This window comes from Sphingomonas benefaciens, assembly GCF_052907485.1.
Genome location: NZ_JBREIC010000003.1, coordinates 111,353 through 221,121 on the forward strand (window position 1 = coordinate 111,353; position 109,769 = coordinate 221,121).

General features: G+C 68.9%; 110 protein-coding genes and 1 riboswitch (2 of these 111 running past the window's edge). Of the genes, 46 read left to right on the forward strand and 64 right to left on the reverse strand.

Translation table 11 applies throughout. The features are described from left to right. The 4 genes in view from prsK to ACU5AX_RS11685 are tightly spaced (at most 32 nt apart) and all read left to right on the forward strand, a layout consistent with a single transcriptional unit that may run on beyond the window. On the forward strand, positions 1-31 hold the 3' portion of the coding sequence (prsK, locus tag ACU5AX_RS11670) for an XrtA/PEP-CTERM system histidine kinase PrsK (protein WP_446691054.1). 2,000 nt of this gene lie to the left of the window's left edge; only the last 31 of its 2,031 coding nucleotides appear in the window; its start codon lies off the left edge, out of view; its stop codon occupies positions 29-31. Beyond that, positions 28-1,398 carry a PEP-CTERM-box response regulator transcription factor gene (gene prsR / locus ACU5AX_RS11675; protein ID WP_446691055.1) on the forward strand — a complete coding sequence of 457 codons (1,371 nt, stop codon included), beginning with the start codon at positions 28-30 and terminating at the stop codon, positions 1,396-1,398. Before prsK ends, prsR begins: the two co-directional genes overlap by 4 nt. Next, positions 1,391-3,379: a tetratricopeptide repeat protein gene (locus ACU5AX_RS11680; protein ID WP_446691056.1), complete on the forward strand. Its 1,989-nt coding sequence runs from the start codon at positions 1,391-1,393 to the stop codon at positions 3,377-3,379. Before prsR ends, ACU5AX_RS11680 begins: the two co-directional genes overlap by 8 nt. Before the next feature lie 32 nt (positions 3,380-3,411). After that, positions 3,412-4,221, forward strand: coding sequence for an ATP-binding protein (locus ACU5AX_RS11685; RefSeq protein WP_446691057.1), 810 nt, complete (start codon positions 3,412-3,414; stop codon positions 4,219-4,221). Here the strand turns inward: ACU5AX_RS11685 and ACU5AX_RS11690 are convergent. Beyond that, positions 4,218-4,478: a hypothetical protein gene (locus ACU5AX_RS11690; protein ID WP_446691058.1), complete on the reverse strand. Its 261-nt coding sequence runs from the start codon at positions 4,476-4,478 to the stop codon at positions 4,218-4,220. The two genes, ACU5AX_RS11685 and ACU5AX_RS11690, sit on opposite strands and share 4 nt — an antisense overlap. 61 nt (positions 4,479-4,539) lie before the next feature. Next, complete coding sequence (locus ACU5AX_RS11695) at positions 4,540-5,397, reverse strand: glucose 1-dehydrogenase (protein ID WP_198355058.1); 858 nt, start codon at positions 5,395-5,397, stop codon at positions 4,540-4,542. A 169-nt stretch (positions 5,398-5,566) separates the two neighbouring features. On the opposite strand from ACU5AX_RS11695, the gene ACU5AX_RS11700 reads away from it, so the two are divergent. From ACU5AX_RS11700 to ACU5AX_RS11725, 6 genes are all read left to right on the forward strand, one after another. Next, a complete protein-coding gene (locus ACU5AX_RS11700; protein ID WP_446691059.1) occupies positions 5,567-7,582 on the forward strand; it encodes a TonB-dependent receptor in 2,016 nt (671 codons plus the stop codon). Positions 7,583-7,786: 204 nt separating this feature from the next. Beyond that, a riboswitch (cobalamin riboswitch) is annotated at positions 7,787-7,983 on the forward strand. Positions 7,984-8,088: 105 nt separating this feature from the next. Further along, complete coding sequence (locus ACU5AX_RS11705; RefSeq protein WP_446691060.1) at positions 8,089-9,999, forward strand: TonB-dependent receptor plug domain-containing protein; 1,911 nt, start codon at positions 8,089-8,091, stop codon at positions 9,997-9,999. After that, on the forward strand, positions 9,996-10,877 hold the full coding sequence (locus tag ACU5AX_RS11710) for an ABC transporter substrate-binding protein (protein WP_446691061.1): 882 nt from the start codon (positions 9,996-9,998) through the stop codon (positions 10,875-10,877). Before ACU5AX_RS11705 ends, ACU5AX_RS11710 begins: the two co-directional genes overlap by 4 nt. Then, positions 10,874-11,830, forward strand: a complete 957-nt coding sequence (locus tag ACU5AX_RS11715; RefSeq protein ID WP_446691062.1) for a FecCD family ABC transporter permease — start codon at positions 10,874-10,876, stop codon at positions 11,828-11,830. Before ACU5AX_RS11710 ends, ACU5AX_RS11715 begins: the two co-directional genes overlap by 4 nt. Further along, on the forward strand, positions 11,821-12,591 hold the full coding sequence (locus tag ACU5AX_RS11720; protein ID WP_446691063.1) for an ABC transporter ATP-binding protein: 771 nt from the start codon (positions 11,821-11,823) through the stop codon (positions 12,589-12,591). Before ACU5AX_RS11715 ends, ACU5AX_RS11720 begins: the two co-directional genes overlap by 10 nt. Positions 12,592-12,654: 63 nt before the next feature. Continuing rightward, complete coding sequence (locus ACU5AX_RS11725; protein ID WP_446691064.1) at positions 12,655-13,671, forward strand: alanine racemase; 1,017 nt, start codon at positions 12,655-12,657, stop codon at positions 13,669-13,671. A 57-nt stretch (positions 13,672-13,728) separates the two neighbouring features. Here the strand turns inward: ACU5AX_RS11725 and ACU5AX_RS11730 are convergent, their stop codons facing one another. The 3 genes from ACU5AX_RS11730 to ACU5AX_RS11740 all read right to left on the reverse strand — a co-directional run bounded on the left by ACU5AX_RS11730 (position 13,729) and on the right by ACU5AX_RS11740 (position 19,401). Next, positions 13,729-17,046 carry a TonB-dependent receptor domain-containing protein gene (locus ACU5AX_RS11730; protein WP_446691065.1) on the reverse strand — a complete coding sequence of 1,106 codons (3,318 nt, stop codon included), beginning with the start codon at positions 17,044-17,046 and terminating at the stop codon, positions 13,729-13,731. A 170-nt stretch (positions 17,047-17,216) separates the two neighbouring features. After that, complete coding sequence (locus ACU5AX_RS11735; RefSeq protein WP_198355065.1) at positions 17,217-18,389, reverse strand: acetyl-CoA C-acetyltransferase; 1,173 nt, start codon at positions 18,387-18,389, stop codon at positions 17,217-17,219. A 19-nt stretch (positions 18,390-18,408) separates the two neighbouring features. Then, positions 18,409-19,401 carry a polyhydroxyalkanoate synthase family protein gene (locus ACU5AX_RS11740; protein WP_446691066.1) on the reverse strand — a complete coding sequence of 331 codons (993 nt, stop codon included), beginning with the start codon at positions 19,399-19,401 and terminating at the stop codon, positions 18,409-18,411. Positions 19,402-19,491: 90 nt separating this feature from the next. Here ACU5AX_RS11740 and phaR point away from each other — a divergent pair, with 90 nt between their 5' ends. From phaR to ACU5AX_RS11760, 4 genes are all read left to right on the forward strand, one after another. Further along, positions 19,492-20,058, forward strand: a complete 567-nt coding sequence (phaR, locus tag ACU5AX_RS11745; RefSeq protein WP_446691067.1) for a polyhydroxyalkanoate synthesis repressor PhaR — start codon at positions 19,492-19,494, stop codon at positions 20,056-20,058. Between the two features lie 5 nt (positions 20,059-20,063). Further along, the gene (locus tag ACU5AX_RS11750; RefSeq protein ID WP_198355068.1) at positions 20,064-20,249 is read left to right on the forward strand and encodes a hypothetical protein; all 186 of its coding nucleotides are present in this window, start codon (positions 20,064-20,066) and stop codon (positions 20,247-20,249) included. Positions 20,250-20,587: 338 nt separating this feature from the next. Beyond that, entirely contained in the window at positions 20,588-21,001 is a 414-nt protein-coding gene (locus tag ACU5AX_RS11755; RefSeq protein ID WP_446691068.1) for a GNAT family N-acetyltransferase, read from the forward strand. After that, entirely contained in the window at positions 20,998-21,525 is a 528-nt protein-coding gene (locus ACU5AX_RS11760) for a P-loop NTPase family protein (RefSeq protein WP_446691069.1), read from the forward strand. Before ACU5AX_RS11755 ends, ACU5AX_RS11760 begins: the two co-directional genes overlap by 4 nt. Positions 21,526-21,529: 4 nt before the next feature. Here ACU5AX_RS11760 and ACU5AX_RS11765 read toward each other — a convergent pair whose 3' ends face one another. From ACU5AX_RS11765 to ACU5AX_RS11780, 4 genes are read right to left on the reverse strand one after another with little or no spacing between them, the layout of a single operon-like run. Beyond that, entirely contained in the window at positions 21,530-22,729 is a 1,200-nt protein-coding gene (locus ACU5AX_RS11765) for a hypothetical protein (protein ID WP_446691070.1), read from the reverse strand. 12 nt (positions 22,730-22,741) lie between these two features. Further along, on the reverse strand, positions 22,742-24,334 hold the full coding sequence (locus ACU5AX_RS11770; protein ID WP_446691071.1) for a glycosyltransferase family protein: 1,593 nt from the start codon (positions 24,332-24,334) through the stop codon (positions 22,742-22,744). Positions 24,335-24,384: 50 nt separating this feature from the next. After that, entirely contained in the window at positions 24,385-25,941 is a 1,557-nt protein-coding gene (locus ACU5AX_RS11775) for a TadA family conjugal transfer-associated ATPase (RefSeq protein WP_446691072.1), read from the reverse strand. A gap of 17 nt (positions 25,942-25,958) precedes the next feature. Beyond that, positions 25,959-27,407, reverse strand: coding sequence for a hypothetical protein (locus ACU5AX_RS11780; protein WP_446691073.1), 1,449 nt, complete (start codon positions 27,405-27,407; stop codon positions 25,959-25,961). Positions 27,408-27,706: 299 nt separating this feature from the next. Here ACU5AX_RS11780 and ACU5AX_RS11785 point away from each other — a divergent pair, with 299 nt between their 5' ends. Continuing rightward, complete coding sequence (locus ACU5AX_RS11785; RefSeq protein ID WP_446691074.1) at positions 27,707-29,221, forward strand: S1C family serine protease; 1,515 nt, start codon at positions 27,707-27,709, stop codon at positions 29,219-29,221. Positions 29,222-29,256: 35 nt separating this feature from the next. Here ACU5AX_RS11785 and ACU5AX_RS11790 read toward each other — a convergent pair whose 3' ends face one another. Together ACU5AX_RS11790 and ACU5AX_RS11795 are read right to left on the reverse strand one after the other, a co-directional pair. Further along, entirely contained in the window at positions 29,257-30,285 is a 1,029-nt protein-coding gene (locus ACU5AX_RS11790; RefSeq protein ID WP_446691075.1) for a bifunctional transcriptional activator/DNA repair enzyme AdaA, read from the reverse strand. A 101-nt stretch (positions 30,286-30,386) separates the two neighbouring features. Continuing rightward, complete coding sequence (locus ACU5AX_RS11795; protein WP_446691076.1) at positions 30,387-31,412, reverse strand: hypothetical protein; 1,026 nt, start codon at positions 31,410-31,412, stop codon at positions 30,387-30,389. A gap of 206 nt (positions 31,413-31,618) precedes the next feature. Between ACU5AX_RS11795 and ACU5AX_RS11800 the strand changes: the two genes are divergently transcribed. The 6 genes from ACU5AX_RS11800 (at position 31,619) to ACU5AX_RS11825 (ending at position 36,878) form a co-directional block, all read left to right on the forward strand. Further along, positions 31,619-32,173 carry a F0F1 ATP synthase subunit delta gene (locus tag ACU5AX_RS11800; RefSeq protein WP_332838029.1) on the forward strand — a complete coding sequence of 185 codons (555 nt, stop codon included), beginning with the start codon at positions 31,619-31,621 and terminating at the stop codon, positions 32,171-32,173. Between the two features lie 4 nt (positions 32,174-32,177). Beyond that, positions 32,178-33,707 carry a F0F1 ATP synthase subunit alpha gene (gene atpA / locus ACU5AX_RS11805; protein WP_198355078.1) on the forward strand — a complete coding sequence of 510 codons (1,530 nt, stop codon included), beginning with the start codon at positions 32,178-32,180 and terminating at the stop codon, positions 33,705-33,707. A gap of 147 nt (positions 33,708-33,854) precedes the next feature. Continuing rightward, positions 33,855-34,730 (forward strand): F0F1 ATP synthase subunit gamma, encoded by an 876-nt coding sequence (locus ACU5AX_RS11810; RefSeq protein ID WP_198355079.1) that lies wholly within the window; start codon positions 33,855-33,857, stop codon positions 34,728-34,730. Between the two features lie 25 nt (positions 34,731-34,755). Next, positions 34,756-36,237: a F0F1 ATP synthase subunit beta gene (gene atpD / locus ACU5AX_RS11815; RefSeq protein ID WP_198355080.1), complete on the forward strand. Its 1,482-nt coding sequence runs from the start codon at positions 34,756-34,758 to the stop codon at positions 36,235-36,237. Positions 36,238-36,272: 35 nt separating this feature from the next. Next, entirely contained in the window at positions 36,273-36,521 is a 249-nt protein-coding gene (locus ACU5AX_RS11820; protein ID WP_446691077.1) for a hypothetical protein, read from the forward strand. A 105-nt stretch (positions 36,522-36,626) separates the two neighbouring features. Then, positions 36,627-36,878 carry an ATP synthase F1 subunit epsilon gene (locus tag ACU5AX_RS11825; RefSeq protein ID WP_198355081.1) on the forward strand — a complete coding sequence of 84 codons (252 nt, stop codon included), beginning with the start codon at positions 36,627-36,629 and terminating at the stop codon, positions 36,876-36,878. A gap of 308 nt (positions 36,879-37,186) precedes the next feature. On the opposite strand, the gene ACU5AX_RS11830 is transcribed toward ACU5AX_RS11825, so the two are convergent. From ACU5AX_RS11830 to ACU5AX_RS11840, 3 genes are all read right to left on the reverse strand, one after another. Next, entirely contained in the window at positions 37,187-38,185 is a 999-nt protein-coding gene (locus ACU5AX_RS11830) for a glycosylasparaginase (RefSeq protein ID WP_446691078.1), read from the reverse strand. 136 nt (positions 38,186-38,321) lie between these two features. Beyond that, a complete protein-coding gene (locus ACU5AX_RS11835) occupies positions 38,322-40,493 on the reverse strand; it encodes a primosomal protein N' (RefSeq protein ID WP_446691079.1) in 2,172 nt (723 codons plus the stop codon). A 120-nt stretch (positions 40,494-40,613) separates the two neighbouring features. Further along, positions 40,614-42,068: a diguanylate cyclase domain-containing protein gene (locus ACU5AX_RS11840; protein WP_446691080.1), complete on the reverse strand. Its 1,455-nt coding sequence runs from the start codon at positions 42,066-42,068 to the stop codon at positions 40,614-40,616. A 72-nt stretch (positions 42,069-42,140) separates the two neighbouring features. On the opposite strand from ACU5AX_RS11840, the gene ACU5AX_RS11845 reads away from it, so the two are divergent. After that, the gene (locus tag ACU5AX_RS11845; protein ID WP_446691081.1) at positions 42,141-43,028 is read left to right on the forward strand and encodes a tyrosine recombinase XerC; all 888 of its coding nucleotides are present in this window, start codon (positions 42,141-42,143) and stop codon (positions 43,026-43,028) included. Positions 43,029-43,042: 14 nt separating this feature from the next. On the opposite strand, the gene ACU5AX_RS11850 is transcribed toward ACU5AX_RS11845, so the two are convergent. The 4 genes from ACU5AX_RS11850 to ACU5AX_RS11865 form a co-directional block, all read right to left on the reverse strand. Next, a complete protein-coding gene (locus ACU5AX_RS11850) occupies positions 43,043-43,651 on the reverse strand; it encodes a DedA family protein (protein ID WP_446691082.1) in 609 nt (202 codons plus the stop codon). A gap of 25 nt (positions 43,652-43,676) precedes the next feature. Next, on the reverse strand, positions 43,677-44,645 hold the full coding sequence (gene gshB, locus ACU5AX_RS11855) for a glutathione synthase (protein WP_446691083.1): 969 nt from the start codon (positions 44,643-44,645) through the stop codon (positions 43,677-43,679). Between the two features lie 93 nt (positions 44,646-44,738). After that, positions 44,739-45,773, reverse strand: a complete 1,035-nt coding sequence (locus ACU5AX_RS11860; RefSeq protein ID WP_446691084.1) for a CAP domain-containing protein — start codon at positions 45,771-45,773, stop codon at positions 44,739-44,741. A 161-nt stretch (positions 45,774-45,934) separates the two neighbouring features. Further along, positions 45,935-46,312 carry a YraN family protein gene (locus ACU5AX_RS11865; protein WP_446691085.1) on the reverse strand — a complete coding sequence of 126 codons (378 nt, stop codon included), beginning with the start codon at positions 46,310-46,312 and terminating at the stop codon, positions 45,935-45,937. A gap of 194 nt (positions 46,313-46,506) precedes the next feature. On the opposite strand from ACU5AX_RS11865, the gene ACU5AX_RS11870 reads away from it, so the two are divergent. Next, on the forward strand, positions 46,507-49,617 hold the full coding sequence (locus tag ACU5AX_RS11870) for a TonB-dependent receptor domain-containing protein (RefSeq protein ID WP_446691086.1): 3,111 nt from the start codon (positions 46,507-46,509) through the stop codon (positions 49,615-49,617). 50 nt (positions 49,618-49,667) lie between these two features. Here ACU5AX_RS11870 and rsmI read toward each other — a convergent pair whose 3' ends face one another. After that, complete coding sequence (rsmI, locus tag ACU5AX_RS11875) at positions 49,668-50,513, reverse strand: 16S rRNA (cytidine(1402)-2'-O)-methyltransferase (RefSeq protein WP_446691087.1); 846 nt, start codon at positions 50,511-50,513, stop codon at positions 49,668-49,670. Between rsmI and ACU5AX_RS11880 the strand changes: the two genes are divergently transcribed. The 3 genes from ACU5AX_RS11880 to ACU5AX_RS11890 all read left to right on the forward strand — a co-directional run bounded on the left by ACU5AX_RS11880 (position 50,512) and on the right by ACU5AX_RS11890 (position 53,732). Then, on the forward strand, positions 50,512-51,711 hold the full coding sequence (locus ACU5AX_RS11880) for a penicillin-binding protein activator (RefSeq protein ID WP_446691088.1): 1,200 nt from the start codon (positions 50,512-50,514) through the stop codon (positions 51,709-51,711). The two genes, rsmI and ACU5AX_RS11880, sit on opposite strands and share 2 nt — an antisense overlap. A gap of 345 nt (positions 51,712-52,056) precedes the next feature. Next, positions 52,057-53,019, forward strand: coding sequence for a class II fructose-bisphosphatase (glpX, locus tag ACU5AX_RS11885; protein WP_198355092.1), 963 nt, complete (start codon positions 52,057-52,059; stop codon positions 53,017-53,019). After that, a complete protein-coding gene (locus ACU5AX_RS11890) occupies positions 53,019-53,732 on the forward strand; it encodes a CPBP family intramembrane glutamic endopeptidase (protein ID WP_446691089.1) in 714 nt (237 codons plus the stop codon). The genes glpX and ACU5AX_RS11890 overlap by 1 nt, the downstream gene beginning before the upstream one ends. Here ACU5AX_RS11890 and ACU5AX_RS11895 read toward each other — a convergent pair. The 6 genes from ACU5AX_RS11895 to ACU5AX_RS11920 all read right to left on the reverse strand — a co-directional run bounded on the left by ACU5AX_RS11895 (position 53,701) and on the right by ACU5AX_RS11920 (position 61,701). Beyond that, positions 53,701-54,528: a DUF429 domain-containing protein gene (locus ACU5AX_RS11895; protein ID WP_446691090.1), complete on the reverse strand. Its 828-nt coding sequence runs from the start codon at positions 54,526-54,528 to the stop codon at positions 53,701-53,703. The genes ACU5AX_RS11890 and ACU5AX_RS11895 overlap by 32 nt on opposite strands. Before the next feature lie 88 nt (positions 54,529-54,616). Next, a complete protein-coding gene (locus ACU5AX_RS11900) occupies positions 54,617-55,378 on the reverse strand; it encodes an ABC transporter permease (protein WP_198355095.1) in 762 nt (253 codons plus the stop codon). Beyond that, the gene (locus tag ACU5AX_RS11905; protein WP_446691091.1) at positions 55,375-56,307 is read right to left on the reverse strand and encodes an ABC transporter ATP-binding protein; all 933 of its coding nucleotides are present in this window, start codon (positions 56,305-56,307) and stop codon (positions 55,375-55,377) included. The genes ACU5AX_RS11900 and ACU5AX_RS11905 overlap by 4 nt, the downstream gene beginning before the upstream one ends. Before the next feature lie 162 nt (positions 56,308-56,469). Continuing rightward, positions 56,470-57,180, reverse strand: a complete 711-nt coding sequence (locus ACU5AX_RS11910; protein WP_446691092.1) for a DsbA family protein — start codon at positions 57,178-57,180, stop codon at positions 56,470-56,472. Next, the gene (locus ACU5AX_RS11915; RefSeq protein ID WP_198355098.1) at positions 57,177-58,529 is read right to left on the reverse strand and encodes a M48 family metalloprotease; all 1,353 of its coding nucleotides are present in this window, start codon (positions 58,527-58,529) and stop codon (positions 57,177-57,179) included. The genes ACU5AX_RS11910 and ACU5AX_RS11915 overlap by 4 nt, the downstream gene beginning before the upstream one ends. A 451-nt stretch (positions 58,530-58,980) precedes the next feature. Beyond that, complete coding sequence (locus ACU5AX_RS11920; protein WP_446691093.1) at positions 58,981-61,701, reverse strand: Rne/Rng family ribonuclease; 2,721 nt, start codon at positions 61,699-61,701, stop codon at positions 58,981-58,983. A gap of 516 nt (positions 61,702-62,217) precedes the next feature. On the opposite strand from ACU5AX_RS11920, the gene ACU5AX_RS11925 reads away from it, so the two are divergent. The 4 genes from ACU5AX_RS11925 (at position 62,218) to ACU5AX_RS11940 (ending at position 68,017) form a co-directional block, all read left to right on the forward strand. Continuing rightward, positions 62,218-63,465 carry an N-acetylmuramoyl-L-alanine amidase family protein gene (locus tag ACU5AX_RS11925; protein ID WP_446691094.1) on the forward strand — a complete coding sequence of 416 codons (1,248 nt, stop codon included), beginning with the start codon at positions 62,218-62,220 and terminating at the stop codon, positions 63,463-63,465. A gap of 114 nt (positions 63,466-63,579) precedes the next feature. Next, a complete protein-coding gene (locus ACU5AX_RS11930) occupies positions 63,580-66,093 on the forward strand; it encodes a penicillin-binding protein 1A (RefSeq protein WP_446691095.1) in 2,514 nt (837 codons plus the stop codon). 56 nt (positions 66,094-66,149) lie between these two features. Further along, the gene (gene prfB, locus ACU5AX_RS11935; protein WP_446691096.1) at positions 66,150-67,277 is read left to right on the forward strand and encodes a peptide chain release factor 2; all 1,128 of its coding nucleotides are present in this window, start codon (positions 66,150-66,152) and stop codon (positions 67,275-67,277) included. After that, entirely contained in the window at positions 67,277-68,017 is a 741-nt protein-coding gene (locus ACU5AX_RS11940; protein WP_443024763.1) for a class I SAM-dependent methyltransferase, read from the forward strand. Before prfB ends, ACU5AX_RS11940 begins: the two co-directional genes overlap by 1 nt. A 70-nt stretch (positions 68,018-68,087) precedes the next feature. Here the strand turns inward: ACU5AX_RS11940 and ACU5AX_RS11945 are convergent, their stop codons facing one another. Beyond that, a complete protein-coding gene (locus ACU5AX_RS11945; protein WP_446691097.1) occupies positions 68,088-69,320 on the reverse strand; it encodes an ABC transporter permease in 1,233 nt (410 codons plus the stop codon). Then, complete coding sequence (locus ACU5AX_RS11950; protein ID WP_446691098.1) at positions 69,317-70,249, reverse strand: ABC transporter ATP-binding protein; 933 nt, start codon at positions 70,247-70,249, stop codon at positions 69,317-69,319. The genes ACU5AX_RS11945 and ACU5AX_RS11950 overlap by 4 nt, the downstream gene beginning before the upstream one ends. Positions 70,250-70,308: 59 nt before the next feature. Between ACU5AX_RS11950 and queG the strand changes: the two genes are divergently transcribed. Together queG and ACU5AX_RS11960 are read left to right on the forward strand one after the other, a co-directional pair. After that, positions 70,309-71,343, forward strand: coding sequence for a tRNA epoxyqueuosine(34) reductase QueG (gene queG / locus ACU5AX_RS11955; protein ID WP_446691099.1), 1,035 nt, complete (start codon positions 70,309-70,311; stop codon positions 71,341-71,343). Between the two features lie 29 nt (positions 71,344-71,372). Further along, positions 71,373-72,287: an alpha/beta fold hydrolase gene (locus ACU5AX_RS11960; protein WP_446691100.1), complete on the forward strand. Its 915-nt coding sequence runs from the start codon at positions 71,373-71,375 to the stop codon at positions 72,285-72,287. Positions 72,288-72,395: 108 nt separating this feature from the next. Here the strand turns inward: ACU5AX_RS11960 and ACU5AX_RS11965 are convergent, their stop codons facing one another. Together ACU5AX_RS11965 and ACU5AX_RS11970 are read right to left on the reverse strand one after the other, a co-directional pair. Next, entirely contained in the window at positions 72,396-72,773 is a 378-nt protein-coding gene (locus ACU5AX_RS11965; protein WP_198355106.1) for a hypothetical protein, read from the reverse strand. Beyond that, positions 72,770-73,438 carry an EI24 domain-containing protein gene (locus ACU5AX_RS11970; protein WP_446691101.1) on the reverse strand — a complete coding sequence of 223 codons (669 nt, stop codon included), beginning with the start codon at positions 73,436-73,438 and terminating at the stop codon, positions 72,770-72,772. Before ACU5AX_RS11970 ends, ACU5AX_RS11965 begins: the two co-directional genes overlap by 4 nt. Before the next feature lie 107 nt (positions 73,439-73,545). Here ACU5AX_RS11970 and ACU5AX_RS11975 point away from each other — a divergent pair, with 107 nt between their 5' ends. After that, a complete protein-coding gene (locus ACU5AX_RS11975) occupies positions 73,546-74,544 on the forward strand; it encodes an adenosine kinase (RefSeq protein ID WP_446691102.1) in 999 nt (332 codons plus the stop codon). A gap of 74 nt (positions 74,545-74,618) precedes the next feature. Here the strand turns inward: ACU5AX_RS11975 and ACU5AX_RS11980 are convergent, their stop codons facing one another. The 11 genes from ACU5AX_RS11980 to hisB all read right to left on the reverse strand — a co-directional run bounded on the left by ACU5AX_RS11980 (position 74,619) and on the right by hisB (position 80,904). Then, entirely contained in the window at positions 74,619-76,238 is a 1,620-nt protein-coding gene (locus ACU5AX_RS11980; RefSeq protein ID WP_446691103.1) for an amino acid permease, read from the reverse strand. A 123-nt stretch (positions 76,239-76,361) separates the two neighbouring features. Beyond that, positions 76,362-76,739: a histidine triad nucleotide-binding protein gene (locus tag ACU5AX_RS11985; protein WP_446691104.1), complete on the reverse strand. Its 378-nt coding sequence runs from the start codon at positions 76,737-76,739 to the stop codon at positions 76,362-76,364. Between the two features lie 13 nt (positions 76,740-76,752). Further along, on the reverse strand, positions 76,753-77,064 hold the full coding sequence (locus ACU5AX_RS11990; protein WP_446691105.1) for a phosphoribosyl-ATP diphosphatase: 312 nt from the start codon (positions 77,062-77,064) through the stop codon (positions 76,753-76,755). Positions 77,065-77,097: 33 nt separating this feature from the next. After that, a complete protein-coding gene (locus ACU5AX_RS11995; RefSeq protein WP_446691106.1) occupies positions 77,098-77,253 on the reverse strand; it encodes a hypothetical protein in 156 nt (51 codons plus the stop codon). Continuing rightward, complete coding sequence (locus ACU5AX_RS12000) at positions 77,250-77,630, reverse strand: STAS/SEC14 domain-containing protein (protein WP_446691107.1); 381 nt, start codon at positions 77,628-77,630, stop codon at positions 77,250-77,252. The genes ACU5AX_RS11995 and ACU5AX_RS12000 overlap by 4 nt, the downstream gene beginning before the upstream one ends. A gap of 18 nt (positions 77,631-77,648) precedes the next feature. Beyond that, positions 77,649-78,422, reverse strand: coding sequence for an imidazole glycerol phosphate synthase subunit HisF (gene hisF / locus ACU5AX_RS12005; protein ID WP_446691108.1), 774 nt, complete (start codon positions 78,420-78,422; stop codon positions 77,649-77,651). Continuing rightward, the gene (locus tag ACU5AX_RS12010) at positions 78,419-78,661 is read right to left on the reverse strand and encodes a hypothetical protein (RefSeq protein WP_446691109.1); all 243 of its coding nucleotides are present in this window, start codon (positions 78,659-78,661) and stop codon (positions 78,419-78,421) included. Before ACU5AX_RS12010 ends, hisF begins: the two co-directional genes overlap by 4 nt. Further along, positions 78,658-79,398 (reverse strand): 1-(5-phosphoribosyl)-5-[(5-phosphoribosylamino)methylideneamino]imidazole-4-carboxamide isomerase, encoded by a 741-nt coding sequence (gene hisA, locus ACU5AX_RS12015; RefSeq protein ID WP_446691331.1) that lies wholly within the window; start codon positions 79,396-79,398, stop codon positions 78,658-78,660. Before hisA ends, ACU5AX_RS12010 begins: the two co-directional genes overlap by 4 nt. A 2-nt stretch (positions 79,399-79,400) precedes the next feature. Continuing rightward, positions 79,401-80,006 (reverse strand): imidazole glycerol phosphate synthase subunit HisH, encoded by a 606-nt coding sequence (hisH, locus tag ACU5AX_RS12020; RefSeq protein ID WP_446691110.1) that lies wholly within the window; start codon positions 80,004-80,006, stop codon positions 79,401-79,403. Beyond that, complete coding sequence (locus ACU5AX_RS12025; protein WP_198355118.1) at positions 80,003-80,320, reverse strand: YciI family protein; 318 nt, start codon at positions 80,318-80,320, stop codon at positions 80,003-80,005. Before ACU5AX_RS12025 ends, hisH begins: the two co-directional genes overlap by 4 nt. Beyond that, complete coding sequence (gene hisB / locus ACU5AX_RS12030; protein ID WP_446691111.1) at positions 80,317-80,904, reverse strand: imidazoleglycerol-phosphate dehydratase HisB; 588 nt, start codon at positions 80,902-80,904, stop codon at positions 80,317-80,319. Before hisB ends, ACU5AX_RS12025 begins: the two co-directional genes overlap by 4 nt. 76 nt (positions 80,905-80,980) lie before the next feature. Between hisB and ACU5AX_RS12035 the strand changes: the two genes are divergently transcribed. The 5 genes from ACU5AX_RS12035 to gmk all read left to right on the forward strand — a co-directional run bounded on the left by ACU5AX_RS12035 (position 80,981) and on the right by gmk (position 84,379). Continuing rightward, positions 80,981-81,466: an SspB family protein gene (locus ACU5AX_RS12035; protein ID WP_198355120.1), complete on the forward strand. Its 486-nt coding sequence runs from the start codon at positions 80,981-80,983 to the stop codon at positions 81,464-81,466. Positions 81,467-81,755: 289 nt separating this feature from the next. Next, a complete protein-coding gene (gene fumC / locus ACU5AX_RS12040; RefSeq protein WP_446691112.1) occupies positions 81,756-83,147 on the forward strand; it encodes a class II fumarate hydratase in 1,392 nt (463 codons plus the stop codon). Between the two features lie 64 nt (positions 83,148-83,211). Continuing rightward, positions 83,212-83,424 carry a hypothetical protein gene (locus ACU5AX_RS12045; protein ID WP_446691113.1) on the forward strand — a complete coding sequence of 71 codons (213 nt, stop codon included), beginning with the start codon at positions 83,212-83,214 and terminating at the stop codon, positions 83,422-83,424. Then, entirely contained in the window at positions 83,421-83,630 is a 210-nt protein-coding gene (locus ACU5AX_RS12050) for a hypothetical protein (RefSeq protein ID WP_198355123.1), read from the forward strand. Before ACU5AX_RS12045 ends, ACU5AX_RS12050 begins: the two co-directional genes overlap by 4 nt. A 101-nt stretch (positions 83,631-83,731) precedes the next feature. Then, a complete protein-coding gene (gene gmk, locus ACU5AX_RS12055) occupies positions 83,732-84,379 on the forward strand; it encodes a guanylate kinase (protein ID WP_198355124.1) in 648 nt (215 codons plus the stop codon). A gap of 43 nt (positions 84,380-84,422) precedes the next feature. On the opposite strand, the gene ACU5AX_RS12060 is transcribed toward gmk, so the two are convergent. Genes ACU5AX_RS12060 through ACU5AX_RS12070 form a run of 3 tightly spaced genes read right to left on the reverse strand, consistent with a single transcriptional unit; the run spans position 84,423 to position 85,974 of the window. Further along, positions 84,423-85,109 (reverse strand): ATP12 family chaperone protein, encoded by a 687-nt coding sequence (locus ACU5AX_RS12060; protein WP_446691114.1) that lies wholly within the window; start codon positions 85,107-85,109, stop codon positions 84,423-84,425. Further along, entirely contained in the window at positions 85,106-85,324 is a 219-nt protein-coding gene (locus tag ACU5AX_RS12065; protein ID WP_446691115.1) for a hypothetical protein, read from the reverse strand. The genes ACU5AX_RS12060 and ACU5AX_RS12065 overlap by 4 nt, the downstream gene beginning before the upstream one ends. After that, entirely contained in the window at positions 85,321-85,974 is a 654-nt protein-coding gene (locus ACU5AX_RS12070) for an HAD-IA family hydrolase (protein WP_446691116.1), read from the reverse strand. Before ACU5AX_RS12070 ends, ACU5AX_RS12065 begins: the two co-directional genes overlap by 4 nt. A 155-nt stretch (positions 85,975-86,129) precedes the next feature. Here ACU5AX_RS12070 and ACU5AX_RS12075 point away from each other — a divergent pair, with 155 nt between their 5' ends. From ACU5AX_RS12075 to ACU5AX_RS12085, 3 genes are read left to right on the forward strand one after another with little or no spacing between them, the layout of a single operon-like run. Further along, on the forward strand, positions 86,130-86,708 hold the full coding sequence (locus ACU5AX_RS12075) for a TadE/TadG family type IV pilus assembly protein (RefSeq protein ID WP_446691117.1): 579 nt from the start codon (positions 86,130-86,132) through the stop codon (positions 86,706-86,708). Then, positions 86,708-87,253, forward strand: coding sequence for a TadE/TadG family type IV pilus assembly protein (locus ACU5AX_RS12080; protein ID WP_198355128.1), 546 nt, complete (start codon positions 86,708-86,710; stop codon positions 87,251-87,253). Before ACU5AX_RS12075 ends, ACU5AX_RS12080 begins: the two co-directional genes overlap by 1 nt. A gap of 14 nt (positions 87,254-87,267) precedes the next feature. Continuing rightward, positions 87,268-88,593, forward strand: a complete 1,326-nt coding sequence (locus ACU5AX_RS12085; RefSeq protein WP_446691118.1) for a pilus assembly protein TadG-related protein — start codon at positions 87,268-87,270, stop codon at positions 88,591-88,593. On the opposite strand, the gene ACU5AX_RS12090 is transcribed toward ACU5AX_RS12085, so the two are convergent. The 4 genes from ACU5AX_RS12090 to ACU5AX_RS12105 form a co-directional block, all read right to left on the reverse strand. Next, positions 88,583-89,041 (reverse strand): FMN-binding negative transcriptional regulator, encoded by a 459-nt coding sequence (locus tag ACU5AX_RS12090; RefSeq protein ID WP_446691119.1) that lies wholly within the window; start codon positions 89,039-89,041, stop codon positions 88,583-88,585. The genes ACU5AX_RS12085 and ACU5AX_RS12090 overlap by 11 nt on opposite strands. A 142-nt stretch (positions 89,042-89,183) precedes the next feature. Further along, positions 89,184-90,281 carry an RluA family pseudouridine synthase gene (locus tag ACU5AX_RS12095; protein WP_198355130.1) on the reverse strand — a complete coding sequence of 366 codons (1,098 nt, stop codon included), beginning with the start codon at positions 90,279-90,281 and terminating at the stop codon, positions 89,184-89,186. Continuing rightward, positions 90,278-90,655 carry a fluoride efflux transporter CrcB gene (gene crcB / locus ACU5AX_RS12100; protein WP_446691120.1) on the reverse strand — a complete coding sequence of 126 codons (378 nt, stop codon included), beginning with the start codon at positions 90,653-90,655 and terminating at the stop codon, positions 90,278-90,280. The genes ACU5AX_RS12095 and crcB overlap by 4 nt, the downstream gene beginning before the upstream one ends. Positions 90,656-90,707: 52 nt before the next feature. Next, positions 90,708-91,430 carry a hypothetical protein gene (locus tag ACU5AX_RS12105; RefSeq protein ID WP_446691121.1) on the reverse strand — a complete coding sequence of 241 codons (723 nt, stop codon included), beginning with the start codon at positions 91,428-91,430 and terminating at the stop codon, positions 90,708-90,710. 126 nt (positions 91,431-91,556) lie between these two features. Between ACU5AX_RS12105 and ACU5AX_RS12110 the strand changes: the two genes are divergently transcribed. Next, complete coding sequence (locus ACU5AX_RS12110; protein ID WP_446691122.1) at positions 91,557-91,778, forward strand: hypothetical protein; 222 nt, start codon at positions 91,557-91,559, stop codon at positions 91,776-91,778. A 52-nt stretch (positions 91,779-91,830) separates the two neighbouring features. On the opposite strand, the gene ACU5AX_RS12115 is transcribed toward ACU5AX_RS12110, so the two are convergent. From ACU5AX_RS12115 to ACU5AX_RS12135, 5 genes are all read right to left on the reverse strand, one after another. Beyond that, positions 91,831-92,421, reverse strand: coding sequence for a glycine zipper 2TM domain-containing protein (locus ACU5AX_RS12115; protein ID WP_198355134.1), 591 nt, complete (start codon positions 92,419-92,421; stop codon positions 91,831-91,833). A 107-nt stretch (positions 92,422-92,528) separates the two neighbouring features. Beyond that, positions 92,529-92,954, reverse strand: a complete 426-nt coding sequence (locus ACU5AX_RS12120) for an OsmC family protein (protein ID WP_232474301.1) — start codon at positions 92,952-92,954, stop codon at positions 92,529-92,531. 136 nt (positions 92,955-93,090) lie between these two features. Then, on the reverse strand, positions 93,091-93,405 hold the full coding sequence (locus tag ACU5AX_RS12125) for a glycine zipper 2TM domain-containing protein (RefSeq protein ID WP_198355135.1): 315 nt from the start codon (positions 93,403-93,405) through the stop codon (positions 93,091-93,093). Positions 93,406-93,516: 111 nt separating this feature from the next. Next, on the reverse strand, positions 93,517-93,729 hold the full coding sequence (locus ACU5AX_RS12130) for a hypothetical protein (protein ID WP_446691123.1): 213 nt from the start codon (positions 93,727-93,729) through the stop codon (positions 93,517-93,519). A gap of 139 nt (positions 93,730-93,868) precedes the next feature. Further along, entirely contained in the window at positions 93,869-94,429 is a 561-nt protein-coding gene (locus ACU5AX_RS12135; RefSeq protein ID WP_446691124.1) for a hypothetical protein, read from the reverse strand. Between the two features lie 140 nt (positions 94,430-94,569). Here ACU5AX_RS12135 and ACU5AX_RS12140 point away from each other — a divergent pair, with 140 nt between their 5' ends. Then, a complete protein-coding gene (locus ACU5AX_RS12140; RefSeq protein ID WP_446691125.1) occupies positions 94,570-94,989 on the forward strand; it encodes a biopolymer transporter ExbD in 420 nt (139 codons plus the stop codon). A 13-nt stretch (positions 94,990-95,002) separates the two neighbouring features. Here the strand turns inward: ACU5AX_RS12140 and ACU5AX_RS12145 are convergent, their stop codons facing one another. Genes ACU5AX_RS12145 through ACU5AX_RS12170 form a run of 6 tightly spaced genes read right to left on the reverse strand, consistent with a single transcriptional unit; the run spans position 95,003 to position 97,720 of the window. After that, entirely contained in the window at positions 95,003-95,266 is a 264-nt protein-coding gene (locus ACU5AX_RS12145; RefSeq protein ID WP_446691126.1) for a DUF2442 domain-containing protein, read from the reverse strand. Continuing rightward, positions 95,259-95,528, reverse strand: a complete 270-nt coding sequence (locus ACU5AX_RS12150; protein ID WP_446691127.1) for a DUF4160 domain-containing protein — start codon at positions 95,526-95,528, stop codon at positions 95,259-95,261. Before ACU5AX_RS12150 ends, ACU5AX_RS12145 begins: the two co-directional genes overlap by 8 nt. After that, on the reverse strand, positions 95,528-96,178 hold the full coding sequence (locus ACU5AX_RS12155; RefSeq protein ID WP_446691128.1) for a hypothetical protein: 651 nt from the start codon (positions 96,176-96,178) through the stop codon (positions 95,528-95,530). The genes ACU5AX_RS12150 and ACU5AX_RS12155 overlap by 1 nt, the downstream gene beginning before the upstream one ends. Before the next feature lies 1 nt (position 96,179). After that, positions 96,180-97,238, reverse strand: a complete 1,059-nt coding sequence (locus tag ACU5AX_RS12160) for a ribonucleotide-diphosphate reductase subunit beta (RefSeq protein ID WP_446691129.1) — start codon at positions 97,236-97,238, stop codon at positions 96,180-96,182. A 21-nt stretch (positions 97,239-97,259) separates the two neighbouring features. Beyond that, positions 97,260-97,523 carry a hypothetical protein gene (locus ACU5AX_RS12165; protein ID WP_446691130.1) on the reverse strand — a complete coding sequence of 88 codons (264 nt, stop codon included), beginning with the start codon at positions 97,521-97,523 and terminating at the stop codon, positions 97,260-97,262. Then, complete coding sequence (locus ACU5AX_RS12170; protein WP_446691131.1) at positions 97,520-97,720, reverse strand: hypothetical protein; 201 nt, start codon at positions 97,718-97,720, stop codon at positions 97,520-97,522. Before ACU5AX_RS12170 ends, ACU5AX_RS12165 begins: the two co-directional genes overlap by 4 nt. A gap of 56 nt (positions 97,721-97,776) precedes the next feature. Between ACU5AX_RS12170 and ACU5AX_RS12175 the strand changes: the two genes are divergently transcribed. Next, complete coding sequence (locus ACU5AX_RS12175) at positions 97,777-98,028, forward strand: DUF2171 domain-containing protein (RefSeq protein WP_198355143.1); 252 nt, start codon at positions 97,777-97,779, stop codon at positions 98,026-98,028. 122 nt (positions 98,029-98,150) lie between these two features. On the opposite strand, the gene ACU5AX_RS12180 is transcribed toward ACU5AX_RS12175, so the two are convergent. From ACU5AX_RS12180 to ACU5AX_RS12190, 3 genes are all read right to left on the reverse strand, one after another. After that, positions 98,151-98,525 (reverse strand): endonuclease domain-containing protein, encoded by a 375-nt coding sequence (locus tag ACU5AX_RS12180; RefSeq protein ID WP_446691132.1) that lies wholly within the window; start codon positions 98,523-98,525, stop codon positions 98,151-98,153. Positions 98,526-98,676: 151 nt separating this feature from the next. Then, positions 98,677-100,578, reverse strand: a complete 1,902-nt coding sequence (locus ACU5AX_RS12185; protein WP_198355145.1) for a ribonucleoside-diphosphate reductase subunit alpha — start codon at positions 100,576-100,578, stop codon at positions 98,677-98,679. Between the two features lie 578 nt (positions 100,579-101,156). Next, on the reverse strand, positions 101,157-103,790 hold the full coding sequence (locus ACU5AX_RS12190; RefSeq protein ID WP_446691133.1) for a putative bifunctional diguanylate cyclase/phosphodiesterase: 2,634 nt from the start codon (positions 103,788-103,790) through the stop codon (positions 101,157-101,159). Between the two features lie 161 nt (positions 103,791-103,951). Here ACU5AX_RS12190 and ACU5AX_RS12195 point away from each other — a divergent pair, with 161 nt between their 5' ends. Then, positions 103,952-105,505 carry a fumarate hydratase gene (locus ACU5AX_RS12195; protein WP_446691332.1) on the forward strand — a complete coding sequence of 518 codons (1,554 nt, stop codon included), beginning with the start codon at positions 103,952-103,954 and terminating at the stop codon, positions 105,503-105,505. Between the two features lie 21 nt (positions 105,506-105,526). Here the strand turns inward: ACU5AX_RS12195 and ACU5AX_RS12200 are convergent, their stop codons facing one another. From ACU5AX_RS12200 to ACU5AX_RS12210, 3 genes are all read right to left on the reverse strand, one after another. Continuing rightward, complete coding sequence (locus tag ACU5AX_RS12200; RefSeq protein ID WP_446691134.1) at positions 105,527-107,326, reverse strand: right-handed parallel beta-helix repeat-containing protein; 1,800 nt, start codon at positions 107,324-107,326, stop codon at positions 105,527-105,529. Between the two features lie 820 nt (positions 107,327-108,146). Then, on the reverse strand, positions 108,147-108,323 hold the full coding sequence (locus ACU5AX_RS12205; RefSeq protein ID WP_446691135.1) for a hypothetical protein: 177 nt from the start codon (positions 108,321-108,323) through the stop codon (positions 108,147-108,149). A gap of 542 nt (positions 108,324-108,865) precedes the next feature. Continuing rightward, positions 108,866-109,405, reverse strand: a complete 540-nt coding sequence (locus tag ACU5AX_RS12210; protein WP_446691136.1) for a hypothetical protein — start codon at positions 109,403-109,405, stop codon at positions 108,866-108,868. Positions 109,406-109,521: 116 nt separating this feature from the next. On the opposite strand from ACU5AX_RS12210, the gene ACU5AX_RS12215 reads away from it, so the two are divergent. Continuing rightward, a protein-coding gene (locus tag ACU5AX_RS12215) for a PRC-barrel domain-containing protein (RefSeq protein ID WP_446691137.1) crosses the window boundary here: on the forward strand, positions 109,522-109,769 show its 5' portion. 139 nt of this gene lie beyond the right edge of the window; the window shows 248 of its 387 coding nt (coding positions 1-248); it begins with the start codon at positions 109,522-109,524; its stop codon lies off the right edge, out of view.

Below are 109,769 nucleotides of genomic sequence, written 5' to 3' on the forward strand. Positions count from 1 at the left end.
ACCCGCCCAGTCGCTGGATCAGGCCGCATGACCGACAAACCCGTGCTGCTCGTCGTCGAGGACGACCTCGCACTGCAGCGCCAGCTGCGCTGGGCCTATGACGGCTACACGATCGTCACCGCGGCCACTCGCGCCGAGGCGATCGAGGCGGTGCGCGCGCACGAACCCGCGGTGGTGACGCTCGACCTCGGGCTGCCGCCCGATCCCGACGGCACGACCGAAGGTTTCGCGACGCTCGCCGACATTCTCGCGCTCAAGCCCGATACCAAGGTGATCGTCGCGTCCGGCCATGGCGCGCGCGACAGCGCGCTGGAGGCGATCGCGCGGGGAGCGTGGGATTTCTATGCCAAGCCGATCGACATCGACGCGCTCGGCCTGATCGTCACGCGCGCTTTCCACGTCCAGGCGCTGGAGGCGGAGAACCGTCGGCTGGCGCGCCGCAACGAGGCCGCGGGGCGCGGCTTCGGCGGGTTGATCTATGCCTCGGACGAGATGGCGCGCGTGGTCCGGACGGTCGAGCGCGTCGCGGCGACCGACGTCTCGGTGATGCTGCTCGGCGCCAGCGGCACCGGCAAGGAATTGCTCGCACGCGGGCTGCACGACGCCTCGCCGCGTGCGCGCGGCGCCTTCGTCGCGATCAATTGCGCCGCCATTCCCGAAACGTTGCTGGAAAGCGAGCTGTTCGGCCATGAGAAGGGCGCGTTCACCGGCGCGGTGAAGATGACGCCGGGCAAGATCGAGACCGCGGCGGGCGGCACCCTGTTCCTCGACGAGATCGGCGACGTGCCGCTGGCGTTGCAGGTCAAGCTGCTGCGCTTCCTGCAGGAACGGACGATCGAGCGGATCGGCGGGCGCAAGGCCATTGCGGTCGACACGCGCATCGTCTGCGCGACGCACCGCGACCTCGACGCGATGGTCGCCGACGGCAGCTTCCGCGAGGATCTCTATTATCGGCTGGCGGAGATCATCGTGCGCATCCCCGCGCTCGGCGAGCGGCCGGGCGACGCGGTGCTACTGGCGCGCCACTTCGTCCGCCATCATGCCGCAGCGATGAAGCTGGCGGTGACCGGCCTCGCGCCCGATGCGGTCGCGGCGATCGCCGCCTGGCCCTGGCCCGGCAACGTCCGCGAGCTGGAGAACCGGATCAAGCGCGCCGTCATCATGACCGACGGCAAGCAGGTGACCGCCGCAGACCTCGACCTCGATGATCGTGCTGGCGAGGATGACGGCGATACCTTGCCGCTCAACCTGCGCCACGCGCGCGAGGCGGCGGATCGGCGCGCGATCCGCATCGCCCTGACCCAGGCGGAGGGGAATATTTCGGGTGCGTCGCGCCTGCTCGGGATCAGCCGCCCGACGCTCTACGACCTGCTCAAGAGCTACGATCTGCATGCCTGACGCCGTCTATCCGATGCTGCGGCCGCGACGGACGCGGCGGCGCATCGCGCTGCCGCGGCTGGCGGGCGTGCGGCTGATAGCCATCGCCATTCTGGTCGCCTTGGCCGTCGCCATCGCCGCCTTGGCGCTGCGCCCGCATCGCCGGGTCGATCCGGCTGCGGCGCTGGCCGACGCGCGCCGCGCCTATGCGCTCGGCAATTACAGCGCGGCGCGCAACCATGCGCTGACCGTGATCGCCATCAGTCCGCGCGAGGCGGCGGCACAAATGCTGCTCGCCGACAGCTACCTCCACCTCGGCGACGGTCCGGCGGCGGAGGGTGTAATCAGCCGCGCCCGTACCGCCGGCCTGCCCGCCAATACGCTCGCCGGCCGCCTCGCCGCGGCGCGGCTGCTGCAGGGCGATGCGCAGGGGGCGATCGACGCCGCCGGCGCCGCGCCCGACGAGAGGCTCGCGGTACGCAGCCGCGCCCGCGCGCTGGCGGTGCAGGGTGACGCGGGACAGGGCGTCCGCCTGCTCGCCGCGCAGCTCGCCCGCGACGACACGGATGGCGAGGCCTGGGCCGATCTTGGCCGGATCCGCCTCGACGCCGGCGAGATCGCCGCGGCGAGCGACGCGATCGCCCGCGCCCTGCGGCTGCGCCCCGGCGACCCGGTCGTGCTGACCCTGTCGGGCGAACTGACGCGCAGCCGTTACGGCCTGATCGCCGCTTTGCCCTGGTTCGAGGCGGCGCTGCGCCGCGACGCCTATTTCCATCCCGCGCTGATCGAATATGCCGCGACCCTGAGCGAGGTCGGCCGCAACCGCGACATGCTGGCGGCGACCCGGCGCGCGCTCGCCGCCCGGCCGAACAGTCCCCAGGCGCTGTACCTTCAGGCGGTGCTCGCCGCCCGCGCCGGCCGCGGCGAAGTGGCGCGCGATCTGCTCCAGCGGGCCGGCCCGGCGATCGCCGGTCTGCCCGGCGCGACCCTGGTGGGCGGCGCGCTCGATTATGCCGGTGGCGGCTGGGAACGGGCGATCGACAGCTGGCGCCAGCTCGTCGCCGACCAGCCGATGAACCTGCCCGCCCGCCGCCTGCTCGCCGCGGCCCTGCTCCGCTCGGGCGATGCGCCCGCCGCCATCGCCATGCTGGCGCCGCTGATCGCGCGCGGCGATGCCGACACCTATGCGCTGACCGTCGCCGCCCGCGCCTATGAACGGACGGGCGATCGGGCCACCGCCGCGCAATTGCTCGACCGCGCCGCATCGGGCGGCCGCACCGCCGCGACGGTGTTCGCCAGCGACGACGGCGTCGCCGCGCGGCTCGCCGATGCCGCGGACGCACCCGACGATCCCAATTACTGGCTGGGCGTCATCCGCGCGCAGCTGACCGCCGGCGATGCCGCCGGGGCGGTGCAGCAGGCCCGCACCCTCGTCGTCCGCGCCCCCGGCGCACCTGCGCCGCTGCTCGCGCTCGGCGATGCGCTGGTCGCGTCCGGCCGCTTCGCCGAAGCGGCCGCGGTTTACGCCCGCGCCGCCGATCTCGCCTATGACGAGCCGACGATGCTGCGCCTGGTCGATGCCTGGGGGCGGGCCGGCCGCCCGCGCGACGCCGCTGCGGCGCTGTCGCTGTTCCTCCAGCAGAACCCGCAGAACATCGCCGGGCTGATGCTGCTCGGCCATTGGCAGCGGCTCGCCGGCCACGGCGACGCCGCGATCGAGACGCTGGAGGCGGTCCGCCGCCTCGCCGGCAACCGCGACGCCGCCCTGCTCGCCGAACTCGCCCAGGCCTATGCCGGCGCCGACGACGGCGACATCGCCCGCGTCTACGGCCGCGCGGCCTATGCGCTGGCGCCGTTGAGCCCGGTCGCCGCCGATGCCTATGCCGTCGCACTCGCCGCCGCCGGCGATCTCGGCGCCGCCCGCCAGCTTGCGGTCAAGGCACGGGCGCTCGCCCCGCGCGATTCCGTCATCGCCGGCCATGCCGCCGCGATCCTGCGTTGAGGCACCGGCGGCCAGCGCCTACAGCGGGGCCGATGACCGACCCCCTCGACCGCATCGCCGCCGCGCTCGAACGGCTCGCGCCGCCGCCGCCGGCCGACGCCGATCCGCGCGCGCATCCCGCCTATGTCTGGCGGGAAGGCGCACTGGTCGCGGCGCGCGCCTTCGCACCGCTGCCGCTGACGATGCTGCACGGGGTGGAGGCGCAGAAGACCGCACTGCGCGACAATCTCGCCCGGCTCGCCGCCGGCGCGGCGGCACAGGACACGTTGCTGTGGGGCGCGCGCGGCACCGGCAAGTCGGCTTTGGTCAAGGCCGCGGTCGGCGACGTGCAGGCGGCGGGCGGCGCGCTCGCCCTGGTCGAGGTCGCCGCCGACCGGCTCGCCAGCCTGCCGGCGCTGTTCGACGCGATCGCCGCCGTCCCGCGCGCCTTTGCGATCTTCCTCGACGACATCGGTTTCGACGCCGCGGCGGAGGCGCGCGCGCTCCGCTCGCTGCTCGAGGGCGGGGCGGAGGCACGGCCCGCCAATGCCCGGCTGGTCGTCACCTCCAACCGGCGCCACCTCGTCACCCGCGACATGTCCGAACAGGCGAGCGCGATAAATCCGCGCGATTCGGTCGACGACCAGCTGGCGCTCGCCGACCGCTTCGGGCTCAGCCTCGGCTTCCACGTCGTCGATCAGGACGGCTATCTGGCGATCGTGCGCGGCTATGCCGACCATTACGGCCTGCCGTTCGATCCTGCCGAGGCGGTGCAATGGGCGACCCGCCGCGGCAGCCGGTCGGGCCGCGTCGCCTGGCAATATGTCGTCGAGATCGCCGGCCGCGCCAGGGTCGCGCTTTAACTCTCGTCGCCGCCGCCGCGCGGGTCGAGGTCCCAGGCCGCCGCGACCTGTTCGACCGCGCGCCGGGCGATGTCGTCCAGCCCCTCGGGGCAATAGGCCTGTACATCCCAATTATGGTCCGCCGCGCCGCCGCCGCTGTCGGCGAGCGTCGGCAGCATGAAGTCGATCTTGGCGCCCTCGCTGTCCAGCGACAGGCGCAATGCCGCCTGGTTGAGCTCGTCGCGCAGCGCTTCGGCGGTCAGGGTGGCGCGGGCCATGCGTCGGCTCCCGTAGCGGTCGATCCCCCGTCAAGCGCACCGCACGGCCCGTTCGTTCCGCTTACAGGAACGGCGTGCCCCCCGTCACCGGGATCGTCGCACCGGTCACATAGCTGGCCCGGTCGCTGGCGAGATAGACATAGGCCGGGGCCAGTTCCGCCGGCTGCGCGGCACGGCCCAGCGGCGTCTCCTGGCCGAAGCTCTTCACCTGGTCGGCGGGCATGGTCGAGGGGATCAGCGGCGTCCACACCGGGCCCGGCGCAACCGCGTTCACGCGGATCTTTCGCTCGGCGAGCATCTGGGCGAGCCCGGCGGTGAAATTGTGGATCGCCCCCTTGGTGGTCGCATAGGCGAGCAGCGTCTGCTTGGGCTTGTCGGCATTGATCGAGGTCGTGTTGATGATCGACGAGCCCTCGCGCATGTGCGCCACCGCCGCCTTGGCGAGGTAGAACATCGCGTGGATGTTGGTCGCGAAGGTGCGCTGCCACTCGCCGTCGCTGATGTCCTCCAGCGCCTCGAACGTCTGCTGGTGCGCCGCATTGTTGACGAGCACGTCGATCCGCCCGAACGCTTCCGCCGCCTTGGCCACGACGGCGCGGGCATGGTCGGGATCGGACAGGTCACCCGGCACCAGCACCGCGCGACGGCCGGCGTCCTCGACCAGTCGGCGGGTCTCCTCGGCATCGTCCTGTTCGTCGAGATAGGCGATCAGCACGTCGGCACCCTCGCGCGCGAAGGCGAGGGCGACGGCGCGGCCGATGCCGCTGTCGCCGCCCGTGACGATCGCCGCGCGTCCGTCGAGCAGGCCGCTGCCGACATAGCTGTCCTCGCCATGATCGGGGCGCGGGTCCATCGCATCGGTGCGGCCGGGGATCGGCTGCTGCTGCTCGGGATAGGGCGGAATGGGGTAGTCGGTCATCGCTAAGGCTCCCGTGAATGGGGCCGAACCGCATGGCCGCCGCTGCCGTTCCGACCGGATTGATCGAGGTGAGCCATTTTCCTTATCCTCCCCGCGAGCGGCAAGGTGATCAGGTGATCCCAACGCAGGCGGTTGCAATCGCACGGGTTTTCCCCTCTGCACGCCCGCGATGCGTTTTCTCTTGCTTGCCGCGGCCGCCGCGCCCGCCCTGGCGTCCGCCCAGACCGGCCCCGACATCGTCGTCACCGGGCGTGGCCTGACCGACTCCCCCGGAGACCGGGCACTCGACATCGTCACCATCGACCGCGACCGGCTGCAGGCCAACGCCAGCCAGCGCCTGGAAAGCGTGCTCGCGGATGTCGCCGGGCTGCAGCAGTTCCGCCGCTCCGACTCGCGCAGCGCCAATCCGACCAGCCAGGGCCTGTCGCTGCGCGGCATCGGCGGCAATGCGTCGAGCCGCGCCTTGCTGGTGCTCGACGGCGTCCCGCAGGCCGATCCGTTCGGCGGCTGGGTCGCCTTCCCCGCTTACGCCACCGGCCGGCTCGGCCGCATCCGCGTCACCCGTGGCGGCGGCAGCGGCTATTTCGGCCCCGGCGCGCTCGCCGGCACGGTCGAGCTCGACAGCGCCACGCCCGACCAGCTCGCCCCGCTGGAAGCCAGCCTGTTCTACGGCAGCCGGGATTCGATCGAAGCGCAAGGGTCGGCGGCGCTGGTCCGCGACGCCGGTTTCGCCACCCTGTCCGGTGCCTATGCACGCGGCGACGGCTTCACGCCTACCGTGCCGGAAAGCCGCGGCCCGGTCGACCGGCCCGCCCCCTATGAACAGGCCTCGGCTGCGTTGCGTACGGTCGTCCGCCTGGCGCCTGCCACCGAGCTCCAGGCCAATGTCGCCGCCTTCACCGACAGCCGCGACCGCGGCACCGACTTCACCGCCAACCGCTCGCAGGGGGCGGACGCCAGTCTGCGCCTCGTCGGCCGCGGCCGTTGGGGCTGGTCGGCGCTCGCCTATCTGCAGACGCGCGCCTTCGCCTCCAGCTTCGCCAGCATCAACGCCGCGCGGACCAGTGCGACCCAGACGCTGAACCAGTACAACACGCCCGCCACCGGCCTCGGCGCGCGGCTGGAGGTGCAGCCGCCGGTCGCCGCCAACGTCGACCTGCGCCTCGGTGCCGACCTGCGCGACGTGTCCGGCCGGACGCAGGAGCTGTTCAGCTATGCCGCCGGCGCGCCGACCCGCCGTCGTCAGGCGGGCGGTGAGACGCTGACCGGCGGGCTGTTCGCCGACGGCAGCGCCGATCTGGGCGCGCTGACGCTGACCGGGGCGGCGCGCGTCGACCGCTGGACGATCCGCGGCGGGTATCTGACCGAAGCGCCGCTCGCCGGCGGTGCGGCACTGACCGACAACCGCTTTGCCGACCGGTCGGGGACGGAATTTACCGGCCGCGCGGGCGCGGCCTGGCGGCCGGTCACCGGCGTGACGCTGCGCACCGCCGCCTATCGCGGCTGGCGCTTGCCGACGCTCAACGAGCTCTATCGCCCGTTCCGCGTCGGCAACGACGTCACCGCCGCCAATGCCGCGCTCGATCCGGAACGGCTGACCGGGATCGAGGCGGGGGTGACGCTGATCCCGTTGCGCGGCGCCAGCCTCGCCGCCACCGTCTTCCACAACCGGCTGGCGGATGCGATCGCCAACGTCACCCTGTCCTCCACCGCGACGAGCGCCTCCCGCGTCCGCCGCAACTTGGATGCGATCCGCTCCACCGGCGTGGAGGTCGATGCCGCCTATGCGCCCGGCCCGGTCGGCATCCGCGCCTCATGGAGCCATGTCGATGCCCGCATCGAGGCGAGCGGCGCCGCGGTCGCGCTCGACGGCCTGCGGCCGGCGCAGACGCCGCGCGACACCGTGTCGGCGACGCTCGGCTGGCAACGCCGCGCCTGGGCGCTGTCAACGACGCTGCGTCACGTCGCCCGCCAGTTCGACGACGACCAGAACAGCCGCAGCCTCGCGCCCGCGACGACGCTCGACGCCTTCGCCGCGCTGCCGCTGGTCGCCGGGCTAACGCTGGAGGCGCGAGGCGAGAATCTGTTCGACGAACGGGTGGAGTCCGGCATCAGCAGCGGCACCATCGTCGAACGCGCCACGCCGCGGACGCTGTGGATCGGACTCCGCGCCAAACTCCGATAACTCCCTCCCCTTCAGGGGAGGGGCCGAAAAAAGTGCTGTCCTACAAGGGTACGACCCACGTAACGTTCACGGCGCTCTTTCTCATCGCTGACGTGCAAGCAACAATCGTTCGTCGGGAAAGCCGGCGACGCATCATCCAGGCGTCAAATCTGTCAAGACTCGCGACCGCTCCGCCCGCATTGACGCCTTCTGCACCCCCGCCTAAAGGCCCGGACCGTGAAGGGTCCCCGGCAACGGGGTCAAAAGGGAAGTCCGGTGAGCCTTGTCGCGAGCCCGGCGCTGCCCCCGCAACTGTGACCGGATAGCGGTCCTCCGTGATGCCACTGGGCTCCGGCCCGGGAAGGTGGAGGAACCAGCGACGACCCGGAAGCCAGGAGACCTGCCTTTCACCGTCGATCCACTGTGCGGACGGGGTGTGCCGGACAGCCGAAGGGGGGACCTTCGTGAGCGAACGACATCCGCCGTGGGCGAATGGTCGCCCGCGGTCACGAAGGATGGACGATAGAATGACCGTGACCCGCTACCTTTCCGCCGCCGGCGTGCTGGCGCTCGCCGCCGCCTGCCTGTCGCCCGCCGCGGCGCAGATCGCTCCCGCCGAGGACCGTTCCGACGACGTCATCGTCACCGCCGCCCGCGTCGAACAGGCGGCGAGCGAGGTCGGCCAGGCGGTCACCGTCGTGACGCGCGAAGAGATCGACCGCCGCCAGACCGTGTCGGTCGCCGACCTCTTGTCGACCACGCCCGGCGTCACCGTCACCCGCAACGGCAGCCTGGGCGGCTTCACCGGCGTACGCCTGCGCGGCGCGGAGGCGGAGCAGACGCTGGTCGTGATCGACGGCGTGCGGGTCAACGATCCTTCGTCGCCGGGCGGCGGCTTCGACTTCGCCAACCTGCTGGCGGCGAGCGTCGAGCGCGTCGAGGTGCTGCGCGGTCCGAATTCGGTGCCCTGGGGCAGCCAGGCGATCGGCGGCGTCGTCAACGTCATCACCGAAACGCCGACCGAACGGCTGAAGGCCCGCGCCGGCGTCGAATATGGCTATGCCGACAGCGTCTTCGCGCAAGGCGGCGTGTCGGGGCGCAGCGGCCCGGTGTCCGGCGCGCTGACCGGCGGCTATCTGCGCAGCGACGGCATCTCCGCCGCCGCCGACGGCAGCGAGCGCGACGGCTATCGCCAATATGGCGCGACGGCACGGCTTGGCATCGACTTCACCGACGGCATCGGCCTCGACCTGCGCGGCTATTGGGCGGACAGCAAGACCGAGACCGACGGCTATCCCGCGCCGAACTACGTGCTGGCCGACGATCCCAGCTATTCGACCGCGCAGGAATTGTACGGCTATGCCGGTCTACACGCGAACTTCGTCAACTTCCGCAACCGCGTCGCCTTCACCATCGCCGACATCAACCGCGATACTTATGCGGGAGCAGGCGCGACCCCGTCGCCGTTCCGCGGCCGGTCGGAACGCTACGAATATCAGGGCGATTTTCAGCCGATCGACCAGGTGCGGGTCGTCGGCGGCGTCGAGCATGAGGACAGCCGCTATCGCGATGCGAGTCTGCGCCGCTCGGTCGGCGTCACCAGCGTCTATGGCGAACTGATCGTCAAGCCGATCCGGCCGCTGACCATCACCGGCGGCGTGCGCAACGACGACCACGACACGTTCGGCAACCACACCACCTTCGGCGCCGACGCCGCCCTGGCGCTCGCCTCCGCCACGACGCTGCGCGCCAGCTACGGCGAAGGGTTCAAGGCGCCGACCCTGTACCAGCTATACAGCGATTACGGGAACACCCGCCTCGATCCCGAAACCGCCAAGAACTACGATCTCGGCGTCGAACAGGGCCTGCTCGGCGGCCGCGCGACAATCGGTGCGACCTACTTCCACCGCGACACGCGCAACCAGATCGGCTTCCGCGGCTGTTCGCGCGCCGAACAGGGCACCGCCGGCTCGATCTGCGTCGACCGGCCGTTCGGGGTCTACGACAACATCCAGCGTACGCGCGCGCAGGGCGTCGAGGTGGCGATCGGCCTGCGGCCGGTCGACGCGCTGACCGTGTCGGCGAACTTCTCGTACATCGACAGTCAGAACCGCACGCCCGGGACGAGCTTCGGTACCGACCTGCTCCGCCGACCAAAGGAGACCGCGGCCTTCGTCGTCGACTATCGCCTGCCGTTCGGGCTTGGCATCGGCGGCACGGTGCAGATCGTTGGCGACAGCGTCGACAGCGACAGCTACGGCAACCGCGTGCAGGTCGACGGCTATGCGCTCGCATCGATCCGCGCCGAACTGCCGCTCGGCGACCGCTTCTCGGTCTACGGCCGGATCGACAATGTGACGGACGAGCGCTATTTCACCGTCGCCGAATACGGCACCTACGGCCGCGCCGCTTACGGTGGGATACGCGTGAAGCTGTGAGGCTGGCGTCGCGCTCACCCTTCGCCGGCTTTTCCCTCTCCCAGTGGGAGAGGGAGGGAGGCGCGCAGCGCCGGAAGGGTGAGGGTAGCGTCCTGCTCCTCGTCGCGGCTCTCCTCGCCGGCTGCGCGCCGACACCGCAGCGCACCGGCGGCATCGTCTCGACCAATCCCTGTGCCGACGCGATCCTCGCCGTCGTCGCGCCGGGTCGGCTCGCCGCCGTCAGCCATTACTCGCATGAACCGGGTGCCACCTCGATGCCGCTGGCACTCGCCCGCCGCTGGCCGGCGACGACCGGGGCCGCCGAAGACGTCATCGCGCGCCGCCCTGATCTCGTCGTCACCGACAGCTTCGCGCCCGCCGCCAGCCGCGAGGCCTATGCGCGGGCCGGGCTAAAGGTGCTGACGCTCGACATCGCTTCGACCATCCCCGCCAGCGAGGCGCAGGTTCGTCAACTGGCCGCCGCCGCCGGTCATCCGGCACGCGGCGAGGCGCTAATCCGCGCGATCGACCACGCGATCCCGCCGCAGATCGGTCCGCGCCCCGCGGCCCTGTTGTACATCGCCGGCGATCTGGCGAACGGCGGCAATACTCTGCTCGACGCGATGATGACGCGCGTTGGGCTGCGTAACGCCGCCGCCGATTACGGTCTCGCCTTCACCGGCACGCTGCCGATCGAGACGATCGCCGCCCGCCCGCCCCGCATCATCCTCAGCGACGGCGACGGCCGTACCGCCGCCTTGCGTCGCCGGGTCCTCGCTCGCACCGGTGCCGGCACGATCGAGGCGGGCTTTCCCCGCCAGCTGATGAATTGCGGCGGGCCGACCCTGATCCCGGCGCTGCGCCGCCTCGCCGCCGTGCGTGCGCAGGTGTTGTCGTGAACCGCGCCGGCCGCCTGACGATCTTGGCGGCATTGGTCGTCCTCGCCTTTGCCGCATCGCTGGGCGCGGGCAAGCAGGGCCTGCCTTGGGGACACGACGCCGCCACCGCGATCATCATCGAGCTACGGCTGCCGCGGGCGTTGCTCGGCCTGCTGATCGGCGCGATGCTCGGTATGTCGGGTGCGGTGATGCAGGGCTTCCTGCGCAATCCGCTCGCCGATCCCGGCGTCGTCGGCGTCTCCTCCTCGGCTGCGCTCGGCGCGGTCGCCGTAATCCTCTACGTCGGGGCGGATAGCCTCGGCGTCTTCGCCGGGGCGATGGCAGGCGCGCTGGTGGCAATGGCGCTGCTCGTCGCACTAACCTGGCGGGGCGCGGACCCGGTCGCCTTCGTGCTGGCGGGTACGGTCCTGGCGAGCCTCGCCGGCGCGCTTACCGCCTTTCTCATCGCGATCGCGCCTAACCCCTATGCCGTGGCGAGCGTGCTCGACTGGCTGATGGGCGCGCTGACGGATCGCGGCCTTGCCGACGTGGCGCGCGCGGCACCGCCGATCCTCGTCGGCCTGCTGTTGCTCGCCATCACTGGCCGCGCGCTCGACGCGCTGGCGCTAGGGGAGGGGGCGGCGCGCTCGCTCGGTGTCGACCTGGTGCGGGTGCAAGCGCTGGTGGTGCTCGGCACCGGCCTCGGCGTCGGTGCGGGAGTGGCGGGGACCGGCGTGGTCGGCTTCGTCGGCCTCGTCGTGCCGCATCTCCTGCGCCCGCTGTTCGGCCACCGCCCGTCCGACCTGTTGTTGCCGAGCGCACTCGGCGGTGCGGTGCTGCTACTCGTCGCCGACAGTCTCTGTCGCCTGGCACCGGGCGCCAGCGAGGTGCGGCTGGGCGTAGCGATGGCGCTGATCGGCGCCCCCTTCTTCCTGATCCTGCTGTTGCGCCGCCGGGGGCAGGCATGGATCTGATCGCGCAGGGCCTCACCGTCGCGCTCGACGGTCGCACCGTGCTCCGCGACGTCGATGCACGGCTGCGACCCGGACGGGTGACGGCGATCCTCGGCCCCAACGGGGCCGGCAAGAGCAGCCTGCTCAAGGCACTGGTCGGCCTGCTGCCGCCGCAATCCGGTGCGGTGACTCTCGACGGCCGCGCGGTGGGCGCGATCGGGCGGCGCGAGCGGGCACGACTGATCGGCTATTTGCCGCAGGACGGTGCAGTGCATTGGAACCTGTACGCCCGCGACCTTGTCGCTTTGGGGCGCCTACCGCATCGGGCGCCGTTCGCCGCTGCCGGGGCCGCCGACCTGGTCGCGATCGATGCGGCCCTTGCCGCCACGGAGACGGTGCATCTTGCTGACCGTACGGTCGCCGCTCTGTCGGGCGGGGAGCGTGCGCGCGTGCTGCTCGCGCGGGTGCTGGCGGGCGAACCGCGCTGGCTACTCGCCGACGAACCGCTCGCCAGCCTCGATCCCGCGCATCAGATCGACCTGCTCGACCGGCTGCGCGGACTGACGGTGGCTGGCTGCGGCGTGGGGCTGGTGCTGCACGATCTCGCCCAGGCGGCACGGATCGCCGACGATGCGCTGTTGCTCCGCGACGGGCGCGTCGCCGCGGCAGGGAGTGCGGCGGAGGTGCTGACGCCCGATGTAGTCGCCGACGTGTTCGACGTGGCGGTGGCACGATTACCCGGCAGCCGCATCATGGTGCCGGTCGGGCGCATCGCGCGCTGAGCGGCGGCTGGTGGGGGCGGCAGGGAATCGACGAAGGCCGTCCGGCGGCCTATGCGCGCTGGCGTGACCGCACCGCTCCGCCTCCGTCTCGACCTTGCCGCCCTCGCCGACAATTGGCGAAGCCTCGCCCGGATGAGCGGCCGCGCCTCCTGCGGTGCCGCGATTAAGGCAAACGGCTATGGCCTTGGCGCGGAGACCGTCGCGCGGCGTTTGGCGGACGTGGGGTGCCGCGACTTCTTCGTTGCCACCTGGGCCGAGGCGGAGCGCCTGGCGCCGCTCGGGCTGCCCAATGTGTCGGTACTGCACGGCATACGGGACGAGGACATGACACTGGCCCGTGCTGGCGTCGCACGGCCGGTGCTGAACACGCCGGCGCAGATGGCGCGCTGGCGTGAGTGCGGGGGCGGCGCCTGCGACGTGATGGTCGACACCGGCATCAACCGGCTCGGCATCGCCCCCGACTCCGTGGTCGGGCTGGCCGACGGTTTGCGGATCGAAACGCTGATGAGCCATCTGGCCTGCGCCGACGAGGATCATCCGCTGAACGCCGAACAATGTGCGGCCTTCACCGCGCTGCGGGGTGGCACCGGTGCCGTCCGGATGAGCCTGGCGAATTCGGCCGGGATCGCGCTCGGCAGCGCCTACCATTTCGATCTGACCCGACCCGGCCTGGCCTTGTACGGCGGCGAACCGCGGCACGAGTTTGCCGGCGTGATCCGCCAGGTCGTCTTCCCGGAGGCGCAGATCCTCCAGCGCCGGACCGTGCGCGCCGGCGACACGGTCGGCTATAATGCGACCTGGTCCGCTCGGCGGGATACGGAGGTCGCGATCCTCAACCTCGGTTATGCCGACGGCTATCGCCGGGCCTTTTCCAATTGCGGCAGCGCAGGGTCGGGCAAGCTGCCGGTGATCGGCCGCGTCTCGATGGACCTGCTCGCGATCGACGTGTCGATGGCGTCGGACCTCGTCGAGGGCGATTGGGTGACGATGGACTATGCCCTGCCGGCGGCGGCCGAGGCGAGCGGCGTGTCGCAATATGAATTGCTGACCGGGCTGGGGCGGCGGTTCCAACGTCCCTGAAAAAAAGGGCCGCTCCACAGGAGCGGCCCATGAGGGAAACCATATGGTCGATGTCGATCAGAACTTCACTTCGACGCCCGCATAGAAGAACCGGCCCGTGTTCGGGTAGATCGCGTCGCTGCCGGTACCCGTCGCGTCATAGGGCGGCAGTTCGTTGGTGACGTTGTCGACGCCGAAGTAGAAACGGTAGCGATCATTCGCGTTCACGCCGATGCGCACGTTCTGGTACACGACCGGATCATAATAGACGAAGGGACGTGCATCCGGGTTGAGTGCCGGACGCCCCTGCGACGCAAAGAACGTCTCGTATGACAGGCCAGACACGATCTGCTTGCCGACGTAATTGGCGACATAGTTCAGGTCGACGTTCTTGAGGCTGAGCAGGACCGACAGATTGCCGCGCCAGCGCGGATCACCGAGGGTGCTGTCGATGCGATCGTACCGGTTAGGCTCGGTAATATAACTGTAGGACAGGCGATCCATCAGATAGCTGACGATGCCGTGCACGTTGATGCCGAAGTTCTCGCTGAAGCGGTGACTGTATGCTGCATCGAAATCGATGCCCCGCGTCTTGAGCTGCGCGAAATTGTACGGTTGGTTGATGAACCCGATGCCGTTGCCCACCAGCGGGAATGGCGGAATGATGTACGTGTCGATCGTCCGCGACGTCTGGCCGTTGAAGGTCAGATTGGTGGTCGGATCGTTGGTGGTGCGGCGGAAGATCGCGGCGCAGAACTGATTGTTGATCCCGCCCGGATCGTCATAGCAACGGTTGAGGATCGCCTGGCCCGTCAGCCCGGAGATGACGTTCTTCACCCGGATGTTGTAATAATCGACCTTGAGTGTGAAGCCCGGCAGTGCCTCGGGGGCGAGAATACCACCCAGCGTGAAGCTGTTGCCGACTTCGGGGGTCAGGTTTGGATTGCCCTGATTGTAGCCCGCGACGCCTGAGCTGGCCTGGTTGGTCCAGGGACGGGTGATGATTTCCGCGGGATTGGCCGGGTTGGCGAACGTGATCGTCGTCGGGATCCCGGCCGCGGCGCAATTGCGAGCACGGTTGGGATTGGCGGTGATGTTGTTCGAGCTATTGGTACCGCCGGGCTGATCGCAAGGATCGGTAAGGCCGTTGGCGAACGTGACCGCCTGCGTCGCATACAGGTTGCTGAGATTGGGCGCGCGAACCGAGCGCGACAGCGTCGCGCGGAACCGCAGACCACGGACCGGCGCCCAGATCGCACCCGCATTCCATGCCCACACCGAACCGGTCGTCCCACCATAGTCGGAAACGCGGCCGGCGCCTTCCAACGTGAATTCCTTGATCAGCGGCAGGTTGGCAAGCAGCGGCACGCGCAATTCGCCGAATGCTTCCTTGATGTTCACCGCGGGTGGGTTGAACGGCGCGGAGCAATTCAGGAAGGTCTGCGCCGGGCAGGAGGAGGTCAACGCGTCATAGGCGGAATAGGCATCCTCACGCCGATATTCGCCACCCAGCGAGAAGCCGATGGGGCCGCCCGGAAGACGGAGGAAGCCGCTGGTGTCGCCCGAGATGTAGGCGGTTGCGTCGATCTCTTCCGCCCATTGCCGACGCGTCGAACGATAGAGGATGTAGTTCAGCGCCTGCTGGCTCGGCGCTCCATAACCGAAGACGTTGAGCGGGAAGCAGCCTGCATCGTCGTTGGTGGTGCTGGCGTCGGCATTGATGCCGCACACCACCCGCTGGCCGGCCGAGTTCAGCACATAATTGCTGCCGGCATAATTGGCGGGGGCTAGTACGGCGTTGACCGCGTTATTGTAGTTGGCGATGCGCACGTTGCCGCCGGTGGCGTAGAAATTCTCCGTGCGCCCGTAATTGCCGGCGATCTCATAGTTCAGGCTACCCGAACTGTTCAGATCACCACGGACACCCAGTACCGCGCGATAGGTGTCGCGGCTGTGCTGCTCGGCACGCGTGCCGAAGTCGTTGTTGAAGCGGTAGAGGGTGAAGCTGGTCGCACCCGGTGCCAGAATTTGGGTCAGGGTGTTACGGGCCTGGGTCGTCAGGAATGCGTTGTTCAGGCTGAACGTCGGGCTGAGCGTGGCGTTGATGAAGGTCGGCTGGGTGGACTGTTGTTGTGCGTTCACATGGGCATAGGTCGCTTCCAGGAACGGCTGGAACGCGCGCGACAGCTCGGCATTGATGAATAGGTTGCCAAGCACACGCTCCTGACCAGGCAGCAGCATGGCGTCTTCGACGCCGGTGGCACCCAAGCCACCGAGCACACCGCCACCGATCGAGCGATTGTCGACCAGACCCTGGCTGGGGTCGTTGCGGATCAGCGTGCCGTTCGGGAGGAAATTATAGAAATAGTTGAGCAGACCACCGGTCGGGGTGGTCTGGCCGGTGCAGACGAGATTGCGGCGGGTGGCATTGGTCGCGGTTGCGGCCGGGCAGCTCGTCTGCACGACGCCGCCGAGCGACAGGTTGCTGTAGGTGATGCCAGGCGGCGTGCCGACGAACGCCGTGTTCGGAATACCGTCGAAGTTGCGGTTCGGTGCCGTCGTGATCTGCGAGGTAATGAAACCAGGCACGCCGGTGGTAGCGCCGAGATACGAGCGATCCGAATAGAACACCGGCCGCTGGCGGGAATATTCGCCCGACACCGTGACGTTGAGCTTGCCGTCGGCGAAATTGTGGCCGGCGATACCGCTGACCAGATAGCTGCCGCGGTCCCCATATTCGCTGACACCGCTCTGCGCGCGGAGGCGGAGGCCTTGATAATTGCGGCGCAGCTTGAAGTTGACGACGCCGGCGACGGCGTCGGAGCCGTAGATCGCCGAATTGCCGCCGGTGACCGATTCCACGTTCTCGATCAGGTCGGACGGGATCGTGCTGATGTCGGGCGTGTAGCTGCCGGGGACTGCGGTGACGACGCGGCGGCCGTTGACCAGGACGAGCGTGCGCGAGGTGCCGAGACCGCGCACGTCGAGCAGGCTGAGACCGGCGGTGCCGATGCTGCCGGTCGAGTTTGCCTGGCTGAACGTCGGACGGAATTGTGGCAGGGTGTTCAAGGCGTCGCCAACGTTCAGATCGCCGCGCGTGCCGAGTAGTTCGGCACCGGTGATCGTCGCGATCGGCACGGCGGCATCAATCGTGCTGCGAACCCGGATACGGCTGCCGGTGATCAGGATTTCCTGATTCTCGTCCTGCGTGTCCGTGCCGCTCGTCGCCGGCGTGGTGGCCTGCGATTCGTCGATGGCGGCATTGGCCGAAGTGGTCGAGTCGGCCGGGACCGGTGGATTGGAGGTCTGACCAGCGGTCTGCGCCGATGCCATGGTGCCAAGGAACAGCGTGCTCGCAAGCGCCGTGGCGCCCGCGAGACGGGTAAGTCTCGTCATCTAAGTACCCCTGTTAGCGACATTTTTGTCTAGCAGGGGCATGCTGTCGGGAAGCTATGAACGACTCAAGTCAGCATCGCTTACCGAATATGACAATCCCGTCATTTTGGAGTAAAGTGTGACGTTCAGGTAACAGTCATATTTCGTATATGTTGCTGATCTGAAACCATTCACCGCTCGACGCACATGGCGATGCCCATGCCGCCGCCGATGCACAGCGTCGCCAGGCCCTTTTTCGCGTCCCGCTTCTGCATCTCGTAGAGCAGGGTGGTCAGCACGCGGGCGCCGCTGGCGCCAATCGGGTGGCCGATGGCGATTGCGCCGCCGTTGACGTTGACCTTATCCGCGTCCCAGCCGAGTTCCTTGCCGACCGACAGCGCCTGCGCGGCGAACGCCTCGTTCGCCTCGATCAGGTCGAGGTCGGCGATCGTCCAGCCCGCCTTGTCGAGCGCGCGGCGGGTGGCGGGGACCGGGCCGATGCCCATCACCGATGGGTCGACGCCGGCCGACGCCCAGCTCTTGATCGTCGCGAGCACCGGCGCGCCGCGCTTCTCCGCCTCTTCGCGGCTCATCAGCACCAGCGCCGCGGCGCCGTCGTTGAGGCCGCTCGCATTGGCGGCGGTGACGGTGCCGTCCTTCTTGAAGGCGGGACGGACGGCCGCAACGGCGTCGAGCGTCGCACCGGCGCGAATATATTCATCCTGGTCGACGATCGTGTCGCCCTTGCGGCCCTTGACCGTGACCGGTGCGATCTCGTCGGCGAAACGGCCCGCGGCGCGCGCCGCCTCGGCCAGATTCTGCGAGCGGACCGCGAAGGCGTCCTGGTCGCCGCGCGTGACCTGATATTCCTCGGCCAGATTTTCGGCGGTGATGCCCATGTGATAGCCGTTGAACACGTCGGTCAGGCCGTCGTGGACCATCGTGTCGACGAGGCTGACGTTGCCCATCTTGGTGCCGCCGCGCATCGTCTGGGCATGCGGGCTCAAGGACATCGACTCCTGCCCGCCGGCGACGACGATCGTCGCGTCGCCGGTCTGGATCGCCTGTGCCGCCAGCGCCACCGCGCGCAGGCCCGAGCCGCAGACCTGATTGACGCCCCAGGCCGGCACCTCCTTGGGCACGCCCGCCGCCATCGACGCCTGGCGCGCCGGATTCTGGCCCTGCGCCGCGGTCAGCACCTGGCCCAGGATCACCTCCGACACCTCGTCGCCGGCGACGCCCGCCTGGGCCAGCGCCGCCTCGATCGCGACGCGGCCGAGCTCGTGCGCCGGCGTCGCGGCGAAGGCGCCGAGGAAGCTGCCGACGGGGGTGCGCTTGGCGGCGGCGATGACGATCTCGGTCATGATGAACTCCTTCACGGGCCTATCTAGTCGGCGGAAGCGCCGCAATCCAGTCGGCGAGTGGCTGCCACAGGGCGGCGCGGGCACGGCCACCGACGATCATGCCGACATGGCCGAGCGCGATGTCGCGCCGGTCGGCCAGCCCGATCGCGGTCGCGGCGGGGACGATGCGGTCGGTCAGCGACACGAATTCCACCGCCGGACAATCGAGGCGATCCGGCCCGGCGGGGGCGCCGGCGATCGGCCACAGGCCGCGACCGGGCGTGTCCTGCGCGACGAAATCCTCGAACAGGTCGCGGACGAAGGCGAGCGGCAGCGGCGCGCCGCCATTCGCCCAATCCTCCAGCCGGACAAAGGCGCGGGCGGCGTCGCCGGCCGGATCGAGCCGCGCGAAACGGGCGAATTTGTCGACGGTGCGGGCGGGGTCGAGCCGCCAGAAGCCGGCCTGCAACGCCTCCATCGGCAGGACGCCGAGCGCATCCGCCGCCGGCGCCGCCGCGTCCCACAGCTCGAGCATCGCGGCGCGCTGCTGCTCGCCATAGCCGCGATAGTGCCAGGGCGAGGCGATCGTCGCGATCCCCGCCACCGCCGTCGCCGCCGCGGCTGCGAGGGCCAGCGTGCCGCCGAGGCAATAGCCAACAAGAACCGGCGGCTGCGCGCACGTTCGCAGCAGGGGCACCAGCAGCCGTTCGACATGCGCGGTGACGCCGAGCGCGCGATCCGCCTCGCCGGGTTCGCCCCAATCGACCAGATGAACGGATAGCCCCCGCGCCGCGAGCCATTTGGCCAGCGACGCGTCGCCGAGATCAAGCACCGCCGGCGGATTGATCAGCGACGGCACCAGCACCACCGGCCGACCGACGCCGCCGCAATCGCGCAGCATCGCGCGGCCGGCGCGGGCGACGACGGGAGCGGGCGGCGGCGGCGCCGGGCGTGGCGCCCGCTGGAAAGCGGCGAGGCCGGCGAGGGCGGCGGCGCGGCGTTCGGGCTGTTCCGCGGTCTCGCTGCGCAGCATGGCAAGGAACAGCGGCAGCGGGCGCGGCCCGTGTTGCGGCGCGGCAAGCGTCGGTCTATCATCCCCGGCAATCACGGACAGGGGAGCCGTATGAAGAAACAGAACAAGGCCGGCGGCACGGTCATCATCAAGAAATACGCCAATCGGCGCCTCTACAATACCGAGACGTCATCCTACATCACGCTGGACCATCTGGCGACGATGACCCGCGAGGGTCGCGACTTCAAGGTCGTCGATGCGAAGACCGAAGAGGACATCACGCACAACGTCCTGACCCAGATCATCATGGAAGAGGAAAGCCGCGGGCAGACGATGCTGCCGGTCAACTTCCTGCGCCAGCTGATCGCGATGTACGGCGATTCGATGCAGTCGATGGTGCCGGGCTATCTGGAAGCGTCGATGGACAGCTTCCGCCGCAATCAGGAGCAGTTCAAGAGCGCGGTCGAGGGCGCCTTCGCCGGCTCGCCCTTCGCCGAGATCGCGAAGCGCAATCTGGCGATGTTCGAGGCGGCCGCGGCGGCGTTCAAGCCCGCGACCACCGCCCCGGCGCCCGCGGCCGCTGCGGCGCCATCCGCGCCGGTCAGCAAGGACGACGAGATCGCCGCGTTGCGCGCCGAACTGTCGCGCCTGCAGGACAAGGTCGAGAAGCTCGGCTGACCGCCATGCCGGTGGCGTTCTGGGGCGCGGCGGCAAGCCTGATCGTCGCGCTCGCCGCCGCACTGGGCGAAGGCCGGCGGCGGCGGCGACGGGACCTCGACCGGGTCGGCTGGGTGGATTGGCGGACGGTGCAGCTGGCGGCGATCGTGCTGGCGCTGCTGCTGATCAGCATCGGCTTGAACGCGCGGTAGCGGCGCGGCCACTGAGCGGCATCGCGACGCCATTGGCGGCTTGCACTGGATAGACAGGTCATCCTCCTATCCGGTCAGCCGCCTAGCGTGGAAGGTCTCAAAAGTCTCACTCATGCGACCTGTCCGGCGGATGCGTCTCGGGTATCTAGATGCCGGAACGTCGCAAAGCTCTCATGCACCCGCATGTCGGGCGATGCGGTGATGCGATTCTCACGCTGAGAAAGAGCAAGCAGCTGGGCTGCATGTCCACGGTAACGAGCTGGCGGCTTGTAGGACAGCGCCGATCGGCTGGCAGGACCACTTTCGACCGAAACCGATGCGCGCTATCAGCTTCCGCCATGACCGATGTCGCGCTGCTGCTGATCGAGATGCAAGCCGCCGATCCGGCACGAGGCCGGGTACCGGCGTCGCTGTACGCAATCGTCGCCGACGGGCTGGCGGTCGGGCGGATCGTGCTGCGCCACGGCCATGACGACACCCTGCGCCTGTATGCGGGACAGGTCGGCTATGCGGTGGATCCCGTGCATCGCGGCCATGGCCATGCCGCGGCGGCGCTGATGGCGTTGCGGCCGATCGCGTCGGCGGCGGGGTTCACGGAATTGTGGATCACCTGCGCGCCGGACCATCGTGCGTCGCGTCGCACGCTGGAGAAGGCGGGGGCGGTGTTCGTCGAAACAGTCGATCTGCCGCCGTCCTCCGACATGTATGCGCGCGGCGAGCGGCGGACATGCCGCTACCGGCTGGACCTATGATCCTCGACAGCCTGGGACCGCGGCTGATCGTGATGGGGCCGTCGAACAGCGGCAAGTCGACCCTGGCGCAGGCGATCGGCCGGGCGCGGGGCTGGCCGGCGGTCCATCTGGACCAGTTGCATCATCGGCCCGGCAGCGACTGGGTGCCGCGACCGGCGGAGGAGTTCGCGGCGCTGCACGATGCGGCGATCCTGGCCGAGCATTGGGTGATGGACGGCAATTACACGCGCCTGCTGCCGCAGCGGCTGGCACGGGCGACGGGACTGATCCTGCTCGACGTGCCGACGACGACCAGCCTGTGGCGCTATCTGCGGCGCTGCTGGTTCGAGACGGCGCGGGCCGGCGCGCTGGAAGGCGGCCGCGACAGCGTCAAATGGGACATGCTCCACCATATCGCGGTGACCACCCGCGCCAACCGGCGGCGCTACGCGGCCATGGCGGCGACGCTGTCGGTGCCGGTGCAGCGGCTGACCGGGGCGGCGGCGCTGGCGCGCTTCTACCGGGACGAGGGGCTGCGCCGGTGAGCGTTCAGTAGAAACGGCGCGCGGTCAGCGTGCGCGTGCTGCCGTCGCACAGGCCGAGGCGGGTCACCGTGCCCGGCGCGGCGATCGACCAGTCGGCGACCGTGCTGCCCGCATAATCGGCCGGGACCGGCGCGTCGTTGATCCGGCAGATCGTCTCGCCGCCCTGCCAGCCGTCGGTGGCGGCCGGGCTGCCGCGCATGACGTGCAGGACCTTGAGCTTGCCCGGCTCCAGCCCGACGAGCAGGCCGCTGGTCGAACGCAGCGGCGGCACGTCCGCCTGCGGCCCGGGGCTGAGCACCATCCGCCCGGCGGACGGGTCGAGCAGCACGCGATAGTTCTGCAGGAAGCCGGAGCCGAGGCGACCGGCGACGCCGATCGTTTCGGAAAAGCCGCCGGGCGGCTCGACGCGGACCTCGACGTTATGGGCAGTACGCTCACCGATGCGCAGCACGGGCAGGATGGCGAGCGTGCTGGTGACCGGGCCGGCGAGGCCGAAGGAGATGGTGGTGGTGGACGGCAGGTCGCGGCTGCGCGTCGCCCGCCACGCCGGGGTCGACAGGGTCAGCGCGGCGCCGTCGCCGGTGTCGACGACGAGCGGCGCGACGCGGCGGCCGGCGACCGTCGCGGCGCTTTCGTAGACGCGGCGGCCCGGCGATATGCCGAGCGGCGCGAGCGCGCCCGGATAGGGCAATTGGCCCGAGGGGATCAGGCGGAAGCGGTGGTTGGCATAGTCGATGTCGAGCGCCTGGCCGGCGGTGATGTCGCGGCCGACGAGCATGTCGACGGCGCGCGCGCTGCCGGTGGCGAGCGCGGGCAGGTCGGCGACGGTGACGCCGCCGCCGCGCCGGGTGAGGCCGCCGAGCGTCAGCCGGTCGGTCGGCAGCCAGCCGATCGCGACCATGCCGCCGATCGCCGTCGCCTGGCCGCCGTCGGTGATCCGCTTCGGGTCGGCGGCGGGCGAGTTGCGCGCGAGGACCGAATGGCTGACGCCGGTGTCGAGGATGGCGGTGACCGGTCGCGCGTCGAGCCTCAGGGTGAAGCGGATCTGGTTGCCGGGCGTCAGGTCGAACGGCACCCAGCGCGTGTCGCTGTCGGGCGCGAGCGTGGCGATGCCGTCGCCCTGCGCGCCATTGCCCTGCGGCACCGTGGCGGCGGACAGCAGGAGGAGGAGCGGCAGCAGGGCGGACGACGGGGGGCGGGGCATGCACCACCGCCCTTATCGTGCCGGCGCCCCCTTCGATAGGCGGGATGCGCGCAGCGCATCGGCGCGGGCGGCATCGCGGATCAACTGGTCGGTGCGATTGAACACGGATTGCAACGCGAACGGCGTGGCGTTGCCGCCGCGGCACTGGCCGGGACGGGCGTAAAGGCACATCGTCGGCTTCTGCCCCCCGGCCGGGGCGGCGCAGGCGGTGCGGGTGAAACCGGCGGGGATGCCGATCCCGTCGGGATTGCCAATGATCCGGTTGATGCGGCCGGCGTCGGCGGCGAGCGCCTGGCTGGGCGTGCGGCCGTGCAGCATCGGGTCGCCGGGCAGATAGGAGGTCACGGGTACCGGACGGTGCAGTTCGACATAGCCGCCCCATTCGACCAGGTCGTTGGCGAACAGCGCGACACCGCACAGGTCGGGGTCGGCGCGCAACCGGCTGGTCAGGGCCAGCGTGTCGCTGCCTTCGACCCGCATGCCGTGCAGTTCGCGCCCGGACAGGGTGCTGGCCGAGGCGACCAGCCAGAGCGCGGCGACCGTGCCGAGGATCAGGCGGGGCGGCCAGTTCGGCCGACGCCGCGCGAGCCGGTCGGCGACGTCGACGCTGCCGATCGCGGCAAGCAGGATGAACAGCACTGCCGACAGTTCGACGAAGCGATATTCCTTGTGCGCGATCAGGCTGTGGAAGACGAGGTGGACGATCGCGGTGGCGAGCAGCGCGGGATAGCGTTTGCCGCCGATCCAGACGAGCGGCGCGATCGGGATCAGCCACCAGCGCCACATATGCTCGAACCAGGTCACATAGCCGAGCGGACCGAGCGTGCCGTAATAGCTGGCGCGGTTCTGTAGCAAATTTTGCCGGATGTTCTCGACGAACCAGCCGAACGGCGACAGGCCGGTGGCGAGGTCGACCAGCGCGCCGAGCACGGCCATCGCCAGCGCGCCGGCGATCAGCGGCGGCCAGCGATCCGGCCGCCGCCCGATCGTGGCCAATGCCAGCGTCGCCAGTGCCGGCGCATATTGGAAGCGGAACAGCCCGGCGAGCATCAGCAGCGCCCCGGCCGCCGCGAGCGCGCGGCGGTTCTGCGCGGGCGCGGCGAGCAGCACGGCCGCAGTGGGCAGCATCGCGGCAAGCGCGAATTGTTCGGACAGGGTGTGCGGGGCGAAGATCACGAATTCCGCCCAGCTCGCGGTGACCAGCGCTGCCAAGGCGCCATGCGCCGGCGACAGCCGCCGCCCGAGGACCCAGGCGGTGGCGGGAAGGGTGAGCGAAACCAGCACCGCGAACAGTTTCGGCAGGACGATGTAGAGGTTGGTCGCCGGCGCCAGCGCATGGCCGAGCGCCATCGGTCCGGTGATGAGGATCGGCAGCAGCCAGTTGCGGATGCCGTAATGCGCCTCCCACGGCACGATGCCGTAGCCGAACAGCCAGCGGTGCGCCGGTTCGAGATATTGGAAAATCTCGTCGGGATGGATGATCGACGGCGTCGCCATCGCGACCAGCCGCAGGAGGAGGGCGAAGCCGAGGATGGCGGCGAGGACGACGGCGGGGCGCGCGCGCCAGGCGGGACCGATCGCCGCCGCGTGGAGGTCATCCGCCACCGGGCCCCCGCGCGGGGCGGGGGAGACAGACGTCACGGACACGGCCGCGCTTACAGGCAGGCTTCGAGGAAGGCGCTGTCGAAGCCGAACTGCTTCGCCTTGTCGAGCGTATAAGGGCGCAGGCCCATGGAGCGATATTCGCCGATGATCTTGCCGTCGGCGCTCTCGTCCAGATATTCGAACTTGAACAATTCCTGCGTCACGATCACCGGGCCTTCCATGCCGATCACCTCGGTGACGTTGGTGACGCGGCGGCTGCCGTCGCGCAGGCGCTTGACCTGGATGATCAGGTCGACGGAATCGGCGATCTGGCGGCTGATCGCCTCCTTGGGCACCTTGATGTCCGACATCATCACCATGTTCTCCATACGCGCCAGCGCCTCGCGCGGGCTGTTGGAGTGGAGCGTACACATCGAGCCGTCGTGGCCGGTGTTCATGGCGGCGAGCATGTCGAAACATTCGGCGCCGCGGATTTCGCCGAGAATGATGCGATCCGGGCGCATACGCAGCGCGTTCTTGACGAGGTCGCGGATGCTGATCTCGCCCTGACCCTCGAGGTTCGCAGGCCGCGTCTCGAGCGGCAGCCAGTGCGGCTGCTGCAGGCGGAGTTCGGCCGCGTCCTCGATGGTCAGCACGCGCTCGCCCGGGTCGATCATCTTCGACAGGGCGTTGAGCATCGTCGTCTTGCCCGAACCGGTACCGCCTGAGATGACGACGTTGAAGCGGCTGGCGCCGGCGATCTTGAGCGCGGTCGCCATCTTCGGGCTCATCGAGCCGCCGCCGGCCATCATGTCGAGCGTGATCGGCTTGGCAGAGAATTTACGGATCGAGATGGCGGTGCCGCGCAGGCTGAGCGGCGGCACGATGACGTTGACGCGGCTGCCGTCCTTCAGGCGGGCGTCGGCGAGCGGGGTGGTCTGGTCGACGCGGCGGCCGACCGAGTTGCAGATGCGCTGCGCGATCTGGAACAGATGCTCCTCGTCGCGGAACTGGATCTGCGCGAGTTCGAGCCGGCCCTTGCGTTCGACATAGGTCTGTTCGGGACCGTTGACCATGATGTCGCTGATCGCCGGATCGGCGAGCAGTTCCTCAAGCGGGCCGAGGCCGAGCAGTTCGTCGACCAGCACCTTTTCCAGCGCGAACTGTTCGCGCCGGTTGAGCGTCAGCTTGAGCTCGGCGAGCACCTCGCCGATGATCGGGCGGAATTCCTCGGCCAGTTCGTCCTTGCCGAGCGTCGCGGCGGCTTCCGGATCGACGCGTTCGAGCAGGCGCGGCAGCACCTGTTCCTTGATCTTGTGGACCGAGGCCTCGAAGCCTTCGGAGCGGCTGTTGCCGGCGTCGCCGCTGGCATTCTGGCGCTCGGTCAGCCGCGCCATCGCATCCATCGCGATGCCCGGCATCGTGCCTGGACCGTGGCCGTCACCGGCAAGCGGATCGGGTCCGCCGAGCGGTGCCATCGCCTCCAGCGGGGGGAATTGGCTGCCGGGCAGCGGCGCCTCGCCGTCGGGGCGGGCAGTACCGCCGCCCTGCATCGGCTTGGCGACACCGAAGGCCGGCCGTACCGGCTGTCCGCTGCCCATTCCGTTGCGACGCCCGAACGCGCTCATTTACCAAATCCCCATGTTCACCGGCCGGGGTAGCCGGCAAGGCTTGACATTTTCCTAACCAAATCACGCCGCCACCAGACGGTTAGCACCACCCGCCGGCCGCCATAGAGGCGGATCGGACGGGCGGCGGTGGCGACATAGCCGGCGCCGGCGAGATCGCGGCCCAGCGCCAAGTCGACGACCGCGGCGGGGCGGCGGGCAAGCGCGGCGGCAAGGATCGCGGGGCGCGGCTGCGGCAGCGCCTCGGCCTCGTCCGCCGCGGCGAAATGGCCGGGAAAGGCGAAGGGCGACGCAAGGCAGGCGTGGCTGACGTGATAGAGGATCGCCGGCCCCTCGAGCACCAGCAGGCATTGGTCACGCACCTGCGGCGGCAGCGCCGCGGCGAGCGCGGCCAGCGCGCGGCGATCGCCCGTGCGGGGCGACGGCAGCAACAGGCCGGCCGCGGCGGCGAGTGCGAGCAGGGCGGCGCCGGCGGTGGCAACCCGCTGGCGCAGGGCGCGCGCCGCCAGGATGGCGAGCGGGGGGATCAGCGGCATCGCATAGTGAAAGGCGAAATAGCCGATCGCGACGAAGCCGATCGCGGTCGCCGCCACCCAGGCGGCGAGCAGCGCGCGATCGTCGGCTTGGTTGGCGCGCGCCATGTCGTGGCGGCGCAGGCCGATGACGGCGGGGATCGCCAGCGGCAGCAGTAGCAGCAGCGTCGCGATCAACTGCACGCCGGTATCGGCGGTCAGCCCGCCGCTGCGGCGCAGCACCGAATCGACCATCGCGAAGCGGAAGGCGCCGAAGCGGCCGGTCGCGGCATAGAGCGTCGCCGCCGCCGCCATCGGCAGCAGGCCGAGCGCCATCCACAGGGTGACGCGTCGGATCAGCCGGGCGCCGAGGCCGCTGGCGCGATACTGGCGGGCGGCAAGGATCAGGCCGAAGGCGGCGCCTTCGAACACGGCCGTGGTCTTGATGCTGATCGCCAGACCGCAGAGCAGCATCGCGACGGCCGCGGGCAACGCGTGCGGCACGGGCATGCGCAGGATCAGCCAGGCGGCGAGCGCGGTCAGCAGGTCATAGAAGACGGGCGCTTCGCCGAGGCCGACGCCGAGCAGCGTCGAGAAGACGATGGTGGCGAGGCCGGCGGCGAGCGCCGCGGCGTCGTTCGCCCCACGCCGCGCGATCCGCGTGACGACGAGGCCGGTCAGCGCGAGCGCCAGCGTCGCGACGAGCTGATAGGCGAGGATGCCGTCGCCGGGCAGCGCGCGGATCGCGGCATAGAGCAGGAACAGGCCGGGCGGCTTGCGGTCCCAGATGTCGACATAGGGCCAGGCGCCCGACCAGATGCGATCGCCGACCAGCAGGTAGAATTGCTCGTCCACCCCCGCGATCGGATCGCCGAGCAGCGGCAGGCGCATCGTTACCGCCACAATGAGCAGCAGCACGGCCACGACGGGCGGGCGGGCGAAGAGGCGATCCATGCGCGACGACCATGGCGCGGGATGGTTGGCGAAGAGTTAACCATCCGGATGGACGCGGCGAAAAGGTCGCCAACGCGAACTGCTCCCGGTGGCGGGCCGTCTTGGTGTACATGAGTTCTGAACGGCTACTGACGCTCGTGTGCGTCGCCCGCTCCTCCGGCGGGCCGGTTCGCCGCGTCGGACGCCCGATCTCCGATGTCCGCTGACCGCTGCGGGAGGCGATCCGACCGCTGGTCCGGGCCGGGAGATCGCTCACGCCCCTTGATTCGGGTCGCAGGTTCGCCGACACGGCGGCCGTCATGCGCTTCCTCCGCCTGCTCGCCGTCGTGATCGTTGCCGCGCTGGGTGCGGCGCCGGCGGCGGCCGACGATATCGGCGCCACCGCCCGCGGCGTGGTGCGGGTCGTAACGATCGCGGTGGTCGACGGCCAGGTCGTCGGCTTCGGTCACGGCAGCGGCGTCGCGATCGCGCCCAACCGCATCGTCACCAATGCGCACGTCACCGAACTCGCCGAACGCTATCCCGACAATGTCGTCGTCGGCGTGGTACCGAGCGAGGGCGATAAAAGCTTCCAGGGGCGGGTGGTCGCCTATGACGCGCAGCGCGACCTGGCGATGATCGAATTCGCCGGGACCAAGCTGCCTCCGGCGTCGCTGTACACGGGACCGGTCAACGAGGGCGATCCGGTGATCGCGCTGGGTTATCCCGGCAACGTCGATCTCGCCACCGCGCGATCGGCGGCGGACTATATCCGGCCGACCTCGCCGGTCCGGTCGGAAGGAGTCGCCTCGGGCCGGCGCAGCCTGACCGGGGTCGAGGTGCTGCTCCACACCGCCAATATCGCGCGCGGCAATTCGGGCGGGCCGCTGCTCGACCGCTGCGGCCGGGTGATCGGCATCAATTCGGCGATCACGCGCGGCGAGGAGGGCGACAGCTCGTTCGGCTTCGCCATCGCCGACACCGAACTCGCCGCCTTCCTGCGCGAGGCGAAGCAGCCGTTCCAGCAGGTCGGTACGCCCTGCACCTCGATCGAGGAGCGGCTGCGCCAGGACAGCGAGGCGGAGGCGCGCGCACGCGCCGATGCGGTGACCAGCGCCCGCGACACGGCGGCGCAGGCGGCGATGTCCCGCGAGGAGGCGCTGGCCGAGGCGCGCACCGCGGCGCTGACCCGGCGCGAGAATGTGATGGCGCTGGCCGGATTGATGCTGGTGCTGGGCGCGATGGGGATCGGCGGCGGCGGCTTCCTGCTGCTGCGCGAGCAGCGGCGCGGGGCGCAGCGCAGCGCGAACGCCGGCGGTGTCGTCATGGCCGCGGCGGTCGCGGTGTTCTTGCTGCGCCCATCCGCCGAGGTGACGCTGCCCGCGACCGCGGCGGCGGTGCCGGTGGTGGCATCCGGCGCGAATGCGGCGCTCGGCAAGCTGACCTGTCGCTTCGTGCCGGAGCGCAGCCGCGTCACCGTGTCGTCGACCGAGGACGTGACGCTGAACTGGGGACGCAGCGGCTGCGTCAACGGCAGGACGCAATATCTCAGCGCCGGCGACCAATGGCAGCGGGTGCTGGTGCCGGAGGGCGAGCAGACGGTGTCGGTGGCGCATTTCGATCCCGCGACGCGGACCTACAGCAACACCCGCTACCTGCTGGGGGCGGGGGCGATGCAGTCGGTACGGTCGCTGCGCGGCGACAGCGCGCCGAAAAGCTGCACCACCGATCCGGCCAAGATCGAGGCCCTGTCGCAGGCGGATGCGGCGATCCGCGCGGCGCTGCCGCCGCTGCCCAACGAGAAACTGGTGTACAGCTGCCGCAAGGGTGGTTGAGGGCACGGGTGCCGGTGCGGGGTGCAGGCTGCCGCTCAGCCCCGCTCGCGGTCGAGCAGCGCGCGCTTGCGGTCGGTGCCCCAGGCATAGCCGCCGGGTGAACCGTCGGCGCGGGTGACGCGGTGGCAGGGGACGATGACGGCGAGCGGATTGGTGCCGCAGGCGGAGCCGGCGGCGCGGCTCGCCTCCGGTCGGCCCGCGGCGGCGGCGAGTTGCGCATAGGAGCGCGTCTCGCCGGCCGGTATCGTGCGCAGCGCCTGCCACACCGCCTCCTGGAAGGCGGTGCCGCGCACGTCGAGCGGCAGGGCGGGATCGCCCGGCGCGCCCTCGACCTCAGCCACCACCGCGGCCGCGAGCGCGGCGAGGCGCGCGTCGGCAGGGGCGATCGTCGCCTGCGGGAAACGCGTCGCCAAGGTCGCGGCATCCTCGTCGAAGGCGATGCGGCACAGGCCCGTGTCGGTCGCGGCGATCAACAGCGGGCCGAGGCTGGTGGCGGCGACCGTCCAGCGGATGGTCACCCCGGCGCCGCCGCGCGCCCAGGCGGATGGCGTCATGCCCAGCCGCGGTGCGGCATCGGCATAGAAGCGGCTCGGCGCGGCATAGCCGGCCTCATACAGGGCATGGGTCACGCTGGGCTCCCGTTGCAGATGGTCGGCGGCGCGCGCGGCGCGCAGGGCACGGGCGTAGGCGGCCGGGCTGACGCCGGTGGCGCGGGTGAAGAGACGCTGGAAATGATGCGGAGCATAACCGACCCCGGCGGCCAGGTCGGCGAGCGGGATGGCGTCGGCGCTTTCCTCGATGCGGCGCGCGGCCTCGGCCACGGCCGCGGTGTCGCGTGCGACGCTGTCTGGCGTGCAGCGGCGACAGGCGCGATAGCCGGCGGCGCGCGCCCCGGCCGGATCGGCGAAGATGCTGACCCGGTCACGCGCCGGCCGCCGCGCCGGGCAGCTGGCGCGGCAATAGATGCCGGTGCTGTGCACCGCGACGACGAAGCGGCCGTCGGCACGGCGATCGCGGGCCAGAAAAGCGGCCCAGGCAGCGTCGGGATCGATGGGCTCGGTCATGCGGCATGATATAGCGCAGCGCTGCCCGACGCCCATCCCGGCAGTTGCGCTCGAACTTTTTCTGCCCGCTCGCTCGCGGGGAAGGGGGCGGAACGAGGGCGCTACAGCGCCGCCATGTGGCGCACGTCCTCGTCGCCGGCGGCGAGCGCGCCGACTCGGGCGAGGCCGCGGCTGACGTCGCCGCCCGCTTTGGGCGCGAACAGGCGGGCGCGGGTGTAGCGGTCGAGCGCTTCGGGATAGAGGCCTGCCGCCTCGGCGCAGAGCGCCAGGTTGAACATCGTCGGACCGTGGTCGGGGACCATGGTGTCGACCTCGGCGAAGGCGCGGCAGGCCGCCTGCGGATCGTGCTTGGTCAGCCGCACCGCCTGTTTGAAACGGTCGGCGGCCGCGCGGGGCAGGCCGTCGCGGCTTTCGTTGACGCGGATCTTGTAGCTTTCGCGATGCGGTGCGAGGTCGAGGCGCACGTCCTGCGCGATTGATTCGATCATCGAGCCGATCGCCGCGTCGACGCTGGTCTCCACCCCCGAATCCTCGCACCAGCTGCTGGTGTCGTCGCGCGTCTTGGGGGCGGCGAACAGAACGCGGCGGTCGTTCCAGCGCAGCACGCGCAGGTCGGCGCGCAGCGCGATGGTGCGGCGGACGCAGGCGACGCGATAACGCTGGCGGGCGGTGCACTTGCCGTCCTTCTTCTCGGTGCAGCGTTCGCGCGTCTCGCTGTAATCCTCATGGTCAACACGCGTGCCGACGTCGCCGACGAGCAGGCCATCGGGGCGCAACGCGGCGGGGACGATGCGCGCGTGGCGGACGCCGTCGCGGCCGAGGGTCGCCAGCCGCCGCTCGATCGCGTCGCCGAGCGCTGCCCCCTCCGGACCGCCGATGGCACCGACGCCGAGCGTGGGCAGCAGGCTCGCCTCGCGCGCGGTGGCGGCGAACACGCCCTCGACGCGCAGCACCTCCGCCGAGGCGGAGACGGGGAAGAGGGCGGCGATCACCGCGGCGGCGACGGGGAGGGCACCGGATTTGGTCGCGCCGGTGGGATCGTGCCGGGGCAAAGGCGTGCCCGCCGGCTGCGCCACCGCCTCGCGCTCGAGGGTCTGGCATGACGATTGGCGGTCTGGCTCGCGCATCCGGTGTCTCCCTTTGCGATGATGCTGGCGCGAACTAGCTGAACGGTCCGTGGCGGCCCTGTTCAGCCGGCGTTATCCTGCATCGCTTGCATCATCGCGACCCCCATGCTAGCCGCCCGCAACCCATAGCAGGTGCGAGCTTTCGCGCCCACTTCCCCATGGGCCAACAGCAGTTTCGACCACCAGTTACGAGGGGCCTCGATCGCGTGGAGACATCCGGCGGTATTCAAGCAAGCTTAGGCGGACGCTATGCGCTCGCGCTGTTCGAGCTGGCGCGCGACGCGAAGTCCATCGATGCGGTGGAGAACAGCCTGTCGCGGGTCCGCGACGCGATCGACCAGTCGGCCGAGTTCAAGGCGCTGATCGCCAGCCCGGTGGTCGCGCGCGGCGCCGCGGTGAAGGCGGTGCTCGCCGCCGGCGACCAGTTGGGCGTCGATGGCGTGACCAAGAATTTCCTCGGCGTGCTCGCCGAGAACCGCCGTCTGGGCGCGCTGCCCCAGATCATCCGCGCCTTCCGCCAGCTGGCCGCGCGCCACCGCGGCGAAGTGGCGGCGGAGGTGACCAGCGCGCATCCGCTGACCGAGGATCAGGTCGGCGAGCTGAAGCAGCAGCTGCGCACCCGCGTCGGCCGTGAGGTCGCGGTCGACCTGTCGGTCGATCCCGCGCTGCTCGGCGGGCTCGTCGTCCGCATCGGTTCCCAGATGATCGATTCGTCGATCCGTACCCGTTTGAATGCGCTCGCCAGCGCGATGAAAGGCTGACGTCATGGATATCCGCGCCGCAGAAATCTCGAAGGTCATCAAGGACCAGATCGCCAATTTCGGCACCGAGGCCCAGGTCAGCGAGACCGGCCAGGTGCTCAGCGTCGGTGACGGCATCGCACGCATCTACGGCCTCGACAACGTCCAGGCCGGCGAGATGGTCGAATTCGCCAATGGCGTGCAGGGCATGGCGCTCAACCTCGAAGCCGACAACGTCGGCGTCGTGATCTTCGGCTCGGACGCCGAGATCCGCGAGGGCGACACCGTCAAGCGCACCGGCACGATCGTCGACGTCCCCGTCGGCAAGGGCCTGCTCGGCCGCGTTGTCGATGGCCTCGGCAACCCGATCGACGGCAAGGGCCCGATCGACAGCGACCAGCGCAGCCGCGTCGAGGTCAAGGCGCCCGGCATCATCCCGCGCCAGGGCGTGTCCGAGCCGATGCAGACCGGCCTGAAGGCGATCGACGCGCTGGTGCCCGTCGGCCGCGGCCAGCGCGAGCTGATCATCGGCGATCGTCAGACCGGCAAGTCGGCGGTCGCGATCGACACCTTCATCAACCAGAAGACGGTCAACGCCGGCACGGACGAGTCGAAGAAGCTCTACTGCGTCTATGTCGCGGTCGGCCAGAAGCGCTCGACCGTCGCCCAGCTGGTCCGCACGCTGGAAGAGAATGGCGCGATGGACTATTCGATCGTCGTCGCCGCCACCGCGTCGGACCCCGCGCCGCTGCAGTTCCTCGCGCCGTACACCGGCACCGCGATGGGTGAGTATTTCCGCGACAACGGCATGCATGCGCTGATCGTGTTCGACGATCTGTCGAAGCAGGCGGTCGCCTATCGCCAGATGTCGCTGCTGCTGCGCCGCCCGCCGGGCCGCGAGGCCTATCCGGGCGACGTCTTCTACCTGCACAGCCGCCTGCTCGAGCGTGCGGCGAAGATGTCGGACGCGAACGGCGGCGGCTCGCTGACCGCGCTGCCGATCATCGAGACGCAGGCGGGCGACGTGTCGGCCTATATCCCGACCAACGTCATTTCGATCACCGACGGCCAGATCTTCCTGGAGACCGATCTGTTCTTCGCCGGCATCCGCCCGGCGATCAACGTCGGCCTGTCGGTCAGCCGCGTCGGTTCGGCCGCGCAGACCAAGGCGATGAAGAAGGTGTCGGGCTCGATCAAGCTCGAACTCGCCCAGTATCGCGAGATGGCGGCGTTCGCGCAGTTCGGTTCCGACCTCGATGCGTCGACGCAGCGTCTGCTCAACCGCGGCGCGCGTCTGACCGAGCTGCTCAAGCAGGCGCAGTTCAACCCGATGCCGTTCGAGGAACAGACCGCGTCGATCTTCGCCGGCACCAACGGCTATCTGGACGGCGTCGCGGTGCAGGACGTGGTGCGCTACGAGGCGGCGATGCTCGCCGACCTGCGCGCCAACCACGCCGACGTACTGACCAAGATCCGCGAGACCCGCGATCTGGGCGACGAGGCGAAGGCGGGGCTGAAGGCCGCGCTCGACCAGTTCGCGAAGACGTTCGCGTAAGGTCTGCGCATAGCGGGTGACACACACACGCCGTCACCCCGGACTGGTTCCGGGGTCCACCGATCCACAATCGCTGATGGCGCCAGTGGTCGGGTGGATGCCGGAACAAGTCCGGCATGACGGTTGAGGGAATGGTGACGAACTAGAATGGCAAGCCTCAAGGCCCTCAAGCTTCGCATCGGCTCGGTGAAGTCGACGCAGAAGATCACCAAGGCGATGAAGATGGTCGCCGCCGCGAAGCTGCGCCGGGCGCAGGAGGCGGCGCAGAACGGCCGCCCCTATGCCGAGCGGCTGGAAGCGGTGATGGCGAGCCTCGCTGCCCGTGTCGGCGGCGTCGGCGCGTCGCCGTTGCTCGCCGGCACCGGCAAGGACCAGGTCCATGTCCTGGTCGTCGCGACCAGCGAACGCGGCCTCGCCGGCGCGTTCAACAGCAACATCGTCCGCGCCGCCCGGCGCAAGGCGGAGGAGCTGATCGCCCAGGGCAAGACGGTCAAATTCTACATCCTCGGCAAGAAGGGCCGGGTGCTGCGCCGCTTCTACGCCGATGCGATCCTCGCCGATCACGACATGTCGCACGTCAAGACGGTGTCGTTCGAGGATGCGCGGATCGTCGCCGACGATCTGATCGCGCGCTTCCTGAAGGGCGAATATGACGTCGCGCACCTGTTCTTCGCCAAGTTCGTCTCGGCGCTGGTGCAGGAACCGACCGGCCGCCAGCTGATCCCGGTGCCGTTGCCCGTCAACGCTGCGCCCAAGGCGGGTGCCGACGCCGTGGTCGAGTATGAGCCGAGCGAGGAGGACATCCTCGCCGACCTGCTGCCGCGCAACGTCGCGGTGCAGATCTTCCGCGCGCTGCAGGAAAATGCCGCGTCGGAACAAGGCAGTCGCATGAACGCGATGGACAATGCCACGCGCAATGCGGGCGACATGATCAATCGCCTGTCGATCCAGTACAACCGTACCCGCCAGGCCGCGATCACGACGGAACTGGTTGAAATCATCTCGGGCGCCGAAGCGCTCTAACGCATTCGAAGCAGGAAGAACCGCCATGGCAACCGCCGCAGACGACATCCGCCCGACGCAGAGCACGGGCAGCACCAACAACACCGGCACGATCGCCCAGGTCATCGGCGCGGTCGTCGACGTGCACTTCCCCGACCAGCTGCCGGCGATCCTGTCCGCACTGGAGACGAACAACAACGGCACCAAGCTGGTGCTCGAGGTCGCGCAGCATCTGGGCGAGAACACCGTCCGCACGATCGCGATGGATTCGACCGAGGGCCTGACCCGCGGCCAGAACGTCACCGACACCGGCGCGCAGATCTCCGTGCCGGTCGGCCCGGCGACGCTGGGCCGCATCATGAACGTCGTCGGCGAGCCGATCGACGAGCGCGGCCCGGTGACCACCGACCTGCGCGCGCCGATCCACGCCAAGGCGCCCGAGTTCATCGAACAGTCGACCGAGAGCGCGATCCTGGTCACCGGCATCAAGGTCATCGACCTGCTCGCGCCCTACGCCAAGGGCGGCAAGATCGGCCTGTTCGGCGGCGCCGGCGTCGGCAAGACCGTGCTGATCCAGGAGCTGATCAACAACATCGCCAAGGGCCATGGCGGCACCAGCGTGTTCGCCGGCGTCGGCGAGCGCACCCGCGAGGGCAACGACCTGTATCACGAATTCCTCGACGCGGGCGTCATCGCCAAGGATGCCGAGGGCAATGCGATCAGCGAGGGCTCCAAGGTCGCGCTGGTCTATGGCCAGATGAACGAGCCGCCGGGCGCCCGCGCCCGCGTCGCGCTGTCGGGCCTGACCATCGCGGAATATTTCCGCGACCAGGAAGGCCAGGACGTGCTGTTCTTCGTCGACAACATCTTCCGCTTCACCCAGGCGGGCGCAGAAGTGTCGGCGCTGCTCGGCCGCATCCCGTCGGCGGTGGGCTATCAGCCGACGCTGTCGACCGACATGGGCGCGCTGCAGGAGCGGATCACCTCGACCAACAAGGGGTCGATCACCTCGGTGCAGGCCGTCTACGTGCCCGCGGACGATCTCACCGACCCGGCGCCGGCGACCTCGTTCGCCCACTTGGACGCGACGACCGTGCTCAACCGCGCGATCTCGGAACTCGGCATCTATCCGGCGGTCGATCCGCTCGATTCGACCAGCCGCGTGCTCGAGCCGCGCGTCGTCGGCCAGGAGCATTACGAGACGGCGCGCGCCGTCCAGTCGCTGCTCCAGCGCTACAAGTCGCTGCAGGACATCATCGCGATCCTGGGCATGGACGAGCTGTCCGAGGAGGATAAGCTGACCGTGACCCGTGCGCGCAAGATCCAGCGCTTCCTGTCGCAGCCGTTCCACGTCGCCGAGGTGTTCACCGGCATCCCCGGCAAGTTCGTGCAGATCGAGGACACGATCCGCAGCTTCAAGGCGGTGGTCGAGGGCGAATACGACCATCTGCCGGAAGCGGCCTTCTACATGGTCGGCGGCATCGACGAAGCCGTCGCCAAGGCCGAGAAGCTGGCCAAGGAGGCGTAATCGACTCGGACGGGAAGTTCGGATAGGTTGGTACCGTGAACGTCGACACGCTCTCGATTGCCCGGGACCTGAAGGCCACCGAACTTCCCGCCGCCCAGGCGGAGGCGATCGCCGCCGCGATCGGTCGGGCGGTGACGGACGGGGTCGCCACTAAATCCGACATCCAGCTCATGGAAGAACGGCTCAGCGCGCGGCTGGAAAGTGCGAAGACGCAGTTGCTGACCTGGCTGATGGGCGTCATCGTTGCCACGGCAGGCGTTCTGATCGCCGTGTTGAAGCTGTGATCGATCCGTTGCGCGCGCGCGGTAATTGGGCGATCGCCCAATGCTTCGCCGCCATGTACATTATCGCCTGTATCACGGGCATCGCGCTCAGGACCCTTCGATAGAATGCTGCACTTCGAACTCGTCACGCCCGAAAAGCTGATCCGCTCCGAGGAGGTCCACATGGTCGTGGTCCCCGGCACCGAGGGCGATTTCGGCGTGCTGGAGGGGCATGCGCCCTTCATGTCGACGATCCGCGACGGTGCGCTGTCGATCTACCGCACCGCCGGCGGCCAGCCGGAGCTGGTGCCGATCCAGGGCGGCTTCGCCGAGGTCAACGCCAAGGGGTTGACCGTCCTCGCCGAACAGGCGGGCTAAGCGGCGGAGGCCTCCGGCGCAGGCCGGGGCCCTTCGGTATAGACTTCAGGCTGCGTGAGGCGGGGCGGCCCACGTTAGACAAAGGCGTCGGGGGCGGGCGTGGCTTCCACCCCCACTGTCATCCCCGCGAAGGCGGGGATCCAGACGCGCAGGCCGGCGTGTCGAGCGCCAGCGTCCGCGTCTCTGAAGTCGCGCGTTCGCGGGAATGGCGAGGAGACAGTTGCAGGCGGCTCTGCCATCGCGCGATGATGCCGAAGCACCGGGAGGACGCGCCGGCGCGGGCCGGCGCGATCCGCTCCCACCAGTCGCTACGCCGCGAACAGCGACGGCGCCTTCAACACCACCGTCGCACCCGAGGCATCGGTCACCGCATAGGTGAAGCCGGGCAGCAGGCAGAAGGCGCCGACCTCGCCCTTCGGCGACAGCGCCAGGAAGCCGACCTGCACGCCCTTGATCGCGTCGCCGCGCAATTGCGCGATGTGGCGGACGACCTCTTCGCATGCGCGCTGCGGCGACAGACCGGCGCGCAGGGAGGCGACGACGCGGGCGCTGCCCGAGACGCGCGTCACCTCTTCGCCGAGGCCGGTCGAGGTAGCGCCGCCGACGCCGCGCTCGACGTAGAGGCCAGCACCGACCTGCGGTGAGTCGCCGACGCGCCCGCGCATCTTGAACGCCATGCCCGAGGTGGTGCAGGCGCCCGCCATCCGGCCCGAGGCGTCGCAGGCGAGCAGGCCGATGGTATCGTGGTCGAGCGCGCCGCCGCGCGGGCCGGCATGTGGCCCACGCTTGTTCTCGACATTGGCCTCAGGCTTGTACTGCGAGGTCTTCAGCCATTCGCGCCACGCCTGTTCGGCGGGCGGGGTGAGCAGATCGACCTTCGGAAAACCCTGATCGCGCGCGAAGCGGGTCGCGCCCTCGCCGACCAGCAGCGTGTGCGGCGTCTTGTCCATGACGCGACGGGCGACGGAGATGGCGTGGACCGTATCTTCGAGCGCGGCGACCGCGCCGACGCCGCCGGCATCGTCCATGATCACCGCGTCGAGGGTGACGTGGCCGTCGCGGTCCGGGTAGCCGCCGTAGCCGACCGAATGGTTCTCCGGATCCGCCTCCGGCACCATCGCCGCCGCCTCGACCACGTCGAGCAGCGAACCGCCGGCACGCATCTTCGCGTAACCGGCGGCGTTCGCGGCGGCCCCAAAATCCCAGGTGGAGACGATCGTCGCGCGCGGCGCGGCGGCTTGAGCCGCTGTTCCCGCGGCTATGCCGGTCACGGCCATGCCGCCAAGGAACGTGCGCCGTGTCGTCATCTCTTCACCTTTCAACCGTCATGCCGGACTCGTTCCGGCATCCACCGTGCCGCAAGCGTCACTGGCGTCGATGTTGCGGCACGGTGGACCCCGGAACAAGTCCGGGGTGACGATTCGGTTGATCTTGGCCAGTGGCTCACAAAAAATTATACGGATCGACGTCGACCGTCACGCGCACCTTCGCCGGCCAGTCGAGCGCGCCGAGCCAGCCGCGGATGACGTCCTGCACATCGAGGGCGCGGCGGGCGTGGATGAGCAGGCGGTAGCGGTGACGGCCGCGCAGCATCGCCAAGGGCGCCGGGGCGGGGCCATAGACCGCCATGCCGTCGACGCGGGGGGCGGCGGCGGCAACGGTGCGCGCGATGTCGTGCGCGCAGCCCTGATCCTCGGAACTGACGATGATCGCGGCGTAGCGGCCGAACGGCGGCGCACCGGCGTCGGCGCGTGCCTCCGTCTCCGCGGCGTAGAAGGCCTCGGAATCGCCGGTGACCAGCGCCTGCATCACCTGTGCCGAGGGACTGTGCGTCTGGATGAAGACATGGCCCGGCTTCTCGCCGCGCCCGGCGCGCCCCGACACTTGGCGGATTTGCTGGAAGGTGCGCTCCGCGGCGCGCAGGTCGCCGCCCTCCAGGCCGAGATCGGCATCGACGACGCCGACCAGCGTCAGATTGGGGAAGTGATAGCCCTTGGTCACCAATTGCGTGCCGACGACGATGTCGATGTCGCCGGCTTCCATCCGGCCGACGAACTCCGCCGCCTTGGCCGGGGACCAGATTGTGTCCGAGGTGACGACGGCGACCTTCGCTTCCGGGAACAGCGCGGCGACCTCGTCGGCGATGCGTTCGACGCCGGGGCCGCAGGCGACGAGGCTGTCTTCCGCACTGCATTCAGGGCAGGCGCGTGGTGTCGGCATGACGTGGCCGCAATGGTGGCAGGCGAGGCGGCGGGTCAGGCGGTGCTCGACCATCCAGGCGGTGCAATTGGGGCATTGGAAGCGGTGGCCGCAATTGCGGCACAGGGTCAGCGGGGCATAGCCGCGGCGGTTGAGGAAGAGCAGCGACTGTTCGCCCTTGGCCAGCGTCTCGCCCATCGCCTTGACGAGGCGCGGCGCCAGCCAGCGACCGCGCTCCGGCGGCTCGGCGATCAGGTCGATCGCCTCGATGCTCGGCATTTCGGCCGGGCCATAGCGGCCGGGCAGCTTCAGCTCCTCATAGCGGCCGAGCGTCACCTGCTGGCGCGTCTCGATCGCCGGCGTCGCGCTGGCGAGGATCACCGGGCAGCCTTCGAACTTACCGCGCATCACCGCAACGTCGCGGGCGTGATAATGGACGCCCTCTTCCTGCTTGAAGCTGGTTTCGTGCGCCTCGTCGACGACGATCAAGCCGAGGTTGCGATAGGGCAGGAACAGCGCGGAGCGCGCGCCGACGGTGACCAGCGCCTGGCCGCTGGCGATCGCGCGCCAGGCACGACGGCGCTGGGTCGAGCGTAGGCCCGAATGCCAGGCGACGGGCTCGCAGCCGAAGCGGTCGTGGAAGCGCTTGAGGAAGGGTTCGGTGAGCGCGATCTCGGGCAGCAGCACGAGGGTCTGGCGGCCCTGGCGGATCGCCTCTGCCACCGCCTCGAAATAGACCTCGGTCTTGCCCGAACCGGTGACACCGTCGAGCAGGATCGGGCGGAAGTCGTGCGCGTCGACCGCGCCGCTCAGCGTGTCGGCGGCGGCACGCTGATCGTCCGACAGGATCGGGGCCCCGTACGCCGGGTCGGGCAGGGGATAGGGGCTGTCGATGTCGACCTCGACCGCCTCGATCGCTCCCGCCTTGACCAGGCCGCGGACCACCGCGTCGGAGACGTCGGCGATGGCGGCGAGTTCGCGGATCAGGCCCTGGCGATCGGCGATCCGCTCCAGCGCCTGTTCACGCTGCGGCGTCAGGCGCGGCGGGACAGTGCCGGTGGCGCGATATTCGGTCGCGGTGCGCGCGCCCTCCAGCGCCGAGGTCGACGACAGGGCCATGCGCACCACCGCGGCGGGCGGGGCGAGATAATAGTCCGCGGTCCATTCGACCAGCCGGCGCAGCGGCGCCCCGAGCGGCGGCGCGTCGGCGACGGCAAGCAGGTTGCGCAGGCGGTTATCGCCGACTTCTGCCTCTGACGGCAGCCGCTCCGGTTCCCAGACGACGCCGATCAGCTGGCGGGGGCCGAGCGGCGCGACGACGATCGAGCCGGGCTCGACATGCATGCCGGCCGGCACGCGATAGTCGAGCGGACCGAGGGCGGAGTTGAGAACGAGGACGCGGGCACGGGTCGACATGGCTGTGCCCCATATGGGGCGCCGGCGACTCGGGGGGAAGCAGCCAATGACAGGCGCAATGCCGTCCGGCGCGGGACCGGCGCCGCCGGGCTCGGGCTCAGCCCGGTCGGGTGGCGGACCTCAGGCCGCGCGATGGACCGCCGCGAGCCGCCGTTGGCCGACGCGCGCGCGCTTGGCGGCGTACAGTACGATGTCGGCGCGCCGCGCGAAATCGCGCAGCGAGTGGCATTGATCGTCGAAGGTGGCGATGCCGACCGATCCGGCGCTGGTCATCGTGACGCCGTTCGCCTCGACCGGGATACGCAATGCGGCCTCGATCCGCAGCCGCAATTCGTCGGGCTCGGCGACGAAACGGAGGTCCTCGACGATCAAGGCGAACTCGTCGCCGCCGATCCGCGCCGCCTTGCAGCCGCGCAGCCACGGCTGCGACAGGGCTTGGCCGGTCAGGCGCAGAACGTCGTCGCCCGCCTGGTGGCCGAGCGAATCGTTGATTGCCTTGAACCCATCGAGGTCGATGAGCGCGAGCAGCAGCGGTGTTCCGTCGCGGCGGGCCCGCGCCATCGCCGCCTCCAGCTCGCGATCGAAGGCGGCGCGGTTGGCGATGCCGGTCAGCGCGTCGGTATCGGCCGAACGGCGGAGCTGCACCTCGAGCCGATGTCGGGCGGTGATGTCCTGGAAGACACCGACGATGGCGGTGACGGTGCCGTCGACCTGTTCGGGCTCGCCCATCGCACGGACCCGGATCGCGCGACCGTCGGCGGTGACGAGATCGGTTTCGATGTCGAAGGGTTGTCCGGTGGAAATGGTGTTCTGGACCGTCTCGGCGACACCGCCGCGGGCATGCGGCGGATAGAAGGCCAGCGCGCTGTCCAGATCGGGCTTGGTTTCGAACGGCAGGCCGTGGATGCGATAGACGTTGTCGGACCATTCCAGCGCCTGGTCCGCCAGCGACAGCCGCCACGATCCGATCGCGGCGATCCGTTCCGCCTGGCGGAAGATGCGATCCTTGGCGGCGAGCTGCGCGACCAGTTCCTCACCGACCGTGGCGATGCGGATCGCCTCCAGCGCGGTGCGGCGGGCGGCGATCAGCGCCTCGGCCAGCGTCGCAAGGTGGCGCAGCGCGGCATAGCCGGCGCTGTTCAGCGAGCGCGGATGCGAATCGATGACGCAGAGCGTGCCGATCGGCAGGCAGGCACCCTTGCCGTCGATCGTGTGGATGGCGGTGCCGGCATAGAAGCGGCTGCCCGCATCGGTAACGAGCGGGAAGTGGGCAAAGCGCGCATCGGCGGCGAGATCGGGCACGACCAATGGCACGTCATAGCGGATCGTATGGTCGCAGAAGGCGACATCGCGATCGACCTGGCGCGGGGCAGGAGCGTTGGATGCCTTGATCCAGACCTGATCGCGGTCGACCAGGTTGAGCAGTGCGGTCGGACAGCCCAGCATCTCGGCGGCCAGCGCCACCAGGGCGTCGAATTCACGCATCGGCGCGCTGTCGATCAGCGCCAGGTCATGAAGGGCGGCGAGACGCGCGTTTTCGTCGAACGGGCGGTCGATGAGCGGCTGTTCGGTCACCCATCAGCTTTGAGGGAAAAGTGGTTTAAAAAGTCTTTGCGATAGCAGTCGCGCCGCCCAAGATGCGACGGAATGAACGACGATCGCCCCGCCTCCATGCGCTGGGCCGAGCATCTGGCCCATGGTCGCCGCCGCTCGGCGCATACCGTCCGTGCCTATCAGGCCACGGCCGAGCGGCTGGTCGCCTTCCTTCAGACGCATCGCGGCGAACGGGTCGACGACGCGGCGCTGCTGCGCGTCGAGGCCGCCGAGTTGCGAGCCTTTCTGGCGCATCGGCGCGGCGAGGGGCTGGGGCAGGCGTCGGCGGCGTGCGAACTGTCGGCCGTGCGCGGCTTCCTGACCTTCGTCGGGGGCACGATGCCGAAGCTGACGGGACCGCGCGTCAAGAAGGGCGTGCCGCGGCCGGTCGCGCCGCACGAGGTGCTGGCACTCGCCGGCGAGGTGGCGGACGATGCCCGCGAGGACTGGATCGGGCGGCGCGACTGGGCGGTGCTGCTGCTGCTCTACGGCGCCGGGCTGCGCATCGGGGAGGCGATGGCGCTGACCGGCGCGGCGCTGCCGTTGGGCGAGACTCTGGTGGTCACCGGCAAGCGTGCCAAGACGCGGATCGTGCCGCTGCTGCCGCAGGTCCGCGCGGCGATCGAAGCCTATGTCGCGGCCGTCCCCTATGAACTGGAGCGCACCGCGCCACTGTTCCGCGGCGCCAAGGGTGGGCCGCTGGCGCCCGGCGTCGTGCGGCGGGCGGTGCAGGGCGCGCGTGGCCGGCTCGGCCTGTCGGAGCGAACGACGCCGCACGCGCTGCGCCACAGTTTCGCGACGCATCTGCTGGGCCGGGGCGCGGACCTGCGCCAGCTGCAGGAATTGCTCGGCCATGCCAGCCTGAGCTCGACCCAGGTCTATACCGCGGTCGATGCGGCCCATCTGCTCGACGTCTACCGCCACGCCCATCCGCGGGCGTGACGGGCGGGTGAGACTCAGTCGCGCCCGGCGCGCGGCTTCCAGGTCATGACCCGCCATAGATAGCCGAGGACGATCACCACCGTCAGCACGATCGCGGCTGGGCCGACATAGCGGTCCAGCGCGGCATAGTTGCTGCCGAGATAATAGCCGGCGGCGGCGAGGATCGTGTTCCAGATCGCGCTGCCGGCGAAGGTCCCCAGCAGGAACCGCCACAGCGGCATGCCCGTCATCCCCGCGGGCAGCGAGACGAGCGTGCGGAAGGTCGGCATGAAGCGGAACACGAATACCACCCAGCCGCCGTGATGGAGGAAGAAGCGGTGCAGCCGCTCGACATCCTCCCATTCCATCGTCAGCCAGCGACCGTGGCGGTCGACCATCGGGCGGAAGCGCCGGTAGCCGATGTGGCGGCCGACGAAATACCAAAAATAATTGCCTGCTGTCGTGCCCGCCGTGCCCCAGGCAATCAGCGGCACCAACGCCATGTCGCCGCGTGCCGCCGCCATGCCGCCGAGGCCCATGATCACCTCCGACGGGATCGGCGGCACGATGTTCTCCAGCGCCATCAGCAGGAAGATGCCGAGGTAGCCGCCCCAGGCGATGGCATCGAGGATCAAGGCGGTCATCCGCGGAAATCCTGCCGCCGGCCGGTCAGCCGCGCTCCGCGACCTGTCGCTCGATCGCGTCCCAGATCAGGCCGGCGACGTCGGTGCCGTCGAACCGCTCGATCGCGACGATCCCGGTCGGCGAGGTGACGTTGATCTCGGTCAGCCATTCGCCGCCGATCACGTCGATGCCGACGAACAGCAGTCCGCGCCGCTTCAGCTCCGGCGCCAGCGCCGCGCAGATCTCCCGCTCGCGCGCGGTCAGTTCGGTCTTCTCCGCCGAACCGCCGACCGCCAGATTGGAGCGGATCTCGCCCTCGCCGGGCAGGCGGTTGATTGCGCCGACCACCTCGCCATCGACCAGGACGATGCGCTTGTCGCCCTTCGCCACCGCCGGCAGAAAGGCCTGGATCATATGTGGCTCGCGCCAGGTCTGGTTGAAGACCTCGATCAGCGCGGACAGGTTGGCGCCATCCGATCCGACACGGAATATCGCCTTGCCGCCGTTGCCGTGCAGCGGCTTGACGACGATCTCGCCATGTTCCGCGAGAAAGGCACGCGCCTCCTCCAGGCTGCGGGTGACCAAAGTCGGCGGCATGAAGCGCGCATAGTCGAGCACGAACACCTTTTCCGGCGCGTTGCGGACGCTGGCCGGATCGTTGACGACGAGGGTGCGGTCGGCGATCCGCTCGAGCAGATGCGTCGCGGTGATATAGCCGAGATCGAAGGGCGGATCCTGCCGCATCAGCACCACGTCCGCCTGATCGCCCAGATCGAGGCTGACCGGCGCGTCGAAGCGGAAGTGGTCGCCGGCGCGACCGGCCTCTGGCCGCTGCACGGTGACCGGATGCGCTTTCGCCCAGACGCGGCCGTCGCGATAGTTCAACGCATCGGCGGTGTAATGGAACAACCGGTGGCCGCGCGCCTGGGCGGACAGCATCAGCGCGAAGGTCGAATCCCCCGCGACGTTGATCGTCTCGAGCGGGTCCATCTGGACGGCGACGGAAAGCGGCATGGTTCCTCCGGTGGCTGCGCGACCCGTCAGGTAGGGGCGCGGCCGCCGCTTGTCAGCAGGCGATGGGACTTCGCCGCCGCCGCGTCGCGCCGATCAACTTACGACGCGGAAGGAATAGCTGTATTCACTCTGCGGCGCGCCGGTGACGCCGGTGATCCGCACGGTATAGCTGACGCCGGTCTGCAAACCGGTGACCCGCCATTGGACGTTGTTGGCGACGCCATAGCCGTCATTGTCGCTGGTCACGTCGGTGACCGGCAGCGCGCCAGACGGGCCGGTGACGGTGATCGTCGCATTGGTGAAGTGGACGTTGGCGTTGGCGCCGAACGCGCTCGACGTACCGGCGACGACGCTGAACGACAGATAGCTCGACAGGCTGAAATAGCGTGCCGGATAGTCACCCGACGGGTAAGCGACATAGGCGGGCAAGCCGGTCGGCACGGCGACGCCAGTGGTGAAGTTGAAGACGCGCATCGACGCCGCGCTTGCCCGGCTGCCATCGGGTAGGACCAAAGCCACGCGGCCGTAGGAGGTCTTGCCCAGGAACGGGTCGAGGATCCAGCGGCGGTGGCCGATCGACGCGCTGCCGCCCTCGGTAAGCCATAGGCCGAGATAGCTGTCCTCGCTGTCGAAGGCGAGGCCGGTGCCCCAGCCGCCGATCAGATTGCTCGACCCCGCCGCGGTGGCGCCGCTTGCCGAATAGCAGGTCCAGCTGGTCGGCGGGGTGTGGCTGAGCTGTTTGTTGACCGCCATCATCAGCGAGGAGTCGGCTTCCGCTGCATCCTCGGCCTCGGAATAGCTCACCGCGGGCAGTTGATGCAGCGCGCGGATCGCGTTGAGCCGGGCAAGGAAGTCGGCCTTGACCGTGGCCTTGAGCGTACCGGCGCGGCAAGTCGCGGCATCGGGCTGCACGTCATAGAGCGCGGCGGCCGCCGCCGCCCAGGTCGTCGGCGTCGCGGTTGGCGTAGGTGTCGGTGTCGGGGCGGGGGTGGGGGATGGCGTCGGCGACGCGGTGGGCGCAGGCGTCGGGCTTGGGGTCGGCGTGGTGACGATCGGCACCGCGCTGCCTGCACCGGTGGCGCTGCTGTCGCCGCTGCTGCCGCTGCCGCCGCATCCGGCGAGTGCCATCAAAAGCGCCGTTGCGGCGCCGGTCCTACCCGTTCGCATGATCTGCAAATTAGCGGCGCGAATATTGACAAGATCTTGATCCGGCTGGCGTTTCATCTTCCCGACGGCACGGCTTGGCGCGCAGCCTCAAGATCCCGCCCGGCCAATCGCGCCCTATGCGGTCAATAGCCGATCCAGGCATTCTCGATATGTCGCGGTCGTGCGCCGGGGGCGAGCAGGATGACGTCGATGCGAATGTCCTCACCCGCCGTGGCGTAGCGCGGTATCAGCAGCTCCGCCGCCGCGGCAACACGGGCAAGCCGCCGTTCGTCGATTGCCATATCCAGTTCCGTCGGGGTGCGGCGCATTTTCACCTCGACGAAGGCGATCAGTGCGCCGCGACGAACGATCAGGTCCACCTCGCCGGCGGGCGTCCGGACGCGCCGGTCGAGGATGCGCCAGCCCTTCAGCCGCAGCCACCATGCTGCCAACCGCTCGCCGCGCCGGCCGGCGGCTTCCGCGGCGCGGCGAGCCTGTGGGGTAAGGCGGCGCGAAGGCATGCCGCAGCGTGGCGAAGCGCGACGTCGGGATCAAGCCGGCCGTCGGCAGGCGTGGCGTTTGTGACACGGATATGGCCAAATCCACGCCATTGCTTGCAATGGTATTGCAGAGGCATTGACCGATGTAACCAATATGATGAGGTTCTGTCTCGCTGACCTTCGACAATCCGGCGGTGCGATCAAAGGGGTAGATTATGCTTCGTTTGACCACTACCTCCACCTTGGCCCTCGCGGCCGCGATGACGATCGCCGCGCCAGCCTTCGCGCAGCAGCAGATTACCGGTACCGTCCAGGACGATACCAATGCCCCGGCAGCGGGCCTGCCCGCCGACTCGGTCCAGCAGTCGTCAGCCGACCGCGCGGCGGCCATCGACGGCGCGCCGAGCCGCGGCACGCGGGACGACGGCGGCGAGATCGTCGTCACCGGCACGCGCATCGTCCGCCCCAATCTGACGGCGGCGGCGCCGATCACCTCGGTTACCTCGGCGGATATTCGCGCGCAGGCGCCGCTCAACGTCGAGGAAGTGCTCAACCGGTTGCCGCAGGTCGCGCCCGACAGCCAGCAGAATTACCAGGATTCGGACGGTCGCCAGCGGATCAAGCTGCGCAGCCTGGGCTTCGAGCGCACGCTGGTGCTGGTCGACGGCAAGCGCCTCGGTACGCAGAACGGCGAAGACACCAACATGATTCCGGTGACGCTGCTCGAGCGCGTCGACGTCCTTACCGGAGGCGCCTCGTCCGTCTACGGCTCCGATGCGGTGGCGGGGGTCGTCAACTTCATCATGAAGCAGAATTTCACCGGCGTGCGGATCGACGCGAACTACAATTTCTACAATCACGTCAATCAGTCGAACATCGTCTCCTCGACCGCGCAGGCGACAGGCTTTTCGCCGCTGCTCGGCCATGTCAACGACGGCGGCCGGGCCGACGTGGCGCTGACCGCCGGGACATCGCTGTTCGACGGCAAGTTCAACGTCGAGGGCTTCCTCAACTACCGGCATGCCGATCTGGTGCCCTATGACGCCCGTTCGACCTCGGCATGCCAGCTGTTGCAGACCGGCAAGGACGGGCCGCTCAGCTGTTCGCTGTCGACCTATTCGACGAGCGGTTACGTGACCCCGCTGGCCGGAGCCAATGCCGGCACCGCCTATGTCAACAACCCCAATGGCACGCGCGCCTTCGTCCCCTACGGCATCGGCGCGGGCAATGCCGCCAACCCGTACGACGGCTATTCCTACCAGCGACAGGACAATCGCGTGAACGCCGGCGGCTTCGTGACGCTGAAGCTGGCGCCGGAATATGAGGTGTACGGATCGGCGCTGTGGTTCCGCGACCGGTCGATCAACCGCGTGCCGACGCGCGTCTTCGCCGCCGCCAATTACGGCTCCGACCCCTTCCAGGTGAACTGCAACAACCCGTTCCTGTCCAGCCAGCAGGCGGGCATCCTGTGCGGCGCGGCAGCCGGAACCGGCACGCTGGTCCCGGTCGACGTCCGCTACCGCTTCACTGCCCCCTATCTGGACGACGTCTATACCAACAGCGGCATCCGCACGACGGGCGGGCTGCGCGGCAAGGTCGGCGACGCCTGGAGCTATGACATCGGCGGCGTCTACGCGCGCAACCAGCAGATCTGGAATTCGTCGCGGCTGCCCGATTTCACGCGCATCAACAATGCGCTGAACGTCGTCACCGTGAACGGCACGCCGACCTGCGTGTCGGGCGGCGCCTGCGTCCCGTTCGACGCCTTCTCCGCCGGCAACGGCAATCAGGCGCTGATCAGCTACATCTACGGTGGCCAGGATCCCGCCATCCAGAAGACGGTCAACATCCTGTACGACGTGCAGGCCAACATGACCGGCGACCTCGGCAAATATGGCATCACCTCGCCGTTCGCCAAGGATGGCCTCGCCTTCGCGCTGGGTACCGAATATCGCAAGGACCGCTTGCTCACGAGCCTGACGCAGGGCTTCATCGACGATTACGGCGGCAGCCCGGTCGACCGCAGCCAGGATGTCTGGGAGTCGAACATCGAGGTGCAGGCGCCGCTGGTGCAGGAGCGTCCGTTCGCGCATCTGGTGCAGGCCAACGGCGGCTATCGCGTCTCCAAGTACAGCAGCAATCCCGATACGTTTTCGACCTGGAAGCTGGAGGGCCTGTATGCGCCGGTCAGCGATCTGACCTTCCGCGCCTCGTTCAACAAGGCGCAGCGGGCGCCGACGGTGGTCGAGGCGTTCCAGGCGTCGAACATCAGCTTCTCGAAGCAGGGCGGGTCGCAGAACGATTTCTGCGCGCCGGTGCCGCGCCAGATCCAGGATCCGAACAACCCGGGCAAGACGATCACCACCACCGCACCGCTCGCCTCGCAGGCGGTGTGCGCGGCGACCGGCCTGTCGTCGGCGCTGTACGGCAGCCCAACCCTGCTGTGCCCGAACAACCAGTGCACCGTGCGCTCGGGCGGCTTCACCGCCGATCCCGAAACCGCCTATACCCAGACCTACGGGCTGGTGGTGAAGCCGCGCTTCGTGAAGGGGCTGGTCTTTTCGGTCGATCGCTACCGCATCAAGATCAACAACTCGCTCGGCTACAACGACGACAGCTATTATACGGACGGCTGTCTGCGTTCGAACGGCGACCCCTTCTTCTGTTCGGGCATCGTCCGTGCTGCCAACGGCACGCTCTACGCGGCGGCGGCGAACAACCCGACCAGCGGCTTCATCCGTGCCGGCACGACCAATTACTACTATTCGATCGCGCGCGGCTGGGATTTCCAGGGCAGCTATGCCCTCAGCCTCGGCGGGGCCGGGCGGCTGGACTTCGACTTCAACGGCTCGATCACGACCTTCGCCGGAGGCCAGGATTCGCCGGTCCAGCCGAAGCGCAACTGCACCGGTTATTTCGGCAACGGCTGTGGCCAGCTGATCCCGAAATGGGCGCACGGTCTGCGGTCGACCTATTCGACGCGCGACAATGTCTTCAACGCGTCGTTCAACTGGCGCTACGTCGGCTCGCTGACCAATGCCAACAACGCGTCCGACCCGGCGATCAACGGCGCGTCGTCGGCCAATCCGAACCCCGCGCAGACGACCTTCTACCGGATCGCGCCGGTCAATTACTTCGACCTCGCGCTGACCTTCAACATCGCCCGGCGCTTCGCCTTCCGTGTGATCGCGAACAACCTGCTCGACAAGAACCCGCCGATCCTGCCGAATTCGTACAACATCTCGCTGGCGCGCAACAACACGATCCCGCAGCGGTACGACTCGCTGGGCCGCCAGATCGCGATCGGCACGACAATCCAGTTCTGACGACCGGAGCGGGAGGTGCGGGACCGGCGCCCCTCCCGCTCGCAGGCGGGTCAGTTGTCCTTCAGCGCCAGCGCCCGCGCATACAGCGCCTTGCGATCGACGCCGAAACGCTTCGCCACCTCGCCGGCGGCCTTGGCGGCGGGCAGGCGGGTGAGGGCCTCGGCAAGGGCGGCGTCGGCATCCTCGATCGGCGGTGGCGCGGCTTCGCCCGGCGGCGCGACGACGATCGCGATCTCGCCCTTGGGCGGCGCCTCGGCATAGCGCGCGGCGAGGCTGGTCAACGTGCCGGTGACTGCTTCCTCGAACCGCTTGGTGATCTCGCGCGTGACCGCCGCCTCGCGATCACCCAGCCCCTCGGCCAATGCGGCGAGGCAGGCGGACAGGCGCGGCCCCGATTCGTAGATCACCAGGGTGGCACGGACGGCGGCGATCTCCGCAATGGCATCAGCACGTGCCTTGGCCTTGGCGGGCAGGAAGCCGAGGAACAGGAAGCGATCGGTCGGCAGGCCGGCGAGGGTGAGCGCGGCGACGGCGGCGCAGGGGCCGGGAATGGTGACGACCGTGTGGCCGGCGGCGCGTGCGTCGCGCACCAGCTTGTAGCCGGGGTCGGAGATCAGCGGGGTTCCCGCATCGGAGACGAGCGCAACCGCCTCGCCGGCCATGCGCGCGATCAGGCCGGGACGCACGCCTTCGGCATTATGGTCGTGATAGGGGACCATCGGCCGCTTGACGCCGATATGGCGGAGCAGCCCGGCGGTGACGCGGCTGTCCTCGACGGCGATGACGTCGGCGCGCGCCAGAATGTCGGCGGCGCGGGGGGATAGGTCAGCGAGATTGCCGATCGGGGTCGCGACGATGTACAGGCCGGGTTCGAGAACATTCACGGGGACGGTCATGGCAGAGGCGGGAACGATTGGACAGCCTGCGCAGGCGTGGCGGCGCGGCTTCGCCCTGATAGCGGCAACGGCGCTGGGTGCCTGTTCAACGGTAGTGCCGCGCGCGCCGATCGAGGCGCCGGAGCGCCAGCCGACCCGGCCGCAGACAAGCCGGCCGGAGCCGGTCGATCAGGGCCTGCCTCGCGACACGCAGCGCAATCGCGTCGCGCTGCTGGTGCCGCTGACCGGCAGCAACGCGGGCGTCGGGCGATCAATCGCCAATGCGACGATGCTGGCGGTGCTCGACACCGGAACCGACAAGGTGCGGATCACCAATTACGACACCGCGACCGGCGCGGCGGCGGCGGCGAGCCGTGCGATTGCCGACGGGGCGCAGCTGATCCTCGGCCCGTTGCTCGCCGACGACGTGCGCGCGGTTGCGCCGGTGGCCAAGGCGGCGAACGTGCCGGTGCTCAGTTTCTCCAACGACGCCAGCGTCGGCGGCAACGGCGTCTATCTGATGGGATATGTGCCGGCCCAATCGATTGCGCGGGTCGTCGCGTATGCGCGCAGCCGTGGCGTGACCAGTTTTGCCGGGCTGGTGCCCAACGGCCTGTATGGCGAACGGGCGTCGACCGCCTTCCTGCGCAGCGTCGAGGGCGCGGGCGGCCAGGTCGTGTCGCTGCAGACCTACGGCCGCACCAACGGCGGCGTGCAGGCGGCGGTGACCAGGCTGGCGGCGAAGGCGCCCTATGGCGCGGTGCTGATCGCCGACGGCGGCGCGACCGCCGCCGCCGCGGCACCGCTGGTCAAGCGCGGCAGCGGCGCGGGCACGCGCGTGCTCGGTACCGAGTTGTGGAATTCGGAAAGCGGCATCGCCGCACGGCCCGGCCTGTCGGGTGCCTGGTTCGCTAGCGTCGGCAACGGCCTCTACCGGCAATATGCCACCAAATACCGCGCCCGCTACGGCGCCGCGCCCTATCGTCTGTCGAGCCTGGGCTATGATGCGGTGCTGCTGACGGTCCGGATCGCGCGCGATTGGCCGGTCGGCCGCGCCTTCCCCGAATCCCGCTTGCGCGACGGTGACGGCTTTGCCGGCATCGACGGCGCGTTCCGCTTCGGCCGGGACGGGGTCGCCGAGCGCGCGCTCGAGGTGGAGGAGATCCGCGACGGTCAGGTGATGACGGTCTCGCCGGCGCCGACCGGCTTCGGGGGCTAAGTGGCAGGGGGCCGCGCGCCCGAGGGCGCGTAAGGCGCACATCGCTGCGCCGGTGTTCTTCGTCGCGCAATCGACCAACACGGCGGCTTCGTCCGTCACCCGCTCACGGTTGCGATCCTCAATCGGGTATCGCGTACGGATTTTGTTGCGCTGGCCGCACGCCTCGTCTCTGCCGTAGGGGGGCAATCGCGGTGTTCGCGTCTGACGCCCGCCCTGCCACGGCTTGGCGCCGCCAACCGCTGACGGACGATAGGGAGGCGTGGCGAATACGCCGACGCGATCTCGACACCGACGCGCCCACCGCCTATCGCGCATCCACAAGACACACCGACACAAGGGGAAGACATGCCCGCCGCCAGCCAGGTTCTCGATCGCGTCCTCGTCCTCGAGATGGTGCGGGTCACCGAAGCGGCGGCCATCGCCGCCTCCACCCTGGTCGGGCGCGGCGACGAAAAGGCGGCCGACGCCGCCGCCGTCGAGGCGATGCGTGCCGCGCTGAACGAGCTGTACATGGACGGCACCGTGGTGATCGGCGAGGGCGAGCGCGACGAGGCGCCAATGCTGTACATCGGCGAGAAGGTCGGCACCGGGAAGGGGCCGGAGATCGACATCGCGCTCGATCCGCTGGAAGGTACGACGATCTGCGCCAAGGCGGGGCCGAACAGCCTGGCGGTGCTGGCGATCGCCGAAAAGGGCGGCCTGCTCAATGCGCCCGACGTCTATATGGACAAGATCGCGGTCGGCCCCGGCCTGCCTGCCGGCGTGATCGACCTCGACAAGACGCCGACCGAGAATGTCCAGGCGATCGCCGCGGCGAAGGGCGTCAAGCCCAGCGACATCATCGCCTGCGTGCTCGACCGGCCGCGGCACGAAGCGCTGATCGCCGAACTGCGCGCGCTCGGCGTCGGCGTGATGCTGATCGGCGACGGCGACGTCGCCGGCGTGATCGCCACCGCCGATCCGGAAACCACGATCGACGTCTACATGGGCTCGGGCGGCGCGCCGGAGGGCGTGCTCGCCTGCGCTGCGCTGCGCTGCGTCGGCGGCCAGTTCAAGGGCCGGCTGCTGTTCCGCAACGACGACGAGCGCGCGCGGGCGCGCAAATGGGGCATCGAGGACCTCGACAAGCAGTACGACCTCAAGGAACTGGCGCGCGGCGACTGCATCTTCGCGGCGACCGGCGTCACCGACGGGTCGCTGCTCGAAGGCGTCAAGCGCAAGAAGGGCAAGATGACTACCGAGAGCGTGGTGATGCGCGCTTCGTCGGGTACGGTGCGCTGGGTCAAGGGCGAGCATCGCCTCGACTGATGATCGCCAAGGCGCTCGCCGCGCTGCTGTGCGGCTATGCGCTGTTCGTCCTGTGGCGCGGGCGGCTGTGGCTGCCGGTGACGCTGCCGATCGGCGCGCGGCACGCCCGCTGGGCGGCGGGGTTGTGGCTTGGCTATGGCCTGCCGGCGCTGGTGGCCTTGGCGATCTGGGGAAAGCTGGCGACGATTGGCGGGCTGGCGGTGGAGTTCGCGCCGCTGGCGCGGGCGATCGACCTGTTGCCCGGGATGATCGGCTTCGGCACCGTTGCGGCCGGCCTGGCGGGCGGCAGCGCGTTGGGGCTGGTCGCGACCTGGTGGCGGGCGCGGCGGGGCCGGGCGCCCTGGACCGCCGGCGATGCGCGCTCGATCATGCCGCAGGACGGCGGCGAGTTGCTGCCTGCGGCACTGCTCGCGGTCAGCGCCGGAGTGACGGAGGAGCTGTTCTTCCGCCTCGCCCTACCGCTGGCCGTGGCGATGCTCAGCGGATCGGGGCTGGCGGGGTGTGTCGTCGGTACCGGCTGTTTCGCGCTTCAGCACCGCTATCAGGGCTGGATCGGCGTGGTCGCCACGGCGATCGGCGGCGCGTTGATGACGGGGCTCTATTTTGGCAGCGGCGGGCTGTGGCTGCCGATCGTCGCGCACGCCCTGACCGACCTCAACGCGCTGGTGCTGCGGCCAGCGGTCAGCGCATGGCTACGGCGTCGCCGTCGATAGGCACGCCGCGCGCCGCCGCGGCGGCGTGAAGCCGGTCGCGCAGCGCAGGGGCGAGGGGCGCGACGATATAGCCGCTGGCCAGATCGCCGATCATGATCGACTGGTCCGCCGGCGCGCGCCGCCAATGGAGCGCGATGGCGCAGCAGAGCATCGCGTCGAGCCTGTCCTGGTCCGCCTTGCGCGGTCGGGGATGCTGCGCGGCCTCGCGACACCAGGCGGCGGGTTCGGCCAGGCCCCAGCGGTCGAATTGCGCGGCGGCGGCGAGGGCGACGCGGCGCCAGTCGTCGGGCCGGAAGCGGGCGTTGGCGGGATTGTATTTGGCGGCCGTCTTGCGGCCGGCATGGCTCGCGTTGAAGGCGGGAATGGCGAGGGCGGGGAACACCTCCATGACATAGCGTCCGTCCGGCGCCTGCTGTGCGGCGAGCGGATCGTCGGTCGCGCCGAGCGCGTCGAGGAACGGCCAGACCGGCGCGGCGTCGCAGAACATGCCGGTTTTGGCGCGGCTGGCGGGCTGGACGCCGCCACCCAGCCAGCTGATCGCCGCCGCCGCGACGCGCTCCGCCGGGCGCATGCCGGTCGGGTTGTTCACGATCGTCGGCTGGTCGAGGGCGATCAACGTATAGTCGCCGGCGACGACCTCGATGAAGGCGAGGGCGTCGGCGAAACGGGCAAGACGCGGCGGGTGGAAGGTCGCGGTGCCGTCGTGCGCGAGGGTCACGGCGCAGATCGCACCCGGCGCGCGCGGATTGTCGGTCCAGGCCGAGTCGAAGCCGATGAAGGTCTCCGCTGCCCTCACCCTTCCGGCGCTCCGCGCCTCCCTCCCTCTCCCGACGGGAGAGGGAAAGGCCGCCGCAGGCGGCGAAGGGTGAGGGTGGGGCGAACCTTCAATTCTTCAGCCGCCACCCGGTGCGGAAGATCCAGCCGACCACCGCCAGGCACAACAACAGGAAGCCGGCCGTCACGCCCAGGCTAATCAGCACCGGAACGTCGCCGGTGCCGAAGAAGCTCCAGCGGAAGGCGCTGACGAGATAGACGACCGGGTTGAACAGCGTGACCGTCCGCCACGGCTGCGGCAGCATGTCGATCGAATAGAAGACGCCGCCGAGAAAGGTCAGCGGCGTCACCACCAGCGTCGGCACGAAGTTCAGTTGCTCGAAATTCTTCGCCCAGATGCCGATGATGAACCCGAACAGCGAAAACGCCAGGCTGGTCAGGATCAGCAGCGCGGCCATGGCGACGGGATGGTCGACGCGCACTTCGACGAAGGCGGTGGCGGTGGCGAGGATGACGAGGCCGATCGCCACCGACTTGGTGGTCGCCGCGCCGACGAAGCCGATCACCATCTCCATCGCCGAGATCGGCGCGGACAACAGTTCGAAGACGGTACCGGTGAATTTGGGGAAGTAGATGCCGATCGAGGCGTTGCTGACACTCTGCACCAGCAGCGACGACATGATCAGCCCGGGGACGAGGAAGCTGCCATAAGCGACGCCGCCGACCTCCTGGATACGGCCGCCGAGCGCGCCGCCGAAGATGATGAAGTTGAGGCTGGTCAGCAGGACCGGCGTGATCAGGCTTTGCCACACCGTCCGCAGCGCCCGCGCCATTTCGAAGCGATAGATCGCCCAGATGCCGTTGAGATTCATGCTGCGCGGGCTCCGACCAGATCGACGAAGATGTCCTCAAGGCTCGACTTCGACGTCTCGAGATCCTTGAAGGCGATGCCCTGCTCCGCCAGCGCGCGGAGCAGCGACGGGATGCCGGTATGCTCCTCCGTCGCGTCGAAGACGTAGCGCAGAGTCTTGCCGTCATTCTCGAGGCTGAGGTGCCAGCGTTCGAGGCCAGGCGGCACGGCGGTCATCGGTTCGACCAAGGTCAGGTCCATCTCGCGCTTGCCGAGCTTGCGCATCAGCGTCGCTTTGTCCTCGACCAGCAGCAACTGGCCCTTGGCAATGACGCCGACGCGGTCCGCCATCTCCTCGGCCTCCTCGATATAGTGGGTGGTCAGGATGATGGTGACACCGCGGGTCCGCAGGCCGTGGACCAGCTTCCACATGTCGCGGCGCAGCGCGACGTCGACGCCGGCGGTCGGTTCGTCGAGGAACAGGATGTCGGGCTCGTGGGCGAGCGCCTTGGCGATCAGGACGCGGCGCTTCATGCCGCCGGACAGCTCCATGACCTTGGCGTCGCGCTTGTCCCACAGCGACAGGTCGCGCAGCACCTGCTCGATATGCGCCGGATCGGGGCCGCGGCCGAACAGGCGGCGCGAATAGCTGACGGTGGCCAGCACCGTCTCGAACATGTCGACCGACAGTTCCTGCGGCACCAGCCCGATCATCCGGCGTGCTGCCTTGAAGTCGCGAACGGCGTCGTGGCCGCCGACGGTGATCGTGCCGGTGGAGGGGGTGACGATGCCGCAGACGATGCTGATCAGCGTCGTCTTGCCGGCGCCGTTCGGGCCGAGCAGCGCGAAGATCTCGCCCCTGTTGATCGTCAGGTCGACGCTAGCGAGGGCGGTGGTGCCGCTCTTGTACGTCTTCGAGACGCCGGCAATGGCGAGGATCGGTTCGGTCATGAGGCCCCCTGATTTTCGCCGGAGATAGGGTGGCGAGCCGGCGGTTGGAAGGGAGCGCAGGCCGGTTGAAAGGTCACAAAGGTCACGCATACGGATTGGGCACCGACCTCATCCGCCATCTGAGGAACCGGCGCTAAGCCTAGCGTATGGCAGTGAAAGGGGTCAGTGCCCCCGCGCCGCTGCGATCGCCCGTTCGAGATCGGCCACGGGCAGCGCGCCGGACAGCATCTGGTCGCCGACGATCCAGGTCGGGGTGCCGGTGACGCCGAGCTTCGCCGCGACGTCCATGTTCTTCGCGATCTCCTGGTCCAGCACCGGCGCGTTACTGCCGGGCAGGGCGACGCCGGTCCTTGCAGCGGTGGCGGCGATCGACGCTTCGCTGACCGGCCCCGCGGCGTAGAGCGCCTCGTGGAAGGCGCCGAACTTGCCCTGTTGCGCCGCGGCCAGGCTGGCGCGCGCCGCCGGGCGGCTGGTCGGTCCGAGGATCGGCAGCTCGCGGTACACGACGCGCAATCCGGGATCGCGCTTGATCAGGTCGGCGATCATCGGCAGCGACGCCCGGCAATAGCCGCAATTATAGTCATAGAATTCGACCAGCGTCACGTCGCCCTTGGGATTGCCCGCCCAGGCACCCGCGAAGGGCGTAGCGATCGCGTCGCGGTTGGCGGCGACCGCCTTGCCCGATTCGCGGTTCTGCAGGGTCTGCATCGCCTGCACGATGATTTCCGGATGGGTGACGACATAATCGCGGACGACGCGTTCGATACCGGCGCGACCGGGGACGGGCGCGGCAAAGCGGTCGACGCTCCACACCGCACCGGCACCGACGACGGCGCCGAGCGCCGCGACGGCGATGAGGGAGGAGGTCTTCACTTGCGCTTATACTTCTTCGGATTGTCGTCCATGTCGTTCTGCGCCGCCATGGCGATGTCCTGCGCGCGAATCCAGTCCGGCGTGTTCTGCGGGATGCCGGCCATGGCGTAGCGCGCGCTCTGTGCGGCGGTGCGCTGATCGCCGTTCATGCTCGCCCGCTCGGCGGTCGCCAGCGCGGCGCGCGCCGTGTCGCCGGTCAGTTCATAGGCGGTGCCGAGCTGGTACCAGGCAAAGGGATTGTCGTCGTCGCGCTGCGTCGCGATGCGCAGCACCTTGATCGCTTCCGGATAATTGGCCTTGTCCTCGGTGGCGATCAGCGCATGGCCGAAGGTGGTGGCGATCAGCGGGTTGTTGCCCGACCCCTGGGTCGCACGGCGCAGCGGCACCAGCGCTGCGGCAGGCTGCCCCGCCTCGAGCAGGATCTGGCCGCGAATCTCGAGGAAATAAGGATCGTCGGGCTGCGCCTTCAGCAACGCGGCGGATTCGGCATCGGCTTTGTCGGGATAGCCGGCCTTGTGATAGGCATAGGCGCGCGCATAATGCGCGTAGACCGAGCCGTCGCTCTCCGGAAAATCTTGCAGCGTGCGTTCGGGCGGCAGCACATAGCCTTCCAGCTTCGCCTTCACCCGGCGGAAGCGTTCCTCCAGCGCAGCGTCGGGCGGCTTGTTCCACGCCGGCGACGCCTGCAGGTCGGCAGTCAGATGCTGGATGCGCTCGCCCGACAGCGGATGCGTCTGCATGAACGGGTCGATATTCTCGACGCCGTAGCGATATTCCTCCTGCTGCAGGCGCTTGAAGAAGCTGACCATGCCCTTGCCGCTGACCCCGGCGGCGTTGAGGAAGCGGACGCCGGCGGCGTCTGCGGTGGTTTCCTGCGTGCGGCTGAAGGCGAGATATTTGCCCAGGCCCGCCTGCTGGCCGAGCGCCATCAGCCCGGCGCCCGCCTCCGCCCCGCCGGCGGCGATGGCGGCGAGGCCAAGCACCATCGACAAGAGCGTGATGTTCATCGCCGGCTTGATGCCGCGATCGGCGAGGACGACGTGGCCGTCGGCGATATGGCCGAGTTCGTGCGCGATCACGCCCTGCACCTGATTGGCGTTGACCGCCGCCTGCAGCAGGCCGGAATGCACGTAGACGGTCTGGCCGCCGGCGACGAAGGCGTTGATCGACTCGTCGTTGATCAGCACGACCTTGACGTCGCGCGGCGACAGGCCGGCCGCCTTGATCAGCGGGTTCGACATGTCGGCGAACATCGCCTCCGTCTCCGCATCGCGCAGGATCGACTGCGCCGCGGCGGGCTGGGCGGCGAGCAGGATGGTGGCGGCGGCGACGGCGATCAGACGCTTCATCGGCAAGCGCGTCATGGCAGGGAAACCGGCACGTGGGTCACGGCGGCCAACATAACCGCCGGCGCGGGCGAGGTCACGACGAAACGGCGGGGGAGGGCCATGCGGGCCGTGCTGCCGCCTTCGCGGTGAATGGCGGCTGAAGAGGCGGCCGGGATGTCCCGATCCCTGGGGCCGATGGAATTGCCCCGCCGTCATTCCCGCAAAGGCGGGAATCCAGACGCGCGGAGGTCACGGTTGAACCGCAGCGTCCGCGATTCTGGAACCCCGCCTGCGCGGGGATGACGGAACATGGCCTGCCATGCCGAATAGCGATCGGCTCTGGCGCTACGCCGGCGAACGCCCTGAGCCTGGATGATGCAGCCTATGCCGTGACGACGGCAGGCCACTCACCGAAAGCAAAAGGCCCTCCCGCCGGAGCGGAAGGGCCTTTCGTGATGGCAAAACCGATGGATCAGTTGCCGAAGGTGCGCTGCCACCAGCCACGGCGTGGCGTGGCGTTGGCCGTGTCTTCGACCGGTTCGTCGGTTGCGGCCGGAGCTTCGCTCGCCGGTGCCGGAGCCTCCACCGCGGGCGCTTCGGCGGCCGTCGCTTCGGTCGCGGCGGCAGGGGTCGCCTTCTTGCGGGTGCGCTTCGGCTTGGGTGCAGGCTCGGCCGCTTCGGCGGCGGGAGCATCCGCGACCGGCTCGGCCGCCGGCGTCGCCTTTTTGCGGGTGCGCTTCGGCTTGGCCGCCGGCCCGGCGGCTTCGGCGACGGGCGCTTCGGCCGGAGCGGCGGGTGCCGCCTCCGCCACGGGCGCGGCGTCGGTGGTAGCCGCCTTGCGGGCCCGCGGGCGACGGCGGGTGCGCGGCGCCTCGGCCGTGTCCTCGTCCGCCACCGGCGCGGGAACCGGGGCATCGAGGCCGGTGGTCACTGGGCCGGCGTCACCGGCCTCGACGATCGGCTCGAGCTCGGGCGCTTCGGCGGTGGTGTCGGTCGCGTCCTGCTCGGCCGTCGCCTCGGCGGCGCCCTCGTTGCGGCGACCGCCACGGCGACCGCGCCGGCCACGACGACGGCGCTTCTCGCCCTGCGGCTCGTCGGTGGTCGCTTCGACCGCATCCTCGACCGCCTCGCCGGCGTCCAGCTCAGCGTCGTCAGCGGCGTCCGCCGTAGTCGCCGCCGCTTCGTCCTCGACGTCGCCTTCGGCCTCATCGCCAGCCGCCTCGTCACCGCCCTGCTCGTCGCGGTTGCGACCGCGGCGACCGCGCCGGCGGCGACGACGACGGCCACGACCGTTGCCCTCGCCATCGTCCTCGCCACGCTCCTCGCGGGGCGCGCGTGCAACGGGTTCGGCCTCCGCCTCGACCTCATCCTCCTCGTCGAACTCCTCCTCGATCTCCTCGGGGAGGTCGTCGTCGAGATCCTCGACCAGCGCCTCGATCTTGGGCGCGTGGGCGGGCGGCGGTCCGCTCGCCTCGACCGACATGCGCGCGCCTTCCTCCTCGCGATCCGGCACGATCTCGACGATCACGCCATAGCGATCCTCGATCTCGGCGATGTCGGCGCGCTTCTTGTTGAGCACATAGACGGCCGCTTCCTGGCTGGCGCGCAGCGTCAGTACCGAACCGCGGCCGCGTGCGGCCTCGTCCTCGATCAGGCGCAGCGCCGACAGGCCGGCGGACGAGGCGGTGCGGACGAGGCCGGTGCCCTCGCAATGCGGGCACTGGCGGGTCGACGCTTCCAGCACGCCGGTGCGCAGCCGCTGGCGGCTCATCTCCATCAGGCCGAAGCTGCTGATCCGGCCGACCTGGATTCGGGCGCGGTCGTCCTTCAGCGCCTCCTTCATCGCCTTCTCGACCTTGCGGACGTTGGAGCCATTGTCCATGTCGATGAAGTCGATGACGACGAGGCCGGCCATGTCGCGCAGGCGCAGCTGGCGGGCGATCTCCTTGGCCGCTTCCAGATTGGTCGCGGTCGCGGTCTGTTCGATATTGTGTTCGCGGGTCGACCGGCCGGAGTTGATGTCGATCGACACCAGCGCCTCGGTCGGGTTGATGACCAGGTAACCGCCCGACTTCAGCTGCACGACCGGATTGTACATCGCGGCGAGCTGATCCTCGACATGCGCGCGCTGGAACAGCGGCACGGCGTCGGCGTACTGCTTCACGCGCCGGGCATGGCTCGGCATCAGCAGCTTCATGAAGTCCTTGGCGTGGCGATAGCCGTCCTCGCCCTCGACCAGGATCTCGTCGATGTCGCGGTTGTAGATGTCGCGGATCGCGCGCTTGATCAGGTCGCTGTCGCCATAGACCAGCGCCGGCGCTGACGAATGCAGCGTCGTCTCACGGATCCCGTCCCACAGGCGGGCGAGATAGTCGAAGTCGCGCTTGATCTCGGTCTTGGTGCGCTGCAGGCCGGCGGTGCGGACGATGCAGCCCATCGACGAGGGCAAAGCCATGTCGGCCATGATCGACTTCAGCCGCTTGCGGTCGGCGGCGTTCGAGATCTTCCGCGAGATGCCGCCGCCGTGCGACGTGTTCGGCATCAGCACGCAATAGCGGCCGGCGAGGCTGAGATAGGTGGTCAGCGCCGCGCCCTTGTTGCCGCGCTCTTCCTTGACGACCTGGACCAGCAGCACCTGGCGGCGGCGGATCACGTCCTGGATCTTGTAGCGGCGGCGCAGGTTCATGCGGCGCTGGCGCAGCGCCTCGACCTGGTCGTCGTTGCCGTTGCCGCGCGGCTTCTTCGAGGTGCCGCGCGGCTCCTCGCCCTCGTCGCCCTCGGTCGGCTCGTCATGGTGATCGTCGTCGGCGTGGTCGTGCTCGGCATGGCCATGCTCGACCTCGTGATCGCCGTCGAACTCCTCGTCGGCGTCCTGCTCGGCGCGCAGCGCCGCCTCTTCGGCGGCATGCTCGGCCTCTTCACGCAGCAGCGCGTCGCGATCCTCCTTGGGGATCTGATAGTAATCGGGGTGGATTTCGCTGAAGGCGAGAAAGCCATGGCGGTTGCCGCCGTAATCGACGAACGCCGCCTGCAGCGACGGTTCGACGCGGGTCACCTTGGCGAGGTAGATATTGCCCTTGAGCTGCTTGCGCTCGGCGGATTCGAAATCGAACTCTTCGATCCGGTTATTCTTGACGACGGCGACCCGGGTCTCTTCCCGGTGGCGAGCGTCGATCAGCATACGCGTGGTCATTGGATAGTCTCCACGCGCGTCCCGGCGGTGCGGCAGAGCCGGCAGGGCGGGGCGCGCGACGATTGAATGCGCCGACGTGATCGGCGCGGATGGCATGGAAGGCGCCGATCACGTCGGCGCGAAGGTCTTGCGAAAGTGCGTCTGCTCGCGTGGCACTTCGGGGGGCACGGCCCGCCCACACGCCCGCGCGACCGCCGGCATCAGCCGGGCGGTGTCGGACGTTGGAGAAGTGCGTCATGCGAGCGTCAACCTGGTTCTTGAACCCGCGCCAGGACGGCGCGGCCGCCCGCCGCATCGCTCAGTCCTGGTCTTTTGCAAGTCCTTGTCTTCGCGACGCACGGGTGCAGTAGGGTAGGTAGCACCGGCATCATCATATCGCAACCGGCGCGATTTTGCCGGTTCGGCCGGCAGAAACATGCCGAACGACCCGTTAACCTTGCCGGGCAACCTGGCGGAAAATGCTGCTGCGCTACGGCAAGTCCCTGCGATCGCAAGGGGATCGCCAAAGGGGTAGAGATGGGTTTTCGCTGGACCCGCGGGCAGGACAAGCGGCAAATACGTGCCGTGTTCGCGTTGCTCGCCTTGTTGGTCGGATGGATCGCCGGCGGTCCCGCCGCGGCGGCGACCGCGGTGCGCAGCGTCGCGGTCGGCGACGGGCGGATTGACATCCGCTTCGACGGTCCGGTCGGCGACGCGACCGGAACGATCCTGCCCGACACGCGCCAGATCGCCGTCGACATCGCCGGCGTGACGCCGGGGCTGAAGACGATCGTCGGCGGACCGGTGCGCGCGGTGCGCCAGCTGGTGCGCGGCACGGGCACGCGGCTGGTGTTCGATCTGGCGCGGCCGGCGGTGATCGGCGACGGCGGCTTCGACGCCGACGGCCGGCGGCTGACGCTGTCGCTGCAGGTGGTCGACGTCGCCCGCTTCGCGGCGGCCAGCGCGGCGGGGCCGCTCAGCTTCCTGTCGTTCGACTTCGCCAATTGGACGGCCCGGCCGAAGTACAAGGTGTCGATCCCGGTGCCGCCGCCGGCGCGCGGCGTGAAGCTGCCGCGGGTGCAGGGCGACGACGACCGGCCGCTGGTCGTGATCGATGCCGGCCATGGCGGCGTCGATCCGGGTGCGATCAATCCCGATACCGGCCTGCGCGAAAAGGACGTGACCCTGCGCATCGCCAAGGCGATCCGCGACCAGCTGCTCGCCAGCGGCCGGGTCCGCGTCGCGCTGACTCGCGATGACGACCGCTATCTGGTGCTGCGCGAACGGTTCGGCATCGCGCGGCGGCTGCACGCCAATCTGTTTATCTCGATCCACTGCGACAGCGTCGGCAGCGGCGATGCCAGCGGCGCCTCCGTCTACACCCTGTCCGAGGTCGCGTCCGACAAGGAAGCGGCGCGGCTGGCGACGCGCGAGAACAAGGCGGACGTGATCAGCGGCGTCAATCTCGGCGATGCCGGGGCGGACGTGTCGTCGATCCTGATCGACCTGACGCAGCGCGAGACGATGAACTCCTCGGCGAGTTTCGCACGGCTGCTCGGCCGCGAGGCGAAGCCGCTGATCCCGACCAAGGCGAATTTCCATCGCATGGCTTCGCTGATGGTGCTGAAGGCGCCGGACATGCCGTCGATCCTGTTCGAGACGGGCTATATCTCCAACCCCGGCGACGCCGCCTTCCTGGACAGCCGCGAAGGCCGCGACAAGATCGCCGAGAGCGTGACGCGCGCGGTCGAGGTTCATTTCGCCCGGCAGATGGCGAGCAAGTAGCGCCAGGCTCGCGCCGGCCGGGCGCCGTGGCGACGGATCGGCCCGCCGCGATGCGGCCCGCCGCAACCCGGCTGGCAACCGGCCGCGAACCTGCTACACGCGGGCCCCACGACTATGGCGTCCGATCCCCCCCAGACCTCTCGCATGACCCAGTTTCGCGACGCCGGCGGCGTGCGGGGGGCGGTGCGGCGTGCCTGGGGGCGGTGGTGGGTCAAGGCGCTGGCCGCGCTCGCGGTGCTGGCCGTCATCGGCTATGGCGTGCTGTACGTGACGATCCTGCACGACCTGCCTTCGGTCGACCAGCTGCGCACCTACGAACCGCCGCTGCCGACCAACGTCCGCGGCAACGACGGCAATCCGATCCAGTCCTACGCCCGCGAGCGGCGGGTCGAACTGTCCTATGCCGAATATCCGCCGATGCTGGTCCGCGCCTTCCTGGCGGCGGAGGACAAGACCTTCTTTGAGCATCATGGCGTCGACTATCCCGGCCTTGCCGGCGCGGTGTTCGACTATGCGCGCAAGTTCGGCAGCGGCAAGCGCGCCCGCGGCGGCTCCACGATCACCCAGCAGGTCGCGAAGAACCTGCTGATCGGCAACGAATATTCGCCGACGCGCAAGATCAAGGAGGCGATCCTCGCCTTCCGCATCGAGGATACGCTCGACAAGCCGCAGATCCTGGAGCTGTACCTCAACCAGATCGCGCTCGGCCGCAACGCGTTCGGCGTCGAAGCGGCCGCCCATGCCTATTTCGACAAGGAGCTGCCCGAACTCGATCTTGCCCAGCTCGCCTATCTTGCCATCCTGCCCAAGGGGCCGTCGAACTACGACCCGGTCCGCCATCCCGACCGCGCGATGGAGCGGCGCAACTGGGTGCTGGGCGAGATGCTCAAGAACGGCTTCATCACCCAGGCGCAGCATGACGAGGCCGTGGCGGAACCGCTCGGCACGGTGCTGCGCCGCACGCCGAAATACGAGCGGGTCGGCGGCTATTTCGTCGAGGAGGTGCGCCGCCAGCTGATCGACAAGTTCGGCGAACAGTCGAGCGACGGGCCGTACAGCGTCTATGCCGGCGGCCTGTGGGTGCGCACCAGCCTCGACACGCGGCTACAGGATCTCGCGACCCAGGCGCTGCGCGACGGGCTGGTCCGCTACGACCGTGGCCGCGGCTGGTCCGGGCCGCTGCGGCACGAGGAGATCGACGGCGACAATTGGCTCGGCGCGCTGGTCAACACCAATGTCGCGCTGGACTATGCCGACTGGCGGGCGGCGATCGTCATCGCGCGCAGCGGCGACGCCTGGCAGATCGGCTTCGCCGACGGCAAGACCGGCGAATTGCCGCGCAGCCTGGCGCAGACGCCGGTCCGCGGCAGCGCGGCGACCAGTTTCTCGGCACTGAAGCCCGGCGACATCATCGCCGTCGCGCCGGAAGGCCGCAGCTGGGCGATCCGATCGGTGCCCAAGGTATCGGGCGGCTTCGTCGTCGAGGAGCCGGGCACCGGCCGCGTGCTGGCGATGCAGGGCGGCTTCGACAGCCGCATCCAGGCGTTCAACCGCGCGACGCAGGCGATGCGCCAGCCCGGATCGACGATCAAACCGGTGGTCTATTCCGCCGCGCTTGAGAACGGCATGACGCCGGCGACGATCATCCTCGACGCGCCCTATTGCGTCTATCAGGGGGCGCGACTGGGCCAGAAGTGCTTCCGCAACTTCGCCAACCAGCGCGGCGCCGGCCCGCACACGATGCGCTGGGGCATCGAACAGTCGCGCAACCTGATGACGGTGCGCGCCGCCGCGACCACCGGCATGCCGAAGGTCGTCGACGTGATGAAGCGGCTCGGCGTCGGCACCTATTCGCCCTATCTGGCGATCGCGCTGGGTGCGGGCGAAACCACGGTCAGCCGCATGGTCAACGCCTATGCGACGCTCGCCAACCAGGGGCGGGCGCACGAGCCGACGCTGATCGACTTCGTCCAGGACCGGCATGGCAAGGTGATCTGGCCGGAGAACTGGCGCGCCTGCGACGGCTGCAACGCCCCCGACTGGAACGGCAAGCCGATGCCGCGGCCGCGCGACCGGACGCGGCAGGCGATCGACGCAATGACCGCCTATCAGATGGTCCATATCACCGAGGGCGTGATCCAGCGCGGCACGGCGACGACGCTGCGCGAACTCGACCGGCCGATGTTCGGCAAGACCGGTACGACGACCGGCCCGACCGACGTGTGGTTCATCGGCGGCACGCCGCAGTTCATCGGCGGCCTCTATCTCGGCTACGACAGCCCACGCCGGCTGGGTGCGGCGGAGGGCGGCACCGTCGCGGCGCCGATCTTCAAGGAATTCGCGGTCAAGGCCTATGAGGGGCTGGACAAGCTGCCGTTCCGGGCACCCGCCGGCATCCGAATGGTGCGCATCGACCGCGCCAGCGGCCGGCCGGTCTACGGCACCTTCCCGACCGACAGCGATCCCAAGCCGGCGGTGATCTGGGAAGCGTTCAAGCCGGAGAGCGAGCCGCGCCGCGCCGCGCGTCACGCCGGCCCCACCGCGACGCCGACGACCAGCGCCGGGACGCCCAAAGCGCAGGCGCCGCGCGACAGCGATTTCTTGCAAAGAGAAGGCGGAATCTACTAGCGCGGCTTCCCATATCGTGGCCGCTACGCCATCCTCGTGTTTTCCGGAGACTCTTCATGCGCGCCGAAGCGCAATCCCATGTCGACAGCATCAAGGAGGCGCTGTCGCTGCTGCGCCGGTTCCTCGATTGGGATCGTGCGCTGCGCCGCCTCGACGAACTCAACGCCCGCGTCGAGGACCAGGCCTTGTGGAACGACCCCAAGGCCGCGCAGGAGGTGATGCGCGAGCGTCGCCGGCTGGACGAGGCGATCAGCGCGACGCGCGCGATCGAGAAGGACCTCGCCGACACCGCCGAGCTGGTCGAACTCGCCGAGATGGAGGGTGACGCCGAGTTGGAGGCGGAGGGGATCGACGCGCTCAAGCAGCTCGCCGAGCGGGCGCAGCGCGACAAGGTCAAGGCGCTGCTCGCCGGCGAGGCCGACGGCAACGATACCTATATCGAGATCAACTCCGGCGCCGGCGGCACCGAGAGCCAGGACTGGGCCGGCATGCTGCAGCGCATGTACACGCGCTGGGCGGAACGGCACGGCATGCGGGTCGAGCTGATCGACTATCATTCCGGCGAGCAGGCGGGGATCAAGTCGGCGACGCTGCTGGTCAAGGGCGAGAACGCCTATGGCTTCGCCAAGACCGAGAGCGGCGTCCATCGGCTGGTGCGGATCAGCCCCTACGACAGCGCGGCGCGGCGCCACACCAGCTTCTCCAGCGTCTGGGTCTATCCGGTCATCGATGACAATATCGAGGTCGACTATAACGAGAGCGACCTGCGCATCGACACCTATCGTGCCAGCGGCGCCGGCGGCCAGCACATCAACACCACCGATTCGGCGGTGCGCATCACGCACATCCCGACCGGGATCGTCGTGCAGTGCCAGAACCAGCGTTCGCAGCACAAGAACAAGGCCGAGGCGTACAATCAGCTGCGCGCGCGTCTGTACGAGCTGGAGCTGCAGAAGCGCGAGCAGGCGGCGAATGCGGAGAATGCCACCAAGACCGACATCGGCTGGGGCCACCAGATCCGTTCCTACGTTTTGCAGCCCTATCAGCTGGTCAAGGACCTGCGTACCGGCGTGACCTCGACCGCGCCGGGCGACGTGCTCGACGGCGACCTCGACGATTTCATGGCGGCGGCGCTGTCGCAGCGGGTCACGGGCGAGAGCGTCGAGGTGGAGGACGTGGATTGATGCGTCGCCGTCGCCTGACGATGCTGGGCTTGGCCGCCGGGGTGATCGCGCCGGCGCTGCTCATCGCCGCGTGCGACGGCTCCAAGCCGCTGATCCGCCACGAGCCGGACACGCCGGGACCGTTTCCGGCCGCCGACCGCCCGGTCGCCAACATCGTGTCGTCACGTTGGTCGAACGAGGAGGCGCGCGATCGGCTCAACGAGGCGAGCGAGGTGATGGGCAAGGCGGACATCCGCCGCGGCATGACCGTCGCCGATATCGGCGCCGGCGAGGGCTATTACACGATCCGCCTGGCCAGCCGGGTTGGCAAGACCGGTCGCGTGCTGGCGGAGGACATCGTCGCCAGTGTCCGCGACGCGCTGGCCGAGCGCGTGGCGCGCGAGGATCTGGAGAATGTCTCCGTCCGGCTCGGTGCGCCGGCCGATCCCAAGCTGCCTGAGAACAGCTTCGACCGCGTGCTGATGGTCCATATGTACCATGAGATCGCGCAGCCCTACGAATTCCTGTGGCGGCTGCGGCCCTCGCTGAAGCGCGACGGGCTGGTCGTCGTGGTCGACGCCAATCGCCCGACCCAGAACCACGGTACGCCGCCGGCGCTGCTGCGCTGCGAATTCCAGGCGGTCGGCTATCGCGAGGTGTCGTTCACCGACATGCCGTCGGCCGGCGGCTATCTGGCGACCTTCCAGCCGGCGGGCACCCGTCCGCAGCCGGAGGACATCCGCGCCTGCCGGATGCGCTAGGGTCTGAACCGGCAAAGCTGGATCAGGGCCGGTGCCGCTGCCACGCCAGTGGATCAGACCCTAGCAGCGGTCACGCCTTTGCCCGCCGCCAGCGCGGCTTGGCGCTGCCCGACTGCAGCACGCCGCGCCGGAACAGCCGGGCGCCGATGACGATGAACAGCGACACCCACAGCAATTGCCAGGCGATCGCCGCGCCATGCTGCCACAGGCTGGCCGAAGTGGCGGCGCGGCCGGCCATCGCGAACGGCGAGGACAGCGGAAACAGCTGCGCGGCTAGCCCCATCGTGCCGTCGGGATGCGCGGTGCCAGCGAGCGCGAGCGCCAACATCGCCATCTGGATCACCGAGATCGGCAGCGACAGCATCTGGATCTCGCGCGGGGTCGAGGCGAGCGCGCCGACGACGAGGAAGGCCGAGCCGAGCAGCAGATAGGCCATGGTGAAATAGACGAAGAACAGCACGCCGAACACGGGTAGCGGCAGGGCGGTGTGCAGCGCCAGCGCGGCCGCCGCTTCGGGTGGCAGAAAGCTGCCCAGCTTGGCGACGATCGTGCCCCAGAAGCCGACGAACAGGATGGCGACGCCGAACATGCCGAGCAATTTGCCGAGGAAGACGCTTTCCAGCGGCACCGCCGCGGCGAGCACCTCGATCACCTTGTTGTTGCGCTCTTCAGCCATCGTGCCGACCACCTGGCTGGCGAGGAACAGATTGAGCAGGAAGACGCCGAACACGGCGAAGGAGGCGGACTGGCGATAGCCGCCGTCGCCGCCGGCGGCGCCGCTCGGCCGCTCGAACGGCATCTTGGTGACGGTGACGCGGGGCAGGGCGCCGCCGAGCTGCTGGGCGGCCAGCGTCTGACCGGCGAGCACGCCGAGATAGTCCGCGGCGCGCTTGCCCCGTGGGCCATAGAGGATGGTGGGTGTGGCGAGGGGGCCGTAGAGGACGGCGCTCGCCTCATAATCCTTGGCGGCGAAGGCGGCGCGTGCCTGGGCGGCGGGATCGGCGCCCGCGGTCAGCGTGGTCAGCGCCGGCGGCTCCTCCTCGTCGCGACGGAAGACGGCGCGCAGCCGCGTGTCCGCCTCCGCAATCGGCCGTGCCGCGGCGTCGGGGACGATCGCGACGACGCGGGCACGATCGCTGTTGCTGCCGGCGACGCTCGCCGCGCCCATGCCGCCGACCGCACCGAATGCGCCCATGATCAGCGGCGCGAACAGGAACAGCAGAAAGATCGGCGTGAACACGGTCGCGGTGAAATCGCGCCGCGCGATAGTCAAGGCCTGGCGAAGGGTGCGCGCGAGGGTCATGCCTGTGGCTCCGATACGGTGGCGGCGTCGGCGCCGACGATGCGGACGAAGGCGTCGTGCAGCCCGGGGCGTTCGATCGACAGGCCGGCGATGCCGTGGCCGCGCTCGATCAGCGCGACGAGCAGCGGCTCGATCCCGTCATGCGGCAGCTGGAAACGCCAGCCTTCGCCGTCCCGCTCCGCATCGGGCGGCAGAACCGCCACTAGGTCCGCACCGGGATGCGCGGGCGTATAGCGGACGCGCTGCGGCAGCGTGGCGCGCGCCTCGTCCACCGTGCCCTCGAAGCGGCGGTTGCCGCCGGCGATGATCGCCAGCCGGTCGCAAATCCGTTCGGCATGGGACATGATGTGGGTGGAGAAGAGCACGGTTGCGCCACGATCGCGCTCGGCGAGGATCAGCGCCTCGAGCTTTTCCTGGTTGACCGGGTCGAGGCCGGAAAAGGGTTCGTCGAGGACGAGCAGATCGGGGCGATGCACGACGCTGCCGAGCAGCTGCACCAGCTGCGCCATGCCCTTCGACAATTTGCGGATTTTCTGATCGATGGCATGGCCGAGGCCCGCCGCCTCCATCATTTCCGCCGCGCGCGCCCGGCCGGTCTTCCAGTCGAGCCCGCGCAACGCGCCCATGAAGGCGATCGCCTCGCGCGCCTTCATCGCCGGATAGAGGCCGCGCTCCTCGGGCAGATAGCCGATGCGGTCGCTGGCGTCGCGCGGCGCGTCATGACCGAGCACGACGCGGCGGCCCTCGTCCGGCTCGATCGTGCCGAGCAGCATGCGCAGCGTCGTCGACTTGCCCGCGCCGTTGGGGCCGAGCACGCCGTAGATCGCGCCGCGCGGCACCGCCAGGTCGACGCCGTCGACGACGCGGCGCTCGCCATAGCGTTTCACCAGCCCGCGGGCCGATACCGCCAGATCGCTCTCGTTCGCCAACCGACATCCCCCGTGCGCCCGCCCTTCGAAGCGGCGTCGCGATGTGGTAGCGGGCGCGCGTGGCCCAGGACAAGCTGGAAGATCGGATCAAGGCCAAGGCGACGGAGCTCGGCTTCGTCGCCTGCGGCATCACGCGCGCGGACGCGGCGCCGCGCACCGCCGCGCGGTTGCACCAATGGCTGGCCGAGGGGCGGCATGGCGGCATGATCTGGATGGAGGAACGCGCCCATCACCGCGAGACCCCGGCGGGCCTGTGGCCGGCAGTGCAGAGCGTCATCTCGCTCGGCATGAGCTATGCCCCCGCCGCCGATCCGCTACGGCTGGCGGACGAGGGCGAGGTCGGCCGCATCTCCGTCTATGCGCAGGGCGGCGACTATCACGACGTCGTCAAAAAGGCGCTGAAGGCGCTCGGCCGCTGGCTGGCGCAGGAGGCAGGCTGCGATCTCAAGGTGTTCGTCGACACCGCGCCGGTGATGGAGAAGCCGCTGGCCGAGGCGGCGGGGCTGGGTTGGCAGGGCAAGCACACCAATCTGGTCAGCCGCGACCATGGCAGCTGGCTGTTCCTCGGCGCGATCTACACGACGTTGGCGCTCGATCCCGATGTGGCGATGCGGCAGAGCTGCGGCTCGTGCGACGCCTGCCAGCGCGCCTGTCCAACCGATGCCTTCCCCGCGCCGTTCCGCCTCGATGCGCGGCGCTGCATCTCCTATCTGACGATCGAACATGCCGGGCCGATTCCAGAGGAATTCCGCGGCGCGATCGGCAACCGCATCTATGGCTGCGACGACTGTCTGGCGGTGTGTCCGTGGAACAAGTTCGCCGCCAGCGCCGCGGCCAATCTGGCGTTTCAGCCCCGCGCCGAGCTCACCGTGCCGCAGCTGGCCGACCTGCTCGCGCTCGACGATGCCGGTTTCCGCCAGGTGTTCGCCGGATCGCCGATCAAGCGGATCGGGCGCAACCGGATGGTCCGCAACGCGGCGATCGCGGCGGGCAACAGCGGTGCGCCGGGCCTGAAGCCGGTGCTGGCGCGGCTGGTCGACGATCCCGATCCGGTGGTGGCGGAAGCGGCGGCATGGGCGCTCCAGCGACTGTGAGCATCGACCGGCGGCGGCATCCGCCGGGTATGCGTTTCGCGCCCTGGCCGGCGACGGACAATTGGCCGCTCCGCGCGTTCGACTGGCCCGCGGAACGCGAGGCGGGGCGGCTGCTGTTCCTGGGCGGGCGCGGCGACTTCGCCGAAAAGTATCTTGAGGCGATGGCGCATTGGCGCGGTTCAGGCTGGAGCATCGCGGGCTTCGACTGGCGCGGGCAAGGCGGCTCCGGTCGGCTGCTGCCCGATCCGCTGGTCAATCATCTCGACACGTTCGAGCCGTTGCTCGACGATCTCGACCGCTTCGTTGCCGGCTGGCGCGAGGGAAAGGGGCCGCACGTCGCGGTGGCGCATTCGATGGGCGGGCATCTGCTGCTGCGCCTGCTCGCCGAGCGCGGCGTCCGCCTCGATGCGGCGGTGCTCGCCGCGCCGATGCTCGGTATCCGCGCGGGGCCGCTCGGGACGCGCGCGATCCGGCTCGCGGCACAGGGGGCGGTCGCCGCCGGGCGCGGACAGCGACGGGTGTGGGAGGGCGATGCGGGCAATGTCGGCGGGCGGATGACCGCCTGTCCGGAGCGGCAGGCCGACAAGATCTGGTGGAAGACGCAGACGCCCGAGATCGCTTCCGGTGCGCCGAGCTGGGGCTGGACGCTGGCGGCTTGCCGCTCGCTCGACCGCCTGCACGCCGCGCCGCTCGACCGGGTGGCGACGCCGCTGTTGCTGCTGGTGTCCGAGCGCGACCCGATCGTCAGCCGCGCGGCGATTCTGCGGGCCGTGCGGCGCCTGCCGGGGGCGGAGGTGCAGGTCTTTGCCGGGCAGGGGCATGAACTGCTGCGCGAGGCCGACGCGCGGCGGCTGGCGGTGCTGGGACGGATCGACCGGTTTCTGCAGTCGCGGGTCTTGCCGGAAGCCGTTGTGCCCGCACGGGCGGGACTTCAGCAATGCTGACGTCCCGCCCCTCGCGCGGCGTTGCGCATCTGGATCCCCGCCGGCGCGGGGATGACCCGTGGGGGTAGGCAGACCTACCGAGGCCTTCAACCCTCTAAGCGTGGCGGCCTATTTGCCGCCTTCGCGCCGGGTCAGGGCGGCGACGCAGCTGGCGCGATCGATGGTGCTGCCATCGGGTTCGCGCGCGTCGAGATAGGTGACGCGCGGCTCGCTCCCCGGGTCCTTGGCGTCCTTGGGATAGAGATAGGTGTCGAGCACGCAGATCGGGCCGGCGAACTGCAGTTTGCGCGCGACGCCTTCGCGCACCTCGGCGTCAGGCTTGCCGAACAACGCGGTGAGGCCGGCGGCATTCTGGCCCAGCACCCGCTCCAGCCCCATGGTCGGATAGGTCGGCACGACCGCCCGCGACACGGTCGACGGCGCGGCATTAGGCGCGGCGCAGGCCGACAGGCCGGTGGCCAATAGCAGCGCGATCCGAGCCTTCATGCCTTGCCCCCGTGAAACAGATGCGTCGCGATGCCGGCACCGAGGATCGGCGCGAGCAGCCCGAGCACCGGAACCACGAACACGCCGGTCGCGACAAGCCCCAGCGCGAAGCGGCGCCCTGCGGTCGCCCTGCGCCAGCCCCGCATCGTCGCATCGTCCATATGCCGGCTGGCCACCATCTCGCCCAGATCGCGGCCGAGCAGCCAGGCGTTGACGATGGTGAAGGCGACCACCGGTCCGACCGCGGTGAACAGCAGGGCGACATAAATGGGGAGCATCAACAGGTTGATCAGCGTCGCGCGGATTGCCGAGGCCAGCCCCATGCGCGCCGCCCGTGCCATGCCGGCCGGCCGCGCCTGCGCGAAGGCGGCGGGATAGTGGCGCCGCTCCACCGCCGCGACGACATCGTCGGCGAACAGGCCGAGCACCGCGATGGCGACCACCCGGAACAGCAGCCAGCCGGCGAGCAGCTCGATCGCCACCGCGCCGGCCGCGGCAAGGCCGTGCGCGCCGTCCCAGCCAGCCAGCGCCTGATCCAGCAGGAGATACAGGCCGGCACCGAGCGCGACGAACACCGCCAGCGTCACCGCCAGCGAGGTGGCGAGGACGCGCAGGATCGCGCGGTCGCCGAGCTGGCCGAGGGTGAGCAGGATCGCGCGGATCATCCCGCCGGGGTGGCGTGGCCGCACCCCTCCGTCAAGCCGGGGCTCGCGTCGCGCCGCGTTCGGCGATAGGGAGCGGCCTTCCCGTTGTTTTCGAAAGTCATCCTACCTTGACCCAGCCCCGTTTCGAGGTCGTCGCGATCGGCAATGCGATCGTCGACATCCTGTCCCAGGCCGACGACGCCTTCATCGAGGAGATCGGCGTCGCCAAGGGGTCGATGCAGCTGATGTTCTCGCCCGAGGATGCCGACGCGCTCTATGCCAAGATGGGCCCGGGTCGCGAAGTGTCGGGCGGATCGGCCGCCAATACCGTCGCGGGCATCGCCGCCCTGGGTGGCCGGACCGCCTTCATCGGCCAGGTCGCCGACGACCAGCTCGGCCAGGTCTTCGCCCATGACATCCGCGCCGCCGGCGTCCATTTCGACACGGCGGTCCGCGAAGGCCAGCCGACCACCGCGCGGTGCCTGATCTTCGTCACGCCGGACGGCCAGCGGACGATGAACACCTATCTCGGTGCGTCGCAATTCCTGCCCGCCGGGGCGCTCGACCTGTCGATCATCGAGGATGCCGCGATCCTCTATCTCGAAGGCTATCTGTGGGACCCGGAGGAACCGCGGGCCGCGATGCGCGCGGCGATCGAGGCGGCGCGCAAGGCGAGCCGTCGCGTCGCCTTCACCCTGTCCGACGTCTTCTGCATCGGTCGCCACGGCGGCGATTTCCGCCAGCTGATCGGCGACGGGCTGATCGACATCCTGTTCGCCAACGAGAACGAGCTGACCGCGCTCGCCGAGGTTGAGGATTTCGAGGCGGCGGTGGCCAAGGTGTCGGCCCAGGTGCCGACGCTGGTCGTGACCCGCGGCGCGCAGGGTGCCTGCGCGATCCAGCACGGGACGCGCGCCGAAGTGAGCGCCGAGCCGATCGAGCAGGTCGTCGACACGACCGGTGCGGGCGACCTGTTCGCGGCGGGATTCCTGCACGGCCAGGCGATCGGCAAGGATCTGGAAGCGTCGCTGACGCTCGGCGCGATCTGCGCGGCGGAGATCATCAGCCATTTCGGTGCGCGGCCGATGGTCGACATGAAGGCACTGATCGCGTCGAAGCTCGGCTGACGCCGGATCAGGACCCAGCAAAAAGGGCCGGTGGATCGCTCCACCGGCCCTTTTTTTGTTGTGTCGGTCGGCCCTCAGGGGAGCGGCTTGGCGACCTCCGGCTGGATCGCCGGATCGTCGACCGTGTCGATGATCCCGCGCCCGACATAGGACCGGCTGCGGCTGTAGGTGAAATAGATCACCAGGCCGATCGCGCCCCAGATCGGCAGCACCAGCTTCGCGGTCAGCGGCAGCGACAGGTACAGGACCACGCAGCCGATCAGCGCGAGCGGCGCGACGATATAGACCGCGGGGGTGCGGAACGGCCGTGCGCGGTTCGGGTCGGTCCGCCGCAACACCATCACCGACACCGCCACCATGAAGAAGGCGAACAGCGTACCGGCATTCGAATAGTCGGCGAGCTTGCCGACCGGCAGCACCGCCGCGGCGACGCCGGCGGCGACCCCGGTCAGCAGCGTCACGACGTGCGGCGTGCGGAAGCGCGGATGGACCGAGGCGAGCCGTGCGGGCAGCAGGCCGTCGCGGGCCATGGTGAAGAAGATGCGGGTCTGGCCGAACATCATCATCAGCACCACAGACGGCAGCGCCAGCACCGCGGCGAGGCCGACGAAGCGGCCGATCATCGGCCAGTTGATCGTGTCGAGGACGTGGACCAGCGCTTCCTTCGAACAGACCAGCGGCTCGAGCGCGCCCGACGCGACGATCGCGGCGCAGCGGCCGGCGATCTCCGGCGTGCCCGGCGACAGCACCTGGCCCGACAGCGAGGCGACGGGCTGGGCGCCGATCGCCCCGATCGCGCCCGAGGCGACGAGCAGGTAGAAGATGGTGCAGATGGCGAGGCTGCCGATCAGGCCGATCGGCACGTTGCGCTGCGGATTCTTGGTCTCTTCCGCGGCGGTCGATACGGCGTCGAAGCCGACATAGGCGAAGAAGATCGACGCCGCGGCACCGAGCACGCCAAGGCCCGACGAGCTCAGCGGATTGCCGATGCCGGTGGGCAGGAACGGGTTGAAATTGTCCGCCTTCATCACCGGGATGGTCAGGGCGACGAAGGCGGTCAGCGCGGCGATCTTGATCGCGACGAGGATCGCATTGACGCGGGCGCTTTCGGTCGTGCCGATGATCAGCAGCCAGGTGACGATCGCGACGATGATCACCGCGGGCACGTTGACCCAGCCGCCGGTGGTCATCGCCTGCGTCAGGTCGGCGCTCGGCGGGGCGCCGAAGGCGATGTACATGTGCGCCATCAGCGCGTCGGCGTTGCTGATCGCCGCGGGGACGTGGAAGCCGATGCCGTTGAGCAGGCCGACCGCATGGTTCGACCAGCCGACCGCAACCGCGCTGGCGCCGACCGCATATTCGAGGATCAGCGCCCAGCCGACCATCCAGGCGAGGATCTCGCCGGTCACCGCATAGGTGTAGGTATAGGCCGAGCCCGACACCGGCACCATCGAGGCCAGTTCGGAATAGCAGAGCGCGGCGACCGCGCAGATGAAGCCGGCGACGACGAAGCTGAGCAGCATGCCCGGCCCCGCCTTCTGCGCCGCTTCGGAGGTGAGCACGAAGATGCCGGTGCCGATCACGGCGTCGATGCCGAGCATGGTGAGCTGGAACGCGCCGAGCGAGCGGTGCAGGCCCTTCTTCTCGGCGGTGGCAAGAATGGCGTCGAGTGGTTTGACGCGCCCGAATATCATGTAAGCGATCCCCCCAGCTGCGATCGGGGCCTGGCCGGCCCTCCGCATGGTGAAGCGGCGGAGCCTAGTCGCAAATGATACGGGCGCAATAGCTTATCTTTCCCGCATGGAAGCGGGAATGGGTCAGCGCGCCAGCATCGGTCCGAGCGGGCCGCCGCCGAACAGATGGACGTGGAGGTGCGGCACCTCCTGCCCGGCATCGCCGCCGATGTTGGCGAGCAGGCGGTAGCCGCTGGCGACGAGGCCGCGCTCGCGCGCGACATGGCCGACGGCGCGGACGAACCCGGCGATCTCCTCGGCCGAACCGCGCGCGGCGAAATCGTCCCACGAGACGTAGCGGCCACGCGGGATGACCAGGATATGCGTCGGCGCATGCGGCGCGATGTCGTGGAAGGCGACCGCCCATTCGTCCTCATAGACCCGGTTCGACGGGATCTCGCCGCGCAGGATCCTGGCGAAGACGTTCTGGTCGTCATAGGGCTGGGTCGGGTCGATCGGCATGGCAGGCGCTCCTTTACGACGGGCGGGCGGCTTTCTCGGCATGGCCCGACACGCCCTCCCGCCGGACGAGTTCGGCGCGCACGTCGTCGAGGCCGAGCCCTGCATCGGCGAGCAGCACCAGCAGGTGGAAGACGAGGTCCGCCGCCTCCGAGGCCAGCGTCTCCGGCGCGGCGAGGGCGGCGATCACCGTTTCGGTCGCCTCCTCGCCGACCTTCTGCGCGATCTTGGCGCGGCCCTTGGCGAACAGGCTGGCGGTGTACGAACTGCCCGCATCGGCGGCGCGGCGCGCGGCGATCGTGGCTTCGAGGCGGTCGAGCGGGTCCATCGCGATGGGCTTGGCGCGGGCGGGGCCCCCGCGTCAATCGTTCTTCTGGAAGCGGCGGCGCAGGCGGCGGCGCACCCACCACAGGCCGGCGGCGGCGACGACGAACAGCGCGACGTCCGACCATTCGGGCGCGCTGCGCGGGTGGACGATGCCGGAATGGCCGTCGGCATAGGCGAGCAAGGCGATCACGCCGCCGCCGCCTCGGTCAGCCAGCCTAGCGCCTCCGCGGCATCGGCGAAGACGCGCAGATAGGGCTGGGTCATGAACCGCTGGACCTGCAGGCGGGTGATCGCGCTGCCGGTGACGATCGCGATCCGGCTGGCCTTGGGAAAGGTGGCGAGGCGGGCGTGGATCGCTTCGGCCGCGTCGCGCGGCTGGACGCTGGTGGCGCTCATGTCGATGCGCAGCCGGTAGCCGGGGCGGAAGCCCGCGGCGGCGAAGCGCCGCTCCAGATCGGCGGCATAAGCGGCGACGGACGTCTCGTCGAACAGACCGTGCCAGCGGATGTCGACCAGGTCGAGCGTGGGGTTCAGATCGATCGCATACATGGCCGCGACCTGTCGCATGCAAGCGTTGCGGAACCGCTAAGCCCCCGGAATCGGACGACGGACCGGAATGCCGGCGGCGGCGAGTGCGGCATGCGCATCGGCGATGCTCGCCTCGCCGAAGTGGAAGATCGACGCGGCGAGCACCGCGCTGGCATGGCCGTCGCGTACGCCGGCAACCAGATCGTCGAGCCCGCCGACGCCGCCGCTGGCGACGACCGGTACCGCGACGCGATCGGCGATCGCCCGGATCAGCGCGAGATCATAGCCGGAGCGGGTGCCATCCTTGTCCATCGAAGTGACGAGCAGCTCGCCCGCGCCCAGTTCGGCGAGGCGGACGGCGTGCGCGACCGCATCGATGCCGGTCGCGCGGCGGCCGCCGTGGGTGAACACCTCCCAGTTGTCACCGGCGCGGCGCGCGTCGACCGAGGCGACGCAACACTGGCTGCCGAAGCGTTCGGCGATGTCCGCCACCACCTCCGGCCGCGATACGGCGGCGGAATTGACCGCGACCTTGTCGGCACCGGCGAGCAGTAAGGCGCGGGCATCGTCGGCGCTTCGCACGCCGCCGCCGACGGTCAGCGGCATGAAGCAGACCGAAGCGGTGCGGCGCACGACATCGAGAATCGTGCCGCGGTCCTCCGCGCTGGCGGTGATGTCGAGGAAGCAGAGTTCGTCGGCGCCGGAGGCGTCATAGGCGCGCGCCTGCTCGACGGGATCGCCGGCGTCGACCAGATCGACGAAATTGACGCCCTTCACGACGCGGCCGTTGGCAACGTCGAGGCAGGGGATGACGCGGGCCCGCACCGTCACGACAGCAGCGCCCGCACGACGAGGGCGAGGGAGGCGATCAGGATCAGCGCGACGAATCCCACCATGCCGGCGACGCACAGGCGGAAGGCGAGGGGGTGTTCGTCACGGCGTACGCCGATCGGGTTGATCGTGCCGAACGGCACCTCGATGCGCCCGTCGCGGATCTGGTCGCGCAGCGTCGGGACATAGGCGCCGACCAATCCCCCGGCGAACAGGCCGGCGAGGCCCGGGTTCATCATGCCGCGGCCGCGACGCTGAGCGCCGCCGCCAGATCGAGGCGACCGTCATAGAGCGCACGGCCGGTGATCACGCCCTCGATCCCGTCCTTGGCATGGAGGGCGAGCATATGGATGTCGTCGATCCCCTTGACCCCGCCGCTGGCGATCACCGGGATCGACACGGCACGGGCAAGGTCGACCGTCGCCTCGATATTGGCGCCCTTGAGCAGTCCGTCGCGACCGACGTCGGTGAACAGCAGGGCGGCGACGCCGGCATCTTCGAACCGGCGGGCGAGGTCGGTGACGCTGGTCGTCGACACGTCCGCCCAGCCCTTGGTCGCGACCATGCCGTCTTTGGCATCGACCGCGACGACGATGCCACCGGGGTAATCGCGGGCGACGCCGCGCACGAAGTCCGGATCGTCGAGCGCGGCGGTGCCGATGACGATGCGCGATACGCCGAGGTCGAACCAGCGTTCGACGCTGTCGCGATTGCGAATGCCGCCGCCGAGCTGCACGTGGCCGGGGAAGTCGGCGACGATCCGCCGCACCGCCTTGCCATTGACCGACTCGCCGGCAAAGGCACCGTCGAGATCGACGACATGAAGATGCTGGGCCCCCGCATCGGCGAACAGCCGCGCCTGATGCGCGGGATCGTCGCCATAGACGGTCGCGCGATCCATATCGCCCTCCGCGAGGCGGACGACTTGGCCATTCTTGAGGTCGATGGCGGGGAAGACGATCAGGCGATGGGACATGGTCATGGCCGCCATTTCAGAAAGCGTTCGAGCAGCGCGATGCCATAACGCTGGCTCTTTTCGGGATGGAATTGCACGCCAAGCATCGTGTCGCGCGCGATGGCGGCGGTCACCGGACCGGCATGGTCGGTGGTGGCGACGACATCCTCGCCCTCATAGGCGTAGCTGTGCAGGAAATAGGCTTCGCCGGCGGGGACGAGCGGATGGTCGCCCGCGGGCCGGACGTCGTTCCAGCCCATGTGCGGCACCTTGGCGTCCATCGTGCCGGGGTCGAGGCGGCGGACGCGGCCCTGCATCCAGCCGAGACCGCGATGGGCGCCCATCTCCTCGCCGGTCGCCGCCATCAGCTGCATGCCGACGCAGACGCCAAGGAAGGGGCGGCCCCGGTCGAACACCGCGCCGCGTAACGCCTCCTCCAGTCCGGCGACGCGGCGCAGATTGGCCGCGCAGGCGCCGAACGCACCGACGCCCGGCAGGACGATCCGATCCGCGGCGGCGACGACGTCGGGATCGGCGGTGATCGTCACCCCCTCCGCACCCGCCGCCGCCAGGGCGTTGGCGACCGAATGGAGGTTGCCCGATTCGATGTCGATCAGCGCCAGCGTCATGCCAGCAGCTCCGCCAGCGCGGGCGCCGCCATGCTCGCGGTGAACGGTGTGACGGTCGCGCGGGCGAGGCCACCGGCTACGAACGGATCGGTCGCGACCAGCTCCTCGATCCGGGCGGCGTCGCCGCGGATGACGATGATGCCGCCGGTCCGCGGCACCTTGCGCCCCGACGCGAGGATCAGGTCGGCCGCATAGCCCTGGGTCAGCCAGGCGACATGCTCCGCCATGCGCGCGTCGATCCCGGCCAGCGGCGCGTCATAGTGCAGGTCGACGATGCACAGCGGCGCGTCGGGCCGGACGAACGGCTCGCTCACAGCATCCCCTTGGTCGACGGGATCGCATCGCCCTTACGCGGGTCGATCTCCACCGCCGCGCGCAAGGCGCGGGCAAGGCCCTTGAAGGCGCTTTCGACGATATGGTGGTTGTTCTGGCCGTACAGCGTCTCGACGTGGAGGGTCAGGCCGGCGGTCTGCGCAAAGCTATGGAACCAATGTTCGATCAGCTCGGTGTCGAGATCGCCGAGCCGCGTCATCGTGAACTGCGTCTTCCACACCAGCCACGGCCGGCCGGAGATGTCGAGCGCGACACGGGTCAGCGTCTCGTCCATCGGCGACAGCGCGTCGCCGTAGCGGCGGATGCCGCGCTTATCGCCCAGCGCCTTGGCGATCGCCTGACCCAGCGCCAGCGCCGAATCCTCGGCGGTATGGTGACCGTCGATATGCAGGTCGCCCGCCACCTTCAGGTCGATGTCGATCAGGCCGTGGCGCGACAGTTGCTCGATCATATGGTCGAGGAAGCCGATGCCGGTGCTGATCGCATAGACGCCGGTGCCGTCCAGATTGACGGTGACGTCGATCCGCGTCTCGGCGGTGGAGCGGTTGATCGTGGCGATACGCATGTCGCTTCGGCCCATAGGAGCCTCTGGCCGCACGCACAATCTTGACCGGTCGGGGGAAGCCGCTACCCAAGGACGAATGACCGACGGACTGCCCGATAGCCTGATCCCCTATGACGAGATCGTCCAGGAGGCGCTGCGCGCCGTGGTCGGGCGTGTGCTCGGCTCGGTCGCCGAAACCGGCGGCCTGCCGGGCGAGCATCACTTCTACATCACCTTCAAGACGCAGGCGCCGGGCGTCGACATCCCCAAGCGGCTGATTGAGCGCTTTCCGGACGAGATGACGATCGTCCTGCAGAACCGCTTCTGGGACCTGACCGTGGACGAGCGGAAATTCTCGGTCGGCCTGAGCTTCAACCAGGTACCGTCGAAGCTGGTCATTCCCTATTCGGCGATCACCGGCTTCCACGACCCGGCGGTCAATTTCGAACTCCGCTTCCAGGCGACCGAAGGCCCCGATGACGGCCCCGAGCCACACGACGAGGCGGAGAATGACGGCCCGACCGCGACGCCGGTCGAGGATGGCTCGAACGTCGTCAGCGTGGACTTCAAGCGGAAGAAATAGGGGCCGGCGTCCAACCGGGGGCGTTCGCCTGCGCCGTCATGACTGCGCAGGCGGGACTCGAGGTGCGCCAGCGCCGCTGGTATGCACCACCGTCCGCGCGTCTGGATCCCCGCCTGCGCGGGGATGACGGTGGGTGGCGGAGGGGCCGGCTGCCGTAGAAAGGCGATGGTTGGTCCTGCGATAAGGACGGCACACCGCCGCATCACGCCTGCTACGCCATTCCCCCCCCGGTTGATCCGCGGCTATGCTTCCGCGGGCAACCAACCCCGCTGCCGCAGGTTCACGTCGCATGACCGACACCCGCACCGAAACCGATTCGATCGGCCCGATCGAAGTTCCCGCCGATGCCTATTGGGGCGCGCAGACCGAGCGGAGCCTGGAGAATTTTCCCTTCGGACCGCGCGAGCGCATGCCGATCGAGATCGTCCGCGCGCTGGCGATCGTCAAACAGGCGGCGGCGCGGGTGAACCGCAAGCACGGCCTGGCCACCGAGAAGGCGGAGGCGATCGAGGCGGCGGCGCAGGACATCGTCAGCGGCAGGCTGGACGACCAATTCCCCCTCGTCATCTGGCAGACCGGGTCCGGCACCCAGTCGAACATGAACGTCAACGAGGTGATCGCCGGGCGCGCCAACGAGCGGCTGGCCGGCACGCGCGGCGGCAAGGCGCCGGTCCACCCCAATGACGACGTCAATCGCGGCCAGTCGTCGAACGACAGCTTCCCCACCGCGCTGCACGTCGCCGCGGCGCTGGCGGTGCGCGACCAGCTCCTCCCCGCGCTCGGCCGGCTGCACGACGCGCTGGCGGCGAAGGCCAGGGCGTGGGACAGCATCGTCAAGATCGGCCGCACCCATCTGCAGGATGCGACGCCGCTGACCCTGGGGCAGGAGGTGTCGGGCTACGTCCAGCAGCTCGCCAATGCGCGCGATCGCATCGAGGGGACGGTGAAGCGCAACATCCTGCCGCTGGCGCAGGGCGGTACCGCGGTCGGCACCGGCCTCAATGCTCCGGAAGGCTTTGCGGACGATATCGCCGCCGAGATCGCGACGCTGACCGGCATCCCCTTCGTGACCGCGCCGAACAAGTTCGAGGCGCTGGCGTCCAACGACGGGCTGGTCGACCTGCACGGCACGCTCAACGTGCTGGCGGTGGCGCTGAGCAAGATCGCCAACGACATCCGCCTGCTCGGGTCCGGCCCGCGCTCCGGGCTCGGCGAACTGGAACTGCCCGCCAACGAGCCGGGCAGTTCGATCATGCCGGGCAAGGTCAATCCGACCCAGGCCGAGATGCTGACGATGGTGGCCGCGCAGGTGATGGGCAACAATGTCGCGGTCACCGTCGGCGGGCTGCAGGGGCATATGGAGCTCAACGTCTTCAAGCCGCTGATCGGCGCCAACGTGCTGCGCTCGATCGCCTTGCTGAGCGTCGGAATGACTAGCTTCGCCGAGCGGACCGTCGACGGGATGCGTGCCAACGAGGGTCGCATCGCCGAGCTGGTCGAGCGGTCGCTGATGCTGGTCACCGCGCTGGCGCCGGAGATCGGCTATGACCATGCCGCCAAGATCGCCAAACATGCCCATGTGGAAGGGCTGACCTTGAAGGAGGCGGGGCTGGCACTCGGGCTGGTCGACGAGGCGACCTTCGACCGGCTGGTCCGTGCCGAGGACATGGTCGGGAAATAGGTCCGGAACCTCTCCTGTCGCGGCGAATTGGTCCAGTCTTGTCGCGGCTGTGAGGGAGGCAATCATGAGCGCAACGACGATAGGCGCGCTGGTCGGTGGTGCGATCGATTCGCTGTCGGGCGACGATGGCGTCGCGGACGGCGCGATCATCGGCGCGGTGACGGCCAATGTCCTGAAAGTCGTCGTGCCGATCGCGATTACTTATGCGGTCGGCTGGGCGGTGCTGCGCGGCGCGGCGGAACTCAAGGACAGCGTTTTCGGAAAGGTTGAAGCATGATCGGCAAGATTATCGGCGCTCTAGTCGGGCGCGAGTTGGACCGTCGCGACGGGTCGGATGGGGTCAAGGGCGCGCTGACCGGCGCGGTCGCCGCCGGCGTGCTGCGCCGCATGGGGCCGCTCGGCATGCTGATCGGCGGCGGCTATGTCGCCAAGAAGGCCTATGACCGGCGCAAGCTCGCCAAGAGCGGGGCGGCCTATCGCTGATGGCCCTTTCCCCGGAGACCGGGGATAAATAACCTATATTTCACGACAGGCTGGACCGCGGGCGCTTGACGCCTGCGGTCTTGGCACGTCACTAGCGCGCCATGCCCGTCACCCCATCCGATCCGCACGGTTTCAGGCGTCGCGGCGTCCTGTTCGTTCTGTCCTCGCCCTCCGGCGCAGGCAAATCGACGATCGCGCGTAAGCTGCTGGCGGCGGAGCCGGAGCTGGCGATGTCGGTGTCGGCGACGACGCGGCCGATGCGGCCGGGCGAGGTCGACGGCAAGGACTATCATTTCGTCGATCTCGAGGAATTCCGCCGCATGGTGGCGGAAGACGAGTTCCTCGAATGGGCGCACGTCTTCGGTCACCGCTACGGCACCCCGCGCGGGCAGGTCGAGGCGATGCTGGCGGCCGGCAAGGACGTGTTGTTCGACATCGACTGGCAGGGCGCACAGCAGCTGTTCCAGATCGCCGGCGGCGACGTGGTGCGCGTCTTCATCTTCCCGCCGTCGATGGAGGAGCTGCGCTCCCGGCTGACCAACCGCAACACCGACAGCGCCGAGGTGATCGACGCGCGGATGGCGCGCGCGACCAACGAGGTCAGCCACTGGGACGGCTATGACTATGTGCTGGTCAACGACGACGTCGAACAGTGTTTCGACGGCGTGCGCACCATTTTGGCGGCGGAACGGCTGAAGCGGTCGCGGCAGACGGGACTGATCGGCTTCATCCGCAAGCTGACGCGCTAGGCGGTCGCGGCCGGCGCGGGCGTCGACTATCGCAAGCTGGCGGTCAGGCGTCGAGCGCCGCGAGAAAGCGCACCGCCGCGTCGAAGTCGCGTCGGCGGACGTCGCGGGCCTGTTCGGCGAGCGGGTCGCTGCCCCAATGTTCGGCCTGCCAATCCTCGTCGAGGTTCGCCGCCGTCCATAGGGTCTCGGCGTCACCGGCACGCTCGGCCAGCGCGAGCGCCAGCACCAGCGAACCGGTGATCGTCACCACCGGCGACAGGCCGGCAAGGTGGAAAGGATCGAGGGCCGCCACCGCGTCGCCGAGGCGGGCGAGCGTCGCCGCAGGCTGCGGCTGGTGGAGGATGCCGGCAGTGACCGTGAAGTGGACGTCGTAGCGCCCCCGCGCCCAATCCAGCCAGGGATCCCAATTCGCCGCCTGACGCTCCGCAAGCGCCGGCGGTTCCGCAGCGCGATAGCAGAGCAGGTCGCTTTCGCCATAAGCGGCCAGGCCGGTGGCGAAGGCGGCGGGGGCGGCGGCAATCCGGTCGATCGCGGCATTGGCGAGGCCGGTCAGCGGCATGGCGCGCGGGTCGAGCGTCTCGCCGACGCTGCGCCATTCATCCGCCACCGCCGTCGCTAGCGCCGCGGTCGGCAGCGTCAGCGGCACGCGACCCGGCGTGCGCACCGGCCGGCCGTCGAGGGCGATCCCGCCCGCGGCATCGACCGTGACGTCGGTCCAGAAGCGCTTCACGGCTTGGGCGTCCGCCAGCGGTGGGCGAGGCTGGCCGGCACGATCGCGATCATCGCCAGGGCCGACAGCACGATCGCGATGCCGAGGACCTTGATCGGCCATTCGTGGCTGCGCGCGGCGAGGATCATGCCGAGCACCGCGCCGGCGGTGCCGACCAGGCGGATGCCGACGAGCACCATCCAGCGCCGCATCGCGCGGGCATCGTCGGGCATCATGTCAGCAGCGCCGGCAGAGCGGCGACGCGATCGGCGACCACGTCTGCGCCGCCGTTCACCAGATCGCTTTGGTCGTGATAGCCCCAGGCGACGCCGATCGCGCGCGCGCCCGCCGCCTTCGCCATCACCATGTCGAAGCTGGTGTCGCCGATCATCGCCGTCTCGGCCGGAGTCGCGCCCGCCTCCGCCATGGCGGCGAGCAGCATCGACGGATCGGGCTTGGACGGGTGGCGATCCGCGGTCTGCAGGGTGACGAAACGGTCGGCGAGGCCATGGTGGGCGAGGATATGCGCCAACCCGCGGTCGGATTTGCCAGTGGCGACGCCGAGCAACCAGCCGTCGCTTCGCAGTTGCTCGATTACCGCCGCGATGCCGTCGAACAGCGGCTCCTCCGCCATCGCGCCACTGGTGCGCAACCGGAAGAAGGCGTCTTTGTAATCCGCCGCCATTCGCCGGTGCTGGTCGGTGGCTGCGTCGGGCAGCAGCGCCTGCAACGCCTCGACCAGCGACAGGCCGACGATACGGCGGATCGCGGTGCGCGGCGGCGCCGGCAGCTCGGCGAGCAGGAATGCCTCCTCCATCGCACGGCAGATATTGGCCTGGCTGTCGACGAGGGTCCCGTCGCAGTCGAATACGGCAAGGCGGGTCATCGCGCGGGGAAAGGGGCCTGGAACATCGCTTCCGTTGGTAGCGCCGCCAGGGCCGCAAGAGAAGCGCCGCCGTGACCAGCCAACGGCCGCTTTACGACCTCTTAATCTGACTAAGGTATTTCAAATGCATGATCTTGGGTTCGCGATGGACATATATGGCCCAGTCGCTCGCGCGGCATGGCACGGCACGCCGGGGCCTGGCGCGCATTCGCGAGGATCGTCGCGGCGTCTCGCTGCTCGAATTCGCCCTGGTCGCGGCGCCGTTCATCGCCCTGATGCTCGCGGCCTTGCAGACCAGCCTGCTCTATTTCGCGCAGGAAGGCCTGGAGACCGCCGTCGAAGCGACCGCGCGTAGCGTCACCACGGGGCAAGCGCAGGCGGCCGACGCGACCGCGACATCGATGACTTCCGCCCAACTCGCCAGCCGGTTCCGCACCCAGGCCTGCGCGCGCCTGCCCGCCTATCTCAGTTGTTCGCGGCTGTTCGTCGAGGTCAAGAGTGCGACCAGCTGGAGTGCGATGACCACTACTCTGCCCGACCTGACCAAGGATTCGTCGGGCAATTTGAAGACGCCGATGAGCTATAGCCTCGGCAGTCAGGGTTCGGTGGTGATGGTCCGCCTGCTCTATATGTGGCCGCTGCAGACCGGACCGCTCGGCCTCGATTTCTCGGACCAGGGCCGCAACACGCGGCTGATCATGGCGACGTCGGTCGCCAAGACGGAGAATTACTGATGCTCCGCGGTCTCGTCCGGCCCGGTTTGGCCGAGGACCGGCGCGGCACCGCGCTGGTGGAGTTCGCCGCGGTCGCGCCGGTGCTGATCGTGCTGTGGCTCGGCAGCCTGCAGATCGAGGACGGCATCGCCTGCAACCGCAAGGTGACGGTGGCGACCCGCGCGATCGCCGATCTGATCGCGCAGAACGTCTCCGGCACAACCACCAAGGGCGAGATCGACAGCAACCTCAATGCGACGACGATGGTGCTGGCGCCATACGATGCCAGCCGCGCGACGATCCGGGTGACGCAAGTCTACACCGACGCGTTGCTCCGCACGAAAGTGGTGTGGAGCCGCAGCCTGAACGGTGCCGCGCTCAACGCCAACGATACCGCGGTGATCCCGGTCGGCCTGCGCGTGCAGAACAGCTACATGCTGTTTGCCGAAGTGACGTACAACTACAAGCCGCCGATGAACTTCGGGTTCATCGGGCCGATGAAGCTGGGCGACAATCTGTTCATGCTGCCGCGCAATTCCAACAAAATCGACTGCACGGATTGCTGAGGATCCGAACGACGATGGTTTCCTTGATCGCCTTGCTCCGTCGCCTGCGTGCCAACCGGCGTGGCGGCGTTTTCATGATCTTCGGCTTTGGCTTGCTGCCGCTGTCGTTCGCCGTCGGAATGGGCATCGACTATGCGCGGGCGATGAAGACGCAGACCAAGCTGAACGCCATTGCCGATGCCGCGGCCCTGGTCGCGGTCAGCAAGCAGGTGATGACCATCGATGACACCACGGCCGCGCTCTTGGCGACGCAGATGTTCAACACGCAGGCGCAGGCGCTGATCGACGCCAACCAGGCGCGGATCACGAGCCTCACGGTCACCGCGCCGAAGGACAGCACCGGGCGGCGCGTCGCGACGGTGGTTTATACCGCCCAATCACCCAATAATTTCGCCCGACTGCTGGGCATGGCGAACCTCAACATTGGGGGCCGGTCGACCACGACCAACGCGACCGCGCCGGACATCGACTTCTACATGTTGCTCGACGTTTCCGGGTCGATGGCGCTGCCGACAACCTCCGCCGGCCTGACCATCGTCGCCAACAGCAACAGCAGCAAATGCCAGTTTGCCTGCCATTCGACCAATGACCTCAAGGGCACCGCGAAGGACGGGACGACCAAGGATCTGTACGGCGTCGCCAAAAGCTATGGCCTGACGCTGCGCATCGACGAAGAGGGGACCGCCGTTTCCAAGTTGACCTCCGACGCGCAGAGCACGTCCAGCAAGAATGGTGCGCAATATCGCATGGCGATCGCCACCTTCCGCGGCGCGGGTGGCTTTTCCAAACTGTACGCCATCGACGATCCGAACGGACTGGCCGGCGCGTCGACCAAGACGACCAACCTGACGCCATCGAACTTCTACAAAAATGGCTGCCCGACCAGCGCCTGCGCGTCGACGGAGGTCGGCTACAACGATCGGGACACGGGCAGTTCAGACGCGTTCACGCAGATCAACGCCTGGATGCCGGATCCCGGCGACGGCATCACCACCAACGCCAAGCCGCAGGCGATCATGTTCGTCATTACCGACGGCATGCGCGACGAGACGCGGTCGAACGGCCGGCCGGAGATCGCCTTCGACACGACGAAGTGCGATGCGATCAAGGCGCGGAACATCCGCATCGCGGTGCTCTACACCGAATATCTGGCGCAATCGCTCGACAACGACAGCTGGTCGCAGAGCAACGTCAAACCGTATCTGTATCAGGTCGAGCCGGCGCTGCAGGCCTGCGCGTCGCCCGGCCTATACACCAAAGTGACCTCGGACCAGGACATCTACACCGCGCTCGACGCGCTGTTCCAGAGCGCCGTCGCCACCGCCCGCATCACCCGCTGATCGGCGCACCGGCAGCGACGGCCTGCGCCAGGAGCGGGTTGCCGCCATGCGTCAGACCGGCGATCGCACCGGCGCGATCCGCCGCCGTCTTGTTCTGGCTGAGCTTGAGGGTGGCTGAGAGGACCGGTTTGTCGATCGCAAAGCCACGGATACCCGCCAGCAGCTTGGCAAAGGCGTGCTGGTCCATCTTGGTGCGTGACCACGGCCGGTCCGCCGGCTCATGCAACAGGGCGAGGCGGTCGAGCTGTTCGACGGTGTCATCGTCGCTGATCGCGGTGGCGGTGCCGCGCATTTCGACGGCGACGTAATTCCAGGTCGGCACCTGATTGCCGGGCCGTTCGTACCAATTGGGGCTGATATAGCCGTGTACGTCAAGTACGGCGACGACCAGATCGGCTCCGTCGCAATGATCCGTGGCGGGATTGCCGCGCGCGACATGAAAGCGCACGCTCTCACCGTGCCGGGTGATCGGGGCGTGCACGATCAACGGCCCCCGGGGGCGGGAACGACGATGTGCGCCAGACCGATCGCTTCCGCCATCGCTAAAAGGTCGGCGTCGGGCTCCGGCCGGAATGCCGGATGCGGATGCATCAGTCGCGACCGCCCCGGCGGCGGCGCTCGCCGCGATGTTCCTTGCGCATCGACTTGGCGTGCGCCTTCGCGCGTTGCTTCAGCACCGACTTGGGCGGTGGCCCCTTCTTCGCCTCCTCGAGCGGCAGCGCATCGCCCTGCGCCTCCTCGAAGCCGAGGCTGGCGAGGCTTTCGGCGAAATGGTGCGGCAGCGCGGCGGTGGCGTCGATCGCGCCACCGTCGGGATGGTCGACGCGGATGCGCCGCGCATGCAGGTGCATCTTGCGGCTGATACCACCGGTCAGGAAGGCGGCTGGGCCGCCATACTTGCCGTCGCCGACGATCGGATGGCCGATCGCGGCCATGTGGACGCGCAGCTGGTGGGTGCGGCCGGTGAACGGCTGCAGCTCGACCCAGCAGGCGCGGTTGCCGGCGCGCTCGATCACGCGGTAGCGCGACCGCGACGGCAGGCCGTTCTCCTCGTCGACATGCATCTTCTCGCCGCCGGTGCCGGGCTGCTTGGCGATCGGCAGGTCGACCATGCCGTCGTCGATCGACGGCACGCCGACCACCAAGGCCCAATAGACCTTGCGCGCCGTCCGGCTGGAGAAGGCCTTGGCGAAGAAGGCGGCGGCGCGGCTGGTGCGGGCGACGAGCAGCGCGCCGCTGGTGTCCTTGTCGAGGCGGTGGACCAGCTTGGGCCGCCCCTCGCTTTCGAACTGCAGCGCGTCGAGCAGCGCGTCGACATGCTCGTGCGTCTTGGTGCCGCCCTGCGTTGCCAGGCCAGGCGGCTTGTTGAGCACGATCGCCGACGGGTCGCGGTGGATCACCATCTCGCGGGCAAAGGCGATCTGGTCTTCGGTCAGCGGCGTGCGCGGCTTCTGCGGGCGCGGCGCGTCGGTGGCGGCGGGTTCGGCCGGCGGCACGCGCAGTACCTGGCCGGCGGCGATCCGGTCGCCGGGCGCGGCGCGGGCGCCGTCGACCCGCAGCTGGCCGGTGCGCGCCCATTTGGCGACGGTGGTGAAGCTGGTGTCGGGCAGGTGCCGCTTGAACCAGCGGTCGAGGCGGATGCCGTCGTCGTCGAGGCCAACGGTGAACTGGCGGACGGCGTCGCTCATGCGGTGATCCCCCTGGCGAGTGCGAGACCGGCGGCGAGCGCGAGCAGCGATCCGGCGACGGAGACGAGAATATAGGCCCAGGCGACCGGCGCCGCGCCACGCTCGAACAGAGTCACCGCGTCGAGCGAGAAGGAGGAGAAGGTGGTGAAGCCGCCGAGCACGCCGACGCCGAGCAGCAGCCGCCAGGTCTCGCCGCCCTGTCCCAGCCGCGCGAGGGTGCCGACGAGCAGCCCCATCAGCAACCCGCCGACGAGGTTCACCGTAAGCGTGCCGTAGGGAAAGGCGGGACCGAGCAGCGCGAGCATGGCGCGGCCGACCAGATGACGTGCCCCGCTGCCCAGCGCACCGCCGATCATGACGAGGACGAGTGGCATAATCGCACCGCCCTAGAGGCAAATGCGCCGGAAGGGAAATGCCGGCGGCGGCTCAGCGCACCAGCAGGTCGACGTCGGTGCCGCCGCCGGGGCGCGGGGTGGCGTAGACGACATAAGCGTCGTTGCCGCGGGTGCCGCCGAGCACATGGCGGTCGCCGTCCGCCTGATGGTCCGCCGAATAGCCGGCGCGGGTGACCCGGGCATGGTACCAGTCGAGGATGCGACCGACCGGCGCGCTGCTGGCGAAGCCGACCGCGCGCAGGCCGCAGCCATCGTTGCCGGCCGCCTCCGTCACCCGCGCGTCGGGGTAGAGCGGCACCGCGGCGGGCAGGCGGTTGGCCCAGCCGGCGGAATAGCTGACGCTGGCAGCGCAGTCGGCCGAGCCGGGCGACTGGCGCCGGGCGAGTTCGCCGAGGGTGAGCGCGCCGTCCGCCTTGCGGCATTGCGGGCAATCGCCCCGCGCAGCCGGCGTCGGCTTGAGGTCGGCGGGTGAGACGCCGTCGGGCCGGCTGCCGAGGTCGGCGGGCGGGATCGCGTCGGGGTCGGGGCGGCTGGGCGGGCGGACGACGTTGGTGTTGGCCGATTGGGTGAGGGCGGGATCGACCATGATCTGGTCGCGCAGCGCGGCGGTGAGCGCCGGGTCGCGCTGGTTGGCGGGCCGGGCGCCTTCGGTCAGCTCGCGGTCGAGGCTGTCGAGATCCTGTTGCGCGGACGGTGCCTTGCCACAGGCGGCGAGCAGCAGAGCGACGGCGAGCAGGGCGCGGGAAGCGGACACCGGGGATATCTGGCACGACCGCCGCTAAGGAACCACCGACAGGCGTGGTTAACGGTCCGGCACCGTCGCCCCGACGCAGCGGCGGCGATGCTTGTGCCGGGGCGCAGCATTGCCCATGTCAGGGCGATGCTGAACATCCTTTCCGTGCTGATCGGCCTGGTCACGCTGGCGCTGGGCCTGGTCGCGTTCGTGCCGTTGCTCGGCTGGCTCAACTGGCTGGTCATTCCGATCGGCATCGTCGGGGCCGCGGTCGGCGCCCTGTCCTCGTCGAACGGCGGCCGCAACCTCAACCTGCTGCTGATCGTCGTCTTCGCCCTGCGGCTGATGCTGGGCGGCGGGATCTTCTGAGCACACGAATCGGAGCCCGGCAGGTGCCGGGCTCCGTCCCCGTGACGAAGGCTTAGCGACAGACGACCTGGCCGCGGTCGACCGACTGGCCGAGCAGGGCCCCACCGGCGCCGCCAACCAAGGTGCCGAGCAGGCGCGAGCCACCGCCGGCGATGACGTTGCCGAGCGCACCGCCCGCCAGGCCGCCGACGATCAGGCCGGTGGTGCCGTCCGAGCGGCGGCAATAATACCGCCCGTTGGTGCCGCGATAGATGCGGTCGTTGCGGGTCAGCCGGCGCGGCTGGTAATAGCGGCCGTCGCGATAATAACGGTCGGCGTAATAGGCGCGCTGGCCCGGCGGCAGCCGGTTATAGTCATAGTTGCGATAGGCGCGCCAATCGTCGCGGCGGTCCTGGCGGATATCGCGCAGATCCTCGCGCCGGTCCTGGCGGGCATCGCGGACCTGGTCGCGATATTCGCGGCGGGCATCGCGGACGTCGCGCGGCGAATCGGCATCGCGCAGGTCGCGGCGATAGTCGCGCTGTGCGTCGCGCACTTCCTTGCGATATTCGCGGTTCGCGCCGTACGGCGTGTCCTGCGCCGCGACCGGCATCGCGGCCAGAGTGGTGGCGGCCATCGCCACCGACAGAAACAATTTACGCATCACACTCTCCCGTGTTGATCGATGCAAAGACAACGGCTTGGCCAAAGCGCGGTTGCGTGAACCGGAAACTACGTCCGGTTCACGTCACCGACAGGCGGCGCCGCCGCTCAGCCGAAGCGGACGTCGAGCGCGATGTCGCAGTTGAGCACCTTCGACACCGGGCAGCCGGCCTTGGCCTCGTTGGCGATCCGTTCGAACTCGGCGGGGTCGATGCCGTCGACCTGACCGGTCAGGCTGAGCTGCGAACGGGTGATGGTGAAGCCGTCGCCGTCCTTGTCGAGCGTCACCTTGGCGGTCGTTTCCAGATTGCCCTGGCTATGGCCGGCGCCGGCGAGCGCGAAGCTCAGCGCCATGGTGAAGCAGCTGGCATGGGCGGCGGCGATCAGCTCTTCCGGATTGGTGCCCTTGCCGTCCTCGAAGCGGGTGTTGAAGCCATATTGCGTCTCGTCGAGCACGCCCGACTGGGTCGAGACATGGCCCTTGCCGTCCTTGCCGAGGCCTTCGTAGCGGGCGGAGCCCGAGCGGGTCACCATGATGCTGATCTCCTGAACACATGAATGGGGCGCCGCGAGTCTCCCCGCGACGCCCGTCCAACGCGCCACGCGCGTTTTGGCGGCATGATCGCCCGTGTCCGCTACCGCGCCGAGGCACGGCGGCGGACCGGCCGGATCAGCGGCAGCCGCGACGGCTGCGCTGGCTGCTGCGGTCGACCTCGCGGCCGAGCAGGCCGCCGGCGACCGCGCCGCCGAGCGTGCCAAGCGTACGGTCGCCGCGCGTATCGATCGTGCGGCCGAGCAAGGCACCGGCGACGCCGCCGACCACCAGGCCGGTGGTGCCGTCGGGCTTGCGGCAGCGCAGGCGGCCGCGATCGTCGCGCCACTCGCGATACTTGTAGCGCTGCGCGCCGGCCTGCGACACCGGCACCACCATCGTCGCCGGCAGCACCATCGCGGTGCACCCCAGAGCAAGCATCAACTTACGCATCGGAACAACTCCCTTTCGTGAAGAAACTGTCATGAAAACGTCGCCCGATTAGCGGGGGTTGCATGAACCCAGAACAACGTTCCATTCAGGAAACGACCGTCCCGAAACGGATCAGCGCAGCGCCGCGATCGCCGCCGCGACATCTTCATTGTCCGGCTGGTCGGTGTCGTCGCCGGTCGCGGCCGCCGTCGCATGCGTGGCCCCATCGGCCCGATGGCGCTCGCCGGGCAGCGCATCGGCGAGGTCGGCCGCCGCCCAGACGATGCCGGCCGCCCAAAGCAACGCCGCCCAGCGGCTGCGGAACAGGCGCGGGCCGGGCAGCATCGCCGTGCAGCCTGCACGCCGATCCCTTGCCGCCGGCTTGCCGGACGGGGTTAATCGTGGGCCATCCCCATCGCCATTGTCGCCGTCACCGAGGCGGATCGCAGCCGGAAAGTCGCAAAGGTCGCACCGATCGCCCCCGTCAGGCGAGCGGCGGCGGCGGCAGCGGCACGTCATAGTCCGCCGCGCCGAGCGGTTCCGGCGGGCAATCCTCCGGTGCGACGTCGGTCAGCGCGGCGAGCGCATCGGGCAGGTCGCCGAGCGCCCACACCGAGCGGCGGTCGCTGCGCGCGATATTGGCGGGGATCGGGCCGAACAGATGCGGCATCATCTTGCCGAGCAGGAAGACGAGCAGCCGGTCCGACGGCACCCGCGTCTCCGACACCAATTCGCCGTCCTTCCACACGGTGCGTGCGCTGCCGTGGATCGCGCGGTCGAAGGCGATGCCGAGCAAGCGGTGGCTGGCGGCGAGCTGCGCATGGTCCCAGGCCTTGGCGAAGGCGGCGCCGAGCGGATGCGCGCGCAGCCGATAGGCGGAGCGTGGGGTCAGGCCGACCGATTCGGCCGCGGCGGTGACGCAGCCGCTTTCCGCCAGCGTGGTGAGGAAGCGGCGCTGGCGATCGGCGGTCCAGCCGTCGTGGCGCGGGCGCAGCGCGACGGGCTGGAAATCGGGATCCGGATCGATCGGGGCAGTGGCGGTCATGACAGGCTCCTTCGCTTGAGGGAGTCAATCACCTAACCAAATAGGTTATTGTAGGACATGGCTGGGACTACTCACAGTGGCGATTGACGGCGGTGGCGACGTATGATGTTATCACGTTACATACAGCCGGGAGAAAGAGGATGCGTCGCCTTCGTCCTGCCACCGTCGCCAGTGCCGAGATCGGCGAGCCGATCGCCGCGCTCAACATCACGCCGCTGATCGACGTGCTGCTGGTCCTGCTGGTGATGATGATCCTGACCCTGCCGCAGGTGCTGCACCAGGTGCCGATCGACCTGCCGCAGAGCGGCCCGGTGCCGGCGGCGGAGCGGGTGGTGCATAGGCTCGATCTGGCGCGGGGCGGGGCGGTGACGCTGGATGGCGCGGCGGTGGCCGATGCGGCGCTGCCCGCGCGGCTGGCGGCGGTGAAGGCGGACCCGGCGGCGGTGCTGGTGATGCACACCGACCCGGAGGCGCGCTACGAACGTTTCGACCAGACGCTGGCGGTGGTGAAGCGCGCGGGGATCGCCCGGCTGGGGTTCGTGGGGAATGGGCCGTTGTAAAACATACGTTGGTTCAAGCGGCCGGGCGCACCAATCCACCGCTCGCCGCCAGCCGCCGATGCAGCGCGTCGGCGGACAGTTCGAAGCCGTTCGGCCAGGCGAGCGCACCCGCTTCGATAAAGGCGCGCGCGAAGTAGGCCGGGTCTGCCAGCGGGCGCGTCATCACCGTGTCGCGGGCGATCAGATCGGCGGCGGACCATGCCGCGCTGCTGCCGTCGCTGAAGCTGAGCGCCAGCGTGTCGGTGCCCGTGACGGCGATGTGGACCAGCTTAATCATCGAGGTCGGCTCCGGCGATCATCTCCAGCGGCTCGAGTGCAACGCCGCGCTGCCAGTTTGCCATAAGCTCCTCGCGATGGTCGAGTGCCCATTGGCGCACAATGCGTGCCGCCTTGCGGGGGAGCGACCCTTGCGTGATTTCGCCATCCTCGATGCGCACGAACGCCTCGAACCCCTGATAGGTCGCATGGAAGTGCGGCGGCGGGTGATCGTCGAAATACATGCGGATCACAATGCCAAAGAAGAGCGAGATGACGGGCACTATTCGGCCTTTACGATCTTGCATTCTACGAAGCGAACCTCAAACTGCCCTATTTTTTCAATCCTGCCTATCGCGTATAGAGCATCTCCTTCTTTAAGAGTTTCCAAAAACTCTCGATCTTGATTGAAGGTCAAGGAAATGGACGAAAGATTCCGGGCGTCATCAGGTCTTTCATGGAGGATTGCGCCGGTTTTCTGTCCGCTGAGTGCGTATACCGACGACACTCTGCCGCGCAGCCTCATCCATTTACCGCGATAGATTGCGGCTAGTTTATCAGCCTGAATGGAGGTGTGGTCGGCGTAGATCTTCATCAGATCGGTAGTGCTAACTGTCGATGAAGCAAATATTACGCCAAAATTGGTATCTCCTCGGGACGACGCAGTTTCCTGCATCGGAACTTCTGCTTCAAGGCTGGGGGCAGTTTTCGACGGCGCCGAGATATCGCCGTCCGAGGCTAAGGTGCCTCCCTTTTCATATCGCGCGATAGTATCGTCACGCAATTTTAGCCGATGCTCGTACCCCTCTATGATCCCATCGTAGCGCCACTTTAGCACTCGCCAGATCACGCCGCATGACGCCACCAGTAGTAGTATGAAGGGCAGCGGAGCCCTCCATACTTCAGCAACCTGGTGCGAAATTAAAATCGCCACTTCACTCCGCCGCGACCCCAGCCCGCGAGAACATATCCCCCTCGACCACGCCGGCATCCTCGTTCGCCGGCTTGCTGCCCTTGGCCTTCTGGCGCTTGTCGAAGCTGTCCCAGACGTCGTTCCACTGGCCCTTGGTCGCCGCCTTCGAATATTCAGTGGCGCGGGTTTCGAAGAAATTGGCGTGCTCGACACCGTTGAGCAGCGGCGTCAGCCACGGCAGCGGGTGTTCGTCGATCATGTAGATCGGCTTGAGGCCGAGCTGGCCCAGCCGCCAATCCGCGATGTAGCGGATGTACTTCTTGATCTCCTTGGGCTTCATGCCCTCGACCGGGCCCATTTCGAAGGCGAGGTCGATGAAGTTGTCCTCCAGCCGGATCGTCGTCTGGCAGACGTCGGCGATGTCGTCCTTGACCGCCTTGGTCAGGCACTGGCGCTCCTGGCAGAAGGCGTGGAACATGCGGATGATGCCTTCGCAATGCAGGCTCTCGTCGCGCACCGACCAGCTGACGATCTGGCCCATGCCCTTCATCTTGTTGAAGCGCGGGAAGTTCATCAGCATCGCGAAGCTGGCGAACAGCTGCACGCCTTCGGTGAAGCCGCCGAACATGGCGAGCGTGCGGGCGATGTCCTCGTCGCTGTCGACGCCGAAGTTCTGCATGTAATCATGCTTGTCCTTCATCTCGGCATATTCGAGGAAGGCGCCATATTCGCTCTCGGGCATGCCGATCGTGTCGAGCAGATGGCTGTAGGCGGCGATGTGCACCGTCTCCATGTTGCTGAACGCGGTCAGCATCATCTTGACCTCGGTCGGCTTGAACACGCGGCCGTATTTCTCGTGGTAGCAATCCTGCACCTCGACGTCGGCCTGGGTGAAGAAGCGGAAGATCTGGGTGAGCAGGTTGCGCTCGTGATCGGTCAGCTTCTGCGCCCAGTCGCGGCAATCCTCGCCGAGCGGCACTTCCTCGGGCAGCCAGTGGAGCTGCTGCTGACGCTTCCAGAACTCGAACGCCCAGGGGTATTCGAACGGCTTGTACTGCTTGGAGGCTTGGAGGAGGGGCATGGGTTACTCCGGGGTAATGCGTTAGAAACGATGATGGTGGTGAAGGTAGGCCAGGATGGCCACGACCGACACGATCGGTGCGGTGATCATCATGCGGCGGCCGCGTGCGTTGATCTGATCAACGTCGAGATCGCCGGCGAACAGGCCGGGTTTCGGTCCGGAGAAGAGGCCGCCGAGCGGCGCGTTCTCCCACGGATTGTGGTCTAGTCGGGCCCAGCGCCGGCCGTGGCCCGCGTTGATGACGCCGATCGCACCGACGGCGAGGACGAAGAAGAGGTCGTTCATCCGCCGACGCTCCATCGCTGCATCTGGCCGGCGCCGACCGCGAGCAATATGCCCGCCGACAGCGCCATGATGCCGACCATGCGCAGCACATAGGTGCGCGCCGGCCCGCCCTCGCGGAGCAGCAGCAGCAGGCTGGCGGCGCCGATCAGGATCAGCACCACCGCGACCGCATACATGATGAGCGACTGACGGATCATGCATCCATTCCCCGTGATGCTCGTTTCGCGTCCGACCCTATCGAAGGAGGAACGTCGTGCACGATCATAGCAACATCAAGGAACATATGAAGGTCATCGGCGCCGACGGCGTCCATGTCGGCACCGTCGACCATGTCGATGGCGAGCGCATCAAGCTGACCAAGAACGATTCGCCGAGCACCGAGGACGGGCAGGGCGGCAAGCATCACTATCTGCCGGCCGGGCTGGTCGCGGAGATCGAGGGCGACACCGTGCGCCTGTCGGCGACCGCGCAGAACGCCGTCGACATGTTCGAAGAGGCGGAGTGAGGTGCGGGCGGCCCGGGATTGCCTGAGCAATCCCGGGACCCGCCGCGGCGGGCAGCGGAGCAGGCACGGCCGGCTCCGTCTGACGGCGCGGCGTGATGGCCAGAGGACAGGGGTGGTGCCGGTCATGCGGTGCCGCCCTTTTTCGTGTCCGCCACACGCGCGCCGACGTTCGCCACGACACCGTCGAGGTTCATCATCACATCGGCGTTGGCGAAGCGGATCACGTCATACCCTCCGGATTTGAGGAAGCGGGTGCGCTGCGCGTCCCGTTCCGGTTTCAGCGCGTGGTCGTCGCCGTCGACCTCGATGATGAGGCGTTCGGAAAAGCAGAGGATGTCGGCATAGAACGGACCGACCGGCGCTTGGTGACGCCATTTCAGATGCGGAAAGGCTTCGCGCAGCGCGCGCAGCAGGCGTCGTTCTGGCTCCGACGCCTCGCGGCGGAGCTGGCGGGCGCGCTGGACGGTGCCGGAGCGATGATTGTCGTAACTGCGCACACCCTCACCCTTCCGCCGCTCCGCGGCTCCCTCCCTCTCCCGATGGGAGAGGGAATTAGCGGCAACCTGCACCCCTCTCCCGCCGGGAGAGGGAGGGGCCCATCGCGTCAGCGATGGGAGGGTGAGGGTGTCAGCGAACGGCCCGATCACCTCACTGACAGGCCAGACACTCGTCATAATCCGTCGTCTCGCCGATCTCGAACTTCGGCGCGCTGATCGTATTGTCCGCCTCGACGCCGCCGCTGCCGGCGAAGCCGGCGCGCTGCACCGACTTGGAGCGGAGGTAATAGAGCGACTTGATGCCCAGTTCCCAGGCGCGGAAGTGGAGCATCAGCAGGTCCCACTTCTCGACGTCCGCCGGAATGAACAGGTTCAGCGACTGCGCCTGGTCAATATAGGGCGTGCGGTCGCCGGCCAGTTCGAGCAGCCAGCGCTGGTCGATCTCGAAGCTGGTTTTGTAGCAGTCCTTCTCCTCCTGGTTGAGGAAGTCGAGGTGCTGGACCGAGCCGCCATGTTCGAGGATCGAATTCCACACCGCGTCGCTGTTCTTCGCCTTTTCGGTGAGCAGCTTCTCCAGATACGGATTCTTGACCGCGAAGCTGCCCGACAGCGTCTTGTGGGTGTAGATGTTGGCCGGGATCGGCTCGATGCAGGCCGAGGTGCCACCGCAGATGATCGAGATCGACGCGGTCGGCGCGATCGCCATCTTGCAGCTGAACCGCTCCATCACCCCCATGTCGGCGGCGTCGGGGCAGGGCCCGCGCTCGATCGCGAGCTGCATCGACGCTTCGTTCACCTGCGCGTTGATGTGCTTGAAGATGCGCAGGTTCCACGACTTGGCCATCGCCCCCTCGAACGGCAGGCCGCGTGCCTGCAGGAAGGAGTGGAAGCCCATCACGCCCAGGCCGACCGAGCGTTCGCGTGCCGCGCTATAGGCGGCGCGCTCCATGCCCGGCTCGTGGCGGTCGATGTAGTCCTGCAGCACGTTGTCGAGGAAGCGCATCACGTCCTCGATGAACTGCTTATCGTCCTTCCACTGGTCCCAGGTCTCGAGGTTGAGGCTGGACAGGCAGCAGACCGCGGTCCGGTCGTTGCCGAGGTGATCCTTGCCGGTCGGCAGCGTGATCTCGCTGCACAGGTTCGAGGTCGACACCTTGAGGCCGAGGTCGCGGTGATGCTTGGGCATCGCCTTGTTCACATGGTCGGCGAAGACGATGTACGGCTCGCCGGTGGCGAGGCGGGTCTCGACCAGCTTCTGGAACAGCGCGCGCGCATCGACCTTGCCGCGGACGCTGCCGTCCTTGGGGCTCTTCAGCTCCCATTCGGCACCGTCGCGCACCGCCTCCATGAAGGCGTCGGTGAGCAGCACGCCATGGTGCAGGTTGAGCGCCTTGCGGTTGAAGTCGCCGCTGGGCTTGCGGATCTCGAGGAACTCCTCGATCTCGGGATGCGAGATGTCGAGATAGCAGGCGGCCGAACCGCGGCGCAGCGAGCCCTGGCTGATCGCCAGGGTGAGCGAATCCATCACGCGGACGAAGGGGATGATGCCGCTGGTCTTGCCGTTGAGGCCGACCGGTTCGCCGATGCCGCGGACGTTGCCCCAATAGGTGCCGATGCCGCCGCCGCGCGACGCCAGCCAGACGTTCTCGTTCCAGGTGTCGACGATGCCGTTGAGGCTGTCGGGCACCGAGTTAAGGTAGCAGCTGATCGGCAGGCCACGACCGGTGCCGCCGTTCGACAGCACCGGCGTCGCCGGCATGAACCACAAGCGGCTGATGTAATCGTAGATGCGCTGCGCATGCGCCTGGTCGTCGGCATAGGCGCTAGCGACGCGGACGAACAGATCCTGGAAGCTTTCGCCCGGCAGCAGATAGCGGTCCTTCAGCGTCTCCTTGCCGAAGTCGGTGAGCAGAGCGTCGCGGCTATGGTCGACGTCCAGCGCATAGGGCTGGGCGACCGAACGGCTGCCGGTGGCGGCGGGCGCCGGCGTGGTGACGGTGGTGTCGAGCGTGTCTACGGTCATCGTCGCATCCTGCGTATCCCTGAAATCCATCGGCCCCGTCGCTCCTTGTCCTGTCGTCCGCCGGGGCACCGGGGCACGCCAAATGCAGCGTGACGGCGCCGGCCGGGGATCGTATAGCCTTGGTCGTCCACCGCCCCGGGGCATGCGGCCGGATCCCCCCGCAATCTGCGGCGAATGCCAGCTTTATACCATCCGTAGGGTCGGCCCCCGAAACCAACCCCCATAAATTGTGGCAAACCGTGCCGGGAGGCAAGAGGTTAATGATGCGCCGACGATCCGGTTCCGGCGGTTGTGACGGCGCTGTTACGGACCCGGACGATGCGACGCGCGGACTTCTGCGGGTTTCGCGAATGGCAAGGGGGCGGGGGCGACCGGAAAATATTTTCTATCAACCGATCCGGGCCGAAAACCCGCCCGGATCGGCTGTTTCGGCATAGGGCGGGCGGGGTGGCACCGCCCGACCGGCGGGGAGCGCCACCACCGCCGATGGCTCGCCCGCAAGTCGTTGCGCCAGCAGTGAAATGCTTCTGCCTCGGCAGAAGCGAGGACGCTGGCGGCTGAACCACCCACCGACGGGGCGTGCTGCCGGCGCCCGCGCGCCTGCCCGCTCAACCCGTCCGACGGAGCGCGCGGGCTACCGGCTGGTTGAGCAGGTCGAGGTCGAAGGCGTCGAGGAACTGCAGGCCAGCCTTGCCGTCCCGCGCCCAAGCGACGCGAGCGGTGACCATTTCATTCTCGACCAGCTCGATCAGGACGTCGAGCCCGGTCGCGTCGCCGTCGATCGACAGTCCCTCGACCAGCGCGCCGTGGGGCGAGATGTCGCGGACGCGCACGTCGCCGCGCGCCGTGCCGAGCGCGATCCGGGCGGAGCGCAGGATGCGGGTGCGCGGGCCGCGGCTGATCTTGTGCCCGACCGGTGCCAGGCGATCGCCCTGCAACTGCTCCTGCACGCCGTCGGCCGGCACCGGCCGGCCGTAGACGAAGCCCTGGATGTGGCTGCAGCCGAGCGCGCGGACCAGCGCGATCTCGTCCTGCACCTCGACCCCCTCCGCCGTCGTCTCCATGCCCAGGGTTTCGGCGAGGGTGACGATCGCCTTGATGATCGCGGCGTTGCGGTTGCCGGGCTGCACGGCGCCGCGGACGAAGGACTGGTCGATCTTGATCTTGTCGAACGGCGCGTTGCGCAGATAGCCGAGCGACGAATAGCCGGTGCCGAAATCGTCGAGGCTGAGCCGGATGCCGAGCCCCTTCAGCGCCTTGAACATCGAATCCGACGAATCGTTGAGGAAGGCGCTCTCCGTAATCTCCAGCTCCAGCCGGCGCGGCGGCAGGCCGGCATGGCCCAGCGCGCTGGCGACCAGCGAGGGCAGCGCCGGATTGGCGAATTGCAGCGGCGACACGTTGACCGCGACGCGGACCGGCCGCGGCCAGCGCGCCGCCTCGCGACAGGCGGTGCGCAACACCCATTCGCCGAGCGGCGCGATCAGCCCCGATTCCTCCGCCACGGGGATGAAGGCGGTCGGCGAGATCGGCCCGCGCGTCGGGTGATTCCAGCGCAGCAGCGCCTCATAGCCGACGATGCTTTCGTCGAGCGTGCTGACCAGCGGCTGGTAGACAAGGTGGAAGCCGCCGTCGTTGAGCGCGGTGCGGATATCGTCCTCGAGCTGCTTGCGGGTGCGCGCGCCTTCCAGCATCTCTTCGGAGAAGAAGCGATGAACGCCGCGCCCGTCCGCCTTGGCGGCATAGAGGGCGAGATCGGCATTGCGGATCAGCTCCTCGGCATCCTCGCCATGGTGCGGCGCGATCGCGACGCCGATCGAACAGCCGATCGACACCGAATTGTCGTGAACGAAATAGGGCTGGGACAGCGACCGGATCAGATCATTGGCCAGGGCGGCGAGCGTGTCGCGCTTGTCGAGGCCGGGCAGCAGGACCTGGAATTCGTCACCGCCAAGCCGGCCGACCAGGCCCTTGTCGCCGACGCCACGCTGCAGCCGCTGCGCGACTTGGACGAGCAATTCGTCGCCGGCCTGGTGGCCGAGCGTATCGTTGACCGCCTTGAACCGGTCGAGATCCATCAGGAACAGCGCCGCTGGGCGATAGGGGCCGGCCTGCTGCTGCAGGGTCTTGTCGAGGCTGTGCCGCATGCGCTGGCGATTGGCGAGGCCGGTCAGGCTGTCGAACAGCGCGAGGCGGGTGATCTCCGCCTCCGAACGGCGCTGTTCGGTGAGGTCGCTGCCCGAACCGATGAAGCCCTGGAACCGGCCGAGATGATCGACCAGCGGCCGCCCGGAGATCGACCACCAGCGGTCCGGTTCCTTCGCCTGCGTCGCGCAGACGGTATAGTCGGCAAAGGAGGTGCGCGACGACAGATGGAAGGCGAGCGTCCGCTCGGTTCCCGGTGCAACGCTGTCGAGGCGCAGCACGTCGATCAGCATCCGCCCGAGCGGCGGTTCCGCGTCGCGCGCCAGTGCGCCGGCCACCTTGGCCGACAGATAGGTCAGCCGCCCGTGGCGATCGGTCTGCCAGAACCAGCCGGCGCCATGCGCCTCGAACTCGCCGATCATCCGCGTCGCAAACTGGCCGGCCTCGCGCTCCTCGGCACTGGCGCGGCTGGCGGCGATGTCGATGCGGGCGACGCGCAGCGAGGCGAGCGCCAGCCCCGTCAGGACCAGCGCGGCGACCCCGACCGGCGCCCAATGGTGGCTGAGGATGGCGAGCATCAGCACCAGCCCGCCGCCGAAGGCGAGACTGGCGGCACGAACCGGATGCAGGATCAGGGCGGTCATGCCCGCCGCGCCGAGCATGCCGACGAAACTGGCGAGCTGCAGCGGCCCTGCGGGCAGCGCGATGGTCGACCACAACATCGCCATGATCGCCGCGGCCATGCCGCCGCCGGCCAGTGCGAAGCTGCGCGTGCGCAGATGCGCCGGCCAGGTGCGCACCTCCTGTCGGACAAGCAGCGCATAGCCGGCGAGCGACAGCGCGATCAGGAAGCCGCCGTGGATCAGCGCGGCGACCACCATGCCGGGCTGGCGCAGCGCCAGCGTCGCGCCGATCAGGATCAGGATGGCGAATCCCTGCGCCAGCATGGCGAACGGCCAGACCACGCCGACCAGATGCAGGCCGGAATCGTGACTGCGCAGGAAGCGGTCGCCGGCGTCGTCGGTCAGGCCGAGCAGCTGCGCCGGAGAGGTGTTCCGTTCGGCATCGATAGCGGCGCGGCTCGGGATGATCGGCATGCGGACAGCGTAACAATGTCTGGTTGCCGAAGGGTTTAGAGGCGGAAGGGAATCGATGGGACCGCCGCCGATGCGCGGCCCGTGTCGGACCGACCGCGGCGGGGGCCTTGGCGGGCGGGGCGGGGGGAATTAAGGCTTCGGCGCAAAGGAGCCTGTTGCCCGTGATCTCCCATCATCCTGCCGCGTCGACCGGCGCGATCGTCACCATCCGCCCCGACGACCTGATCGAGAGCGTCGCCGACGCGCTGCAGTTCATCAGTTACTATCATCCGATGGACTATATCCGCGCCCTGGGCGAGGCCTATGCCGCCGAGCAGAGCCCGGCCGCCAAGGATGCGATGGCGCAGATCCTGACCAACAGCCGGATGTGCGCCGAAGGGCACCGCCCGATCTGCCAGGATACCGGCATCGTCACCGTCTTCGTCAAATGGGGCCAGGATTGCCGGCTGGAAGGCGACCGCAGCCTGCAGGAGGTCGTCGACGAGGGGGTGCGGCGCGCCTATCTCCATCCCGAGAACAAGCTGCGCGCGTCGATCCTTGCCGACCCGGCCTTCACCCGCCGCAACACGCGCGACAACACGCCCAGCGTGCTGCATGTCGAGATGGTGCCGGGGGGGCAGGTCCATGTCGACGTCGCGGCCAAGGGCGGCGGCAGCGAAAACAAGACCAAGTTCAAGATGATGAACCCGAGCGACTCGATCGTCGACTGGGTGCTGGAAATGATTCCGCAGATGGGCGCCGGCTGGTGCCCGCCCGGCATGCTGGGCATCGGCATCGGCGGCACCGCGGAAAAGGCGATGGTGCTCGCCAAGGAATCGCTGATGGGCCAGATCGACATGGCGCAGCTCAAGGCGCGCGGGCCGAAGAACGACCTGGAGGCGCTGCGCATCGAGCTGTTCGACAAGGTCAATGCGCTCGGCATCGGTGCGCAGGGACTGGGCGGGCTGTCGACCATCCTCGACGTCAAGATCCTCGACTGGCCGACGCATGCCGCGTCGAAGCCGGTGGCGATGATCCCCAATTGCGCGGCGACGCGCCACGCGCATTTCACGCTCGACGGGTCGGGGCCGGTGTTCCTGGAGGCGCCGAAGCTCGACGAATGGCCCAAGGTCGACTGGCAGCCGGACAGCGCGGCGATCCGCGTCGACCTGGACACGCTGACCCCCGAGGTGGTGCGGACGTGGAAGCACGGCGACCGGCTGCTGCTCAACGGCAAGATGCTGACCGGCCGCGATGCCGCGCACAAGCGCATCGCCGATATGCTGGCCAAGGGCGAGGAGCTGCCGGTCGAGTTCAAGGGCCGCGTGATCTACTACGTCGGGCCGGTCGACCCGGTCGGCGAGGAAGTGGTCGGGCCGGCGGGGCCGACCACGGCGACGCGGATGGACAAATTCACGCGCATGATGCTGGAGCAGGGCCTGCTGGCGATGGTCGGCAAGGCGGAGCGCGGCCCCGCCGCGACCGAGGCGATCCGCGATCACCAGAGCGCCTATCTGATGGCGGTCGGCGGCGCCGCCTATCTGGTCGCGCGCGCGATCAAGGGGAGCAAGGTCGTCGGCTTCGAAGACCTCGGCATGGAGGCGATCTACGAGTTCGAGGTGAAGGACTTCCCGGTCACCGTCGCGGTCGACGCCGAGGGGCAGAACGTCCACCAGCTCGCGCCGTTGGTGTGGCGCGAGAAGATCGCGCGGGAAGGGCTGCTGCAACCGGCGTGATCGCATTCGCCATCGCGGGCGTCAGCCTTCCGGCTGGATGCCGGCGCGGTCGATGACGGCGCGCGCGGCCGGCGGCCAGGCGCCATCGCGAACAGGGACGTTGTCAATCGCGGCGTTATGGAGGTACGGTTGCCATGATCCGCGCTGCACACCGGAATCGTACCAATTGGCCTGGGCGAGATTATCCATCGCGGTGCGACGGGGAAGCATCTCGTCGCTGGAATTGAGGTTGAGCCAGACCCCGACGTTGTGCACCACGTTGTTGCGCAAGGTGACGTAGCGCGACCCCTCGTCGAGATACAACGCGATGCCGCCCGGCACGTCATAGACATAATTATCCGCGATCAGCGCACCGGGATCCGCCGACAGGTGGTAGATGGCGCCGCCATCGGGAAACCAACGTTTCACGTCATGAACGCGGTTCGCCACGACCACGGTATCGTGCAGGATGGTCGGCGTATCGTAGACGGAGTTGCCGGGCTGGTCGTAATAGCCGCGCCCGCCGGACCAATAGGCCGGGTTGCCGCCCGGATCGTTGGTGCCCCAACCCCAGCCGACGTCGATCCCGTCATAGGGAACGTCCGAGATATCGTTGTGCGCGATAATGGTGCCCGTTGCATAGGTGACCAGGATGCCCGCCTGCTCGCGATAGTCCTGCGCCACACTGCGGATCAGGTTGTTGCGGATCAGGATGTCGCGCACCCCGGCGTCAGCCCGCGGTGGATGATGCGCGTCGGGCGTGATGCCACCGACCATGATCGCGCCGCCGGCAAGATCCTCGAAACGGCTGCGCTCCACCTCGATGCTGGCAGCACCAAGCCCGATGCCGAGCTCAAGCGCGTCGCCATTGTTGCCGATCCCGAGCGCGATTTGGCCAAGATGCGCGAATTCGTCGCGTTCGAAGCGGATTCGGGTCGCTGCCGCGACCTGTACCGCCGCGGGTTGCTGGCGCCATCGGTTGCGGGCCGCCTCGAAGGGCCGGCATCCCCAGCTGCAATCGCGGATTGGATGGTCCGGCAGACCGGCGACGCGCCCGGCGAGATAGGCGCCGCTCTGCTGGCTAGCATAGCCATCGGGGCCGGACGGCGCGATCCAGCTGGTGTGGTGGAACGCCAGACCGGCGAAGCTGATGTCGCGGACGGGAGCGTCATAGCTGCCGCCGATCGCGACCAGCGATGCGAGGCGTGGCACCACGACGGGGGCCGTCCGCATGTCTTCTCCGGGTCGCGGTTTGTAGAAGATACGCTTCTGCGCCGTATCGGCGTAGAACTCGCCACCCTTCCGCAGAAAGGCCAAGGCGTTGACCAGGAAGAATCGGCCCTTGTCGCCGGCCAGCGGCCGCGCGAGCGTGTCATAGCCGATGATGTTGTTCTGCCAGCCGGGCTGTTTCATCACCATGCGATTGCCAACGATCCGGTCGACCACCGCGTGTCTATGCGTGAACCAGCTGGTTCCTTCGACCTCCAGACGCCCCTGATCCGGCAGATCGGCGAGGAAGCGCCACGCCGGATCGACGATCTCGATACCCCAATCGTGGAAGGCGAAGGCCATTCGGGGTGCCTCCACGGTCGCTCGTCTCGCCAGCCGATCGGCGACCCAGATTTGACGCGGGAGGAGGTTGGGCGGCAGGGGGGCAGACCAGATGTCGCGTGCCGCATCGACCCGCGTCCAGCCAGTGACCGGCGAACCACCGGAGAGGATCGGTCGCGCGCCGGGCGCGGCCTCCCAGCGCACGACATGTCCGTTCTGCCCCCCGTCGGCCGCCGTGAAGCGCAGCGGCACAGGAAGACGGTAGATGCCATCCATGAGGCGAACCACCACGGTATGACCGCGGTTGTAGCGGCGAACCGCGGCTTGTGCGCGCGCAAGCGTGGCAAAGGGGTGGCTCGGGGAGCCATCGCCATCGTCATGACCGGTCGGGGATACTGTCAGGATGATGGGGATATCGGGCGGTCGTGTCGATAGTTGCGGATGTTGCAGCAGTTCTTCGGGGGATGCGGGGATAGGGGCGGGCGGAATGTGCGGTGCCGGGACTTGTTGCGCCACAGCCGGTGCGTAGCAGAGTATCGCGACGAGCTGCATCAACCGCGGGCCCCACGATGGCCTATACTGGACCTTGCTGTCTGCCGCGCGAGAAAGACGCAACTCCCGATGTCCCCCTGTCAGACCCACGTTGCCACCTCCATCCCCGGTCAGCATCTTGTAGGACAAATCGTGCCAATCGACAAGCGGATCGCGGCCCCCGTCGACTGGCAGGCGCTGTTATAACCTGCGTGATCATACCCGCCCTTGCCTCTGCCGGCGTCAGCCGTCGAGGTCTGCTTCCCTTGCTACTTTCGCCGGGCGGTGAGATCCGCCTGAAGTCGGCCGTCGTCGATCCGGTCCCCCAAAGGTCGCAGGCGCGGTGCCAGGGAGCCTTGCAGACATAGCCGACGGCGAACAGCCAAAAGGCCATGGTGCCGACGATCAATCCGTGATCGCCACGCGACAGGTCGAATCCGCCGGTGGAGGCGCGGACCACATGGCCGATCGACGTGAACAGCGTGCCGGCGAGGCTGGCAACGATCGTCATCACCCCGCGCAATCTGACCAGATTGCAGGCCCTGCGCGTGAAAACTACCAATCACCGTCGAGCCGGCGATCATCGCGACGTGACCGCATAAGCCACCAGCCGCCACGGCTCATTGACCGTGGCAACACTCGCCGCATCCTTGATCGAGACGTGCGCTACATGAATCAGAAACAGCAGAAACGCCGCAGGCACGCGACCAACGGATAGATGCAGACAATCGCCAGCCTCAGGAAGAAGGCGGCCCATAAGCGATGCAGCATGATCGTCCCCCGTGTTCGCCGTGAATCGGGGAAACTGTGAATACCGGGATGATCCCTTTGGTAAACATGCCGCCGCGCATGGTGAGGCGGTATCAGCCCGGTGGTGACAGATTCGTTTCCTGGAGCGGCAGCGCCCGTGATCCTGCCTAGCCTGCGAGCCCGTCCCATATGAGAAGAGGTTGCCGAGCACCCCTCACGAGTGTGCCCGACAACCCCTAAACATGGTCAGCGGCCGGAGAGCTCCAGCCCGGGAGACCATGAGGCCTCTTCAACCCTTGCCGCGATCGTTGATTGGGGGAGGATACCCCCCGATGCGGCGTCGACAGGTCTTAGAAGCTAGTCCCCCGAACGAACTGAACCGACCCCATTGCTGAACCATGAGACATCGGATCACCTCCTTTCGCTTGTGGATAGCCAAGTGGCGAGGACCCCCGCCACACCACCAATGTGCGCACCAAGGCGGCGAGATACAAGTCTTGTTTTGCGGTGCCGCCTGCGCGAGATTCGTCGGCCGTTGCCGCTGCGGGCCTAGCCGCGGCAATCCTCCGTCACGCGGCCGATTTCCGCCCAGGCCGGCACCACCAGCGTCGCCGTGCCCTGCTGCTCGACGGCGATATGGCCGCGACTGAACGCCATGGCGTCGAGCAGGCGATCGTCCGCCGCCAGCGCCGCCGCGACATAGGGCGGGGTGCCGCCGGTCGGCTGCACCGCCAGCTGGCGCGTCGTGCTGGTGGTGCGGATGACGAGCGGCGCTGCCGCGCTGCCGCTGCGCGACACATACATCCGACGCGCGGCCCGGTCGCAGCGCAGGGTCAGCAGCGCGTCGCCACCCGCCGGGCCGAACAGCGCCAGGCTGCCGCGGCCGTCCTGGCGGTAGGTCCAGGTGCCCGGCGTCGGCGGCCAGTCGCGCCAATCGTCAGCCAGCGGTTGGACGACCGGGCGCGGTGTCGGCCGCGCCGCGACCGGGGGCGGCGCCGGCGTGGGCTCGGGCGCGACCTGCGGCACGCAGGCGGCGGCAAGCGCGGACGCCAGAACGGAAAACAGGCGGGGCCAGGAGCGTGTCGACATGGCGGCGGCTTATGGGCGATGCGGCCGGGCGCCTCAACCCGCGTCCGCGGGAACCGCCGTGGCGGCCGGGCGGTTCACCTGCATCAACCCCAACGTCCTCGCGTCCAGGAGCCGCCATGTCGACCGAAGCCCCCGCCAGCCAGACCGCCACGACCCAGCTGCTTGTGCAGGCCAATGTCGCCCATTCGCTTAAGGTCGAAAGCCGCGACGGCGACGTCGTCGGGTCGGTCTATGCGCTGATGGTGCACAAGGGCTCGGGGCGCTCCACGCATGCGGTGCTGAGCCTCGGCGGCTTCCTTGGCATGGGCAAGAGCTTCTATCCGGTGCCGTTCGACCTTTTGCAGTTCGATCCGGTCCGCGATCT

Bases quoted from the DNA above. Each gene is read 5' to 3' on its own strand.
- ACU5AX_RS11945 (WP_446691097.1), bottom strand. From the start codon at position 69,320: ATGACCCTCGCGCGCACCCTTCGCCAGGCCTTGACTATCGCGCGGCGC.
- ACU5AX_RS12160 (WP_446691129.1), bottom strand. From the start codon at position 97,238: ATGCCCCTCCTCCAAGCCTCCAAGCAGTACAAGCCGTTCGAATACCCC.
- ACU5AX_RS11915 (WP_198355098.1), bottom strand. From the start codon at position 58,529: ATGAAGCGTCTGATCGCCGTCGCCGCCGCCACCATCCTGCTCGCCGCC.
- ACU5AX_RS11765 (WP_446691070.1), bottom strand. From the start codon at position 22,729: ATGCCCCGCCCCCCGTCGTCCGCCCTGCTGCCGCTCCTCCTCCTGCTG.
- ACU5AX_RS12110 (WP_446691122.1), top strand. From the start codon at position 91,557: ATGCTGAACATCCTTTCCGTGCTGATCGGCCTGGTCACGCTGGCGCTG.
- ACU5AX_RS11860 (WP_446691084.1), bottom strand. From the start codon at position 45,773: ATGGCACTCGCCGGATGCGGCGGCAGCGGCAGCAGCGGCGACAGCAGC.
- ACU5AX_RS11880 (WP_446691088.1), top strand. From the start codon at position 50,512: ATGGCAGAGGCGGGAACGATTGGACAGCCTGCGCAGGCGTGGCGGCGC.
- rsmI (WP_446691087.1), bottom strand. From the start codon at position 50,513: ATGACCGTCCCCGTGAATGTTCTCGAACCCGGCCTGTACATCGTCGCG.
- hisB (WP_446691111.1), bottom strand. From the start codon at position 80,904: ATGCGTATCGCCACGATCAACCGCTCCACCGCCGAGACGCGGATCGAC.
- ACU5AX_RS11830 (WP_446691078.1), bottom strand. From the start codon at position 38,185: ATGACGACACGGCGCACGTTCCTTGGCGGCATGGCCGTGACCGGCATA.
- ACU5AX_RS11735 (WP_198355065.1), bottom strand. From the start codon at position 18,389: ATGACCGAGATCGTCATCGCCGCCGCCAAGCGCACCCCCGTCGGCAGC.
- prfB (WP_446691096.1), top strand. From the start codon at position 66,150: ATGCGCGCCGAAGCGCAATCCCATGTCGACAGCATCAAGGAGGCGCTG.
- gmk (WP_198355124.1), top strand. From the start codon at position 83,732: ATGCCCGTCACCCCATCCGATCCGCACGGTTTCAGGCGTCGCGGCGTC.
- ACU5AX_RS11990 (WP_446691105.1), bottom strand. From the start codon at position 77,064: ATGGACCCGCTCGACCGCCTCGAAGCCACGATCGCCGCGCGCCGCGCC.
- ACU5AX_RS11835 (WP_446691079.1), bottom strand. From the start codon at position 40,493: ATGTCGACCCGTGCCCGCGTCCTCGTTCTCAACTCCGCCCTCGGTCCG.
- ACU5AX_RS11785 (WP_446691074.1), top strand. From the start codon at position 27,707: ATGCGCTTCCTCCGCCTGCTCGCCGTCGTGATCGTTGCCGCGCTGGGT.
- phaR (WP_446691067.1), top strand. From the start codon at position 19,492: ATGAAGAAACAGAACAAGGCCGGCGGCACGGTCATCATCAAGAAATAC.
- ACU5AX_RS11850 (WP_446691082.1), bottom strand. From the start codon at position 43,651: ATGACCGCCTTGATCCTCGATGCCATCGCCTGGGGCGGCTACCTCGGC.
- ACU5AX_RS12010 (WP_446691109.1), bottom strand. From the start codon at position 78,661: ATGATGAACCCGGGCCTCGCCGGCCTGTTCGCCGGGGGATTGGTCGGC.
- ACU5AX_RS11980 (WP_446691103.1), bottom strand. From the start codon at position 76,238: ATGATATTCGGGCGCGTCAAACCACTCGACGCCATTCTTGCCACCGCC.
- ACU5AX_RS11905 (WP_446691091.1), bottom strand. From the start codon at position 56,307: ATGACCGAACCGATCCTCGCCATTGCCGGCGTCTCGAAGACGTACAAG.
- hisA (WP_446691331.1), bottom strand. From the start codon at position 79,398: ATGTCCCATCGCCTGATCGTCTTCCCCGCCATCGACCTCAAGAATGGC.
- ACU5AX_RS11680 (WP_446691056.1), top strand. From the start codon at position 1,391: ATGCCTGACGCCGTCTATCCGATGCTGCGGCCGCGACGGACGCGGCGG.
- ACU5AX_RS12125 (WP_198355135.1), bottom strand. From the start codon at position 93,405: ATGCGTAAGTTGATGCTTGCTCTGGGGTGCACCGCGATGGTGCTGCCG.
- ACU5AX_RS11965 (WP_198355106.1), bottom strand. From the start codon at position 72,773: ATGAAGGCTCGGATCGCGCTGCTATTGGCCACCGGCCTGTCGGCCTGC.
- ACU5AX_RS11720 (WP_446691063.1), top strand. From the start codon at position 11,821: ATGGATCTGATCGCGCAGGGCCTCACCGTCGCGCTCGACGGTCGCACC.
- ACU5AX_RS11940 (WP_443024763.1), top strand. From the start codon at position 67,277: ATGCGTCGCCGTCGCCTGACGATGCTGGGCTTGGCCGCCGGGGTGATC.
- ACU5AX_RS11795 (WP_446691076.1), bottom strand. From the start codon at position 31,412: ATGCGCGAGCCAGACCGCCAATCGTCATGCCAGACCCTCGAGCGCGAG.
- ACU5AX_RS11870 (WP_446691086.1), top strand. From the start codon at position 46,507: ATGCTTCGTTTGACCACTACCTCCACCTTGGCCCTCGCGGCCGCGATG.
- ACU5AX_RS11790 (WP_446691075.1), bottom strand. From the start codon at position 30,285: ATGACCGAGCCCATCGATCCCGACGCTGCCTGGGCCGCTTTTCTGGCC.
- ACU5AX_RS11890 (WP_446691089.1), top strand. From the start codon at position 53,019: ATGATCGCCAAGGCGCTCGCCGCGCTGCTGTGCGGCTATGCGCTGTTC.
- ACU5AX_RS11900 (WP_198355095.1), bottom strand. From the start codon at position 55,378: ATGAATCTCAACGGCATCTGGGCGATCTATCGCTTCGAAATGGCGCGG.
- ACU5AX_RS11690 (WP_446691058.1), bottom strand. From the start codon at position 4,478: ATGGCCCGCGCCACCCTGACCGCCGAAGCGCTGCGCGACGAGCTCAAC.
- ACU5AX_RS11925 (WP_446691094.1), top strand. From the start codon at position 62,218: ATGGGTTTTCGCTGGACCCGCGGGCAGGACAAGCGGCAAATACGTGCC.
- fumC (WP_446691112.1), top strand. From the start codon at position 81,756: ATGACCGACACCCGCACCGAAACCGATTCGATCGGCCCGATCGAAGTT.
- glpX (WP_198355092.1), top strand. From the start codon at position 52,057: ATGCCCGCCGCCAGCCAGGTTCTCGATCGCGTCCTCGTCCTCGAGATG.
- atpD (WP_198355080.1), top strand. From the start codon at position 34,756: ATGGCAACCGCCGCAGACGACATCCGCCCGACGCAGAGCACGGGCAGC.
- ACU5AX_RS12075 (WP_446691117.1), top strand. From the start codon at position 86,130: ATGGCCCAGTCGCTCGCGCGGCATGGCACGGCACGCCGGGGCCTGGCG.
- ACU5AX_RS12065 (WP_446691115.1), bottom strand. From the start codon at position 85,324: ATGATGCCCGACGATGCCCGCGCGATGCGGCGCTGGATGGTGCTCGTC.
- ACU5AX_RS11705 (WP_446691060.1), top strand. From the start codon at position 8,089: ATGACCGTGACCCGCTACCTTTCCGCCGCCGGCGTGCTGGCGCTCGCC.
- ACU5AX_RS11970 (WP_446691101.1), bottom strand. From the start codon at position 73,438: ATGATCCGCGCGATCCTGCTCACCCTCGGCCAGCTCGGCGACCGCGCG.
- ACU5AX_RS11825 (WP_198355081.1), top strand. From the start codon at position 36,627: ATGCTGCACTTCGAACTCGTCACGCCCGAAAAGCTGATCCGCTCCGAG.
- ACU5AX_RS11810 (WP_198355079.1), top strand. From the start codon at position 33,855: ATGGCAAGCCTCAAGGCCCTCAAGCTTCGCATCGGCTCGGTGAAGTCG.
- ACU5AX_RS11760 (WP_446691069.1), top strand. From the start codon at position 20,998: ATGATCCTCGACAGCCTGGGACCGCGGCTGATCGTGATGGGGCCGTCG.
- gshB (WP_446691083.1), bottom strand. From the start codon at position 44,645: ATGCCGCTTTCCGTCGCCGTCCAGATGGACCCGCTCGAGACGATCAAC.
- ACU5AX_RS11960 (WP_446691100.1), top strand. From the start codon at position 71,373: ATGCGTTTCGCGCCCTGGCCGGCGACGGACAATTGGCCGCTCCGCGCG.
- ACU5AX_RS12205 (WP_446691135.1), bottom strand. From the start codon at position 108,323: ATGGGCCGCCTTCTTCCTGAGGCTGGCGATTGTCTGCATCTATCCGTT.
- ACU5AX_RS12085 (WP_446691118.1), top strand. From the start codon at position 87,268: ATGGTTTCCTTGATCGCCTTGCTCCGTCGCCTGCGTGCCAACCGGCGT.
- ACU5AX_RS11695 (WP_198355058.1), bottom strand. From the start codon at position 5,397: ATGACCGACTACCCCATTCCGCCCTATCCCGAGCAGCAGCAGCCGATC.
- ACU5AX_RS11685 (WP_446691057.1), top strand. From the start codon at position 3,412: ATGACCGACCCCCTCGACCGCATCGCCGCCGCGCTCGAACGGCTCGCG.
- ACU5AX_RS12185 (WP_198355145.1), bottom strand. From the start codon at position 100,578: ATGGATTTCAGGGATACGCAGGATGCGACGATGACCGTAGACACGCTC.
- crcB (WP_446691120.1), bottom strand. From the start codon at position 90,655: ATGCCACTCGTCCTCGTCATGATCGGCGGTGCGCTGGGCAGCGGGGCA.
- hisH (WP_446691110.1), bottom strand. From the start codon at position 80,006: ATGACGCTGGCGCTGATCGACATCGAATCGGGCAACCTCCATTCGGTC.
- ACU5AX_RS11730 (WP_446691065.1), bottom strand. From the start codon at position 17,046: ATGACGAGACTTACCCGTCTCGCGGGCGCCACGGCGCTTGCGAGCACG.
- ACU5AX_RS11780 (WP_446691073.1), bottom strand. From the start codon at position 27,407: ATGGATCGCCTCTTCGCCCGCCCGCCCGTCGTGGCCGTGCTGCTGCTC.
- ACU5AX_RS11775 (WP_446691072.1), bottom strand. From the start codon at position 25,941: ATGAGCGCGTTCGGGCGTCGCAACGGAATGGGCAGCGGACAGCCGGTA.
- atpA (WP_198355078.1), top strand. From the start codon at position 32,178: ATGGATATCCGCGCCGCAGAAATCTCGAAGGTCATCAAGGACCAGATC.
- ACU5AX_RS12070 (WP_446691116.1), bottom strand. From the start codon at position 85,974: ATGACCCGCCTTGCCGTATTCGACTGCGACGGGACCCTCGTCGACAGC.
- ACU5AX_RS12135 (WP_446691124.1), bottom strand. From the start codon at position 94,429: ATGACCGCCACTGCCCCGATCGATCCGGATCCCGATTTCCAGCCCGTC.
- ACU5AX_RS11755 (WP_446691068.1), top strand. From the start codon at position 20,588: ATGACCGATGTCGCGCTGCTGCTGATCGAGATGCAAGCCGCCGATCCG.
- ACU5AX_RS12130 (WP_446691123.1), bottom strand. From the start codon at position 93,729: ATGCTGCCCGGCCCGCGCCTGTTCCGCAGCCGCTGGGCGGCGTTGCTT.
- ACU5AX_RS12210 (WP_446691136.1), bottom strand. From the start codon at position 109,405: ATGTCGACACGCTCCTGGCCCCGCCTGTTTTCCGTTCTGGCGTCCGCG.
- ACU5AX_RS12145 (WP_446691126.1), bottom strand. From the start codon at position 95,266: ATGATTAAGCTGGTCCACATCGCCGTCACGGGCACCGACACGCTGGCG.
- ACU5AX_RS12165 (WP_446691130.1), bottom strand. From the start codon at position 97,523: ATGAACGACCTCTTCTTCGTCCTCGCCGTCGGTGCGATCGGCGTCATC.
- ACU5AX_RS11740 (WP_446691066.1), bottom strand. From the start codon at position 19,401: ATGCTGCGCAGCGAGACCGCGGAACAGCCCGAACGCCGCGCCGCCGCC.
- ACU5AX_RS11985 (WP_446691104.1), bottom strand. From the start codon at position 76,739: ATGCCGATCGACCCGACCCAGCCCTATGACGACCAGAACGTCTTCGCC.
- ACU5AX_RS11700 (WP_446691059.1), top strand. From the start codon at position 5,567: ATGCGTTTTCTCTTGCTTGCCGCGGCCGCCGCGCCCGCCCTGGCGTCC.
- ACU5AX_RS11865 (WP_446691085.1), bottom strand. From the start codon at position 46,312: ATGCCTTCGCGCCGCCTTACCCCACAGGCTCGCCGCGCCGCGGAAGCC.
- ACU5AX_RS11845 (WP_446691081.1), top strand. From the start codon at position 42,141: ATGAACGACGATCGCCCCGCCTCCATGCGCTGGGCCGAGCATCTGGCC.
- ACU5AX_RS12170 (WP_446691131.1), bottom strand. From the start codon at position 97,720: ATGATCCGTCAGTCGCTCATCATGTATGCGGTCGCGGTGGTGCTGATC.
- ACU5AX_RS12140 (WP_446691125.1), top strand. From the start codon at position 94,570: ATGCGTCGCCTTCGTCCTGCCACCGTCGCCAGTGCCGAGATCGGCGAG.
- ACU5AX_RS12120 (WP_232474301.1), bottom strand. From the start codon at position 92,954: ATGGTGACCCGCTCGGGCTCCGCCCGCTACGAAGGCCTCGGCAAGGAC.
- ACU5AX_RS12045 (WP_446691113.1), top strand. From the start codon at position 83,212: ATGAGCGCAACGACGATAGGCGCGCTGGTCGGTGGTGCGATCGATTCG.
- ACU5AX_RS12190 (WP_446691133.1), bottom strand. From the start codon at position 103,790: ATGCCGATCATCCCGAGCCGCGCCGCTATCGATGCCGAACGGAACACC.
- ACU5AX_RS12050 (WP_198355123.1), top strand. From the start codon at position 83,421: ATGATCGGCAAGATTATCGGCGCTCTAGTCGGGCGCGAGTTGGACCGT.
- ACU5AX_RS11750 (WP_198355068.1), top strand. From the start codon at position 20,064: ATGCCGGTGGCGTTCTGGGGCGCGGCGGCAAGCCTGATCGTCGCGCTC.
- ACU5AX_RS12000 (WP_446691107.1), bottom strand. From the start codon at position 77,630: ATGCGACAGGTCGCGGCCATGTATGCGATCGATCTGAACCCCACGCTC.
- ACU5AX_RS12035 (WP_198355120.1), top strand. From the start codon at position 80,981: ATGACCGACGGACTGCCCGATAGCCTGATCCCCTATGACGAGATCGTC.
- ACU5AX_RS12095 (WP_198355130.1), bottom strand. From the start codon at position 90,281: ATGAGCGACGCCGTCCGCCAGTTCACCGTTGGCCTCGACGACGACGGC.
- ACU5AX_RS12080 (WP_198355128.1), top strand. From the start codon at position 86,708: ATGCTCCGCGGTCTCGTCCGGCCCGGTTTGGCCGAGGACCGGCGCGGC.
- ACU5AX_RS11930 (WP_446691095.1), top strand. From the start codon at position 63,580: ATGGCGTCCGATCCCCCCCAGACCTCTCGCATGACCCAGTTTCGCGAC.
- prsR (WP_446691055.1), top strand. From the start codon at position 28: ATGACCGACAAACCCGTGCTGCTCGTCGTCGAGGACGACCTCGCACTG.
- ACU5AX_RS12115 (WP_198355134.1), bottom strand. From the start codon at position 92,421: ATGCGTAAATTGTTTCTGTCGGTGGCGATGGCCGCCACCACTCTGGCC.
- ACU5AX_RS11920 (WP_446691093.1), bottom strand. From the start codon at position 61,701: ATGACCACGCGTATGCTGATCGACGCTCGCCACCGGGAAGAGACCCGG.